This is a genomic window from Vibrio sp. 704 (assembly GCF_033339295.1).
On sequence record NZ_JAWOUH010000016.1, the window covers coordinates 1 to 99800 of the forward strand.

Here is a 99800-nt window from a genome sequence, read left to right on the forward strand (position 1 = left end):
AAAGAAATATCTAATTGGATTATCATCAACGAGTGCCCACACAGATTGATAGGTCTATATTGTTAAAGAGCTTGCTTTGCGAGAAGTTTTTCTCTCAAAGCGGAGGTGCATTCTAGCGATTTAGTCGTTAGTGTCAAACACTTTTTTAAACTAATTTTTTGTAGAAGCTTTTTACCTCTTCGACCCTGCTGAAGCCTTGTGACGTCTGCCGTGTCGATGGATGCGCATTATAGGGAGAAGATTTTCTTTGGCAATACTAAAAATGCATTTTTTCTAAAAAAACATGCCAAATGGATACTTTCCATCCAACCCTAAAATTACCCAGAAATAACACTCAGGATTTATACAATTTACCCACAAAAAGCTGTGGATAACTACTCATCACTATCAAAGAAATAAGAAATACGCGAACGCGGATTTAGATACTCTTTTACTTTATCCGGTAATTTTGACGGATGAATCGCGTTAACTATCTTTATATCTTTTGAGGCAAGATCAATGATTGGCGCTTGCGTCCTTGGTACTGATGGATCGTAAACCAAAACATTCGGGAATAATAGATGCGATGCATTCACTGAGATAACCAGGCCGACCATATTATTAGAAAGCTGAACTACGGTACCCGGAGGAAACACGCCCATAAACTTAATTAGGATGTTCAGGTTCTCTTCTTTATATAGGTGTTTACAGTTCTTATATAAATGAGAGAGTGCGGTATAAGGAATCTTTTGGTCTGAGACTATCGGGGTATGGCACAAGTTATCAAACGCATTGGCTACAGCAATAATTTGAGCAAACTCGTTGATCTCATCTCCTTTCAGGCCTTTAGGATAACCAGACCCATCTCTTAGCTCATGGTGCTGCGCGATCACAATTCTCGCGACTTCGGGAAAAGCCTCGATTTGACTCGCAAGATCGACGCCATATTTAGTATGCAACTTTAAGTAGTTGGTTTCTGGCTCTGTTAGAGGTAGTTGCTTTCTTAATATTGCAGTCGGGATTTTTATTTTCCCGATATCATGGAATAGTGCGGAGAAGGAAAGCTCTTTCAACTGTGCTGCTGAGTACCCTTTAGCACGGCCAATCATCATCGAGATAACAGCCACGTTCAATGAGTGGAAATAAATATCTTCAAACTCATTTTTTCCGTTCATCAGATGTAACGTAACATTATCATCGCACATTAACTTCTCGACGATATCTTCAATAAGAAGCTTTGCTTCATCAACTGCTGCTGTCGGACGGTTACGGATTTTAGTCATGACTGAACGCATACGTGCCAGAGAGCGCTCAAACTCTTTTTCACACTGAATCACGCGTCGACGGTATGCACTTAACTTTTCTATGCGGTTCTGTTTTTCTTGCCACATTTTTTGAGTTTCATGATCTAACGACGCTTCATTTGTTACTCTGTCAGCTTGTCTTTGATCAACAGGGAGTGGAACGGCATCGCTTTGCTCTGGATTAAAGTAAACGAACTTTACGCCGAGGTGGCGGATCATCTCGACTTGCTCTTGGTCTTTAATCTTAAAGCTATTGAGTAGAAAGGGGTGATCGTTCCACTTTAGCGGAAGACGGATATGTAATCCGGGTTGAATACGATCGACCGTTAGTTTAATGGCTGCCACTTATTCACTACTGATTTATATTTCTTAAGAGAGTTAGAATACTAGTAAATTTTGTGAATAAATTCATCAGTAACTATCAAAACATCAAACCGTTATTTCTAAGCGACTCACTTAATTAGATAGAAGTAAGCTACTTTAAGGAGCGATCTGCTTTGCGTATTTTAAGCTTGGCCTCGAACACTGGCTTGTCTATTACTTCTTGATCTTTGACTAGCCCCATTAACGTTTGTACCGCTACACGGGCCATGTCACTGATAGGAAAGTGCACTGCTGATACTGTAGGGTAAAGACTTTCACAAAGATCAACACTGTCAAAGCTAGTTAATGAGATTTGCTCTGGTACAGAAATACTGTGCTCGTGTAAGTACTGCATTGCGCCAACCGTCATTTCTTCACTGCACGAAAAGACAGCCGTCACATCAGGGTGTCGTTGTAAAATTGCAGCCATTGCATCATAACCACTTTGCCGGCCATAATTCCCTTCTTCACACCAGCTTTCATCAATATCTATACCAGCATCCTTCATTGCATCAATATACCCAAGCTTTCTCAATACACTGTTATGACGTTGGGATGGACCGGCAATACAAGCAATCTTTCGATGACCACCAGCTAAAAGGTGCTCAACGGCAATACGGCTTGCATGATGATGGTTAAAGGTAACACAACGCTCTTCTATTCCTTCCACGTAGCGATCCAGGAGAACGAAAGGTGTTGGCTGTTTAGCTAGTTCACGTAAGTCATCATCTGACAAATAACGACTATGAAGTACATAGCCGTCACAACGTAAATCATTAAAACGCTGAATTGCCTCTTTTTCACCTTGTGCAGAATGATGGCCTTGAGCTGTAATCAAAAACTTCTTATGAATATCCAGCTCGGTCTGAACCTGCTCCATCATCTCGCCAAAGAAGCCCCCCGTATAGTAAGTCACCAATAACCCAACCATATTACTGGATGAGGTTGCGAGTGAACGAGCAATTGCACTGGGACGATAATTCAATTGCGCCATAGCCTGCTCTACTTTTTTTCGAGTTTCCTCACGAAATTTCCCCTCTCCATTAATAATTCGAGAAACGGTGGAGCGATTTACACCGGCGAGTTCGGCTACATCTTTAATCCTTGCCATAATGCTATTGGGTCCAACTGCAATTGTTATTAAATATTCGTTTGTATAGAACGGCTGCCAGCAATTCGTAAGGTGCTATAGGGGGCGAAGCTGGCAGCCTTTAATCATACACCGACCATTTGATTGGTAGAAACAAGCTCAGAGTAATCCGTGACAGTTATACCATGATGAGCTAACTGTTCTTTTAAAATGGGAGAGGTAAGAACTTGTAACTCTAGCTCTCGCTGAAGCGCATAGCCACTCTTTAAGATAAGCGCCTGATCGGCCTCTGCCGGGTGGCACATCACCTCAACCAAGTCATAGTCAGCTTTTAAGCTCAATAGATGTGCCATTAAGCCATCCAAGCTCACTTTTTGATCATAAAACTCATCAGTAAAGATATACCTGATTGTCATCGATTCTTGACACAAGCCAGTGCCCCGCAGTGGCACTCGGTATTCATTCGCTACTTCTTTAATAACGGGCAAAATTTGAGGGTGAGTATGCGCGTGATGATGGCTATCTAAGTGGCTTAGCTCTAACCCAAGCGATAAAAAATGTTCCACCTGAGCTTTTGCTTCATCATAAACGACCTGAGTTTCGAAGTCCTGCTTACTCCAAAGTTCGTCATAGTTGATAAAGTGCGCTCGGCCGTTAGTCAAGTTACGATGCTTCGTTATAGGCACACCTGCTGTAAACCTAAGATGAACGCCAACTTTCAAGTCTGGATTATGGCGAGCTAGTTCTAAGGCATGTTGCTCAGCATCCATACCCACCATCATGGTGGTTGAATGAACCACACCTTGCTGATGAGCTTTAACGATGCCGTTATTTACACCTCTCGTTAAACCAAAATCATCAGCATTAAAAATGACTTTCATCGGCGCCCTTCCTTAGTCTTACAACGTCGTTAGTTTAAATTGAGGTAAATACGGAGCGTTCACCGCCAGAATATCATCCAGGATTGACTTGGCGCGGCCAATGTCAGGCACCAATGGGTTATTGGTTAATGCCATAAGCGCCTTGTCATAATTACCTTCGACAGCAGCTTCTATTGTTAGCTGCTCATACGCTTTAACTTGATGGAGTAATCCTTTGATATTGTTTGACAACTCGCCAACCGCAAGAGGTTTCGCCCCCCAGCTACCAATCACGGCACTACATTCAATCACAGCATCGTCAGGTAGGCCGTTGATCGCTCCATTATTTAAAACGTTAACAACATGAATACTATTACGATTGTTATAAATTGAATCAACTAGGTTCAGTGATGCATCAGAATAATAAGCACCACCCCGCTCCTCTAACTCTTTCGGCTTATGATCGAGGGTAGGATCTTGATAGAGCTTAAATAGCGCATTTTCTGTTTCCATTACCTGCTCAGCACGAGTGCCTTTTTCATCGGCACTTTGTTTCTCTTCAGCAAGCATGGCATCAGTTTGGTAGAAGTAACGATGATAAGGACATGGTATCGCCCCCAGTGCTTTTAGAAATGCCGGATCCCACGGCTCTTCCCAGATATTCTTCATACTGAAGTTGGCACCATCACCGACTTTCTCTAATACCGTTTGAGTAATATCTTCCCCATTGAGCCATGCTTTGTGTACCCACACGAGATGGTTTAACCCAGCAAACTCAAGTTGCAGCTCTTTTGGCTCGCACTCCATCATTTCTGCAATCATCATTTCCATTGAAACGGGCACATTGCATAAACCAATACTCTTTACTTTGGTGTACTTACTGACCGCTTCGGAAACTAAACCCGCTGGGTTGGTGAAATTGAGCATCCATGCGTTTGGAGCCAACTCTTCAATGTCTTTACAGATATCAAGAATGACCGGAATGGTTCGCAGTGCTTTAGCAAAACCACCAGGGCCCGTTGTTTCTTGGCCGATGACGTCGTACTTGATTGGGATTCGCTCATCGTTAGCGCGTGCAGCAAGGCCACCAACACGAAACTGCGTCATCACAAAATCCGCATCTTTTATCGCAGCACGGCGATCGAAACCGGCTTTTATCTCAATTTTTGCTCCGGCTTTATCGACCATTCGCTGAGCCAATCCTTTGATGATCTCAAGCTTCTCAGCTCCTGACTCAATGTCCACAAAATGGATTTTCTTAACGGGTAAATATTCTAAGCGCTTAATAACCCCTTCAACCAATTCCGGGGTATAGCTACTACCACCGCCAATAATGGCAAGCTTGATCGCCTCTCTAGACATTTTCATCCCCCTTTATTTGTTCGAGATTTTTTTGTTCAGTGCGACGATTTCTACAGCCATCTCTTGAGCCAAAATCGTAGTCATTAGGTGATCTTGAGCATGCACCATCACTAACGTCATCGGGACTTTCCCTTCTCCCTGATCTTCTTCAATAAGCTGAGTCTGTATTAAGTGGGCTTTATTAATGCACTCTCTTGCTTGAGAGAGCTTCTCATCAGCCGCTTCAAAATCTTGTTCTCGAGATAAACGCAATGCCTCGTAGCTTAAACTTCTGGCTTCACCAGCATTGCAAATGATCTCCATTACAACCAATTCTTGTTCCATCATTTTCTCTCCGAAAATCGGGCCGCGGTAATTGCGGCCCATTAAGCACAGTTAAGCAGTAACGCCTTCGCCTGACGGCTGCGTATCACCTTTAGTTTCCTTCGTCGTTGGTAGTTCTTGCTCCAACATTTGCTTCTCAAACATTTTGAAGAATGGGAAGTAGATGATTAGATCAAGAATTAATAAACCAATGACGAGCAATACTGGCGCAAAGGTCCAACCGCTACCCCACGAAGCACCTATCAGTGCCGGTGTTGTCCAAGGTGTTGTAGCGACCCCCATACCCACAAAGCCGACATGCACAGCAAAATACGCAATCGTAGCGTTGATGACTGGAGCGAAGACGAACGGGATAAACAAGGTCGGGTTCATCACAACTGGGCTACCGAAGATCACTGGTTCGTTGATTTGGAAAAAGCCAGGCACCGCACTCATTCGACCAATGCTCTTAAGGTGAACAGAACGGCTAAACGACATCAGAATAACAAGAGCAAGTGTTGCACCAGAGCCGCCAATAAAGATGTAAAAATCCCAGAACGGTTGAGTAAATACGTTTGGAATCGGTTCACCTGCAACAAAGGCTTCAATGTTGGCACCAATGTTGGTCAAAAAGATTGGAGAAAGCAGTCCAACAACAATTGCAGCACCATGAATACCCGCAAACCAAAGTAGCTGGCAAAGCAATAAAGCGCCAATAATGGCAGGCAATGAGTTAGACGCACTGATTAGCGGTTTAAAGATAGCCATAACAGCATCTGGAATCAGCATGTCGTACTGGGTTTGTACGAAAAGGCTAAGTGGATATAAGGTAATGAATATCGCTAAGACTGGTAGCAATACTTCAAATGATCGCGCAATCGCCGGTGGCACCTGCTCTGGCATGCGAATCGTAATATTGTGCTTTTTCATAAAACGGTAGAGCTCCACCGAGAAAAATGCACACATCACTGCGGTGAAGATCCCGGTTCCGCCCATGTGAGACATAGACAACGCGCCATCTTTAGCTGGGGCCGCAATGAGTAAAAAAGACATTAGTGACAATACAGCACTCGTGATCCCATCCATCTTGTAAGCCTTCGCTAAACTATAAGCAACGCCCAGCGAAACAAAAATGGTCATGATCCCCATCGACATGTTGTAGGGCATCATTATGGTATCAAAATGTGTAGTGGCGAAATCGAGCCAAATTCGACCAAAAGTAAAGGTTGTATCTTCGGCAAATGGGGGGAATGCAAAAATCAAAATGAAACTACCAACAATAATAAACGGCATTGCGACAATAAAACCGTCTCTCATTGCGCGAACATGGGGCTGATTCCCCACTTTAGCTGCTATAGGGGCTATATGCTTTTCGACTGCGCCTATAATTGCGTCATAAAGCTTCATAGAATCCATCCTTATTTTAGGCAAAAGAATCCCGCATCAAATATTTATATTTGATGTACAGTTATCTTTTTTAATTTAAAACTATGGTTTAGTTAATTAATTCTAATGCTTGCTCTAGTACTTCCTCTCCCTTCATCATTCCATAATGCTGAGGAGAAATCGCGTCAATGTTTTTACCATGCTCTTGCGCCGTTTTTCTTAGCTCTTCTAGCTGAAAACGTACTTGAGGCCCGAGAAGACAAACATCGTACTCTTTAATTGCATCTTCAAATGCATTCACTGACATCGCATCAATTTTGCATTCAATTCCTTTATTTTCAGCAGCTTGCTCCATTTTCTTAACAAGCATACTGGTGGACATCCCTGCGCTACAGCATAAAAGGATCTTTTTCATAGCCTTACTCCCGTTGTGTAAATTTCAACCTGCAAAAACTGTAGCAAAAATAACCAAGACAAAAAAGCGCAACCGGTTGCATTATTCGTGAACACAATCCCAATTTAGAAAATACCACCTATTTTTTTGTAATTATTTAGGTCTAGGATAAAAGTCATAAAATAATTTAAGACATCACATTAAGTTTCAAATTATCAATATTTTACTACTGACAACGTCGTTATTAATTTCTTAAAAGGAATAGAGAATGAAATTTAATAAATTGGCTATTGCAACGCTTGTAAGTGCCGCACTATCACAACACTCATTTGCTCAAACCGACTCTAAAGGCACAATTTATCTAACGTTTGATGATGGACCAATCAATGCATCTATTGACGTTATTCAAGTACTTAACCAGGAAGATATCAAAGCGACGTTTTACTTTAATGCTTGGCATTTAGATGGAATTGGTGATGAGAATGAAGACCGTTCCCTAGAAGCCTTAAAGCTCGCATTAGACACTGGTCATATTGTTGCGAACCACAGTTACGATCACATGGTGCACAACTGCGTGGATGAGTTTGGACCGAACAGTGCTGCGGAGTGTAATGCGACCGGGGACCACCAGCTTAACTCGTATCAAGACCCTGTTTACGATGCCTCAATGTTTACGGAAAACTTATCTGTGTTAGCAAAGTATTTGCCGAACATTACAAGCTACCCGAACTACAAGGCAACAGAGTTTGCTAGACTGCCCTACACCAACGGTTGGCGCGTGACGAAAGACTTCAAAGCAGATGGGTTATGTGCCACGTCTGATGACCTGAAACCTTGGGAACCAGGATATGTATGCGATACATCCAACCCATCCAACAGTGTAAAAGCAGCTATCGAGGTTCAAAATATCCTAGCGAATAACGGCTATCAAACTCACGGTTGGGATGTGGACTGGGCACCCGAAAATTGGGGCATTGAAATGCCAGCAAACAGCCTTACAGAAGCAGAAGCATTTCTTGGATATGTGGATTCCGCGTTAAACACTTGTGCACCAACAACGATTAACCCGATCAACTCCAAAGCTCAAGAGTTCCCATGTGGTACACCTTTACACGCCGATAAAGTTATCGTATTAACTCACGAGTTCCTATTTGAAGATGGTAAGCGTGGCATGGGTGCAACGCAAAACCTACCTAAGCTCGCTAAGTTTATACAGTTAGCAAAACAAGCGGGTTATGACTTCGACACAATGGATAACTACACACCGAACTGGCAAGTTGGTCATAACTACGACGCTGGCGATTACGTCTTACACCTAGGTACTGTATACCAGGCTGTAACAAACCATACTGCGCAACAAGATTGGGCACCGTCTCCAACCTCTAGCCTTTGGACAAATGCAGACCCAGCCACTAACTGGACTCAGAATGTTTCCTATAAACAAGGTGATGTGGTGACTTATCAAGGTTTGCGTTATCTAGTTGATGTACCGCACGTGTCCCAAGCAGACTGGACTCCGAACACTCAAAATACCTTGTTCACAGCTCTATAGGCTGTTCCTACTATCACCATGTAGTAGTTTGCGCGAGGCATACCCCTCGCGCTTTTTTGTTTTGAAGATCAAGATACAACAAAGCCCCGACTTTCATCGAGGCTCTGTCTTAAAATATGGTACCTGCGAGTGACTTGACTGGCAGGCACTCCTGACGCCACCGCGAAGGCAACGCTAACTTTCTTTTGATATTTACGAACACCTAAAACGACGAAAGGCCGCTATAAAAGCGACCTTTCTATGTATGGTACCGGTGGGCGGACTTGAACCGCCACGCCCGAAGGCAACGGATTTTGAATCCGTCGTGTATACCAATTTCACCACACCGGCATCTTTGGGCTATTGCCCTTTGATGGTTGGCATTATACGTAAGCTTTTGACCTGCGCAAGCAGAAATACCTTAAATAACTATCGTTTGCTGATAATTTCGCCACAAAGTGTGACAAAGCTGTACTCATAAGAAACGTACGCTCCATTTTCTACTACTCTTCCAGATGAAAATGAGTATACGAAACTCTTTTTAAGTTCTATTCACTGTAATATCAGAAACATAACCATTCCCAATGCTCGACAACGCATTATGGAGCATCTCTGCGGTATCTTCTGCTTGCATGAAGTGACTCGTGTCCATCGTATTGCCGCTTGTTTTCCAGAATTCCGTATCCATTCCACCAGGATAAACCGCGATAATTTTCATAGGTTTTCCTTTTAGCTCCAAACGAACCGACTCAATTAATCCTTTGATGGCCCATTTCACTGCACAATACGTAGACTCTTGCGCTTTAGGTTGTTGCGCGGCTGTGGACATGATCATGACCACTTTTATTGGATGATCTTTGTAACGCTTTACTAACTCTCTTAACACATGAATCGCAGAATTCAGGTTGTTATCAATCAACTTTTGAATCTCTTCCGGCTCCTGCTCTTCCAGTAAGCCAAAATAACCACTTCCCGCACTATGAATGACCATTTCAGGGGACTGTTTCACCCCATCAAAGAGCTGTTTCACATTTTGGTGCGATGAGAGGTTGCAAGCTTGATAACCAACGTTATGAGAGAGTTGTTTTGCTAGTGCGGATAGTTTTTCTGTATTTCTTCCTATTACATACGTCTCTTTGCCTTCCGCATCATAACGCTTTGCTAGTTCCGCCCCTAAACCGCTACTTGCACCTGTAATTACAATCATGCGCTACCTCTTTTCAACCACATACTTTTAATTCATCTATCAATTAAGGTAACAGAATCGTGGTAATTCACACCTCAAGAGCACCATTCTTTGAAGCAAGCAGCTTTCTTACTTTCGTGATGCATGAAATATCAAGCAGAACGACGGGCATTTAACCTATGCTTAAGCAAGAATAACTTTCTGAATTTTCTATCGACTTTCTAGTGAGAACTGAATAGGAGCAAAGAATGACTGGGTCAAAATGGCAGTGGTTACTGAAACAGATGACGCGAAAACTGTGGGTCCGGACGTCACTCTACGCATTACTTGCTGTTGCTACCGCCTTAATGTCGATTGTTTTAAACCAGTTCATTACTCTGCCCCCTGCCATCAACGTCAGCAAGGATTTGTTGAACAACATATTAAATATCCTCGCAACCTCCATGCTTGCAGTGACTACATTCTCTCTCAATATTATGGTCTCAGCGTACAGTGCCGCTAGTGCAGGGGTAACGCCGCGAGCGACAAAACTGTTGATGGAAGACAGCACAACACAAAATGCCTTAGCAACCTTTCTTGGCTCTTTTCTATTTAGTTTGGTAGGAATTATCGCGCTAGGTATTGGGGCCTATCATCAACAAGCACAAATTTATCTGTTCATCGTAACTATCGCCGTAATCGTGATGATCATACTCACTCTGCTACGTTGGATTCAGCACCTTTCCGTACTAGGAAGGGTCAGTGAAACCACTTCATACGTGGAGCAAGCCTTGTTAGATGCGATAAGAAAACGGGGCAAAGAGCGTTGGCTAGGTGCTCACCCGTGGAGCCACCCAGAACATAAACCCAGAGGAAGTAAACCTATTTTGAGCCAAGAAATTGGCTACTTACAGCATGTTGATATGCATCATCTCGATAGTATTGCTGAAGCAAACCAATGCACCATCTACCTTGAGCGACAACCGGGAAGTTTTGTGTACGTAGGTCAACCATTGGCTTGTGTTTGTGGAGAATTGCCAGACGAAAGCGAAGTAACGGCAGCCTTCACGATTCGAACAGAGCGTTCATATGATCAGGACCCTCGCTTTGGTTTAGTCGTTATGGCGGAAATCGCCTCACGAGCACTATCTCCGGCTGTAAATGATAATGGCACCGCAATTGACGTTCTTGGGCGTTCTGTACGAGCACTTTCATTATGGGGAGACCTACTCAGTGAGCCGCCTACCAAAACTCGATATCCTAGACTATTTGTGCCCGCATTGAGCTGCCAGGATTTGTTTGATGATGTCTTTTTGCCGATAGCACACGATGGTGCAGCGCAACTCCAAATACAGATTCGCCTACAAAAGGCCTTGCTAGCTCTCTCTAGTATGCACCCTAAGTTATTTTTGTCACCAGCAATCAAGCTGTCAGAAAAAGCTTTAGAGCTTTCATTAAGCCAACATTATACCGAAGATGAGAAACACCAACTCTCTCAGCTATCTAATCTGGTCACAGACCAAAGAGCCAATGGTTAAGAGAATCGAATTCAGTTGAAACATATTGCTGCACGGCCTCGTGTATCATGACATGTGCTGATAACGTAGGGCAGAAAAGTCACTTAGTTTATACACAATTAAAGACTCTGTGCGTTAGGTCTCTTTTCTCTTGGTGAGGGAATCTATATTCTGACGCACAATTTTTAAGGTAAGTGATGGAATAATGACAACGTCTACAACTCTTCCACCTGCTGGTCTCTTTCGTCGACTTGCAGCGTTGATTTACGACACATTGATTATTATCGCAATTGAAATGATGGCCGCAGGTATTGTTATGGCCGTTGTGTTTGCACTAAATGCAGCAGGATTGTTGAGCTATGGCGAGTACGCTGATGCCGCAGATATGCTCGGAAAGCACCCTGTATTGAGCCCTCTATTTACACTTTACCTTGCGGGTGTGTGGATATATTTCTTTGTGTTCTTCTGGACGCGAGCAGGACAAACTCTTGGGATGCGCGCTTGGAAGCTTCGAGTTCGCAATGCCAAAGACGGAGCACCAATTACGGTAACTCAAGCTCTGATTCGTATTTCGACATCTGGCTTTGGCTTGGCAAATTTGACTGTACCGATTGATCCGAAGAAACGTGGTTTCCACGACATTTGGGCCAAAACAGAGGTTGTTGTATTACCTAAGGCAAATTAACTTGTCTAGGAACACAAAAAAGGAAGGCGTAATGCCTTCCTTTTACATTTGGTTCGGTAAAACTTGGTTTATTCGATGATGCTTCAGTTATAGCTTTCTTCGTAGCAGTGCAATCGCAATAGCTAAGAACACCAAACTCGGGGCCAAAGCACCAAACACTGGGGATATGCCATACACCAAGCTTAATGGACCAAAGAACTCACTGGATATGTAAAAAGTAAACCCGGCAACCACGCCCGACAATACCCTTGCCCCCATGGTCACGCTTCTGAGTGGACCGAAAACAAAAGATAGCGCCATTAACATCATCACAGCAATTGAAAGCGGCTGAGTCAACTTACGCCAAAACGCCAACTCATAGCGAGATGCATCTTGTTCCGATGCTTTCAGGTAAGTCACATAATCATACAAACCGCTCAGTGACAATTCTTCTGGCTTCACGGTCACCACAGCTAGCTTATCTGGTGCCAAAGAGGTGTGCCACTCCATCTGTTCGATGTCTTGCTTTGAAATTACGTTTTCATTTTCCATGTCCGTAATTTGTACGTAGCGCATCAGCCAGTTGTTATCTTGTTGGTAGTCGACTTCTTCGGCGAAAATAACTTTTTGTAGATTCTTATCATCATCAAAACGCCACATATTTAAAGCATAAAGCTTGTCGTCTTCGACTTTACCGATAAAGATAAAGTCGTTTGCGTCACGAGCCCACACACCTGAGCGCACAGACACAATGCTACCACCTGATATCGCAAACGCACGTAAGTCACGGGCCATCTTCTGGGCCTCAGGAGCGCCCCATTGGCCTAACGCCATAACGACAATCATGAGTGGGACGGCCGTTTTTAGTACCGATAACCCGATATCCAGCTTAGAGAAACCAGCAGCTTGCATCACCACCAGCTCAGAGCTTGAAGCCAACATACCTAAGCCGATCAGGGCACCGAGTAATGCCGCCATTGGAAAGAACATTTCGATATCACGCGGCACACTGAGTAACACAAAGTACAACGCATGAGTGAGGTCGTACACACCTCGCCCTACTTTACGTAGCTGTTCTACATATTTGATGATGCCCGATAAGCCAACAAACGTCGCTAAAACCAAGGCAGTGGTAGAGATGATGGTTCTACCGATGTAAAGGTCTAAGATTTTGAACACAGCTTACGCGAGCCTCTTCTTGCGGAATTTGTCTTTTATTCGTCTAGCAGCAACGCTGTCCATCATATTCGCCATGATAGCAACAATCAGCAACATCGCATTGATTGGCCACATACCAATAGCAGCCGGGATGTCACCATCTTCTAATGCAGATTTGGTTGCACTGATCGCCAAGAAATACGCTAGATAGATCAGAATCGCAGGCCCCATTTTGGCAAACCGTCCCTGACGCGGATTCACCGCAGACAAAGGAATAACGAGCATTGTTAAGAGTGGAATACACACAAATAACGAAATTCGCCATTGTAGCTCCGCTTGCGCCTCTGGATCTGGGTGACCTATCAAGTCAACCGTTGGGTATGCTTCCCAGTCTCGCCCTTTCTTTTTGACCTCACGTTGGCCGATAACACCTTCGTATTCATCGAATTTCGTGATCATATATTCAACGCGAGTAGGCACACCTTCATAACGCGTACCTTCTTTCATAGTGATGATCTGACGACCGTCCGAAAGCTCTTTTACTTCACCAGAAGATGAGAACATCACACTCGGTAACACTGAATCTCGAGGGCGCATCTGCGCAACAAAAACGTTGCTCAAGGTATTGTCTTTAATGTCATCGATGAACACAACCGATGAACCGTCTGGTGTACCTTGGAACTGACCTTTTTTAAGTAGGTCAACGCTGTTTTCTGACGCTACCTGCTCATAAAGCTGCTCAACGCGGTCTTGAGACCACGGCGATAGCCACAACGCATTGAAAGCCGCCACCGCTGAAGTAATCAACGCTAGGTATAAGGCCGCTTGAACCAAGAATTTATTACCAATACCTGTCGCGTTCATTACGACAATTTCGCTCTCTGCATACAGACGACCAAATGTGATCAATATGCCGATATACAGACTTAAAGGCAGCATTAACAGACCCATTGCTGGCATGTTCAAACCAACAATCGAGAAAATCAATCCAGCAGGAATATCCCCATCAGAAGCATCAGCAAGAACACTTATGAATTTCTGGCTTACAAACACCAAAAAAAGTACGAAAAAAATCGCAAATTGGCTCTTGAGTGTTTCGCGGATCAAATATCTAACAATAATCACGCTGAAATTACCTATACAAAACTTGTTTTTTTGGTCGAATCACTATAGTTTCCCGTTGAACCATTTATTTTTTTAAAAATTATAAACTAGATGTTAGTCGCTTAATCAGCTCTGCATGTAAGCCTGGAGCTAAAATTCAACAAGTAAGCGATCATTATCTAACATTTAGAGCAATTTGTCTTCAGGATGTAGGAGTACGCATGGAGTTCAGTGTAAAAAGTGGCAGTCCAGAGAAACAACGTAGCGCATGTATCGTTGTTGGTGTGTTTGAACCACGTCGCCTTTCTCCAGTAGCCGAACAACTTGATAAAATCAGTGACGGTTACATCAGTTCACTACTTCGCCGTGGTGATCTAGAGGGTAAACCTGGTCAGATGCTGCTACTGCATCAAGTACCAGGTGTTTTGTCAGAGCGCGTTTTACTTGTCGGTTGCGGCAAAGAGCGTGAACTTGGCGAGCGCCAGTACAAGGAAATCATTCAAAAGACGATCAGCACACTTAACGAGACAGGCTCAATGGAAGCGGTATGTTTCCTAACTGAACTGCATGTTAAGGGTCGTGATACATACTGGAAAGTGCGCCAGGCTGTAGAAGCGACTAAAGATGGTCTATACACATTTAATCAATTCAAGAGCGTGAAACCTGAGACTCGCCGCCCACTGCGCAAGCTTGTTTTCAACGTACCAACGCGTCGTGAATTGAACTTGGGTGAAAAAGCAATCACTCATGGTCTTGCTATCGCATCAGGTGTCAAAGCCTCAAAAGACCTTGGCAACATGCCGCCAAACGTAGCTAATCCAGCTTACCTTGCTTCTCAAGCTCGTCGTCTAGCGGACGACTACGAAACCGTAACCACCAAAATTATTGGTGAGCAAGAGATGGAAAAACTGGGTATGACCTCTTACCTAGCAGTAGGCCGTGGTTCTAAAAACGAATCTATGATGTCTATCATCGAGTACAAAGGTAACCCTGACTCAGATGCAAAACCGATTGTGCTCGTAGGTAAAGGTCTAACCTTCGACTCAGGCGGTATCTCTCTAAAGCCGGGCGAAGGTATGGATGAGATGAAGTACGACATGTGTGGTGCGGCATCGGTATTCGGTACAATGAAAGCGCTGGCGAAGCTAAACCTACCAATCAACGTTATTGGTGTTCTAGCGGGTTGTGAAAACATGCCTGGCAGCAACGCTTACCGTCCAGGTGACATCCTAACGACCATGTCTGGTCAAACTGTAGAAGTTCTGAACACGGATGCTGAAGGCCGTCTTGTTCTTTGTGACGCACTGACTTACGTAGAGCGTTTCGAACCAGACTGCGTGGTTGACGTTGCAACGCTAACTGGTGCTTGTGTTATCGCACTAGGCCACCATATCAGCGGCGTAATCTCTAACCACAACCCTCTTTCTCATGAGCTAGTAAACGCTTCTGAGCAAGCGAGTGACCGTGCATGGCGTCTACCAATGGCAGACGAGTACCACGAACAGTTGAAAAGCCCGTTTGCGGATATGGCAAACATTGGTGGTCGCCCTGGTGGCACAATTACTGCGGGTTGCTTCTTATCTAAGTTCGCGAAGAAGTACAACTGGGCACACGTCGATATCGCAGGTACCGCGTGGAAATCAGGCGCAGCGAAAGGCTCAACGGGCCGTCCTGTCTCAATGCTTGTCCAATTCCTTTTGAACCGCAGCGGCCAAGAGACAGAAGAGTAATTTCTGAACAACATCTAAAAGGGCCGCAAGGCCCTTTTTTATTATCCTAATTTTCTAAAATGAAAGTGGGACTTAAGATGGTCTTAGGAAGAGACCCAAGGCAAGTGAGAGAATGATGCAAACTGCAACCTTCTACATCATTAACGAAGAGAGCCCGCAAGCAACGGTGGCTGGCTTTGAAGAATACATCGTGTTTTTGGCTCAGCACTTTGCTCGCCAAGGCGCTAAAGTGTATTTAAACTGCCAAGACAAACCACACGCCGAGCAGCTCGCTGAAGCCTTTTGGCAAGTTGATGCAGACAAGTTCATGGCACATAACCTCGTAGGCGAGGGACCGAAATACGCCACCAATATTGAAATCGGCCATGAAGGTGTAAAACCTAATTGGAACCGTCAGCTGGTAATTAATTTGGCGGAAAATGAGACAACCTTTGCGAACAAGTTTGCTCAAGTGGTAGACTTCGTGCCCTGCGAAGAAAAAGCTAAACAACTCGCAAGAGAAAGATATAAAATTTACCGTCAAGCAGGTTACCAACTGCAAACGATCGAAATTCAATATCCTTAACGGTCAATCCTTATAGTTAAGGCGATCTTGTTAAGATCCCTCACTTATAAAGATTGACTAAGATTCAACCATCAACGTATCCATTAAAAGAGCGCTATGGAAAAGACATACAACCCAACTTCAATCGAACAAGCTCTGTATCAGACTTGGGAAGAGAAAGGCTACTTTAAGCCACACGGTGACACTACTAAAGAATCATACAGCATCATGATCCCGCCACCGAACGTCACTGGTAGCCTACACATGGGCCACGCGTTCCAAGATACGATCATGGATACGCTTATCCGTTGTGAACGTATGAAGGGTAAAAACACCCTTTGGCAAGTAGGTACTGACCACGCTGGTATCGCAACTCAGATGGTTGTTGAGCGTAAGATCGCTGCAGAAGAAGGCAAAACAAAACACGATTACGGTCGTGAAGCTTTCATCGACAAAATCTGGGAATGGAAAGGCGAATCTGGCGGCACTATCACTAAGCAGCTTCGTCGTCTTGGCGCATCTGTAGACTGGGATCGTGAACGCTTCACGATGGACGCTGGTCTATCTAACGCCGTTCAAGAAGTGTTCGTACGTCTATACGAAGACGATCTAATCTACCGCGGTAAGCGTCTAGTTAACTGGGATCCAAAGCTACACACAGCGATTTCAGATCTAGAAGTAGAGAACAAAGACACTAAAGGCCACATGTGGCACTTCCGCTACCCACTAGCAGATGGCGCTAAAACAGCGGATGGCAAAGACTACATCGTTGTTGCAACGACTCGTCCAGAGACCGTGCTAGGCGATACGGGTGTTGCAGTTAACCCAGAAGATCCACGTTACAAAGATCTTATCGGTAAAGAAATCATCCTTCCTATCGTTGATCGTCGCATCCCAATCGTGGGCGATGAGCACGCAGATATGGAAAAAGGTACTGGCTGTGTGAAAATCACACCTGCGCACGACTTCAACGACTACGAAGTAGGTAAGCGCCACCAGCTACCAATGATCAACATTCTGACTTTCGACGCAAACATCCGTGATGCTTCTGAAGTATTCAACACCAACGGCGAAGCAAGCGACGCTTACAGCACTGAGCTACCAGCTAAATACCACGGTATGGAGCGTTTTGCCGCTCGTAAAGCTATCGTTGCTGAATTCGACGAGCTAGGCCTACTTGAAGAAGTGAAAGATCACGATCTACAAGTTCCTTACGGCGACCGTGGTGGCGTGGTTATCGAACCAATGCTAACTGACCAATGGTACGTACGTACTGCGCCTCTAGCGAAAACAGCGGTTGAAGCAGTAGAAAACGGCGACATCCAATTCGTTCCTAAGCAATACGAAAACATGTACTTCTCTTGGATGCGTGACGTTCAAGACTGGTGTATCTCTCGTCAACTATGGTGGGGTCACCGCATCCCAGCTTGGTACGACAACCAAGGTAATGTTTACGTAGGTCGCGACGAAGAAGAAGTTCGTAAGAACAACAACCTAGAGTCAGTTATTGAACTGCACCAAGACGAAGACGTACTGGATACATGGTTCTCTTCTGCACTATGGACGTTCGGTACTCAAGGTTGGCCAGAGCAAACTGACGATCTGAAAGTATTCCACCCTTCAGACGTACTAGTAACTGGTTTCGACATCATCTTCTTCTGGGTTGCGCGCATGATCATGATGACCATGCACTTCGTGAAAGACGAAAACGGCAAACCACAAGTACCATTTAAAACGGTTTACGTTACTGGTCTAATCCGTGACGAAAACGGCGACAAGATGTCTAAGTCGAAAGGTAACGTACTTGACCCAATCGACATGATCGATGGTATCGACCTAGAGTCTCTAGTAGAGAAGCGTTGTGGCAACATGATGCAGCCTCAGCTAGCGAAGAAGATCGAGAAGAACACTCGTAAGACGTTTGAAAACGGTATCGAAGCATACGGTACAGACGCGCTACGTTTCACTCTTGCAGCAATGGCATCAACAGGTCGCGATATCAACTGGGATATGAAGCGTCTTGAGGGTTACCGTAACTTCTGTAACAAACTATGGAACGCAAGCCGTTACGTAATGATGAACACAGAAGAGCAAGATTGTGGCTTCAACGGTGGTGAGATTGAATACTCACTAGCGGACAAATGGATCGAGTCTCAGTTTGAACTTGCAGCGAAAGCGTTCAACAACCATATCGACAACTTCCGTCTAGATATGGCTGCGAACACGCTTTACGAATTCATCTGGAACCAATTCTGTGACTGGTACCTAGAGCTAACTAAACCCGTTCTATGGAAAGGTACTGAAGCACAACAGCGTGGTACTCGTCGTACATTAATCACGGTTCTTGAGAAGACTCTACGTCTAGCTCACCCAGTGATTCCTTACATCACTGAAACTATCTGGCAAAGCATCAAGCCATTAGTTGAAGGTGTAGAAGGCGAGACAATCATGCTGCAAGCACTGCCTCAATTCGACGAAGCAAACTTCAACCAAGAAGCGCTAGACGACATTGAATGGGTGAAAGCGTTTATTACCAGCATCCGTAACCTACGTGCTGAATACGACATCAACCCTGGTAAGCCGCTTGACGTTATGCTGAAAGCAGCAAACGCAGAAGACGCTGCGCGTCTAGAAGCAAACAAACAAGTACTAATGTCTCTAGCGAAACTAGAATCTGTACGCGTACTTGCTGCTGACGAAGAAACGCCAGCGTGTGCAACAGCATTGGTTGCTAAGTCTGAGCTAATGATCCCAATGGCAGGTCTGATCGACAAAGATGCTGAGCTTGCTCGTCTAGATGGCGAAATCAAGAAGACGCACGGCGAAATCAAGCGTATCGAAGGCAAACTGGGCAACGAAGGCTTTGTAGCGAAAGCACCTGAAGCTGTTGTTGCTAAAGAGCGTGAGAAGCTTGAAGGCTACAAAGAGACACTAGCTAAGCTAGAAGAGCAGAAGACAACGATCGCTGCACTTTAAGCCTCAGTGAAAGAGAAGAACTAACACTTCTCACTTTGAATCCAAAGGTTGGCCATCATGGTCAACCTTTTTTGTATATCTTTCACCAAAAACCATCATCAATAGCTTTCCCCTATCGCAACAATACTCATCATTCATTAGCATTAATGAGAATTATTATCGATAATGGACTCATCGAAACAAACACGATTGAGTAATTATCATGAAAAAGACACTAACTTTCGCAGCACTGCATTTTACTATCGCATTTAGTGTCGCTTACGTACTCACAGGCGACATTCTAATTGGTAGTTTAATTGCCATGATTGAGCCTTCAGTGAACACCGTAGCCTTCTACTTTCATGAAAAGGCATGGGCAAAAGTCCCAGCACTTAAAGCTCGTCAGTGGATGACCAAATTAAAAACCGCAAGCTTTGCGACCGTGCACTTCAGCGTCGCTTTTACCGTGGTTTACTTACTAACAGGTGATGCATTTGTCGGCGGCGTAATGGCGATGCTAGAGCCGAGTTTGAACACGGTGGCTTACTACTTCCACGAGAAAGTATGGATGCGTAAATCATCAGAAAAAGCTCCAGCACCGCAGTTTTGTTTACATCACCACGCTTAAACATGGAGGCTCACTACGTCTCCTAACAAGAAAAATGACATTTACCATTGACAAGGTTGCGTACCGCAATTATTTTAGTTGCGGTGCGCAACTTTATTTTTAGAGGTAAGTGATAATGAACGCTCGTCAACTTCGACACTACTCCCGTCAAGCAGTCCGATTGCTTGGTATGCTTGATAAACAATGCGGCGATGTCGCTCTCACTCCAGTGCAAGCGCACGCATTGGGTGAAATCCAATTGCAGCCATTGACCATCAATCAGCTGGCACAGCAGCTTAATGTCGACAAGTCCAACGCGAGCCGAACCGTTACTGGTTTGATTAAATTAGGTTTGGTCGAGAGCATCGAAAACCCAAAAGACAAACGTAGTCAACTCGTCGCGATTACAGAGCAAGGCCAACAGGCGTTATCACAACTGGACCAACAGCAAAACCACTTCTTTGAACAACTGCTTACCCAACTCGATGACAGCGAGCAAGAGCAACTCAAACTTGGTCTAGAGACTTACCTAAAAGGGCTAACAAAAGTGTGTCAGGCTGAGGAATACGTTCTTCGACCTCTTACTAAAGCAGACAACCCGCAAGTCGCAGATGTGATTCGTAAAGTCTCTGCAGAATACGGCTTAACCGCAGACAAAGGTTATGGTGTGGCCGATCCAACGCTTGATGATATGTATTCGGTGTACAATCAAAACAGGGCCGCCTATTGGGTCATTGAACATCGCGGAGAGATCGTTGGTGGCGGTGGCTTTGCCCCTTTAGCTGGCGAGCCAAATGTGTGTGAACTACAAAAGATGTACTTCTTACCTCAAACACGAGGACACGGTTTAGCCAAACGCATCGTCGCATTGAGCTTACAATTGGCGAAACAATTTGGGTATCAGCAGTGCTATTTAGAGACAACTGAATGTCTGAGAGAAGCGGTAAGCTTGTATGAAAAGCTAGGCTTTGAGCATCTCGATGCCCCGCTTGGACAAACAGGGCATGATGCATGTGAAGTCGTAATGCTTAAGATGCTGTAATAGATAATATTATTAGACGTTAAAGCACAACATGGGTAACACAAAGCTCCTGGCTCAAGGCAACAGTGAAGTTTTGGTGCTGCCCATCCAACTCAACAGACAACTGGTAGAGATCACTTGGATCAGGATCAGTAAGATCGGCATACTTTGGCGCTTCGATCTGGAATAAAGCGCTCGCATGCTCCGCTCGGACATCAATAGGAATATGGTAAGTCATACCATTAAACTTAACCGATGCAGAGACCAGACCCGGCGCAAAAGTTTGATAGTACAAGTCTACTTTAAACTCGCAACCACCACCGTGGTGCCAAATCTGCTCGGTTGCCACACGGTCTAAACGTACATTGCGAATGAACTGCAGATACGGTTCTTGCCATACCCCTAAGCGCTCATCACTTTTTTTATATTCATGATCGGACAGAGAGCACAGCTCAGGTTTATCTTCATCAAACAGAAGATCCTCTTCTTCCTCTAAGAACAAGATTTCAAAGCGGTTACGCCCCATTTGCATGAACGGACGAATGTCTTTCTTGTAGACATTTTGAGAACCGTCACAGTCGAACAATGCTACTCCGTTCAAACGCACTTCTGCATGGTAATCCACACCACCCAACACCATTTCTACCGCTGGGAATTCCATCATGGATTCGTCCACTTCAATGTCATGCATCAGGTGCCACTCTTGCTGACGAATCGCTTCTTCTGTCAGTTCAGCTGGCAATACCTGACTCAAAGGAGCAGGGAAAGTAATGTCATCCTGTGGGATAGAAAGGTCCGTCAGTGGAGAGACTTGCCATAAACCGGCGAGTGAGAGTTGCATATACACCTTGAGCTAGATCAATTTTCACGCATTATAGGGAGAAATCCCCTATAAACTCAATGTGAATTATTTATCGCCTCCACATTCGTCAGTTTTTCAAGGAATAAAAAAACCAGCGTTAAACGCTGGTTTTTCCAAAAGTAGTGAGCTTTGATTACTCGTCGTCTTCATCTTCTTCAGGGTAAAGCGCATCTTCGCCTTCGTAGTACGTACCCCAACCGTCATAGATGATGTCGTATTTTTCTGCCAAGTGAATCAATTTTTCAACTTGCGCATCAATCGCTTCTGCGTCTAGTGCGGACTCCATAGTCGCATCACAGCAAAGCAACTTGTTACCATCTTCATCTTCAGTTTCTTCTGCTTCAAGAACTTCAAAGCCCATCTTGAATGCTTCAACTACCGCTTTTTCTAGCGTGTCAAAATCTTCTGCAAACAGGTGGTGCTCAATTTCGTATAGCGAATCTGGATCGCTGCCATCTTCTAGCAATGCTGCAATGATATCGCGAGTCTCTTCCTTTTGAATCTCAATTAATTCTTCTACTGATAGATATTCATCTTCGTGAGACATGTTTTGGCTCCAGATTAGTTACTTGATGGAAACACAATACCCGATACTGAGTATGCTGATCCGGTGAAATATGGCATGGATTGCGATGAAAAGCCACAAACAAACATCATACCACTGCGATTCTTATCGGTTATTTGAATCTAAATATTAAACCGACCACACAAAGAAACAAAAAATTAACAAAGAATGGCATTTTTTAATATTCAGAACATCCTAATTGACACTTAATGTGGTTATTTTCTCTTTCTATGCGTGTTTATGATGCTTTCTTGAATACACTCACGTGTAAAACGAAGAAGCATAACGAATAAATTCACTTTAATAATGCATAATTTAGAATAAAAATGCACGTTTTATGCACTGTGCGTGTATTCTTTCTCAACGGGAAAATTAGAATAAAAACGCACGCACTCTAATTTTAGTAAAATAGCATTTATATCTAATAATAAATTTCATAAGAATCAAAATAAAAATAAAAAACTCACAAAACCAGAAACACCAGAATATAAACAAAGCTTGATAACTTGCATCTTTCTAGGAAGCTTGTCATAACTAATGGCTGGAAAATTTGTAAGGATACAAAATGAGCAAGCTGTACGTTGGATCAGAAGTTGGTCAACTTCGACGAGTTCTATTAAATCGCCCTGAACGCGCCCTAACCCACTTAACTCCGTCAAACTGTCATGAGTTGCTATTTGATGACGTTCTTGCTGTAGAAGCGGCAGGTGAAGAGCACGATGCATTCGCACGTACGCTGCGCGAGCAAGACGTTGAAGTGCTTCTCCTCCACGATTTACTGGTCGAAACCCTCGCCGTTCCAGAAGCAAAACAATGGCTGCTGAACACTCAGATTTCTGACTTTCGCTACGGGCCAACATTTGCGCGAGACCTACGCCAATACTTTTCAGAAATGGATGATGAACATCTTGCCTGCATATTTTTAGGTGGCTTAGCTTACTCAGAGCTACCGATCTCCTCATCTTCTATGCTGCCAAAAATGAAGCGTCCTCTCGACTTTGTTATTGAGCCACTGCCTAATCACCTCTTTACTCGTGATACCTCATGTTGGGTTTATGGCGGCGTTTCTCTCAACCCGATGATGATGCCTGCACGTCAACGTGAAACAAACCACCTACGTGCGATTTATCGTTGGCACCCAATTTTTGCTGGCCAAGATTTTATCAAATACTTCGGTGACGATGATCTGCATTATGATAACGCGAATGTCGAAGGCGGTGATGTGTTGGTTATTGGTAAAGGTGCAGTTCTTATCGGTATGTCTGAGCGTACGACTGCACAAGGTGTAGAGAACCTTGCAGCAAGCCTATTTAAAGCAGGCCAAGCTACCGAGGTGATTGCAATTGATCTGCCTAAACACCGCTCATGTATGCATTTAGACACCGTGATGACCCATATGGATGTAGATACTTTCTCTGTCTACCCAGAGATCATGCGCAAAGATCTCGACACATGGCGCTTAACACCAAAAGGCAATGGTGAAATGCATGTTGAAGCCTCGCATAACTATCTGCACGCGATTGAGTCCGCTCTTGGCTTAGATCAGCTGAAAATCATCACCACTGGTGGCGACAGCTATGAAGCGGAACGCGAACAATGGAATGACGCCAATAACGTTCTAACTGTAAAACCGGGCGTAGTAATTGGTTACGAACGCAATGTATACACCAACGAAAAATACGATAAAGCTGGCATCAAAGTACTGACAGTACCCGGTAACGAGCTTGGTCGTGGTCGCGGTGGCGCTCGCTGTATGAGCTGTCCAATAGAACGAGACGATATATAACTTTCTCGTCCCTTTACATTAGGAGAATCAAAACTAAGGTTGATGTGAATACATCAACCTTTTTTAGCCTTACTTAAAAATAATTATTCACAATAAAAGCATTTATATGTTTTAATGAATTCTATTAATCTAATCACATGTACTAAGGGACGAGCTATGGCTTTCAATTTACGTAACCGCAACTTTTTGAAGCTATTGGACTTCTCAACCAAAGAAATCCAATTTTTGCTCGAACTGTCTGCAGAGCTGAAAAAAGCTAAATATGCAGGAACAGAGCAGAAGAAACTTCAAGGTAAAAACATCGCACTAATCTTTGAGAAATCTTCGACTCGTACCCGATGTGCGTTTGAAGTCGCTGCCTTTGACCAAGGTGCTCAAGTCTCTTACATCGGCCCTTCTGGCTCGCAGATCGGTCATAAGGAATCGATGAAAGACACAGCTCGTGTTCTTGGTCGTATGTACGACGGGATTGAATACCGAGGCTTTGGACAATCCATTGTTGAAGAGCTTGGTACTTATGCTGGTGTTCCAGTGTGGAATGGTTTAACGGATGAGTTCCACCCAACCCAGATCCTTGCTGACTTCCTGACCATGCAAGAGCACGGCCGTGGTAAACAGCTGCATGAAATAACCTTCGCTTACCTAGGTGATGCGCGCAACAACATGGGTAACTCACTTATGGTGGGCGCAGCGAAAATGGGCATGGATATTCGCCTTGTCGCGCCAAAAGCGTTCTGGCCTGAAGAAGAGCTCGTGGCAACTTGTCAAACTATCGCGCAACAAACAGGTGCAAAAATCACGTTAACAGAAAGCGTTGAGGAAGGTGTGAAAGGTTGTGACTTCCTATACACCGACGTTTGGGTGTCTATGGGTGAGTCTGCCGAGGCATGGGATGAACGTGTAGCGTTAATGACACCTTATCAAATCAATATGGACGTGATTGAGCAAACGGGTAATCCACATGTGAAATTCATGCACTGCCTTCCAGCTTTCCACAATGATGAAACCACCGTCGGCAAAGAAGTCGCTGAAAAATACGGTATGAAAGGCCTTGAAGTAACAGAAGAGGTATTTGAATCGGAATACTCCATCGTATTCGACGAAGCTGAAAACCGTATGCATACCATCAAAGCCGTGATGGTTGCGACGCTAGGAAGCTAAACCAGTGCGCAAAAACAGCCGATAAAAACCATGATGTAATCGCTTGCGCTCACGAAAGTTAAGCGTATAATGCTCGGCAATTTGTCTGAGGATTAAGAAATGACCACGCTGATTGCTGACGTAAAAACGCGATTTGCTCTCGCTAAGCGACTACGCTTACGTGGTGTTATTTTCGTTAATTCTATTGAATTTTAAAACCTCCCCATTGGGGAGGTTTTTTTATGTCCAAAATTCCTTTCGGTTATTTGGATGTAGTAATCAATGTTATAGGGAAGAAGATCATGGCGAACTCGCTTTACCAGAAGCACATCATCTCTATTCCAGAGCTTTCACGCGAAGAACTGGAACTTATCGTAGAAACAGCAGGTAGCCTTAAAAAAGCACCTCGACCAGAACTGATTAAAAACAAAGTCGTTGCAAGTTGTTTCTTTGAACCATCAACACGTACACGTTTATCGTTTGAAACAGCGATTCAGCGCATTGGTGGTGACGTGATTGGCTTTGATAATGATGGTAATACCTCTCTGGCGAAAAAAGGCGAAACACTCGCAGATTCAGTACAAGTCATCTCTTCTTACGTCGATGCCTTTGTGATGCGTCATCCACAAGAAGGCGCCGCTCGCTTGGCCTCTGAATTTTCAAATGGCGTGCCAGTGATCAACGCGGGCGACGGTGCAAACCAACACCCAACTCAAACGCTACTCGACCTATACACCATCGCGGAAACACAAGGGCGTCTAGACAACCTGAACGTCGCATTCGTAGGTGACCTAAAATATGGCCGCACAGTGCACTCACTGACTCAAGCCTTAGCAAAGTTTAACAACATCCGCTTCTTCTTTGTTGCACCAGATGCGCTGGCAATGCCAGATTACATCTGCGAAGAACTAGATGAAGCTGGCATTCAATATAGCCTACACACAGACATGGAAAGTGTGATTCCTGAACTGGATATTCTGTACATGACACGCGTACAGAAAGAACGTTTTGACGAATCGGAATACGCACATATTAAGTCGGCTTACATCCTAACGGCAGCGCTACTAGAAGGCGCGCGCGAGAACTTGAAAGTACTGCACCCACTACCACGTGTGGATGAAATCACAACTGATGTTGATAAAACGCCTCATGCCTACTTCTTCCAGCAAGCTCAAAATGGCGTGTATGCTCGCCAAGCACTGCTGGCGCTTGTTCTAAACGAAACACTGTAATCGAGGGGAAAAATCATGGCTAAAGAAACTCAATTGCAGGTAGAAGCAATCAAAAATGGTACGGTCATCGACCACATCCCTGCGCAAATCGGCATCAAAGTATTAAGATTGTTCGATATGCACAATTCATCACAACGCGTAACGATTGGACTGAACTTGCCATCATCAGCACTCGGTCATAAAGATCTACTCAAAATCGAAAACGTGTTTATCAATGAAGAGCAAGCGAGCAAGTTAGCGTTGTATGCTCCTCACGCGACCGTGAATCAAATCGAGAATTATGAAGTGGTGAAAAAGCTCGCGTTAGAGCTTCCTGAGCGCATCAATGATGTATTTGAATGCCCGAATTCAAACTGTATTTCTCATAATGAACCAGTAGAAAGCAGCTTTAGCGTGTTCGAGAAGAAACAAGAAATCCGCCTAAAGTGTAAATACTGCGAGAAAGTGTTCTCACGCGAGATCGTAACCGAGCGATAAACACGCCGCACGACTAGGCTGTGATACGTTTAAAATACCCTGCAATGTCAGGGTATTTTGCTCTTTACCTACCGAGGGTTTAGAGGCAAACTGAGAATCTTTATTCCCTACAACTGATGGAAAAAATCAAATGACGAAAGTACTTCACACTGAGTCTGCACCAGCAGCAATCGGTCCTTACGTTCAAGGCGTAGATCTAGGTAACATGGTTCTTACTTCAGGCCAAATCCCAGTAAACCCAGCGACAGGTGAAGTGTCTGCTGATATCGCAGAACAAGCTCGTCAGTCTCTAGAAAACGTAAAGGCTGTGGTTGAATCTTCAGGTCTTAAAGTATCTGATATTGTAAAGCTAACGGTTTTTGTTAAAGACCTAAATGACTTTGGCACAGTGAACGAAGTTTACGGCAAGTTCTTTGATGAGCACGGCGTAGCAAACTACCCTGCACGCTCTTGTGTAGAAGTGGCTCGCCTACCAAAAGATGTTGGCATCGAGATTGAAGCAATCGCTGTTCGCAAATAATTGCACTTGCTGACAAACATAAAAAAACGGGTAGCTCAGGCTACCCGTTTTTTATTGTCTTTTCGTGATGATATCGCAGTAAAACTTAAGCAGCGTTGCGCTGTTTGACTTCTTCATCTAACGATTCAAGCTTCTCTTTCATCTGTTCACGACAGATATTCGCTAACTCGCGAATACCCTCTTTACCATAGCCTTCAGTGCTGATTGGAGGTAGCATTTCAACAATCACATGACCATTGTTCCAACGGTTCAGCTTAATTTTATTCGTCGAGCTACATACGATAGGAATGATTGGCACACCTGCACCAATTGCCGCATGAAAAGCACCTGTTTTGAATGGCAGCAAACCACGCCCACGAGAACGCGTGCCTTCTGGGAACATCCACACAGAAACATCACTTTCTTTCATGCTGCTCACGACCTGATCGATAGTACCTTTTGCTTTAGAACGATTCGCTCGGTCAATCAGAATGTTACCCGTAAGCCAGTAAAGCTGGCCAAACAGTGGCATCCAAGCCAAGCTCTTTTTACCTACTGTCACAACTTTCGGAGTCACAGCCGCAGAAACAGTAAACATGTCCCAGTTGTTCTGGTGGTTAGCAATGTAAACATGTTGGCCGCGTGAATACGCATCTTCAGGGATACGCAACTCTAACTTAATCCCAAACACACGAGACATCTTGGCAAACAAACGGCCAAAAGTGAAAACGTGCTTAGGGTTTCTAGGGCTTAATAGGCAGTAACCACAACCACCAATAAACATAACAATCGCAAAGATAGCGACAGCAAATACACGTAACAGTGCAATCATTCTTGTTCTCCAGGAACCGGCTTTTGCCAGATACAGCTATTAATATCTCTCTTTCCATAAAGGGAAAATATGGTCATGAGAGTGATATAAAAAAGCCGAAACTCAGGTTTCGGCTCTCTTGATATCCAAGTTACCTGCGGTGCAGTTTAACTTGCCTAGCTCACTCGCTCAATATTTGCGCCAAGTGCAGCCAGTTTATTTTCGATTTTGTCGTAACCACGGTCGATATGGTAAATACGATCAACGACGGTTTCACCTTTAGCAATGCAACCTGCAATAACCAAACTAGCCGAAGCTCGTAGATCGGTTGCCATCACTTGCGCACCGCTGAGTGACTCAACATCACCACAGATAACCGTATTGCCTTCGATCTCAGCTTTAGCGCCCATACGCATGAGTTCTGGTACGTGCATAAAGCGGTTTTCAAAGATAGTCTCAGTGATTACGCCTCCACCTTTCGCCATCATGTTCAGTAGCGTAAATTGAGCTTGCATATCCGTCGGGAAACCAGGATGTGGCGCAGTACGTACACTTACCGCTTTTAGCTCGCGGTCGGTCATATCAACGGAGATCCAATCTTCACCCGTTTCGACAAGCGCGCCAGCTTCTTCCAGCTTGGCGAGAACCGCTTCAAGCAAATGAGCATTAGTGTTGCGACATACCACTTTACCGCCAGATACTGCTGCTGCGACAAGGAATGTTCCCGTCTCAATACGGTCAGCAACCACGTTGTGTTTACAACCGCCTAGGCGCTCAACACCTTCAATCGTAATGGTATCTGTGCCGGCGCCAGAGATTTTTGCGCCAAGCTTATTTAGGAAATCAGCGGTATCGACGATTTCAGGCTCACGCGCAGCGTTATCTAGTGTTGTTGTGCCTTCCGCCAGCGCTGCGGCACACATGATGGTGATCGTCGCGCCTACGCTGACTTTATCCATCACGATGTGCGCGCCTTTTAGACGGCCATCCACTTCTGCTTTCACATAACCATCTTCTAATGTAATGGTTGCGCCAAGCTGCTCTAAACCAGAAATATGTAGATCCACAGGACGAGCGCCAATAGCACAACCGCCTGGTAAAGAAACCTGACCTTGACCAAAGCGCGCCACCAAAGGACCCAAAGCCCAAATAGAAGCACGCATGGTTTTCACCAAGTCATAAGGAGCACAGTATTCTGTAATACTGCTTGGATCAACATGAACAGAGCCATTGCGGCTTACTTTCGCGCCTAAACGCTTAAGCAATTCCATCGTTGTGTCGATATCACGAAGGTGTGGTACGTTTGCCACTTCTACTGGCTCTTCCGCCAAGATAGACGCAAATAAAATCGGCAGTGCTGCGTTTTTTGCACCTGAAATGGTCACTTCACCAACTAGTGGTTTATCTGACCCAATAACTCGAAACTTTTCCATCAATAAACCTTAAAGCGACATCAATTTCTTATCACGAGCCCACTCTTCTGGTGTGAACGCTTTGATTGATAATGCGTGAATGTCGTTACGCTGGATGTATTCCATCAGAGGAGCATAAATTAGCTGCTGCTTCTTAACGCGGCTCATTCCATCGAAACAAGCATCAACAGCAACCACTTCATAGTGGCTACCTTCACCTTTCACATGCACTTCTTGAAGGTTTAGTGCTTCTTCTAATAACTGTTGTACTTTTGCGCTATCCACAATTTACCCCTGATAATTCTGTATGTGTTTGGCCACTAAAGATTCAACATTGCTCAGTTGAAACAAAGTGCGCAGTTGCGCCGGCACGAAACTGAGCATTATATGACAGTTTTGCTTTTTTGCATGCTCTAATAAGTGGATTAACATCACCATTCCTGCAGAGTCGACGCGCTCTATCTCTTTTAGCGAGCATTCCAGCTCCGATTGAGCAGGTTGCCATTGCTGTGCATACGCCCACAATGAAGGCACTGTATCTCTATCAAGTGCCCCTGTTAGCTTAAGAATGTTTTGATCCAATTGCCACTGAGCGGGAGTCTGGGCCATTATTTCTTAGCCTCGAAGCGGATCGGTTCTGCGGCCAATTTTTCTAGGTCTTTAGCAACAGATAGAATACCTTCTTGACGAATTTTACTGTTCCATTCGGATTGTTTACTAGAAAGCAAACTAATGCCCTCTGCAATCATATCGAATGCTTCCCACTCACCAGACTGGTTGTCTTTACGCAGTTTAAACTCAAGTTTGATGTTTGGACGCGGAGTATCGATGATATCAACTTTAATGCTTGTAATACGCTTAGAGTCATCAATGCTAGGCTCAGGACCAAACTCAATTTTTTGGTCAGAGTATTGCGTCAACACTTGTGCATAAGACGCAATCAGGTACGCACGAAATGCATCGATAAACTCAAGTACATCTTCACGCTTAGCACCTTTTAAGTTTGGACCAAGAAGTTTTAACCCTGCATAGCGGTAGTTGACGTAAGGCATTAGCTCTTCTTCAACGATCACTTTAAGTAAATTTGGATCTTGTTTGATTTTCGGCTGTTCGGCTTTCAATCTTTCGAACGTGACTTCAGCTACCTGCTTCATCATCTTATAAGGTTCAGTTTTATCCACCTCTGCTGCTGTTGCTCCAAAGACGCTAAACACAGCACAAACTGAAAGTAGTAATCTCGCTAACATAGTTATTCCTTACTTGAGTCGTCTGAACCACCTACGCTGTATAGTACTTGACCAATTAAGTCTTCAAGCACAAGCGCCGATTTGGTGTCTTCGATGGTATCACCATCCACCAGCATGACTTCATCATCAAAAACGAAGCCAGGTACTAAACCAATGTATTGCTCACCAATCAGCCCAGATGTCAAAATTTGTACGCTCGACGTTTCTGGGAACTGATTGTATTTGCTATTGATAGATAGTGTTACAACTGGCAATAAGTTGTCTGGGTTAAGCGAAATACTACTTACTCGACCAATCACAACGCCCCCCACTTTTACGGGAGAACGAACTTTTAAACTGCCAATATTATCGAACTCGGCTTTGAGGGTATAAGTATCACCAGAGCCAATGCTTTTTACGTCAGCAACTTGAAAAATCATCACAAGAATCGCGCAAATTCCCGCTAATACAAAGCTGCCAACCCATAATTCAGTTTTACGTGTTTGTTGCATGATTAATTCCCAAACATCAATGCGGTCAGTACAAAGTCTAATCCTAGTACTGCTAAAGAAGAATGCACAACAGTGCGCGTAGTTGCTCGGCTGATCCCTTCCGATGTTGGAATAGCATCATAACCGTTAAATAGAGCGACCCAAGTAACCGTAATTGCAAACGCAAAACATTTGATCATACTGTTACCAATGTCTTGTCCTAGCTCAACAGAGGACTGCATCGCTGACCAAAAACTGCCGTGATCAACGCCTTTCCAGTCAACACCAACAAGCTGAGCGCCCCAAATTCCCACAGCCATGAAAATCATAGCCAGTAAAGGCATTGAGATAACCCCAGCCCAAAACCGTGGTGCAATCACTCGTTTCAATGGGTCTACCGCCATCATTTCAAGGCTAGACAGTTGTTCCGTTGCTTTCATTAGACCTATCTCTGCGGTTAACGCAGAACCGGCACGACCAGCAAACAAAAGTGCAGTAACAACGGGTCCTAATTCACGGAGTAACGAAAGCGCTACCATTTGCCCCAAACTGCCTTCTGCGCCGTAATCCACCAACACAACATAGCCTTGTAGACTCAAAACCATTCCAATGAACAGACCAGATACGACGATGATCGCCAGCGACTGAACACCAACAGAATAAAGTTGCTTAACAAGCAGAGGAAAGCTTCTGATCGGTTGTGGCTTAGAAAATAGCGCCCCAATCAACATGAAAGTCGCACGACCAAATGCTCCGCAAATAGAAAGCGTGCGTCGACCCAACGATGCGACAAAGTGAATGAAGTTATCGACCATCAAATAAGTCCTTTTCGATACTTTGAGAAGGGAAACGAAACGGTACAGGACCGTCGGCATCACCTTGTAAGAACTGCTGGACACGAGGATCAGAGTTTTGAGTCAGCTCTTCTGGCGTACCATAGGCGATGATTTTTCCATCGGCCATCAGGTATACCCAGTCAGCAATACTCATGACTTCAGGTACGTCGTGAGAAACCACAATAGAGGTCAAACCTAACGCTTGGTTTAGATTGCTAATTAGCTCAACCAAAACGCCCATAGTGATTGGGTCTTGCCCCACAAACGGCTCATCGTACATGATCAAGTCAGGGTCAAGTGCGATTGCCCGAGCCAAAGCAGCGCGTCTTGCCATACCACCTGAAAGCTCACTCGGCATTAATTGCGCCGCGCCGCGCAGACCGACAGCTTCGAGCTTGAGTAACACCATGGTGCGAATCAAATCTTCCGATAAATCGGTATGCTCTCTTAATGGAAAGGCGACATTATCAAAAACATTCAAATCAGTGAATAAAGCCCCTGACTGGAACAACATGCTCATTTTCTTTCGAGCGTGGTAGAGTTTTTTACGCGAGAGAGAGGGAATATTGTCGCCATCAAACCAGATCTCTCCTTGCTCGGGATACAACTGACCACCAATCAAACGCAGCAGTGTTGTTTTACCAATTCCCGATGGTCCCATAATGGCCGTCACTTTGCCCTCAGGAACATGCAGATCAATATCATCAAAGATCATGCGTTCTCCCCGTGAAAAAGTGAGGTTGTTCACGGTGACTAAATCGTTGTTCGACATATCATCTCTTCTACTGTAGGAGCGTTGCAACTCACGGAATCATCAAGCAGATACTCATCGGAGTTGAATTCTACGTTTAATAAAGTAACGTCGGTACATTTATTAGGCTGCAATCATAAGCACATTGGCGTTGAATTTAAAGCACTGTTCAATTAAATAAAGTCGAGTATATCCCTGCAATTTCTCATGGTTTATGACCGAATTAGCACGAAGTGTTTAAATCCTAGACCAGAATTGCTCATTTAAATGAGTGAGATTTACATACATTTTCGTTACTAACCTTTAATTTATTCTTCGTTTATCTTCCATTTTAGGCCGCAAAAGGTCAAAATTAGCGGTTATTCATTTTACTTATTTAATACTTAGGAATTCTCATGCTCGAAGCCGTTGCGTTGCTTATAGTCGGTCTTGTTTTGCTTGTTTGGAGTGCAGATAAACTTGTTTTTGGCTCTGCAGCGATAGCCCGCAACGTCGGTATTTCCCCGCTTGTCATCGGCATGACAATCCTCGCGATGGGCTCATCCGCCCCTGAGATGATGGTATCTGCAACCGCTGCTTGGGATGGCAAAACAGATACAGCGGTGGGTAACGTATTAGGCTCAAACATAGCGAACATTGCGTTAATCCTAGGTATTACAGCGCTGATCAAGCCTTTGTCGATTAGCTCCGCCGTCATCCGCCGAGAACTTCCACTCATGATAGCCGTAACCGTACTCGCTGGTATTCTGCTTTGGAATAGCCATCTCGGTTTTTATGAGGGTGTCTTATTGTTTGTACTCTTTGGGGCATTTTTATTTGCTATGTTGCAAATCAGCCGCAAAGAGCAAAAATCAGGTGATGTTTTTCTTGATGACCAAGAGTCAGAGATCCCTGAAGGCGTCAGTAACCCTAAAGCAATCATGTGGGTGGTTATTGGCTTGATACTGCTTCCTTTGGCAGCCAGCATGCTGGTTGATAACGCGGTAATTATTGCTAAACACTTTGGTATGAGCGACCTTGTTATCGGTCTAACTATTATCGCCATTGGCACTAGCCTGCCTGAACTGGCCGCATCACTTGCGGGAGTTTTAAAGGGTGAAGACGACATGGCTGTCGGTAACATTATCGGTTCGAATGTGTTTAACATTCTGGCGGTAATGGGGATTCCTGGCATCATTAATCCATCGGTGCTCAGTGAGTACGCGATGGGACGTGACTTCTGGGTCATGTTAGGCGTTTCATTGTTACTTGTCGCGATGTGTTTGGGTAAATCACGCAGTATTAACCGTATTGAAGGTGCCATCTTGTTTGTGTGCTTCTTAGGTTACCAAGTGTACTTATTCGCAAACATGACCGCTTAATTACCACGATCAATAAGTAGAGATCTGATATGTCCAATCAATTTGATTTTCGCGCTGCTGCTAAACAAGTTCTTGATATCGAAGTTGCTGCTCTGCAAGAGCTAGATACCTACTTTGATGATCAATTTGAAAAAGCGTGTGAACTTATCCTTTCCAACAACGGCAAAGTTGTCGTTATGGGTATTGGCAAGTCAGGCCATATTGGTAACAAGATTGCCGCCACTCTGGCAAGCACTGGGACTTCGGCGTTTTTCGTTCATCCAGGCGAAGCCGCACATGGTGACTTGGGTATGATTAGCCCTGGTGACATTGTGCTGGCAATTTCTAACTCTGGTGAATCAAACGAAATTCTGTCTCTATTTCCAGTATTAAAGCGCCTGAATATTAAGATCATCAGCATGACAGGTAAGCCAGAATCAAATATGGCCAAGCTGTCTGACTTACACCTGCAAATTACGGTACCTCAAGAAGCTTGTCCGTTAGGCCTGGCGCCAACTAGCAGTACGACTGCCACATTAGTGATGGGAGATGCATTAGCCGTAGCTCTGCTTCAAGCTCGTGGTTTTTCTGCCGAAGATTTTGCCCTATCTCACCCAGGTGGTGCACTGGGGAGAAAACTGCTACTTAAGTTGTCTGATATTATGCACTTTGGAGAAGCGTTACCTAAAGTTTCTCCTGACGCATTAATTCGCGATGCCCTGCTTGAAATTTCAGAAAAGGGGTTAGGCATGACAGCCATCGTCGATGAGCACGATGCTATGCTTGGTATATTCACCGATGGTGATTTACGTCGTACCTTAGACAAGCGTATCGATATTCATACGACGGCAATTGGCGAGGTCATGACGACAAACCCAACCACAGCACACCCTGATATGCTGGCGGTTGAAGGTTTGAACTTGATGCAGAATAAAAACATTAACGCTCTGATTTTATGTAAAGACGAAAAAATTGTGGGTGCACTGAACATGCACGATTTACTAAAAGCTGGCGTGATGTAATATCAGCACAAACATTTAAATCATTTATTAGACGAATAAAGGCAATGGTCAGGGAAGTACTGAGCTAAACGATAGGCCTTCATTATATGAGTTTTACTCGCCTTATTTATTTGCTCTTGATCTTCGTTGTAGCGTGGTGCGGTTATTACCTACTAACCCCTAAAGGCAACGACGCAATTCAAGTAGCACCAGATTCTGAACTGCCCATGTTCAGTGGTTCTGGATTAGAAAACATCACCTACGGTGAAGATGGTGTCCGCAGTTACATCATTCGCTCCACTAACTTAGACCATTATGCTAAGAGTGGAGATACTATTTTTAATAACCCGACTTTGATGGTTTACCGTGAAGGTAGCGTCATTGAATGGAAGGTGACTGCCACAAGAGCAGTGTTAGATGAAGACCAAGTTTTGACTTTATATGACAAAGTCTTAATGCAAAATCTTCTGCCTGGTGCGAGTTTTGATACCATGGCAACAGACAAATTGGTCATTAATCTAACCAATCGTGATTTTAAAGCTGACCAACAAGTGATGTTGGTTGGACCACAATTTGAAACTACTGGAGGCGCAATGCAAGGCAACTTAAAACAGCATACTGCGACTCTGACAGATGAAGTTCAAGGTCGATATGAAACCGTTACACCTTAGCCTACTGGCACTGGTATTGGCGGCGCCTCAAGCGCTGGCACTCAAGTCGGATACTCAACAGCCGGTTTACATAAACTCTGACACCCAACAGGTTGATATGAAGAGTAACCAGGTTGTTTTTGAAGGCGATGTATCTCTTAAGCAAGGGAGCATCAATATCGATGCTGATAGAATCGTGGTAACTCGCGATCCTAAAACCGAAGCAATTAAACAGATTCAAGCATTTGGTAAACCTGCGAAGTTTTCTCAGCTGATGGACGATGGTAAAACACTTAGTGGTCAAGCTACGGAGTTGGATTACCGTATTTCTACAGACGAACTGACCATGAAAGGTCAAGCGCAGCTGGCACAAGACAACAACACCATCAAAGGTTCTTCGATTCGTTACCAAATTGGTAAACAAAAGCTAGTCGCAGATAGCTCTAAGGAAGAGCGCGTTACGACCATTTTGCAACCCAATCAGATAGAGAACTAATATGGCAGTACTGAGTGCGAAAAACTTGGCGAAAAGCTACAAAAAACGCAAAGTCGTCACTGATGTTAGCTTAGAAGTTGAATCTGGTCAGATTGTTGGGCTACTCGGTCCAAACGGTGCGGGTAAAACCACCTCGTTTTACATGATTGTCGGCTTAGTACCTCGCGATGAAGGCACCATTACCATTGACGACAATGACATCAGTATTTTGCCGATGCATAGCCGTTCACGACTTGGCATTGGCTATCTTCCGCAAGAAGCGTCGATTTTCCGTAAGCTTTCAGTAGAAGATAACATCATGGCCGTACTTGAAACTCGTCAAGAAATGACGAGGGAAGAGCGCCAAGATAAACTGGAAGATTTGTTGGAAGAATTCCACATCCAGCACATCAGAACCAGTGCTGGTATGGCACTATCAGGGGGTGAGCGACGCAGGGTGGAAATCGCTCGAGCTTTAGCGGCCAACCCTCAGTTCATTTTATTGGATGAACCTTTCGCTGGTGTTGACCCAATTTCGGTTAATGACATCAAGAAAATCATTGAGCATCTGCGCGATCGTGGTCTCGGAGTGTTAATCACTGACCATAATGTACGTGAAACACTGGACGTATGTGAAAAAGCCTATATCGTGAGCCAAGGGCACCTAATTGCATCGGGAACTCCGGCAGAAGTTCTCAATAATGAACAGGTGAAACAAGTTTATCTCGGCGAACAATTCCGTCTATGATTATATTAGGAACGGTAAGATTCTGAGCATTACAAGGTAAGTAACACTGAATGAAACCTTCATTACAACTCAAGCTAGGTCAGCAGTTAGCCATGACGCCACAGTTGCAGCAAGCGATTCGCTTATTGCAATTGTCGACACTCGATCTTCAACAAGAAATCCAAGAAGCGTTGGACTCAAACCCATTATTGGAAGTTGAAGAAGGCCAAGACGAGCCTCTAGCAAACGGTGAAGATAAGTCAGCGGTCGAGGCTGCTGATAGCAACAGTGCTAGCGAACCAACAGAAATTGACGTTCCAGATAGCTCCGATGTGATAGAGAAATCAGAAATTAGCTCTGAACTTGAAATCGACACGACTTGGGATGACGTCTACAGCGCGAATACTGGTAGCACTGGCTTAGCTCTTGATGATGATATGCCCGTCTACCAGGGCGAAACCACTGAATCATTACATGATTACCTCATGTGGCAGCTTGACCTAACACCATTCAGTGAAACCGACCGCACGATTGCATTAGCGATTATTGACGCTGTTGACGACTACGGCTATTTAACTTTGTCGCCTGAAGAGATTCATGAGAGCTTCGATAATGAAGAGATAGAGTTAGATGAAGTAGAAGCTGTTCGTAAACGCATTCAACAATTCGATCCTCTTGGCGTTGCATCGCGTAACTTACAAGAATGTTTGTTACTGCAACTGACGACCTTCCCAGAAGACACGCCATGGCTTGCTGAAGCCAAAATGATACTTGCGGATCATATTGATCACCTAGGCAACCGTGACTACAAGCTCGTCATCAAAGAGACTAAGCTGAAAGAAGCCGATCTGCGTGAAGTCTTAAAGCTTATCCAACAGTTAGATCCTCGTCCAGGTAGTCGCATCACTCCTGATGATACCGAGTACGTAATTCCAGACGTATCCGTTTTTAAAGACAATGGCAAATGGACCGTTTCTATAAACCCGGATAGCGTGCCAAAATTAAAAGTAAATCAACAATATGCTCAATTAGGCAAAGGTAATAGCGCAGATAGCCAGTACATCCGCAGCAATTTGCAAGAGGCAAAATGGTTAATTAAGAGCTTAGAGAGTAGAAACGAGACGCTACTCAAAGTTGCAAGATGTATTGTTGAACATCAACAAGATTTCTTCGAGTATGGTGAGGAAGCCATGAAGCCAATGGTACTCAATGATGTCGCTTTGGCTGTGGACATGCATGAATCCACGATTTCTCGTGTAACAACGCAAAAATTTATGCATACACCACGTGGTATTTTTGAATTGAAGTACTTCTTCTCTAGCCATGTTAGTACTGACAACGGCGGAGAATGTTCGTCAACAGCAATTCGTGCACTCATTAAAAAACTGGTCGCAGCAGAGAATACTGCCAAACCACTGAGTGATAGCAAGATTGCTGCTCTTCTGGCTGACCAAGGGATTCAGGTCGCAAGACGTACGATAGCCAAATATCGCGAATCCTTGGGAATTGCCCCTTCAAGTCAGCGTAAACGCCTATTATAAGGCACTAACTGAAAAGGAAAGTCTATGCAAATCAATATTCAAGGCCATCACGTTGATCTTACCGATTCAATGCAAGACTATGTAAATTCTAAGTTTCAGAAGCTCGAAAGGTTCTTCGACCATATCAATCAAGTGCATGTTGTACTAAAAGTTGAAAAAATTACTCAAATCGCGGAAGCTACGCTTCATATAAATCAAGGCGAAATCCACGCATCAGCCGATGACGAAAATATGTATGCCGCGATCGATTCGCTGGTAGATAAATTGGTTCGCCAACTTAATAAGCACAAAGAAAAACTAAACAGTCATTAATCATGCAACTGAGCGAAATACTGTCATTGGACTGCACCAAAAGTGCGGTCCACTGCACGAGTAAAAAACGCGCCCTTGAAATGATCAGCCGTATCGTGGCTGATCAAACGGGCCAAGATTCTACCGAGCTGTTCGAATGCATGCTCAATAGAGAAAAAATGGGCAGTACCGGTATCGGAAACGGTATTGCGATCCCTCACGCGAGAATGCAATCAAGCGACAAGGCCATTGCTGTCTTACTACAATGTGATGAAGCAATCGAATTTGATGCGATTGACAATCGACCTGTCGATCTTCTTTTTGCGCTCCTTGTACCAGAAGAACAGTGCAAAGAGCACCTCAAGACTCTATCCTCTATGGCAGAACGTCTGAGCGATAAGCAAGTATTAAAACTACTGCGTAATGCTCAGAGTGATGAAGAACTTTACGACATCATGATTCACCAATAAGCAGGACTAACTCCATGCGACTAATCGTTGTTAGCGGGCACTCAGGTGCCGGTAAAAGTATTGCGCTTCGTGTACTGGAAGACTTAGGTTACTACTGTGTTGATAACCTGCCAGTTAACTTGCTGGACGCATTTGTTCATTCTGTTGCTGACAGCAAACAGAATGTTGCAGTCAGCATTGATATTCGTAATATTCCTAAAAAGCTAAAAGAACTGACGAGTACACTAGAACAGTTAAAAACTGAGCTTGATGTGACCGTGCTTTTCTTGGACGCTAATAAAGAAACGCTACTCAAACGCTACAGCGAAACACGCCGAATTCACCCGTTATCTTTAGGTGGCACCTCCCTCTCGCTCGATCAAGCCATCGAGCGTGAGAAGCAAATTTTGACGCCACTCAAAGCGCATGCAGATCTGGTCCTAAATAGTAGTGGGCAGTCTTTGCATGAATTGAGTGAAACCGTGCGTATGCGCGTTGAAGGCAGAGATCGCAAAGGGCTCGTTATGGTATTTGAGTCTTTTGGTTTTAAATACGGCCTGCCTTCCGATGCCGATTACGTATTTGACGTTCGCTTCTTACCTAACCCACATTGGGAACCAGCACTACGCCCACTTACAGGTTTGGATGCTCCTATCGCCGCATTTTTAGAGCAACACCAATCGGTGTTAAGTTTGAAATATCAAATTGAAAGCTTTATAGAGAATTGGTTACCTCTGCTTGAGAAAAACAACCGCAGCTACCTGACCGTTGCAATCGGTTGTACTGGTGGTAAGCACCGCTCGGTGTACTTAACTCAGCAAATCGGTGAATACTTCGCCAACAAAGGACACCAAGTACAAATTCGCCATACCTCACTAGAGAAAAACGCTAAGGAGTAGCCGTGGAGTTAAGTCGTAAAGTATTGATTCAAAACCGCCTTGGCTTACATGCTCGTGCAGCAGTCAAACTGGTCGAACTGGCACAGAGCTTTGAAGCGGTCATCACCATCGACAATGAAGAAGACAAAACCGCCACAGCAGACAGCGTAATGGGCCTGTTAATGCTAGAGTCCTCTCAAGGGCAATACGTTACGATCCACGCAACGGGTGGGCAAGCGGAAGAAGCACTGGATGCCGTTTGCCACTTGATCGAAGATAAATTTGATGAAGGCGAGTAGTTTACTCGCTTTTTTCTTACCTCCCATTATCTTTCTCTTCCCTGACCTAATAAATAAATTTGCTTAGTATCATAAGTTGTTATTAAAAGGCGCCTAGAATTAAGTTATTATTCAACGCATTGTAAATATCAGGAATTGGGAGGAATGAATGGCAGAGCAAATTGAATTCGACCAAGCTCACCAAGCCCTCCAAGAAGTCACAGAAGCGCTAGAAAATGGCCGCTTCGTCCATGTTCGTCGTCAATTACAGGACATGGAACCTGAGGATATCGCTCACCTTTTAGAAGCCTCCCCACGGAAGAGCCGTGAAGTTCTTTGGCAACTCACCGACCCTGAAGATTATGGTGAAATCCTTGACGAGCTGAACGAAGACGTCAAAGACAGCCTCGTATCCAAAATGGCACCAGAAGCGCTTGCAGAAGCGACAGAAGGCATGGATACCGATGACGTGGCTTACGTACTGCGTAGCTTGCCTGACAACCTGTCACGCGAAGTCCTGTCGCAAATGGACTCCTCTGACCGTCTACGGGTGGAAACCGCCCTATCCTACCCAGAAGACACCGCGGGTGGACTGATGAACACCGACGTCATCACAATTCGTGGTGACGTAGATGTGGACGTAGTTTTGCGTTATCTACGTATGAAAGGCGAGCTTCCAGAAGCTACGGATGCCCTGTATGTGATCGATGAAGAGAGTAAGCTCATCGGTGAACTGCCGATCACGACGCTTATTACCACTCAGCCAGACGTAAAAATCATTGATGTAATGGAAGACGCGGACGAGGCCATCACCGTCGATACTAGCGACTCAGATGTTGCGAGTCTGTTCGAACGCCGTAATTGGGTATCTGCACCTGTTGTTGATGAAAACTTGCATTTGGTCGGTCGTATCACCATCGATGACGTGGTTGACGTTATTCGTGAAGACGCGGAACACTCGATGATGAGTATGGCGGGTATGGACGATGACGAAGATACTTTCGCGCCTGTTGTAAAATCAGCTCGCAAACGCAGTATCTGGCTTGGCGCTAACGTATTAGCCGCCCTTGCTGCTGCTTCCGTTTCTAATATGTTTGAGGCCACATTAGATCAAATGGCGGCTATTGCGGTATTGATGACGATTGTTCCGTCCATGGGTGGTGTCGCTGGTAACCAAACCGTCGCACTAGTGATTCGTGGTCTTGCTCTTGGTCATATCGGTGACTCAAACAAACGTGAACTGTTAATGAAAGAAGCCTCGATCGGCTTACTCAACGGTATCATGTGGGCGCTGATTATTGGTGGTATTGTTGTTGCTTGGAAAGGTAACTGGATGCTCGGAGGAATCATTTCCGCCGCCATGCTGACCAACTTATTGGTCGCAGGTATTGCAGGAGTAACGATTCCAATCCTATTGAAAAAAATGAACATCGATCCTGCTTTAGCTGGTGGTATGGCATTAACAACGGTGACGGATGTGATTGGTTTATCTGTCTTCTTAGGGCTTGCCACAATACTGATTACCTAACAGAAAAAACGAAAAAGCCTGATGAACACATCAGGCTTTTTTGATTCTGAATTGCTAGAAAAGCTTATTCACCCGCCACTTTCATGGTATCCAGTAGGATAGAGCCCGTTTGGATTTGTGAGCGCGTTTCAATATCACTACCAACCGCCACAATCTTGGTGAACATGTCTTTTAGATTACCTGCGATGGTAATTTCTGATACTGGGTATTGGATCTCGCCATTCTCAACCCAGAAGCCTGCGGCACCGCGAGAGTAATCACCCGTTACCACGTTCACACCTTGTCCCATGACTTCTGTCACTAGAAGACCAGTACCGAGCTCTTTAAGCATTTGTTCGAAGTTTTGGCCTGTCGACTTCACGTACCAGTTATGAATCCCACCAGCGTGACCTGTCGGCGTCATCTTCATTTTACGTGCGGCATAACTGGTTAACAGATAAGTTGCTAGCACACCGTCGGTAATGATCTCACGGTCTTGAGTGTACACACCTTCACTATCGAATGGACTTGATGCCAAACCACGCAATACATGCGGACGTTCTGAGATATTGAACCATTCAGGAAGCACTTGTTTGCCTAGATGGTCAAGTAAGAAAGAAGATTTTCGGTACAGGTTACCACCGCTGATCGCCATAACGAGATGGCCAATCAAGCCTGTCGCAACATCAGCCGCAAACATGATTGGGTATTGACCAGTTTTTAGACGCTGCGCATCTAAGCGGTTAACCGTATTCTCTGCCGCCTTACGACCCACCGTTTCTGGGGTCCATAAGTCATCACGATGACGTGCCACGGTGTAGCTGTAATCACGTTCCATCTCGCCGTTTTGACCAACGCCAATTACACAACAGCTAGTACTATGGCGGCTAGACGCATAACTAGCTAATAAGCCATGGCTATTGCCATACACTTTCACGCCGTAATGACTATCATAACTCGCGCCATCACTTTGCTTGATTGCATTGTTATAACTTAGCGCCTCTTTTTCTGCTGCAATCGCCACATTGGCAGCATAGTCTGGATCGGGTGCGTCAGGGTGGAAAAGATCAAGCTCAGGGATCTCTTGCACCATGTATTCTTTTGCTGCAGGGCCTGCAAATGGGTCTTCAGATGTGTAATGTGCAATATCTAGCGCCGCTATAACGGTTTGCTCGATTGCAGCTTCACTTAAATCAGACGTGGAAGCACTGCCTTTGCGTTGACCTCGGTAAACGGTAATGCCCAGCGCACCATCGCTGTTGAACTCGACATTTTCTACTTCACCCATACGAGTTGAAACACTTAAACCAGTGCTTTTAGTAATTGCGACTTCGGCGGCGTCAGATTTTGCCGATGCAAGCTTTAAAGCTCTTGCGACGGCTTGCTCTAGCTCGGTACGTTGCTCAGCAACCTGCTGTTTAATATCCATTGTCTTTCACATCTTGTCTTTGATGAACAATAGGATAACAAGAATTTCGCTTTCTCCCCATGATTCTTGTTAAAATAGTCATAATATTAATCAAAACACAGGCAACTGAAATGGCACGTAAGAATCAAAAAGCGCCATGGGAACCAGAAGAAGAGATCATCTGGGTAAGTAAATCCGAGATGAAGCGAGACATGGAAGAACTGCAAAAGCTAGGTGAGGAGCTTGTCGGCCTCAAACCTTCAGTTCTAGAAAAGTTTCCATTGAGCGAAGATTTGCGAGAAGCAATTGCTGACGCGCAACGCTTTAAAAATGAAGCGCGTCGTCGCCAATTACAACGTATCGGTAAATTGATGCGTTACGAAGATCCAGAGCCAATCCAAGCCGCACTGGATAAAATTCGTAATAAGCACTCTCAATTAACGGCGGTATTCCACAAACTTGAAGCGTTGCGTGATCGCGTAGTGGAAGAAGGTGACAAAGCCATTGATGACGTAATGGAAATGTACCCAGAAGCGGATCGTCAGCGTCTACGCCAACTTGCTCGCCAAGCAGCGAAAGAGAAAAAAGCTGGGAAACCAGCAAAAGCGTACCGCGAAATCTTTCAGATCCTTAAAGGTCTAAACGAAGAAGAGTTTTAATTCGACGGCTCAAGCAATGAGCATTCGATTTAAACGCAAAAAGCAGACGTCAATGTCTGCTTTTTTATCTTTGGTTTTACTGTCAGAGTTACACTAAGCGATTAACGCGGTCTCCGCGCTCGAAAGCGTTAATGTTCTCAATCAAGATTTCCGCTAAACGTTGGATAGATGAGTCGCTGCCCCATGCAACATGCGGTGTCAGTAACAAATTAGGTAAACTCATATTGGCAATCAGCGGATTGCTCTCATCAGCCGGTTCTTGTGTAAAAACATCAAAACCAGCCGCTGCAATTTCTTGCTGTTTTAAGGCATCCACCAGTGCGCTCTCATCCACCAAACCTCCACGCCCTGTATTAATCAAAATGGCGTTGGACTTCATTTGTTGCAACTCTGCTTGACCAATTAAATTCTGAGTATGATCGTTGAGCGGGCAATGCAAGGTCAGCGCATCGGAGCGTTTTAATACTTCCTCAAACGGCACATAACCAGACCGACATTCTGCCGCCCCTTTACGCTCAGAAAACAACACGGTCATTCCTAACGCTTGAGCCAGATTCGCCGTCGCTTGCCCTAGCGCCCCGCTACCAACAACACCTAACGTGCTACCACCAATATCCCCGATTGGGTGCGTAAAAAAACAAAACTGCTGGTTACGCTGCCACTCACCTGCGGCAATATCTTGGTGGTACCCAAATAAATTCCGTCTTAAAGCGAATAACATTGCCATCACATGCTCGGGCACCGAACGCGTCGCGTAACCACGTACATTAGCAACCGCAATATCATGATTAGCACAGTAGTTCACATCGACGTTGTTAAAACCAGTTGCGGCAACCGCGATCATCCGTAATTTTGGTAGTTGCTCTAATACATGTTGGTCAAGCAGGACTTTATTGCTAATCACGATATCGGCATCGGCTAACCTTTCTATTACCTGCCCAGGCGCAGTTAGGTCGTACTCACGCCAGTGGTGCGGAAAGCTAGGTCGTGGGATCTCAATATGTTCTGGGATGGTCGCTCGATCTAAAAATACGATGCTTGGCAAAGACATAACAACTCCTTGTTCACGGCTGAAAGACAGGATACATCAACCACAGTAACGAAATAGCCAAAAATAGCGAACTAGAAAGAACCGCTGTTAGTGCAATTGGCATTAAGGGTGTGGCAACGTTTTATAATCAGGCAATGTACGCTCTGGCGAAAAATAGTTAAAGATCATCGCCTCGGCTTCAGAATAAAAGTCACAGGGTACAAAAATACTGCTCAGCTGATCCGTAGCTGGATGATAAAAACTTAGCTCCGCAGCGTGCAACTCTAAACGTTCTGAAAACTGATACGCCTCTTCGCTTGCATAAAACTCATCACCCACAATCGCATGACCAATCGCCATCAAATGCACGCGTAACTGATGCGATCGACCAGTAATGGGGAGTAACCGCACAACGGTCGTATGGGTGCCATCAGGGTGCACTTCACGCTTCACTACTTGGAATAAAGTTTGAGATGGTTTGCCGTCGTCAAAACATACTTTTTGTCGTGGACGATTTGGCCAATCACAATTTAATGGAAGATCAATATTCCCTTCTTGCGACTCAACATGCCCCCAAACACGTGCGTAATACACCTTGTGAGTGAGGCGATATTGGAACTGCTTTTTTAATGCTCGCTCCGCGGGTTTGTTTTTCGCCAGCAACATCAACCCTGATGTCGACATATCCAAGCGATGCACAACTTGAATTTCTGGATGCAACTCTTTGAGGCGGCTCCACATGCTGTCGTAATGCTCTGCAAGGCGACCAGGGACAGACAGCAGCCCTGATGGCTTATTCACTGCCAGAATGTCGTCATCCTCAAAAACGATATCAACCCAAGGGTCGGTGGGAGGGGTATATTCAAGCATTGCCATGGGAGATCTCTACAAAATAAAAACGCCGCGATTATATACCCAAATAGCACCCAGATGCAGGATTCTGAAGAAAAGTTCAACCCAATAAAACAAAGTCAATCCTTTAGCATAAAAACTAAAAATAGCACGTTGTAAATTTAGTTTGACAACAAGACGCATAACTGAATAGAGTGCTAGATGCACACAGCATGATATTCGCAAAGAATACTTAAAATAAATACATCAAAACACAGCATTTAAAAGACATTACCGTTGCGCAGTATAGGGCGATCGCTCAGCTTGTCATGTACTGCGGTATGTATCTCTTTAGAAAGATACATAAGATAAAAAGGACAATAAGCAATGGACTCCGCCGTTATAGATAAACCCCAATCCAAACTTTCCTTATTTTTTCGTTCGCTAGGCCCCGGCATATTAATGGCATCTGCTGCGGTCGGTGGCTCTCACCTCGTGGCATCAACCAAGGCTGGTGCGATTTATGGTTGGCAATTGGCTGCACTGATTCTGCTCGTAAACCTGTTTAAATACCCTTTTTTCCGAGCGGGCGTACAGTACACCATGGGGACAGGGCTGACCTTGGTTGAGGGCTACGCGAAATTAGGTCGGCCTTATCTATGGCTATTTCTATTTCTGAGCGTGGTATCGGCCGTCATCAATACCGCCGCTTTGTTGATGTTTAGCGCTAGCTTGCTGGGCTACTTCATTCCGTTTTCACTATCAATGGCATCACTCAGCATCATTGTGATTGTCACCTGCCTGATCATATTATTTGCTGGCCATTACAAAGCGCTCGATACGCTATCTAAAGTGATCATGTCGGTGTTAACCATCGCGACTTTACTCGCTGTTTCTATCGCCTTTGGTAACCCTGTTGAACAAGTGGCCAACTTCGAGCCGCCGTCACCTTGGTCTATTGCGGCTATTGGTTTTATCGTTGTGACAATGGGGTGGATGCCTGCACCGATAGAGATCTCCTGTTTAACCTCAGCATGGCTAAAACGCCAATCAAGCCAGCAAGAAGTAACATACCGCTCTGCTCTATTTGACTTTAATGTCGGTTATATTGGCACGGCGTTTCTTGCCATTATCTTTGTATCGCTAGGCTCTTTGATGCTTTATGGTTCTGGCGTTGCGCTTGAAAGCTCTGGCGTTGGCTTCTCCCACCAATTGGTTGGCTTATATGCGGCAACGATTGGCGAATGGTCTCGTTACTTAATCGCGGTAATTGCGTTTTTCTGTATCTTTGGCAGCACGATTACCGTTATTGATGGCTATTCGCGCGTTATTTCGGATTCTCAACGCCTACTGCGCTCACAACCAGACACTAACCCTAAAACCACTTCAGCGATCATGCTGGTAGTCTCCTTACTTGCATTAGGTATTGTGGTTTTCTGGGCTTCTGCGTTATTGCCTATGCTGAACTTTGCGATGATTCTCGCCTTTATGACCACGCCATTCTTTGCTCTGCTAAATTACACCTTAGTGAGCAAAACTGAGTTACCGGAGCCTTTGGCTGTTGGACCTAAACTAAAGTGGTTGTCGATTGCAGGCCTGATTTACTTGTTTGGCTTCTTGGCTGTATTTATCTGGTGGAAGTGGTTGATGTAAATGAGATAGCTATCAGTGATTAATGCATTCCGCATAAAGAAACTAAACCGTAAATAAAGAAAAAGGTCTTCAACTGAAGACCTTTTTTAATGAGCAATAAATACTTACTTAGTTGTGGCTCACCACAATCAAACGCAGCGAGTCGAGCTGAACCTGAGCTTGGTTGATATAACCAGTAAGCTCTTTAATTTGTGCGTCGATAGCTTCAATTTCTTCGTCACGAATATTTGGGTTCACCGCTTTCAGTGCTTGCAAACGCTCAAGCTCTGCATTCAAACTGTGCTGCATATCTTGATGAGCTTGTTTGCGTACTTCTTCGACCTTCTCTTCAATAAGAACATCACCGGCTTCAATTAAGCGGTGTACGTCTTTCTGTACCGACGTAACCAACTTGCTACCTAAGTGACGGTTTACAGGGCTGAGCTGGCGGTTAAAGCTTTCAAACTCCACTTGAGCAGACAAATCATTACCACGCGAGTCCATCATTAAACGGATTGGCGTTTTCGGTAAGAAGCGCGCGATACCACTGCGTTTTGGCGCTTGCGCATCTACCGCGTAAATCAACTCAAGAAGAATAGTCCCGACTGGTAACGCTTTGTTTTTCAATAGAGATACCGCAGACGTCCCCACCCCTTCACTCATAAGAAGATCGATACCACCCTGGATCATTGGGTGTTCCCAACTGATAAAGTGCATATCTTCACGAGATAAAGCCGTATCACGATCAAACGTGATCGTCGCTCCTTCGTATGGCAGACCTGGATAGCTTGGCACCATCATGTGCTCAGATGGGGTCACAATCAGGGCGTTTTCACCTTTATCGTCTTGATTCAAGCCAATCGTGTCAAAAAGAGAAAGTGCGAAGGTGACCAGATTGGTATCGCCGTCAGTTGATTCAATTTTCTCAACGATTTGTTGTGCTTTTTCCCCGCCATTTGAATGCATTTCTAATAGGCGATCACGGCCTTGCTCCAATTGGGATTTCAGCTCTTTATTCATTTTTGCTGACGCTTCAATGATCTCATCTAGCGTGCTGGTATCACCAGAGGCAAGAATTTCAATCAGATCATCGGAGTACTTATCGTAAACAGCACGGCCTGTTGGGCAGGTTTCCGCAAAAGCGTTCAGGCCTTCATCGAACCAACGTGCTAGGATCGCTTGCGATGTGCCTTTCAGGTAAGGAACATGAATGTCGATATCGCGATTTTGACCGATACGGTCCAAACGACCAATACGTTGCTCAAGCAAGTCTGGGTTGAATGGCAAGTCGAACATGACAAGTTGGTTGGCAAACTGGAAGTTACGACCTTCAGAGCCGATTTCGCTACAGATAAGAACTTGTGCTCCACCTTCTTCTTGCGCAAAGTAAGCCGCCGCTTTGTCACGTTCAAGAATCGACATACCTTCGTGGAAAACGGTGGCGCGGATACCTTCACGCTCACGCAGTGCTTGCTCCAATTGCAGTGCGGTACTCGCACGAGAAGCAATCACGAGGATTTTCTCGCTGCGCTTCTCTTTTACTTTTTCAAGCAACCAATTCACACGCGAGTCAAACTGCCACCAGCTCGCGTCATCGCCTTCAAATTCTTGGAAAATTTCTTCCGGGTAAAGGTTCTTCATCGCACGTGCTTCAGAACTCATCTTACCGCCAATCATCCCAGCAACACGCATTGATGTAGTGTATTGCGGTGGAATATCCATTGGCATCAGATGCACGTTACGCTTAGGGAAGCCTTTGATGGCCGCGCGCGTGTTACGGAACAGAACACGCCCTGTACCATGACGATCCATCAAGTTATCGATCAGCTCTTGGCGTGCCGACGCTTTAGCTTCTTCGTCCGCTTCACTTTCGATAATGCGGAAAAGTGGTTCTACGTCTTGTTCAGACAACAACTCAGTGATCTGGTTTTTTGCTTCATTAGGTAGCTTTTCACCGGAAAAGAGTGAAGTAATCGCATCTGCTACGGGTGCGTATTGCTCTTCTTCCTCAACGAATGCTTCGTAATCATAGAAGCGGTCTGGATCCAACAAACGCAGACGAGCAAAGTGACTCTCACGACCAAGCTGCTCTGGCGTTGCAGTCAGTAGCAACACACCTGGAGTACGTTCAGCCAAGCCTTCTACCACTTGGTATTCACGGCTCGGTTTATCTTGGCTCCATTCAAGGTGATGCGCTTCATCGACAACCAGTAGGTCCCATTCACCTTCCAGTGCTTGTTCAAAACGCTTGCGGCTCTTGCGTAGGAAATCCAAAGAACACAGCACATATTGCTGAGTATCAAATGGGTTTTCTGCATCCGCAAACGCTTCGATACAGCGCTCTTCGTCAAAGATAGAGAAATGCAGATTGAAACGACGCATCATCTCAACCAGCCATTGATGCTGCAGTGTTTCAGGCACCACAATCAAAATGCGTTCGGCACGACCAGACAGAACTTGTTGGTGGATGATCATGCCCGCTTCGATGGTTTTACCCAAACCTACCTCATCCGCCAACAAGACGCGTGGCGCGTGACGACGGCCAACTTCGTGCGCGATGTAAAGCTGATGAGGGATCAAACCTGCACGCATACCACATAGGCCACGCATTGGGCTCTTATGCTGCTCAAACTGGTTGGTTAGCGCACGGTAACGCAGAACAAAGTTGTCCATACGGTCGATTTGACCGGCGTACAACTTATCTTGAGGTTTGTTAAAACGAATTTGGTTGCTAAGGAAAATCTCACGCAGAACAACAGCGGTTTCTTGCGTGTCTTCACGAGTACCGAAATAGGTGTAAAGACCTTCATCTTCCAGTACTTCTTCTACTTTTAGAGACCAACCTTCTTGGCAATCGATGACATCCCCAACATTAAAGGTGACTCGGGTAACAGGTGCATCGTTACGTGCGTAAACTCGGTTTTCCTCTGACGCTGCAAACATCAATGTCACAGTACGAGCATCCATTGCTACAACGGTACCTAAACCTAAATCGCTTTCCGTATCGCTAATCCAGCGCTGCCCCAAAGCAAATGTCATGAATTGACTACCTCGTTATTAGTTCTTGATTCGTGTTTCTTGTTGGTCTACTCATGCCCGTGGGCATGGATAATAGTTTAGATCTGATTCTGGCTTCTGCTATGCCGATAGCATTCGTCATTTCAGTATGAACTGAGTATTTTTTAAGCCAGCTCAACATGATAAATCGGACGTAGCCTATACGCAGAAAAAGGTCGCTAATCTTACTTGAAGCTGTGATTTAGGTCACGCCGAAACCGCACCAAGCAGAAACTTTTTTTCCCAAACTCTAAATGCAATCAAATTGTAAAATACTCATGCCAATTATTAAGTTGTAGAACGTAAATATTACGTATACTTCTAATGAGGGGCGTTTAAAACCATTGCATATGATTTAAGCGCGTTAGTACACGATTAGGATCAACACGGGTTTGCAGTAAGTTGTCTTGCTACTCGGTTGCACACTAGCCGACATCAGCCCGACAACCTCTATTGCAAGCAATCAGAGTTAGGTCACTTCACACCTATTTGGAAACGACCTAACAACTCGCATGCAGAGCCGTACTACGGCAAGGAGACGCTATGGGCGATACCGATCGGAAACTGTTTGTACTCGATACCAACATTCTTCTTCATGAACCCTTTGCCATCTTCTCTTTCCAAGAACACGATGTCGTTATCCCCATGACCGTGTTGGAAGAACTCGACCGAATCAAAGACAGCAAGCGCGACGTTGCAAGAGATGCGCGCGTAGCTATTCGCACCTTGGAAGATTTGTTTAAAGAAGCAACGCCAGATGAAATCTCTGAAGGTATTCCTGTTTCTAAAGACAACCCCGACCAAGGTACCATTTCCATTTTGGCGGATTTTGAACTGCAGGAAACCGTCAAAGCCTTCGCCGACAAGGCCGGTGACAACCGTATTCTCAACGCGGTGCTTTATCTGCAAAATAAACGTGCACCACGTGAAGTGGTACTGATCACGAAAGACATCAACATGCGTCTGCGAGCCAAAGGGGCTGGTGTACGCTTTGTTGAGGACTATAGAACCGACCAACTGATTGACGACATTCAATACCTAACCAAAGGCTTTCAATTGCGTGAAGGTGATTTCTGGAGCGGTATTGAGGAAGTAGAAAGCTATGCACTGGGCGGAAAAACTTACCACAAACTCAGTCGCGAACCCTTCGACCCAACCTTTATCAACCAATACGTTATTGATGAAGACAGTGACTTTGCTGGTCGCGTAGAAACCATCAATGAAGACAAGCTAACGCTTCTCGACCTGAGCCGCGAACGTCTAATGCATCGTAAGGCTTGGGACATCACACCTAAAAATATCTACCAGGGAATGGCGTTAGATGCCTTACTCGATCCAGAAATTGACTTGGTGATTCTAACGGGTGCAGCGGGTAGTGGTAAGACATTACTGGCAATGGCAGCAGCATTGGAGCAAACCATTGAAAAAAGCATGTTCGATAAAATTATCGTAACACGTAACACGCCAGATATCGGTGAATCCATCGGCTTCTTACCCGGCTCCGAAGAGGAGAAAATGATGCCGTGGTTAGCGGCGGTGACCGATACCTTGGAAGCACTACATAAACACGATCACTGCACTGAAGGCTCATTGAAGTACATCTGCGATAAAGCCAACATTCAATTTAAATCGATCAACTTTATGCGTGGCCGTTCGATTCAAAATGCGTTTGTACTGCTTGATGAGTGTCAAAACCTCACTGCATCACAAATCAAAACCATCATTACCCGCTGTGGCGAAGGAACCAAAATCGTCTGCTCCGGTAACTTGGCGCAGATTGACTCTCATTACCTCACCCCAGTGACATCAGGATTGACGTACATGGTTGAGCGCTTCAAGAACTTTGAAGGCAGCGCAAATATTCACCTCAACGGTGTGGTTCGTAGCCGCTTGGCGGAATTTGCTGAAGAAAACCTGTAATTGACACCGACTCACAAAGCAAAAGAGCGCTCTAATGAGCGCTCTTTTTATAACGATTCGACTGAGTTACTCAGTGCCACCCACTGTCAGTGAGTCCAGCTTCAAGGTCGGCTGACCAACACCAACCGGCACACTTTGACCTGCTTTACCACATACGCCAACGCCCTTGTCGATACTTAAGTCGTTACCGACCATAGACACTTGCTGCATTGCTTCGATACCTGAGCCAATCAACGTCGCACCTTTAACAGGGCGCGTAATTTTACCGTTTTCAATCAAGTATGCTTCGGATGCAGAGAACACAAACTTACCCGAAGTAATGTCCACCTGGCCGCCACCAAAGTTTGGCGCATACAAACCTTTCTCGACCGTCGAGATAATTTCTTCTGGCGTATGTTCACCTGGAAGCATGTAGGTGTTGGTCATGCGAGGCATTGGCAAGTGTGCATACGACTCACGACGACCGTTACCCGTTGGATTTACACCCATGAGCCGCGCGTTTAGCTTGTCTTGCATATAGCCTTTCAGCACACCATTCTCGATAAGCGTGTTGTACTGACCGTTTACCCCTTCATCATCCACATTCAGTGAACCACGAAGGTCTTTTAACGTGCCGTCATCGACGATGGTACACAGCGAAGACGTCACTTGTTGACCCATTTTGCCAGAGAAAACCGAAGATTCCTTCCGGTTAAAATCACCTTCTAGGCCATGACCTACCGCTTCGTGTAGCAACACGCCAGGCCAGCCAGAACCCAATACCACTGGCATCATGCCAGCTGGTGCTGCTTCTGCTTCAAGGTTGATTAACGCCATGCGAATCGCTTCGTCTGCGTAATGAAAAGCTTGTTTCACACCATTGCTTTCCGTTAAAAAGAAATCGTAACCGAAACGGCCGCCGCCACCAGCACTACCGCGTTCACGTCGTTCACCTTTTTGTGCGAGCACGCTAATAGACAAACGCACCAAAGGACGAATATCGCCTGCATAAGTACCGTCTGTTGCCGCAACAAGCATCTGCTCATGCACACCGCTGATGCTGATCGAAACTTCTTTAATCAATGGTTCTTTAGTGCGGATGTAAGCATCTAGAGATTTGAGCAATTCTGTTTTTTGCTGCTTTTCCCATTCAGCTAGTGGATTCACAGCGGCGTAGTACGCTTGGTTTTCGGTGCGTTTAAACGCTTGGACTTTACCATTCTGCCCTTGCTGAGCAATACCGCGCGCCGCCATTGCACTCTGCTTCAGGCCTTCAGGCTGGATTTGATCAGAGTAGGCAAAGCCGGTTTTCTCGCCAGTTACTGCACGGACACCAACACCACAATCAATGTTAAAAGAGCCATCTTTGATGATGCTGTCTTCTAGAACCAGAGACTCATGCCAGCTGGACTGAAAGTAAATGTCCGCATAATCGATCTGGCGCGTCGCAATGCTGGCAAGCGTGTCAGCAATGTCTTGTTCTGTCAGACCATTTGGGGCAAGGAGTGCCTGTTCTATTTGGTTTGTGCTCATAGTTAGCTCTTTTATTTCCGTCTCAATTCATTTTGAAAGCGACTGTGTTGAGTCAGCGGCATATTCTGCCTTACTTGTTGGCTTTGTGACAAATCTATCTCAGTCACCAATAAACCTACTTCATCCTGAAGCTGTTTATGGATACGTCCCCAAGGGTCAACGACCATTGAGTGTCCCCATGTTTTTCGTCCACATGGATGCGTTCCAGTTTGTCCGCTTGCCAAAATCCAACATTGTGTCTCAATCGCTCTAGCTCGCAATAATACTTCCCAGTGAGCTTGCCCCGTCACAGCGGTAAACGCAGCGGGCACCACAATGATATCCGCCCCTTCTTGACGCAATACTTTATAAAGTTCTGGGAAACGTAAATCATAACAAATACTCAATCCAACACTGCCGATATCAGTTTCCGCAACGACTATTTGATTACCCGCCATAAACGTATCCGACTCACGATAACTACCATAACCATCGGCTACGTCGACATCAAACATATGCAGTTTGTCATAGTGAGCAATGCATTTACCGTGCGGCGGAAATACAAGTGTTGTGGTGGTGACACCTTTTGCGGTTTGAATGGGCATGCTTCCGACAATTAGCGTTAACTGGTTCTTTCTAGCGATTTCACAGAGCCGCTGTTGAATCATGCCACTGCCAAGTGGCTCTGCATGTTGATGATAAGCTTCGCGACTGGAAAATAGCACTGTATTTTCAGGAGTAAGAACAAGTTTGGCACCTTGCTTGCTCGCTAAAGCACACTGTTTTTCAATGAAGTCCAAATTCGCGTTAATATCCGGACCCGAAGTCATTTGAATAATGCCAACACGCTCCATGTGTTTCCTCCCTATTCCATTATATTCGGTGAGTTATTTGGCCTGTTCACGCAGTTTTTCTGGCAGCTTGTATTCACCTTTACTTCGCGAAATTTCTTTCACCGTTGGTGAATCTAGTGGGCCTTTCACTTCATAATTGACTTGAGTGAAGACCTCAACCACCGGAGATATCACCGTAGAGATGGCCAAGACATACAAAGCAGTTTGAGGCGCAACGGCAAACGCGGTCAGCATTGGTAGGCCTGATGTGATGTCTGGTGTGAATTTCACTTCCGCATCAACCATTCTGCTGTTCATATTAGCGATGCCGCGGATTTGCATTTCCCCTGCTAACGCATCCATTACGATATCATTGGTGATAAACACACCGTCTTGGATTTTGCCCGTTCCCGTGATCGAGTTGAATGCCATGCCTTTATCGAATACGTCGGTAAAGTCGAGCTGCATCTTACGGATGATAGAATCCAAGCTAAACAAGCCTAACAAGCGTGCCGCACCACTAACTTCACTGATCACGCCTTTACCAAATTCCGTTGAGACGTTTCCTTGCAAGGTTTGTGTCTTCATTGACCAAGGTGCGCCGTCCCATTCCATATTGGCATTGATCTCAAATGGTGCTTGTTGAATGCCTGATGTAATACCAAAGCGCTCCATAAGATCGGTGTTGTTATCACCTTTCATTTTCATGGTTAAGTTGGAATGACTACTCTCTTTCGTCAGGTCCCACCAACCACTCATATCAATGCGGTTTTTGCCGCTACTAAAGGTGATATTTTTCCACTCCAAGCGGTTCTCGCGACGCTGCAAATCAACATTAACTTTGCCCACTTTGTAACCTTGCAGCCAAAAATCATCGATGTTCAAAGTTAAGTTTGGCATCTCTGCGTGAAACTTGCGGTCAAAATTGGTAATCAAAGGTGCGTTTTGATCTTCACTCGCAAAGATTGAACTGCGCTCTTTGGTCATCTCTTCAAACCCTGGGATGTACAGATGCAAGTGCTCTAGAGAGACCGATAGATCATAGGGTTTCAGATAGTTAGCTTTCCCTTTAACCTCTTGACTGTCCACATCGAGTTGCCAACTCAAATTTTTCTTGCTTGCTGAAAAATCCACATCATGAAACTCAATCCCACCGAGCTGTAAGTTTGGCGTTTCAACTTCAATGCGTGTCGGCAATGGAATGGTCGGCGTTTTCATGCTTGCCAAAACAGACGATGAAGGCTTGCTCTCAGAGACCTGCGCAAGCTCAGCCCATTGGTCTAAATTCAGTTCTTCGACACGCACCGAAGCATCGTGCCCGACAATAGGACTAATCCGGAAGCCACCTTTGCCAACCATTAAATGAGTCGCAGTCAGAACCGGGACATCGCCAGCGATATCTATCTCAGTTTGATACTTCACATTTGGGATCTGTAGTCTTGCTGAAATACTCTCTTGGTTGCCGGATGCTTGCAGTTTCGCTTGTCCAGACTCGCCAATTTGTTTCGCTAAAGGATAAGGATATTGACTAGCCAGACGATTTAGCTGCGCCAGCACTTCAAGCTGATAAGTGAAACCAACATCATTGAGTTGCAAGTCAATGTCCATTTGCCACGGCGCATGGCCCGAAACAAGGTTTAACCAACGCTCACCGACATAGGGTTTGAGAGGCTCGACATCCCAATCTCCTAATGTATTAATTGTCACGTTGTAGCCTTGCTCCGCACTCTCTCCATGGAAATCAAGAGAGATAGGCTGTTGTAATAATTCGGCCGACAAACCCGATGTGGTAACCACATCATTGTCGAAGGTGATACGCCCTGTGGCGTTTTCAAGCGTCATTGGCGGCGCTTCAATATCAACACGATTTTCTGTTAAATCTGCATAACCCCAAGCGCGAGACTCTTTCTCAAAATCAAACGGTATATTGAGTTGAAACTCAGAGTAAACGGGACCACTCACTTGCAGCGCTGTCAATGCGGCACCGACTGAATCCACTAATGGCGTCGCCATCATGTAGTCACGGACTTCATTACCCGGCGCGCTTGCTTTCGCTTCAATCTCGATGTGTCCACCTTCTGCCAACTCAGGGATTCGCCCAGTGATACGCTTAGCATGAACGCCATTTAGTGTGGCTGATTTTGAATCCAAATACATGGCATCATTTTCAAACAGCAAGTCTAGCTGCAAATCCGTGATGGTTGGCCATGCCGTATCAAAGCTAAATTTCGCGTCTTTTAATCCAACCCAAGCTTGGAACATGCCATTATGTTCTTTGTAAGGAAAATCACCTAACTCGCCATACCACAACAATTTCGCTGTATTCACTTTTCCGCCCTGAATCGCGGTCGAAAGATAGTCGGTCAAGTCTTGTCCAAGTGCCAGAGTCGGTAGATAGCGCCATGTTTCACCCGCGTTGTAGAGATCCGCTTCGGCATAGAACGATAAAAATGGGCTTTGTTCTTTTGGAAAATCAAGACGGAATGCCCCCAAGACTTGAAGATCAGGCGTTGCTGCCGTCACTTTATCCGCCCACAAACGCCAACCCGCATCATCTTGCTGCCAGATAATATCGACTTCACCTTGTTTGATATTCAGCGGAGCTTGGAATACATCGCCGTACGGAAAGACATCATCAATGACGGTGACTTTTGCTTTAGCTTGATTCACATCCCCCGATACGCTGCCCTTTACGTGATGAAACCCGGGTAGGAGCTCCCATTGTGTCATCGCGAGTTCATCCAGTTCAGCCGAGTAGCGTAAGGTGTCTAAACCACCGTTCATTGACAATCGGACATCTTCGACCCGACCTTTCGGTGCTAGTTTGTTAATAAGGTCACTGGTCGACTCTGACTCTGGAGCCAGCTTAATGAGCGGAATGAGTGCTTCAATGTCGAGTTGAGAGAGATTGAGCATCCAGCCGTTTGGTTGCCAATCAAACGCGACGTCTAGCTCTGGCCAAGGGGTGTTGTCGGTTCTGATCTGAAGTGAGTGGCCATTTACTTTCCAGCCTTGTTTATCTGGTCGAAGATTGAAAATTCCAGACTCAATAAACAGCTCATGATGTCCATCTTCATTCCACACCAACTCGGAAGGCAGTAATTCAACATAAGCATCATGCGGTTGGCTATGTATGAGCGTTAGCCAAGTATTTAAGCTGACTTTACCCGACTCTGCTCCTGACTCTTCTTGCATGTAAGTGGTCAGCCAAGGTGTGACCGAGACATCTTGAGCACTCACGTAAAACTCACCAGATACATCACGCAACGAGCCATGATCTTTAAAGTTAGCGCTTACTAACAATGAGTTAAGGCGAACATCGGCAATGCTAACCGTGCCTTCGGCTACGTGACGTTTCCCTTGATTGCTCCAACGAAGCTGCTCAATATCTAAACGGCGAGTTTCACCTGACACAGACTTATACCAAATCCGTGAATCGCTAATAGTGAAGTCTTCGAACTGACGTAAAAGAAGTGAGTCGAGTTGGTCAATGAGTTTCACTTCGCTCTTATCCACTTCAGGCTTCGGATCTTGACGATGAGAAGTCGGCAGAATGTCTACCGTGTGAATGTCTAAAGCGAGGTTATGAATGGTAAGGTCTGCAACTACAGGTTTAAGTTGAAAAAGAGATTGAATAAGATCGAACTCAATTTGGACTTCTTCAACAGCGAAGCGTGCATCTTGCACGTTTGGTAGATTTGCCTCTAAACCCAGTAACGCAATTGAGGGATGATTATTGCGCCACGTCCCTGCGACATTGGCAATAGAAACGTCAAAACCTGTGCCTTGTTTGACCCAGGTTTTGATCTCATCTTGGAAATGGTTAAGTTGCGGCAGTGTGACGCGAAGCGTGGTTACTAATATGGCTAATAACACCAATACAGTAACTAAACTCCACGCACAAAAACGCCCAAAACGGTTAACACCAGAATTCACAAATGTTCCAAATTACATCATTACGACGTCAAACTGTTCCTGAATGTACAGGGGTTCAGCCTGAACTCGCACTTGCTTGCCAATAAATACTTCGAGCTCTGCCAACGCATGAGACTCATCGCCCAATAGCGCTTCAGCAACAAACGGCGATGCGTACACGACAAAATTATCGGCGTCGTAAGCACGGTTCACACGAGTAATCTCTCGTAATATCTCAAAGCATACGGTTTCGACCGTTTTCACGCTGCCACGGCCTTCACAAGTAGGACAGCCAGAACACAAGATATGTTCAATACTTTCTCGTGTGCGCTTGCGCGTCATTTCAACTAAGCCAAGCTGGGTAAAGCCGTTGATGTTGGTTTTTACTCGGTCTTTCGCCAGCGCCGTTTCCAGTGAGGTAAGTACTCGCTGACGATGCTCTTCGGATGCCATATCGATAAAGTCAATAATGATGATACCGCCGAGGTTACGTAAACGTAGCTGACGCGCAATAGCTTGCGTTGCCTCTATATTGGTATTGAAGATAGTCTCTTCGAGATTACGACGACCAACAAATGCACCCGTGTTGATGTCGATGGTGGTCATGGCTTCGGTTTGATCGATGATCAAATAGCCGCCCGATTTTAGCTCGACCTTGCGCTCTAAAGAACGCTGAATTTCGTTTTCGGTGTCGTACATGTCAAAGATTGGCTTGTCACCTTCGTAAAGCTCAAGCTTATCTGTTAACTCCGGTACATACTCAGAAGTGAATTCTTTCAGGTTTTCATATTCAAGGCGGGAGTCGACCATGATCTTATCAAGCTCTGTGCCAACAAAGTCACGCAGAATGCGTTGAGCTAAGCCGAGTTCACCGTAAAGTGTTGAACGCGTTTTGTATTTTGAGCGACGCTCCATGACTTTTAGCCACAAACGCTTTAGAAATGCCGCATCTTGAGAGAGCTCTTTTTCATCAGCGCCTTCTGCCGCGGTACGAATGATAAAACCACCGTGCTCATCGCAGTAATGGTTCACCACCTTTTTCAAACGCTCACGCTCTTTCTCACTTTCAATACGCTGCGAAACACCGACATGGCTGGCCCCCGGCATAAAAACAAGATAACGCGAAGGTAAGGTGATATCCGTCGTTAAACGCGCACCTTTCGTGCCGAGCGGATCTTTGACCACTTGCACAACAATGTCTTGTCCCTGGCGTACCAGCTCAGAGATATCACGAACTTGAAACTGCTGTTTTTCGTTTTCTGCCACACATTCGGTATGAGGAACAATATCTGACGCATGTAAAAACGCCGCTTTATCTAAACCAATGTCGACGAAAGCCGCCTGCATACCTGGTAACACTCGGCTTACTTTGCCTTTGTATATATTGCCCACAATACCGCGACGCGATTCGCGCTCGATATGTATTTCTTGTAGTACTCCACCTTCAATCATGGCCACACGAGTTTCACTCGGGGTCACGTTAAGCAGCAATTCTGCACTCATGTGCACACCTCAAAACAATTATAAAAATTCTTGAATTAGCTGATCGGTTTCGAACAAAGGTAAGCCTACTACAGCGTGATAACTGCCTTCGATTCGGGTGACAAATCGCCCTCCGAGTCCCTGAATACCATAACTTCCAGCTTTATCGCATGGCTCTCCTGACTGCCAATATTGTTCGATTTCTTCGTGAGTCAGTGGTTTGAACCACACGTCAGTGGTAACGACCACTGAATGTTGTTGTTCCGATGATACAACGCTCACCGCAGTCATCACTTGATGACGACGACCGGATAAGTCAGTAAGCATACGCTTTGAATCTTCAAAACTTTTTGGTTTTTCTAGCACACGGTCATCGCATACTACGACCGTATCAGAGCCCAATACAACGGAATCAGGCTTAGCCAACGCTAAGCCTGCCTGAGCTTTTTCCAAAGAAAGACGCAACACGTAATCTCGTGCTTGCTCATGAGCCTGTTTGGCTTCCTCAATATCAGGCAATACGATCTCAAAATCATAACCCAGTTGAGCAAGCAGCTCTTTTCTTCTCGGAGAACCCGATGCGAGAACGAGAGATAAGCTTTTCTTCACCGCTTTACCTTACGTGCCATGCACGACGAACTCGTCGCATTAATAAAAACATCCATGGCCAAAGTATACAGTTTATTGCCGCCGTCCACAGAGATAATGGATTAAATACTACGTCCTGGTTCAAATATTCCCCACAGAATATCAAAACTTCTAATAACGCAGTAAAAAAGGCAATTAAAATCGACTGTTGCCACAAAGCCATGTTACGAATCAACAGGAAATTCAGCGCCACGAGGTAGATAACGATCGACATCATCATGCCACGAATTCCAAGCGTTGAGCCGATCAAGATATCCCACAATAAGCCCAACACTAGCGCAGTTCCGACGTTCACTCGGTGCGGTAGTGCCAACACCCAATAACACGTAACAAGGAACAACCATGAAGGGCGTAACACATCTAACACACCTGGCCATGGAATGGTTTGCAGTACCAACGCAACGAAGAAACTGACGCCAATCACCATTCGGCTACTCAATACATTATTGGCCATCGGTTACCTCTTGTTCTTGCTCTAACCCTTCATCTACATTGGACCGCAGTACTTTGTGTTGACGGTCTTCATTCGGCCAAATCAGCAGTAGGTAGCGTAAGCGATCAAACTCCACAACCGGCTCAGCCTTGATTGAAGCGAACTCTTGACGCGTATCGTGATCCACATTGGTAACCGTCGCGACTGGATATCCCTCAGGGTAAATGCCACCTAAACCGGATGTCACCAATAAATCACCAACCTGAATATCTGTACTGGTTGGAATGTGCTCCAGTTGGATTTCATCCATTTCACCATTGCCCGATGCGATCACTCGGATATCATTGCGGATCACCTGGACAGGAATTGCATTTTTCGCGTCCGTTAGCAGCAGAACACGTGCGTTGTGCGCTGCGACAAACGTAACCTGACCGACGATGCCTTTCTCGTTGATAACAGGCTGACCAACGTAAACACCATCAATACGGCCTTTATCGATCACCACTTGATGACGATAAGGTGAAGTATCCACCGCCATTACTTCTGTCACGACTTTCTTTTCATCACGGACAAATGAAGATCCTAACAACTTACGTAAGCGTTGGTTTTCTTCTTTATATTGGTCGAGCAAGATAAGCTCGCTTTTCAGGCGTAGCACTTCTCGCTTTAAGCTGCGATTGCCTTCAACCAATGCCTGATGAGAATTAAAACGTTCAAATACGCCATCGAACATACTACGAGGCAAATTCGCTGCGTACTGAATCGGTGCAACCATACTGTTTAGTAGGTATCGAACGTTGGAAAACGTATCTAGACGACTATCGGCCAGCATTAAGCTCGCCGACACGATGACAGCAAAAAACAGACGTAATTGCAGAGACGGACCTCTGCCGAAAATCGGTTTCATCTTGTTTTTGACCTGATTGCTTCCATGATTATTGAGCCTTACTTGGCAACCTAAAAATACTTAACTAAATACTTTTAGGTATGGAGCATGTTTGAATTACAGAGAGAGCAGAAATGAAGGTGAAGCCCGACATGAGCTTCACCTAAACCTTTATTCTTCAGAGAACAGATCGCCACCGTGCATGTCGATCATTTCTAGAGCTTTACCGCCACCACGCGCAACACACGTTAGTGGATCTTCCGCGATAACAACAGGAATACCAGTTTCTTCCATCAGTAGACGGTCTAGGTCTTTAAGTAGTGCACCACCACCTGTTAGTACCATACCGTTTTCAGAAATGTCTGAAGCAAGCTCTGGTGGACACTGTTCTAGTGCAACCATGACTGCTGATACGATGCCAGATAGCGGCTCTTGAAGCGCTTCTAGGATCTCGTTTGAGTTCAAGCTAAAGCTTCGTGGCACACCCTCTGCAAGGTTACGACCGCGAACTTCAATCTCTTGAACTTCATCACCTGGGTAAGCAGAACCGATTTCGTGTTTGATCTTTTCAGCCGTTGCTTCACCAATCAAGCTGCCGTAGTTACGACGTACGTAGTTGATCACAGCTTCATCAAAGCGGTCACCACCGATACGTACAGACGATGAGTAAACCACACCGTTTAGAGAGATAACGGCAACTTCAGTTGTACCACCACCGATATCGACCACCATTGAACCTGTCGGCTCAGATACGCGTAAACCAGCACCAATTGCCGCCGCCATTGGCTCGTCGATTAGGTAAACTTCACGGGCACCAGCACCAAGTGCTGATTCACGAATTGCGCGACGCTCAACTTGGGTAGAACCACAAGGAACACAAACAAGAACACGTGGGCTTGGCTTTAGGATGCTGTTGTCATGCACTTGCTTGATAAAGTGCTGAAGCATTTTTTCGGTTACGTAGAAGTCAGCGATTACGCCGTCTTTCATTGGGCGGATAGCGGAAATGTTGCCAGGTGTACGACCAAGCATCTGTTTTGCTGCGTGACCGACTGCAGCAACGCTTTTTGCAGAACCTACACGATCTTGACGAATAGCAACTACAGAAGGTTCATCAAGGACAATTCCTTGCCCTTTTACGTAAATTAGAGTGTTGGCTGTACCTAAATCGATAGATAGATCGTTAGAAAACATGCCACGAAGTTTCTTAAACATACTCTTCGCTCATCCTGCAAAAATATAGAAGACAAAAATTGCTCTAAATGTACCAATGCCTCGCTGTCACAGCAAGGTATTGGTACACAAACATGAGCAGAAAGCCTCAATTTCTTGCAGTTTCCTAACTTAAGGGCAAAAACCTAAGTTGTTACTGTCCGGTTAACCCTGGCTCACCACGGTAAATCACGCGATCGTTACCTCGATGAATACCAAAGGTGACGACGGATGATGGGTTTTCTTCGGAGCCATCATTGTCCCAGTCGTATTTGAGCCAAGGGAGGTTGTTACCACTAGGGTCGAGATTAAGCCAAACTTCAGCTTGTTGACGTCCACAGTTTGCGCGCTCTTGCTTAGCAATAAGTTCACGCATGGCACCATCGTTAACCGTCGTTCTGACGCCTTCAAGTAAAATGTCGCAGTCGGAGCCATCATCAGGCCAAACTGGCTCCTGGCTTTTTAGAGTTGGGGACACTGTTGTCCCGTTATCCTTACTGTTTAAAACGAATCGGGTATCTCTCCAATACTCCACTCTAAGGGGGATATTAACAGATTTACCCTGATTCACTCCCACATCATCCAGAGCTATGCGACCAAACCTGACATCAGGTTGCGATAGTAGCTGTTGCGAAACCATTCTATCTTCAGTGCTATTTTGCCCTTCTTTTAAGAACATCGTAGGATCAACATAGCCAGATACTTTAGTTCCATTATTATTAAGTGAAAGCGAAATAGACGTTTCGATGGAACTATCCTTGTCTGCCGGTAGTTTTGAATTAAATGGACCATCGGGACTCGGCAAAGATAAATCTTTACGCCAATAAACTGAGTTATCCCAAGTTTTGCTCCACGCAGCTCCCGACCAGTTATCACTAGTCAAATCGGAATCCAAAATGCTAAGTCTATCTGAGTAACCACCAGCCAAATACAAATCTGCTTTTAAAGAATTGGCAAAACCACCATAATTTTGAGTTGTGTAACCGTTAGCGTTATATGCTGTGACTTCAAACTTAACCGATTCAAAATTCTGTCCCATATATACAGATTGATTCTGATTATCAGGGTAGGTCCACTCTGTCCCGGTGACTTTAAAGTAATCCGGATAGAAGCGCCCAATGGTTGACTTACCATCGGCTATTTTAAATGCATTACTACCAAGATATAGAGATGTGCCAATATCATCGCCATTTTCATCTTTAGCAACTGGTGCCTCAGCAATAAGCTCGAAAACACCGACTTCTGAAACCGATTGATCAAACATCACACTGCCACGAGACCATTTACTTGATTCTGGTAGCTTCTCATTTAGAAGTTTGGCTAATGAACCATTAGACGGGTACTTCACTTTATTACTAACCGTAATAGTCTTCTCTTGATAGTTCTCAGCAACCGTATCATCATCTTGCAATGCCGAGATGGTTAACTCAAAAACTTCACCAGCAGCAACAAACCCCGAAGAACAGCCATTTTCACTGTTGGTGCACTCTCCGCTCTTATCACCACTCTTTGCAGTAACTTTCAGTTTTGAAGGAAAACTAACGAAGCTGCCGAATCCATCCGAGTCATCAACACCTTCAACACTGGCTTTAAGTTTGACCTTTCCAGCTTCAGAGTATCTCAACTTAAAGAATGCCTTGCCTTCATCATCAAAATAAACATTAGGCAGGTATTTATTAGCTCTGGTTAGCTCGACATTTGAACTCCATTCCACAGCCTGATCTTTCACTTTTTTCTTGTAAGAAATCACGACAGGTTGAGAGCTATCGATCGGTGCCACTTCATAATCAATCGACATATTAACACCGCGAGATTCACCGCCGTCTTCAGTTCGAGTTGAACAAAACGATAGGTAGTCCTCCCCCGTAGTTTCGCGACTAGCAACTACATCATTAACATTCACCGCAAGCACATTTGAAGCGAAGGTTACATTACAGTTGTTAGCAGATAGTGGCCCGCCATTAATTCGACATCGTGCCCCTTCAAAGCCAAACTGTGGTACGGAACTTTGATCGATACCCAAAGTAATATCGCCAGCTCTTGAACCTTGCAGCTCAAGCTGAGTTTCATTCTCAAACTGTACATTTGTACCACCAACCCAGTTGGCAACATTATTGCCAGTAGATGGAAGTAAAGTGACAGAGAGAGGCGTTAAGCTGCCATCATCGTATGAATCCCTAGGATATTGCTCAGAGCAACTTTCATTCATACAAGCTCTAAGTGTCACATCAGAAGCCTGACACGTACTGCCTGAGCCTGAGTAGTCAAACTCGAAATGATGAATACCATCTGTTAATCGCGAGTACTTGTCCGCACAGACTCGGAAGTTATCAATATCATGCGTATTGGTAAGCATACCTGTGGATGCCGTTACCGACAGACGGAAGTTATCTGGAATATAGTTAAAACCACCTTTTTCCAAAACGTTAAACTCTTCGATAACAGGATCCCATCCGCCATTTTTTCCGACTTTTCGAAATACAGCCAGCGTTATCGTATCGGTGTTACGCGAATTTAAAACTACTTTATAACGATGCAGTTTCTCTTTACCTTTTCGATTATCCAACGAGCTGCTGTATTTTTTGCCAGTGATATACGGATAACCTTTCAACCACTTACCATTCGCATCTTGGACGCCCTGTCCACGCACCCCAACATTATCAGCAACACTATTTGAAACGATTTTCTCGCTCCCTTCACGAATGTAGTTACCAAACTCATCAATACCAATACCTAGCCAACCACCAGCAAAGCCTTCTACATCTTTGGAGACTTCAGGGTAGTGATTCTTTAGAAGCTTCATCCCGTAACCAAGCGGACCACCAAATGCCCCAGTTTGAGGAGGGACACTCGCATCAGAAATCACCAGCGCAACACCGTCAGCACCATTCCCACCATATGCATTGTGATCAAACTCAATCTCTAAATAGTTCTGATCTGACGGAAAAATATAGTTATATGCAGAGGCTGTTGCCTGCTCTGGTTTATTTGAGTTTAAGATGAAACGTCCATCAGAGATATGGGGCTCGTCACTGGTACCAAAGCCCATCACCGACCAGTTTGACAATGAACCTGAATTGAAGTTTTCTTCTGGTAATAGTGAACATTGCTGTGTTGGCGGAATAACAGGAACTAATTCAGGACAAAGTGAGGCTACAGCCTCTATTGGGCACTCTCCGGTCTGGGGGGGCTGACAGTTGGGATCATCTACACCACAATAAATGTCACTATCATTGTACTCGTAAGAATGTGATTTTGAGTTAACAGAACCACAGACGGTCGAGCTTTTTACTGTGGCTTTCCCGTGGGACTGAATCGCTTCACTAAGAGTATAAACACCTCGATTTTGATCGAGTTTAGAGTTAGTCAACGATACTTCGCTACCTGTTGATTCTACCCGGCCACAAACCAATGAGTTTTTAATATCGACTTTATGTAGAGCGAGAATATTTCCGTGTACTTGGTTATGGCTCTCTAGGATCACCTCGTGACCTTCACTAGTTACATCCCCAGTAACTTTCGTTTGTTTTAAAGTAACTTTGCTTCGTGCCCAAACATCACCTTGAATTTCATTTTCATTTGATTCTGTCTTTACTTCACCGCCTTGACTTGTAACTTTCCCCTCGACAACCGTCTTCTTCAACGTTATATCACCATGCGCTATAACATCACCATGAATCCTGTTACCATTGCTCTCCGTTTTAATTTGTCCACCCGTACTCGTAACATTGCCATTCACTGTTACTTTCGAGAGAGTTACGTCTTTAGCCCCCTCAACACTGCCATTAATGACATTCCTGTTACCTTTTATCTCAATACCATCAGAGTAACTGGTAACATTGCCTTGTACTTCTGCATCTTCAAGAAGCACCTTTCCGTGGGATACGTAGATTAAACCGTGAACCTTAATATCGTTCTTGAGTTCAACTGCACCGAAAGACTCCACACGCCCAAAAATTTCAATGTCATTTTTACCTTTGAAATCGCTGTTCTTGGATAGGATATTGATCGAATGTTCACTGCTTCCTAAAGTATTTTTTCCTTTAAGTTCAACACCACCATAAACATGAATGTTGATATCACGGTAAGCGTTGACTGACTGGCCTACATTCATTGTAAGACCATTGGGACAAATATAGTTGCCAAAATCATAATAATACCCACCACAGAAGCTCCCTCTGGCTTTCATTTTCCCCTGACTAATCGACCAATATGGAGTCATATCATTTGGAACAGCAGAAAAACTTTCAGAAGAAAACAAACTGACGAATAAAGCAGTAATTATTATTCTTTTCATTATCCTAATCCCTAACCCAAACTTCTTGCTGACGCTGTACTTGAGACAGTCCTGAACCACAAATGGCTGTTACTTGCACTCTAAATAAAGACTGTGCCTCTGAGGTTCCCTCATTCAGAACCCCCAACTTTAAACAACTCATCGTATTAATCCTACATGCCGTATTCTTTGTAACATTAGGGGTTGCACCACTGACCTCATTCAAACAAATATCTGCGATATCAGGGTCATCATCGTTAAGCGGGTACAACTGTGTCAGCGCCCATTCGTTGGCAGATTGAGCAACAAACCAAGCTTTTGTGCCTAAGAATTCCCGAGTTAGTCCACTTTGATTTGACCAACTTATTCTCATAAGAGAGGCGGCTAAATAACCCATCACAATAATGACAAAAAGCACCACGATAAGTACATTACCTTGCTGATTTCGTTTACGGAACATTGAGCACCTGCACGTCTTGCTGATACACACTACGCTCCCCATCCTGTAAAAACTCTAAGTTAATATGTACTAGCCCACCACGTTGTAGAGTTGGCTCAACATAACGCATGTAACTCGCTGATGTATCAATACTATCCGTGACAATGACATTATTACGAAGTACTTGACCGCTATCGAAGCAATAACGGACTTGAGATTTATCTTGGTAAATGTAATGACGGCTAGAAATAGAGCTAGAGCTGATGCTGCTTTCACCTACAGAAACAATAAAAGGCTCATCAACTTTATCTCTTGATATCTCTTTTAACTCAATTCGTTGAGATGATTCTGGGTTATCTGGATTTTTAGGGAAAAGATCTTCATACCGACTAGGATTTATCACCAACCATCGCTCATTAGGAATACGTTTTAGCTTAGTATCGTTGCCAATAAGAAACTCCAGAGTACTACCACTAAAAGCATAAAAGCCCGAATATTCAATGGGTACAAACTCCAAACAATTGCTTGTCCCAGTTGGCTCATGAAAACTATTTGGCACGGCATGGCGAATTTCACGGGACATTTTCTCGATCACAAACTGTGCTTCTGTCTGCACTCGCTGGCGGTCAATGCTATCTGCGTACCCTTTTATCCCTAGTTTAATATAGCCGGCAATACCCAACATGATGATACTACCTATAACTATCGTAACGACCATCTCAATTAAAGTGAAACCACGTTCTTTCATCAGTAGTTCCCTTTTAAAGCCGTTAAAGTCAGGGGTTGAGTCGTGCCCGCAAAGATAGTTAATGTCACTTTTTTATACTTAGGTAAAGCACTTGTCTCCGAACCACCTAAATCATCATAGGCAACTTGGACTTCTACCCTAAAATTTTTATATTGTTCTGTACTATCTTCTCCAACGTTCGCCAACACATCGGTAATATTTCCTCGAGACACGCTCTTACATTGAGAGAGCGTATTAGGTGTGCTCCAGCAACCGATAAAATCATCAACATCATTAAAATCTGTAGGAAGTGACTCCCCTGTTTCAGCGCCAAGATCTTTAGACGGAGTGCAGTTGACGGAGTTCTCACCACAACGAACCAGCCCTCCATCAAAGTTACTGTTGTCATCAAAACCACGCGCAAGAATTTGTGACATAAAGCTTTGTGCTAAAGCAGCGGCACGAGTTTGATAATGGGGTATGGCTGAGTCTCGAATTTGAGGGACAAGAAAAGAAGTAAACGCCACCATCGCAATGCCCATTAAAACAATCGCGATGATCATTTCTATCAAAGTCATGCCACTAGATTTCTTCATGAGCATGTACCTTTAGAAACATAACCTTGAGAATTAATTTCAACTTGGCAGCGGCTTCGACCATGTTTATCTTCAATCAGGATTGAAACCCCACCACTCGCAGAATTTATAGGATTACCCAACAAATTAAACTCGATTGGATTAGTTACGGCATTGGTCAGTGAAAACTTTGCGGATTTATCAATAACTACGTCACTACGAGCATCTTGTGCACTGCCTGTTAGTGTGCAGGCAGCAACTGAACCAATGCATGAGCTAGAAACTTGCAAACGAAAATCATCACCTAAATTTGCTTCATCAATGTTCGATTGCATGCGGTTAACCTGCACTTGGCGAATCACAGAAATCACACGTTCTTGTAATGCATATGCAGAGAAACTGCCAGAGTCCATAAAACGGCTGGCTGCAAAAAGTGAAAGGATAGAGAGGAGAACAATCACGAGGATTAACTCCATTAACGTGAACCCTAATGCAGAGCTGCGAATTTTCATAACCCAACCTTAGGCTTAGAACAAGCGAGATAAGTATACGATGAAATTATGAGATTAATGATAGGTTTATAATTTTTCGATTCGAAGTGTGAACAGACGAACAAATAACCAATGTCTAGTTATTTTGCCCTTTTGAACGACCAATCTCTTCTTCAATTCGATCGTAAGTTTCTTTATTGCTCAGCGTTTCAGAAACGTGCTCAGCGGTCTGCTTGGTTTGCTCCCACTTCGCTTCGTAAGTTTCTGGCTCGAAGCTGATAAATCTTGGTAATACCACATAACCGACTACACCTAAGATAATCAGTACAACCACAAACTCTATTGCACTAAGACCCGATGATTTACGCATATGAACTATTCCGAGATTAATCAAAATAAGGAGATAAAGGCCAGACTAGCTGGCCTTTATTTTTCTTTAATCAAAGATTAAAACTTAGCGCCACAGTCATCAATCACTGTAACAACTGGAGCTTCAGAACTTGTAGCAGCTGTATAGCCCACACACTTCTTATTGTAGCCTTTGTAACCAAATAGAACTTGAGCACCACTTGTTGCAGTATTCCAATCATTTTCTAAACCATCAACTACGAGGTACAGATCAGCCTTATCTGCCTTAGGGTAACCGTATACGATGTTTAGATCATCATCTGTTTTAATTGTTAGTTTTGCTGCAGAAGCCGCTTCTTTCCCTTCGATTGCCGCTTTACCATATGTAATACCTGCAGCACCAGTGATAGCGCCTTTTAAACCTTCAAGTGCAGAGTTACGAGCATCATCTTGCAGGTTAAGGAAACGTGGTGCTGCAGTTACCGCTAGAATACCTAGGATTACAATTACCACTACCAATTCGATAAGGGTGAAACCACCTTGTCTTTTCATTGTTTACTCTCTCTATGTAAGCATGCAGTACAACTGCAAAGTTTTGTTTAGGTCACGCGACCATTTTGGATATTGTCAAAACGGTTTGGGGCAGCAACGTTCACTAAAACTGACCGTGAAGTGGATACTGTATCTACCGCTTGAGCAGAATGACGATTCGCCATTATTCAGTTCATGCTGCAATGAGAAAAACACATTACTGTTTACCCACTATTACAGCCTGTTACTTATGGTAATGATTGCATTATACCGACTTTCATTACCAATTATAGTGCTTAGGTGTCAAAAAATTCACTCCGCCGACATTTCGACGTCTATTTTCAGTTGATTAGCAGTTGAGATAACTACAATCGACTGACCATTTTCATAAGTGTATTGACAGACATAACGATCAGTTTTGATGGCTCCACTGATATCTATTAACTTGTTGGTCATTATTTTACGTTGGGGGTAATGCACCGCTAGCCAATAACCACAATCTAATACACCTTGCTGAGTAAAGGGAGACACTAACCCGCCCTCAGTCATAGTAAGGTTTAAGCCATCCATCAGCATATGTTCTGGCTCGCCTTGTACTAGCCAAGCTTGACGATAACGCTGAACACTATCTTGCATCCAAACTCTCGCTAACTTCGCTCCAGTTACTTGTGCTTGCTCGGTAACAGGACGTAATTTGACCGCCAAACCCACCGCCATAATCGTAGCAATAACCCCAAACACAATAAGCGTTGCTCGGCTTTGATTTTCAACCACCTATTAGCCGCCTTTGATGATGTCGAGCATTCCCCACATTGGTAAGAAGATACCCAATGCCAGCACCATGACCATGCCTGCGATAATCACCAAAAGTAATGGTTCTATTCTTGCGGTCAGCGTTTTTAGATCGTAATCGACTTCTCGATCGTAAAAGTCCGACACCTCCAGCAGCAACTCATCAATACGACCAGTTTCTTCACCTACTGCAATCATCTGAATCACCAATGGGGTGAATATTTTACTGTTGATGGCCGTCACTGAAATGGTGCTACCCGCTTCAATTGCGGACTTCATCTCAAGAATTCGGTTTTCTAAAAAACGGTTCCCTAAGGCTTCCCCGGCCAAAGCCAAAGACTGGTTAAGTGGCACACCTGATTTCAGCATCAACGAAAAGGTTCTGGCAAAACGAGAAAGCTGCGCACGATTAACGATATCGCCTACAATTGGCAGCCGAAGCCGAAACTTATCGAACTTCTCCCGACCATCAGCCGTCGCCACCCACGCTCTGAACACCGTAAACGCGCCAATCATTGCCACAACCAGCAACACCCAATAATTAACAAAGAAATTAGAAGTCGCGATCAAAATACGCGTCGGCAATGGTAGCTCAACCCCAAAGCGCGTGAACATCGATGCAAACTCAGGGATCACCAAGATATTCAATACAAACATGGCGATGGTGATAAAGATAATGACAAACGTCGGATAACGCATCGCCGCTTTGATGCGTTTGCGAGTCTCAAGTTCCTGTTCGTAGTAATTCGCCAGTTGCAATAGCGCTTGGTCAAGCCGACCCGTATTCTCACCGACGTTGATCATAGAAACGAACAGTGGGCTGAATACTTTGCTGTGTTGCTGCATCGCAGAAGACAAACCTCGGCCATTACTCAGTTCAGAAACGACATCTTCTAGCGCCTCTTTGAGCTGTTTGTTTTCGCAATTTTGCAACAAGCCACGCATAGAGCGCAGCAAAGGTACGCCAGCTTTAGTCAAACTAAACAACTGGCGAGAGAAAAGAATAATTACTTCCAACGGAATAGCAGGCACAAACAGCTTAGACAAGCTCACTTGGCTTTTTGCCGACTCTTTCTCTAACCGTACATTGAGCGGGATGACCCCTTTGTTCATCAATGCTTCCGCCGCAGCTTCTGAGTTCACTGCTTCGATTTTGCCGTTAGTGGATGAGCCGTCTAGCGTGCGGCCTTGATAACGAAAAGTTGGCATTCACTTACCTATATGAAAATGGGATCAGTCTTACCAGAAGCATCGCCCTCACCTAGGGTCATCACTTCGTCCAAACTGACGGTGCCTTGTAGCGCCAGTTCCATTGCAGAAGCAAGCAGTGGCTTATAGTTTTCTGAGCGGCGCGCGGCTTGCGCAAAGCCAACCGCATCATTGGCGCGCAATTTATCCATCATCTCTTGCTCAAGTTCGAGCATTTCAAACACACCGATTCGGCCTCGATAACCAGTCAAATTACAGTTTTGGCAACCTGCGCCTTTATAAAAAATGGTGCTAACTTGATTTGGGAAACGCCCAGCTAACCACTGCTGGCGAGACTCATCTAAGTGGTCTTCTGTTTTACAATCTGGGCAAACTCGGCGCACAAGACGCTGCGCCACCACAGCTCTGACTGCACTAGCAACCAAGTAACCCGGCGCACCCATATCGATCATACGTAACGCACTGTCGACAGCATCGTTGGTGTGGAGAGTACTCAATACTAAGTGACCCGTTAGTGCAGCTCGCAGACCAATTTCTACTGTCTCTTGATCACGCATCTCACCAACAAGAATGATGTCTGGGTCTTGACGTAAAAAGGTTCTAAGAACACGCGAGAAAGTTAGATCTATCTTACTGTTAACCTGTACCTGAGTGATGCGAGGCAGACGATATTCAACCGGGTCCTCTGCTGTAATGATCTTTTTCCCAGGTTCGTTGAGCTCACTCAATGCGCCGTAAAGCGTGGTGGTTTTACCGGAACCTGTCGGCCCGGTAACCAAAATCATGCCATGCGGACACGCCAACTGTCGACGTAAGCGAGCAAGCAAGTCTGGCGGCAAGCCCGACTCTTCTAACGGACGCAAACCAGCGGACTGGTTAAGCAGACGCATTACTACAGATTCTCCGTACTGCGTTGGTAACGTCGACATACGAATATCAATTGATTGGCCACGAACTTTGATATTGAATCGGCCATCTTGTGGCAAGCGCTTTTCAGAAATATCTAGGTGTGCCATCAACTTCAGTCGAAGAACCAAAGCCGATGCAATGTTCACTTCATTTAAGAGCGTTTCATGCAATACGCCATCAATACGCTGGCGCAAACGCAATACTTGATCGTCTGGCTCAATATGAATATCCGAAGCTCCAACCTGTACCGCATCTTCAAACATGGAATTAACCAGCTTTACAACGGTAACCTCTTCACTGTCGGCCTCATCAATACCGTAATCAAAGCTTTGTACATCTTTATGCTCTTCATGCAGCTGCTCAGCAAAGGAGGCAATTTCTTTAGTACGGCGGTAATAGCGGTCAAAGCTTGAAATGAGCTGACGCTCCGAAGCCACAATGAACTCAAGGTTGTATTGGCCCAACAAGTTCATCAATGATTCTTGGATGAACAAGTCCGCAGGGTCACTCATAGCAACGCGCAGTGTGTCCCCATTTCGAGCAACGACCATCGCACGTAAGCGACGTGCGTGTACCTCAGGTAGAATCTGCACGGCTTCGGCATCCACAGGCGCACGACCAAGATCGATCAGTGGCAAACCAAGCTGCTGAGACAAGAAGTCCAACATTTGCTTTTCAGTAATAAAGCCAAGGTCAATTAACGCATCCCCTAACTTCTGCCCGGTACTGCGTTGTGCGTTTAGTGCTTGCTGGATTTGTTCTTCAGAGACGATACCTTCCTCAACCAGAAGATCGCCCAAGCGTTTTCTCAACTGAATTTTCATTGTGCGCTCTCCAACTCTTTCAAGATGTTCAAACGGTCACGGATAAATGCTTGCGATTGATTCGAAATGCCAACTTTACCCAGAGCTTGGTTGTAAGAGTTAATCGCGGCAGTAAAAGCCAGGGCGCGCTCTTGTTGAATAGCCAAACCTAACCACCAGCGCGCGTTTTCCGGCTCACGCTGAGTGAGGAGTTGATAGCTCTCAAGCGCAATGTCATTTTGCTTGTGTTTTTGTGCCAATGCAGCACGCATCGCCAAGTAATCTCGACTTGGTACTGGAGGCAAATGAACAAGCGGGCTCAGCGCCGCTTCAGGTTGATTAGCTTTCACTAACAACTTAGACAAGGCCAAGCGGAGTACTTGGTTGTTCGTATCTAGGTTGATGCCTTCTTGAATAATCTCATATGCTTTACGCGTGTCACCTTTACCAAAGTACAACGCTGATAACTTTTGACGCGTGTCTGCATTCATTGGCTCATAACGCAACGCCTCGGCATAAGCCGATAACGCCGTTTGCATATCGTTAGCATCCAGTGCTTTTTCCGCTCGGCTAACCGCTTTAAGAGATAATTGGCGGTGAGTAAGCTCAACCTGCTCAATGCGCATTGAACTGTTTTCTGATGTTGTGTGGGTTACGTGATCGTATTGCTCCTCGCTCGGCATCGTTGCTAACTGCGCGAGTAAAACTGCATCATCAGAGGCGATATTTATCTCAGATCTTGGCGTGAACCTATCAGTCTCTTGCATGTGAGGCTGTTGCGCGACCGGCTGTGTGGCTGGTTTGGTGTAAACCACTTGAGTTGTATCGGGCGTCATTTTACTCGTTGGCGAGTGAGTGCGCTCCGATGAAACAATTGGTGAGACATTCACAGACGACAGTGGCATAGCGTCGGTTTGAAACTGTGATAGCTCGCCTGAAGGGACAGGACCGCGAGAGACCGCCCAGCTACCAACCGCAAGGCTTAACGAAAAACCGGCGACAAGCCAAAGCCAAGGTTTACTGCGTGAGACACTTGGAATCTCCGCACGAGTAAGCTCTGACGGCGATGTTTTTTCAGCAAGTTCTGATAATGCTTTATTGATGGCACTCAAGGTTGACTCCATCCCCAAAATACGGGTGTTTTAAACTTAGGTTTACGGGCATCAAACGTATCGTGCATAGCGGCGTAAACGTGATGATTTTTCAATAGTGTGCAACGCTCATTAAATGCAGCAAGCAACGACTTGTGGCTAATTTGGTTTATCAAGCGCGGAATCCCCATGGATGAACGCCAAATCGCTTTTTTCTGTTCAATAGAAAAAATGTGCGCCCCATTGCCTGCTTTATCTAAACGATTATTGATGTAAGCCACGCCTTCATCGATAGAGAGAGGACGTAACTGGCAGCTAAACGTAATGCGTTGACGAAACTGCCTTAGCTCATGGTTAGCCAATCTTTCATCCAACTCAGGTTGTCCGAATAACACCAATTGAATGAGCTTATCTTGTTCCGTTTCTAGGTTGCCAAATAGACGCAATGTTTCTAAAGCTTGTGGGGAAAGAGCTTGCGCTTCATCAACGATCAAGACAGTTTTCTTTCCCAAGGCATGTACTTGAATCAAGTGCTCTTGAATGAGGGAAACGATACGCAGCGGATCATCGTTCTCGATACCTAACTCTCTGGCGACAGCAAACTGCAACTGTTCCCCATTCAACACTGGATTGGGTAAGTAAATAAGCTCAACTTCAGATTCAATCTGCTCGATCAGCTTACGGCATACCATGGTTTTTCCAGTGCCGACTTCTCCCGTCACCTTAATCACCCCTTCTCCCATTTGCACGGCAGCTAGGATGGTTTGGATCGCCTCATAGTGAGGGACTAACCCCAAGAACATTTCTGTATTTGGGGTTAACGAAAAAGGCTGAACTCGGAATCCAAAGTGTGACAAGTACATACTCGAATCACAAACCTTTTGAAAAACAGAACCTTTCCCAGCGCTTATTGCGCATCTGGGAACCACTCTTGCAGCAGATCACGAGAGCGCTCTAGCTCTTTCTGCCAAGAGTTCACGCCAACTACGGTCGGTTTTAGCAAGATGACCAATTCTGTTTTCTCAGTTACGTTATTCACGTTGCGGAACAAATGCCCCAGTGCTGGTACATCGCCCAAAAATGGGACTTTAGAAACAAGCTCACGATTTTGCTGTTTCATCAACCCGCCGATAACCACAACATCGCCATCTTTAGCACGAATAACCGAGTCTGATTCACGAATAGAGCTTTTCGCTAATGGCAGTTGGATGTTTTGGAAATCTCCGCCCAAGTTCAATTGCTTCACTTCTTCCGTGACTTCAATAACTGCGGGGTGAACATGCAGGAACACATTGCCTTTGTTATCAATTTGCGGAGTCACATCGAGGGAAATACCCGAGAAGAATGGCGTCAGTTCCACTTCAGGAACTGCATTTGAGTTTTCACCGTTGCCTGCATTACTCGATAGCTCGGTAACAAAGTACTCATCGGTACCGACCTTGATGACAGATTTTTGGTTGTTGGCAGCGGTAATACGAGGGCTCGAAAGGACGTTCAAGTCACCTTGCGTAGACATAAAGCTCAACACGGCATTGAAGTTACCATCCGAAATAGTCACGTTGGTTTGACCGCCCAATAGCGTGCCAATCGCATCCAATGGTGGTAATGTCGACGCAGGGCGGTTGACTACGATACTACCCGAGTTACCAATTGACGCCGATAAGTTTGACCAGTTGATGCCTTGTTGGTAGCCATCATTCAACGTCACTTCTAGGATTTTAGCTTCAAGAATGACCTGGCGCTGCATGCGCTCCTGCGATACACCTAAGAACTCGCGTACTTCGCGAATATCATCTGGAAATGCTCGAACCGTAATAACTCCCGCTTGTGGCGTTACAACCACACTTTGCCCTTTGCCTGAACCAATTAGATTCGCAACAGCTTGCTGCAGCATCGGCCAGAAATCACTTTCAGTGATGGTTTCAATGCGTGTACCACCCGTAGATGTGGTCGAGCTATCGTTGTTGTTTCCATTGTTAGAGTCTGACGAGTCAGAACTGTCTGAGCTACCACCAGAATTAGACGTACCAGCCGAGGTTACAGAGCCCGTAACAATGCTGGTTAATGAGCGACCAGAACGCTTGAACTGCAGGTAATCGACTGGAATGGTCACCGTACGCATACCTGCTGGGTAGATTTGAATAACTTTGCCAGACTTCACCACGTCATAGCCATACATATTCTGTACGACATTCAGAACTTCATCCAATGTCACATCTGACAAGTTGACGGTGATATTACCTTGTACCGATGGGTGAATCGCCACGCTGTACTCTGTGCCTTTCACCAACGAGGCGAAAAAGCTTCTTGCATCGACCGCATTCGCTTGAATACGAAAACGCTTCGAGGTGCCTTGCTCTGATGCAACGTTCGAGTCTAAATTTGGCATCAAGTCTGCCTCAACAGAAGAAGGAATTTCTTCCAATGTGCGGCTGTTCGCTTGATTGATCGATTCATTGAGCGCTTCTTTAACTTCCACTGGATTCCGATGACCCATTGAACATCCCATTAAAGAAGCAATCGTTATTCCTACAACTAATTTGCGCATATCTGATCGGGCTCTGGTTATTATTGTTTTACGTTTAAATCAAAAAGCTCTAGGTCCCACTGACGGTTACCACGCTTTAAAGTTACAAATTCACTATTAATGCTCGCGACGCGATAACCCTTAAATAGCTCGCCTTTTTCGACAAGTTTGTTATCCATAATCGCGATACAATCAGTACTTGGCTTACACACAATACTGTTGAGCTTAGGCAGTCGGTACCGTTTAACTTTTGGTTTCGCTGACGTTTCAACCGCTGGCTTTTCCCAACCAAGTGGGGCCGTTGGGTCCTGGTTTGCCCAAGCGGTTCCTGCCGCTGCCATAACAAGCAATGAGATGATGAGTTTGTTAACCACCAATAAACTCCTCTCTAGATCCTAGTGTGTAGACTTCTAACACAAGCTTCGCTTTCGGGTACTCTTCGACTTTATAACTAAAGCTGCGCCAGTAATAACTCGCAGGAAGGCTCTCCAATTTATTCAGATAATTAGCAATAGAAAAATAGTCACCAGTCAGTTCCATACGAACAGGATGCACGTAGTAACCAGAGTATTGCGATGCTTCTTTATCTTCCGTTATTGGCTCAGATGGCAAGGTTTGCAGAGACAAAAGGTGAATGCCACTTTGCTGCTCCAACACATTTTCAAGCAGCTCAGCCATTTGCGAAGGTGTAATAAGATGCTCGATGATCTCCGCTAATTGCATCGAAAGATGCTGACTCTCAGCTAACAGATTAGATATCGCGCGATCAATCTCAGCATTTGGATCTTTCTTAAGTTGCGCCTGAATACGTAGCGTATCGATTTCAATCTTTTGATTGGCTTGCTTTAAATTACTTAGTTGCCTCTCATTACTGATGATCTCGTTAAGCTTTGGCTCCAATACCAGCGTAAAGAGCAACATGATCACGACAACTAAACCGCACAATGCGGTGAGCACTTTTTCACGCGTACTCATTTCGCCAAAGCGCCCTTCTAATGAGAGCCAGAATTCGTTCATTTCTCTTTATCCTCGCGCGTTTTTAGTTCAAACGTCACAATATCCTTATCATTTCGACCTATTTTGACGTCGTCAAACGTTCGGCCAACCAAGCTAATTTCATTTTTAAATTGGCTGACCCAATTTGGCACTGAGCTCGGTTTTTTCGCTAGTCCCTTCAGGTCTAAGGTATGGGTATTGATTCGAATTTCGGACAAAGAAATTTCTTGGTTTCCTAGCTTCGCTAATGATTGCATCACGCCAGAGTAACCCGTGCGTTGCGAGTCATCGTATTTCCCGACAGCTTTAAGCGAGTCTCGCTTCGCCTTGACTTCACGCTCTAAGCGGGCTTTAGCTGCCAGCTTATTATTGTCAGGTTGATGCTTACGTAGCTTGACTTGATAACGTTCAAGCTCTGACTTCATGATATCGCCTTTACTTTTTACAATAGCAATCTCATCTTCCAAACCGCTGCTCTGCCAAGTGACATAACCGTAAGAAAATAGAATTGCAGCCGCCGCAACGCCCCAAGATAACGCGATATTTTTTAGCGTCAGGAGCTCTTTTTTCGGCTTTAAGTAATCGGGATATAAGTTGACGCGTCGAGTATTTGAAGTAGCCGCAGTGTCAGCCAAAACATGTCCTGATAGCTCATGTTCTGGTGGTAATAACGGTGAAACCTTAGTACTTAAACGGTAGTTCAGAGCCTGAACAAGCTCGCTCTCATCCTCTTCATCGCAGCACACTTTCAATTGATGTAATTGCACGTGGCGTAACTGAGATGAAAGATAATCAATCGAACGTTGCAGTTCTAACGACAGACTGTCCATCTGTAAATCGCTAGACGGAACCCCCGTTAACGGTGGCGTCACACTGCGAATAGAGCGGTGGAACGCAATAGTATTTTCAACAAAAGCGCTTATACGGAAATGACCACGCACACTGCGTTGTAATAATAGGAAGTTTCCTAGTTCACCCGCAGTCTCTCCCCAAATATCGTCTTCAGGAAGAATGGCTTCTAATGGTAACTGGGCTCGGCTGGCCAGTAACACAATCTTATCCAATATTTTTCGCGATAAGACGTATGCTTGCACTTTGGTTGAATTCGGTAACTCGACCGCATCGGCAATAATGTCGATGGCACGCTCAGAGATCAGTTCTTTCAACAAAAACGGTAATGCAGCTGGCCATTCTTGACGCGGCATGACCGGTTTGTCGATTTGGTACATCTGGTAATAGTTATGAGAAAGAATAACCGTTAATGAATCATACGCACTCGCTGCAACGCTCAATGCTTGCTCAACGGCTTTTTCCCAATTGGACTCAGAAATATCAAATTGGTATGGACGACTACTTTTGATTGAAGATGATAAATAAACGGCGTCTGGCTGAATAACCAAAAAGCAGGAGCGACCACCACTAGATGATCGCTTAAGCTTGTCGAATAGTGCTTTGAAATCCATGATTATTATCTTTATTTTTTCCGCCAGCGATTTCGTCTTCCCAATTTAACTTGGGATTCTGATTGAGAATTCGGCAACGCTTGGGGACGAGGAAGAAACTGCTGCTCCGCAGAAAAGTAACGCCCTTGCCCACCATAAACCCCGAGCTCAATTAATGTGTTGAGCTCGTTCTGATTCTCAATTCCCACTGCTATAATTTTAGTTTTACTGTTTGCCGCCGCACCTAGCATACTGCGGACAAATAGCTGGTTTTCATGTCGTTGGTCGATTTTTGCTACTAAACTGCGATGAAGTTTAAGGTAACGAATGTCCACTTCTTTTAAATAGTGAGTGCTAACGATGGTACGCCCAGCCTGCCCAACCATTAAGTGGCACCCTAAACCGGCCAGCATTTTAGCGACTGGTCGCATAAAGTCTAAGTGTCTTACAAATTGTGCTTCAACAAACTCAAAACTGAGACACTTTCTCTGCTCACGTGACAACTGTAAGAGTTCATCACGAAACCATTTAAAGTACTCTCGGTTAGAAAATGGCGTTACATTCAAATTGAGCGCATACGATCTTGAGTTATCAAAATTACCCTTAAACTCTCTTAAGAATTTATTAATAACCGACTTATCCATTTGCGCTTCATAACCAACCTGTCTGATCGCAGAAATGAACCGAGACGCTTTAACAATCCCATTCTCAGGATCGCGAATCCGACATGTTAACTCTTCATATAATGATTTTTTATGCGTCGCGTCACTTATTGGGTGCACAGATTGTGCGTAGAGTATCACACTTTCAGGTGTAAGTGCTGTGTCAAATAACGTTCTCCACCTCACACTTCCGCGAGCTTCTTCATCGTGGTTCCATTTTTTGAAGCGACTCCAATTATTGTTATTTTGTAGTTGCGCACTACGCAAAGCAGTCTCGGCTTCATCAATGATTTGGCTGTGTCGCTCACCTTCTTTATAAGTGGTGATGCCAATATGGCACCAGTTGTCTGGATCAAGTGGCTCTGGCGGCATTAACTTTTCTAACTGGCGAATGCATTGCGAGGCGAGGTTAGCCACATCTTTCGCACTTTGGTGCGGTAGAAAAAGCGCAAAATCAGCATCGTAATAACGGGAAAATACAACATCTGGGTATCGTTGAACTAAATTGGACAATAAACTCCCAACTTCAACAATAAACTCATCCGTAATTTGCTTATCTTGCTCTTCTTCAACCAGTTTCCAGTCTTGAATACGCACTAGCAACACGGCGCCGCGAGCCCCACTTTCTAGTAACGCCGATTCCAACTTGCTATCAAATAACACTCGGTTAGCGGTACCGGTTAGCTTATCAAGGAAGGTTTGAGTTCGAATAAAGGTATCAAATCGGCTTCGCTCTTGACGCGCATCTTGTAACTCTTCGATTAATACATCGAGCGCTTCACTGGCGGTGTAAGGCCATTCTTTTTTGTCACCTTTGGCATACTGCTCCACCCTACCAGCCAGGATCATTCTGCCTCGCTCTTCGAGCATTTCGGAGCCTTCTAATTGCTCCTTAAGCCATGCCACGCCGCGCATTAAGCAGAAGATGATCAATATAACGGCAAGCGTGATCGACCAAAGCGCCTGCATTGAGTAGCTGTAACCTAAGTAAGGGGGAATTGCTTTAAAGTGAATCGTGTAATCTTGATTGTGAGTCAGCTGATACTCTGCCTCAAACAAGACTGACGCTTCCATTTGATGAGAAGTATCTTTGAAGCGATAAACAACGGCGTTGTTGGTCGACAACGTCATTTCGACAATATTGGAAGCCTGCAGCATTTTCGGCATCCAGCGCTGCATAGAATAAGCGGCGTCAGGATCTTCCATCTCCTTGTCGACCACCTCTACGATCCCTTCTAAATAATGGGTGAGATATTCCTGCCCAAGACGTTTAAAAGAGAGGGTGCCACCGACAAACAAGATAAACATGGCGCAGATAACGATCATGGTGACGAAGGCCACCAGCCGTGTGCTTAACTTAAGAGTTGGGGTATACCTCATGAATACCAAATTCCTTTTTTATTCATCATATACCTTATTGAAATATTTATACTTGATAAGAGTTCATCAAACAATCGGATTAGTCTGATAGTGAGAGGCTGGAGCATAAAGAAAATCACACTCATTGATAAGTTTTATTGTTACGCCTAACCTTGCCAAGATAAGCCTGTGAGATCATTAGATTGCGACAATAAAAAAGGCCGCGATATTCGCGGCCTTTTCGATTCAAGCATAAGCAGAATTTAGAACGGGATATCGTCGTCAAAATCCATTGGTGGCTCATTGTACTGCTGCTGTGATTGCTGCGGAGCCTGTTGTTGTGGTTGCTGTTGCTGAGGCGCATTGTACTGCTGCTGAGCTGGCTGTTGAGGCTGACCCCATCCACCTTGTTGCTGCTGTTGACCGCCCATAGGTGCGCCGCCACCTTGAGCACGACCGCCAAGCATTTGCATCACACCATTGAAGCCTTGAACAACGACTTCAGTTGAGTAGCGATCTTGACCACTTTGATCTTGCCATTTGCGAGTTTGCAGTTGCCCTTCAATGTAAACTTGAGAGCCTTTACGCAAATACTCACCTGCTACTTCCGCAAGTTTGCCGAACAACACAACACGGTGCCATTCCGTTTTTTCGCGCTGTTCGCCAGTCGCTTTATCACGCCATGAATCAGAAGTCGCAATAGTAATGTTTGCTACTGCACCGCCATTCGGCATGTAACGAATTTCAGGGTCGTTACCTAGATTCCCCACCAAAATAACTTTGTTAATTCCACGGCTGGCCATGATGTGCTCCGTTTCACTCTGGATATATAAAATTTTAGCGCATTAGAATAGCACGCTTTAATGTTTTGATTAAAGTCTAATACCATTGTGATCTATTGAGTCATCCTCTAGAACCCAAATCGTATTTCAACTTACGTGTGTAGCATTTTTGATTCGCGTTGCAGACATCGTTTCGTGAAGCTTTGAATTCGAACGCATTTATTCAGTAAAGCGATGGTTATGGCCTCTCTTTAATGCCAGTTTATGGCTTCTATTGAACCCAGGGAGATTGGAACACGTGAGAAAGTCGGCTTACGCAAGAAAGCTATTTCTGATCAGTATGGAAGATAATGCGCAAAAAAAAGTGGCGGCACTCGAAAAGTACGTTGATATGAGCATCCCGGTGATTTCAACCGCAGCACTCATGGAAGCCAAGCCACAACACCGTAATAAAATTCTACTGATCGACTTCAGTGAACATAAATCACTTGTTCAATCGATCAAAAACTTGCCTCTTGTATGGAAAAACTTTGAAACCGTTGTCTTCAACGTGCCTAAAAGACTAACCACAGATGAACTTCTTTCATTTGGTCAATTAAAAGGTGTGTTTTATTCTGAAGATACGCTAGAGCAAATTGGAGAAGGGTTAAAAGGCATTGTTAACGGTCAAAACTGGCTGCCGCGTAATGTAACCAGTCAACTTTTACACTATTACCGCAATGTCATTAATACTCATACTGCACCAGCTACGGTAGACCTAACCATTCGTGAGCTACAAGTACTGCGTTGCCTACAAGCTGGCGCCTCGAACAGTCAGATGGCCGAGGAGTTATTCGTCAGTGAATTCACCATCAAATCGCACTTGTATCAGATATTCAAAAAGCTATCCGTAAAGAACCGAGTACAGGCAATCGCCTGGGCAGACCAAAACTTAATGTCATGATGCAATGTGAGCGGCTCTGATAACTGAAATGACGAGTCGCTCATCTTTTTTCCGCACCGAGTCTCACATTTTTTCCTACTTTATTCATGATTCATTGATACCTCTCGTGTTAAAGTTATGCGCAGATTCTTGATAAAAACGAGATAGGATATTCCCCCAATGATAAAAAAATGTCTGTTCCCTGCTGCAGGCTATGGCACTCGCTTCCTACCGGCAACGAAATCTATGCCAAAAGAGATGATGCCAGTCGTGAACAAACCGCTTATTGAATACGGTGTCGAAGAAGCAATCCAAGCTGGTATGAACGGCATGTGTATTGTGACAGGTCGTGGCAAGCACTCGATCATGGACCACTTTGATAAGAACTACGAACTGGAACATCAGATTAGCGGTACCAACAAAGAAGAGCTGTTGGTAGATATCCGTGAAATCATTGAATCTGCAAACTTCACTTATATACGTCAACGCGAAATGAAAGGCTTGGGCCACGCGATTCTAACTGGACGAGAATTGGTAGGCGATGAGCCATTTGCTGTTGTTCTTGCAGATGACCTTTGTGTGAACGAGCAAGAGGGCGTACTGGCTCAGATGGTGGCACTATTTAAGCAGTTCCGCTGTTCTATCGTTGCAGTGCAAGAAGTACCAGCCGAAGAAACACACAAATACGGCGTTATCTCTGGTGAAATGATCAAAGACGACATCTACCGCGTAGACGACATGGTAGAAAAACCAGAGAAAGGCACGGCACCTAGCAACCTTGCTATCATTGGCCGCTACATCCTGACTCCCGATATTTTTGAACTGATTGAAAACACTGAACCAGGTAAAGGTGGTGAAATTCAAATCACTGACGCGCTGCTAAAACAAGCAAAAGCGGGCTGTGTATTGGCTTACAAATTCAAGGGCAAACGCTTTGACTGTGGTAGCGTTGAAGGTTACATCGAAGCAACTAACTATTGTTTTGAAAACCTGTATCTAAAAGATGAAAAAACCTCTGAGCTAGGTAAGCACGCAACACAAAAAGCAGTATAAAGCATCGTTATAGTACGAAATTACTGTATCGAAAGCCCAGCACAACGCTGGGCTTTTTACTTTACTGTTTTTTTATCCAGTAATTTTCTTTGCACATTTCTCACACTATGTAATACTTGCCCCACTTGGTTATACATAGAGCAAAAACGATGGATAAAATAGAAGTTCGCGGTGCCCGAACCCATAACCTTAAAGACATTAATCTTACAATCCCTCGCGATAAACTGATTGTCATTACTGGACTAAGTGGCTCCGGTAAATCCTCTCTCGCTTTCGATACATTGTATGCAGAAGGCCAACGACGCTACGTAGAGTCTCTCTCTGCCTACGCTCGTCAGTTTTTGTCTCTGATGGAAAAACCCGATGTCGACCACATTGAAGGGTTATCACCTGCGATTTCTATTGAACAGAAATCTACTTCTCATAACCCGCGTTCAACCGTCGGTACAATTACCGAAGTCTACGACTACTTACGTCTATTGTATGCTCGTGTGGGCGAACCCCGCTGTCCAACGCACCATGCCCCTCTTGCTGCGCAAACCATCAGTCAAATGGTGGACAAAGTCCTAGAGATGCCGGAAGGCAGCAAAATGATGCTATTGGCACCTATTGTCAAAGAACGTAAAGGTGAGCATGTTAAAACGCTTGAGAACTTAGCGGCTCAAGGCTTTATTCGTGCGCGTATTGATGGAGAAACTTGCGATCTTTCCGATCCTCCAACCCTTGAGCTACATAAAAAGCACACCATTGAAGTGGTGGTAGACCGCTTTAAAGTTCGTCCAGACTTACAACAGCGCTTGGCCGAATCTTTCGAGACCACGCTCGAATTATCAGGCGGAATTGCGGTTGTCGCGCCAATGGATGGCGACGGTGAAGAGATTATTTTCTCCGCCAACTTCGCTTGTCCACAATGTGGTTACAGCATGCAAGAGTTAGAGCCGCGACTTTTCTCATTCAACAACCCTGCTGGTGCATGTGGCACTTGTGATGGCTTGGGTGTTCAACAATACTTCGATCCAAGCCGAGTCATTCAAGATGATTCATTAAGCTTGGCACAAGGTGCGATTCGCGGTTGGGATCAAAAGAACTACTACTACTTCCAAATGCTCACCTCATTGGCCGATCATTATGGTTTTGACCTCCATGCCCCTTTTAATTCTCTGCCAAAGAAAACGCAAGATGTCATTCTAAAGGGCTCAGGTCGTACTGAGATTGAGTTTAAATACATCAACGATCGTGGCGATATTCGCGTTAAACGCCATCCATTCGAAGGTATTCTGAATACCCTAGAACGTCGCTATCGTGATACAGAATCCAACTCTGTCCGTGAAGAGCTTGCAAAATACATCTCCACTAAATCTTGTTCAAGCTGTGGCGGTACTCGTCTACGCCTTGAAGCACGTAACGTGTTTATTGCTGATACGACACTACCTGAGATTGTTGAACTCAGCATTGCTGATGCATTGGAATTCTTCCATTCCTTGAAACTGGAAGGTCAACGCGCCCAAATCGCTGAAAAAGTGATGAAGGAAATCAACGACCGCCTGCAATTCTTAGTTAACGTCGGTTTGAACTACCTAAACTTATCACGCAGTGCAGAAACCTTATCAGGCGGTGAAGCTCAACGTATTCGTTTAGCAAGCCAAATTGGTGCAGGTCTTGTTGGTGTCATGTACGTCTTAGATGAACCGTCGATTGGCCTCCACCAGCGTGATAACGAACGACTCCTAAAAACACTGACTCATTTGCGCGATTTAGGTAATACCGTACTTGTGGTAGAACACGATGAAGATGCGATTCGCTGTGCAGATCATGTCATAGATATTGGTCCTGGTGCTGGCGTACATGGTGGTAATGTTGTTGCGGAAGGCACCATGGAAGAGATAGTCGCGAATCCGAATTCTCTGACAGGTCAGTACTTAAGTGGTGTTAAAGAAATCACAGTACCGAAAGATCGCACGCCGCGAGATCCGAAAAAAACGGTTGAGCTATTAGGCGCAACAGGTAATAACCTTAAAAACGTTAACCTTTCAATTCCTGTTGGGTTATTCAGCTGTATTACAGGGGTATCTGGCTCAGGTAAATCAACGCTGATTAATGATACTTTCTTTAAAATTGCGCATACCCAACTTAACGGAGCGACAACGGCTCAGCCTTCACCTTATAAATCGATTAAAGGTCTAGAGCACTTCGATAAAGTCATCGATATCGATCAAAGCCCAATTGGCCGTACACCTCGCTCTAACCCTGCAACCTATACGGGGATCTTTACCCCAATCCGTGAACTGTTTGCAGGCACACAGGAGTCGCGTTCTCGCGGTTACAAGCCGGGCCGTTTTAGTTTTAACGTACGCGGTGGTCGTTGTGAGGCCTGTCAGGGTGACGGTGTTATCAAAGTAGAAATGCATTTCCTACCAGATGTTTATGTGCCATGTGATGTGTGTAAAGGTAAACGCTACAACCGTGAAACGCTCGAAGTACGTTACAAAGGTAAAACTATTGATGAAGTACTAGAAATGACGGTCGAAGATGCACGCACCTTCTTCGATCCAGTTCCTGCCATCGCTCGCAAACTACAAACACTGATGGATGTGGGTTTGTCGTACATACGATTGGGTCAAGCGGCAACAACACTCTCCGGTGGTGAAGCACAGCGTGTGAAACTGGCGCGAGAGCTATCCAAACGTGATACAGGAAAAACCTTGTACATTTTGGATGAACCAACAACCGGCTTGCACTTCCATGATATCCAGCAGTTGCTCACTGTACTGCACAGACTTCGCGACCACGGAAATACTGTCGTGGTGATCGAGCATAACCTGGACGTCATTAAGACTGCGGACTGGATTATCGATCTTGGTCCTGAAGGGGGTCAGGGTGGCGGCGAGATAATTGCTCAAGGCACTCCGGAAGATGTGTCGCAAATCGAGGGTTCGCACACAGCTCACTTCCTCAAGCCTATGTTGAAGTAGAAAAAACAGGTAAAGTATCGAGACCAGCAAGTGCTGGTCTTTTTTCATTCAAAACAACGCAATAACTATGGCTACTATACATGTAAGTGGAACAAAGCTTTCTCCCGAAAAAGTACAGGTTCCCCTCAATCGCAAGTTTCTCATTGCCTTGGCAACACTATTTGTGTTAGCAATGCACTTTTTCATGCCCAACCCCGGCGGTTCGGGGCTTTCGCTTTCGTTCAATGCGACAACTTGGATTGCTTTTAGCTTTGCATTAGGCATTGGGTGTTACCAACTTGCGAATAATCGAGTACTACGTTACTCAAAACTAACCATCGGCTTGTTCATTAGTGCTCTTATCATGACGGTGCCCATTCTGTACCCAAATGCGAATAGCAGTTTGGCAGCCAATAAGCTCATTGGCCTGTGGTGTGGTGTCCTGTTCTTTATTGTCTTACAACAATTTCATTTCAGTAATAAACATCGCCAACGCCTATTATGGTTCATTGTCCTTGCGGTTGTTATCGAAGCCATTTTTGGTTTGACACAATATCTGTATCTCAAACCAGGCAATCCGTTTGGTTACGACACGGTGGCCAATCGTCCTTATGGTATTTTCCAACAGCCCAATGTAATGGCCAGCTTTCTTGCGACAGGGTTGGTGATTGCCAGCTATTTACTTGCACGTCAGCCCTACAAATACGACCGTAAGTTAAGCGATGTTTACCTTCTCTATGCCGTACCAGTTTTAACTTTACCACTAATTGTGGCGTTGGCTTCACGCACTGGTTGGTTAGCCTCGGTCATCGCCGTGTTGTTGGTCATTCCATACATGTACCGCTTTGCAACCAAAGGGCGCTTTATCCGCTGGGTTGTGTCACTTGTAAGTGGGCTCTTACTCTCAGTCGTTGTCATGCATCTTGCCTTTCCTGATGGAGGTGGGTTAGCCGCAGAAAAAGTAAATATAGAGTCTCCTCGAGCGTATACTTTTCCGCAAACATTAGACATGGTGATTGAAAAGCCTTTTACTGGTTATGGATATGGCAAGTTTGAATCTGAGTACATGCTGTATACGGCTCGTCAACATGCCCTAAATGAGAATTACCCAGCTGGTTTGCCTGCCATGGATCATCCGCATAACGAGCTGCTTTACTGGGGAGTAGAAGGTGGCTTGCTGCCAATACTCGGCATCTTCTTAGCGATGGCACTGGTACTGTATCGAATCTATCAAGCCAAACGCGGAACTCGTCTTGCGTTGCTGGCCTTGTTTATACCTATCGTATTGCACTCACAACTGGAATACCCTTTCTACCACTCTCTCGTGCATTGGTTGATCTTCGTTATCCTGCTGTACTGGGTCGATCAGCGCGTCTCTCGTTATCGACAAGTCGGCTTTAGTAATGTGACCAAAAGCTTGCTGCGTGTTTTTAGTTTGGTACTTCCCGTTGCGTTTACGTTTTACATGGTAAGCGCATTACATACGAACTATGTATTGACGAAGTTTGAGACCACTAGACCAACTAACCCTGATATTCTGAATCAAGTCAGTAACCCTGTAGTTTGGAAAGACAGGTTTGATTGGGATGTCTACAGCACGTTTTTAAACCTTGGGCTGTACCAACAAGACGCAACCTTGATTCAGCCTTATATCGATTGGTCGCTAAAAATCATCAAAGATAAGCCTCGCCCTGCATTTTATAATAATTTGATTTTGGCCTACCAAAGCTTAGATGACTCAAGTAAAGCGGAGCAAATTAGAGCTGAAGCGCAGTTTTTGTTCCCGAAGATTGATTTCAGTGACGTCAATTACCGACCACCCTCTCAAGCAATCTCTGCCTCACCAGCCCCCACTTCAGGAGCTGAGTAATAAATACAAAAAAGCGAAGGGATGACCTTCGCTTTTCTTTATCTCATTACTGTATGATTTTATTCAGTGAGTGACTCTTCTAACGCTTTTAAGCACAGCGCAACGTTTTCAGATCGAGCGCCGTAACCCATTAAGCCAATACGCCACGCTTTACCAGCTAATGCCCCAAGGCCTGCACCAATTTCTAGGTTATAGGTTTCTAGCAAGTGAGCACGAACTTTTGCTTCATCAATTCCTTCAGGCACATAAATCGCATTTAATTGTGGCAACCGATGGGATTCGTCCACAACAAATTCAAAGCCTAACTTTTGTAAGCCATTTTTGAGTTTTTCATGCATCAGTTGGTGACGAGCCCAAGCGTTTTCTAATCCTTCATTTTTCAGTATCAATAAAGCTTCATGAAGCGCATACAAGCTATTAACTGGCGCCGTATGATGGTAACTACGCTTGCCTTCTCCACTCCAATACCCCAAAACTAAACTCTGATCGAGGAACCAACTCTGTACTGGTGTTGTTCTTGCTTGAATCTTTTCAATCGCGGCAGGAGAAAACGTCACTGGTGAGAGCCCAGGTACACATGACAAACATTTTTGACTACCAGAGTAAACCGCATCCAGTTGCCATTCATCCACTTTTAACGGCACACCACCAAGTGACGTCACCGCATCAACAATAGATAATGCATTATGCTGTTTCGCCAGCTTACCCAATGCTTGAGCATCACTGACTGCACCAGTTGAGGTTTCCGCATGCACAAAAGCAAGAATTTTTGTATCTGGGTGCTGTTCGAGTGCTTGCTCGACTTTATCAATGGAAACAGGCGTCCCCCATTCATCATCGACGATAACAACTTCACCACCAGCACGGACGACATTTTCGCGCATGCGTTCACCAAATACACCATTACGGCAGACGATCACTTTATCGCCTTTCTCGATCAAGTTTACAAAGCAGGTTTCCATCCCTGCACTACCTGGCGCTGAAACCGCAATCGTGAACTCATTGTCAGTTTGAAAGGCATACTTCAATAGCTGCTTGAGCTCATCCATCATACCGATAAACAGAGGATCAAGGTGACCTACAGTAGGACGGCTTAGTGCTTGTAACACTTGAGGATAAATATCAGAAGGACCAGGTCCCATTAAAATACGGTGAGGTGGAATAAAGCTTTGGATCGACATGTCAGCTCCTTGATTATCTTTTATCCTGAGCATTCTAAAAGTTCTATTCAATAACATGGCTCAGGTGTAGGGTTCTTCACCCTAATAGATTTTTCCTCTATCAGCAATTAGCCGTAAGTATGGAGGTCAAACCAGTGTCACAAAATCGTTAATAAAAAACACCATAAAGGTTGAAATATTGATTGACATTAAGGTCTCAAAACCGTTCAATGTTTGAGCTTTATGTAGAAGAGGAGCGCTACCCAGGTAGATGATTTGTGGAACCGCAATTCCAACACCAATCATTGAGGGGGAGTAGTGCCGAGGTAAGTCAAAGTTGCAGGATTTGACTTGTCGGTTGAATTGGGCTGAATCCCATCAACTGTCATCAGCGCAGTCTGATGAAGGGCTTCTGAGGGTAAATTTTTCAAATAGCATTCTAAATACCTCTCTTTTTGCTCTGTTCCTTTTCTCACTAAACATTGGATGTACAATTTTTTAGGAAGTCGTGGGAGAACGCAGTGAGCGCATTTAACGTAGCTAAATTCGGTGGAACCAGTGTTGCCAACTTTGAGGCAATGAGTCGTTGCGCCACCATTATCGAAAACAATCCAACTACTCGCCTGGTCGTGAGCAGCGCTTGCTCTGGCGTCACCAACCTATTGGTAGAACTCGCCAACGGTGTTCAGGATCAAACGCACCGTACTGAGCTGCTACAAAATTTGGCCAACATTCATGACGCCATTTTAACTCAGCTCGAAGACAGCACGAAAACTGCTGCCGAGGTGTATGGCATATTAGATACCGTAACCAGCCTGGCCGAGGCTGCATCTATCCAAGCTAGTGCGAAGTTAACCGATCATTTAGTCGCATGTGGCGAACTCATGTCGACGCATATTCTAACTCAGTTAATGTGTGAGCGAGGCATTCAAGCTGTGCGCTTTGATATCCGCGATGTGCTGCGTACTGATGACAACTTTGGTCGCGCGGAGCCAAACATTGAAGCAATTTCGACGCTTGCGCAAGATAAACTCGTACCACTTTGCCAACAATCCGTTGTTGTTACTCAAGGCTTCATAGGATCTGACGAAGCCGGTAATACAACAACATTAGGTCGAGGGGGCAGCGATTACAGCGCCGCCTTAATTGCTGAGAGCGTTAAAGCAGCAGGGCTAGAAATCTGGACTGATGTTCCAGGTATCTACACAACAGACCCGCGAATTGCACCAAAAGCCTCACCAATTCCCGAGATCAGCTTTAGTGAAGCTTCAGAAATGGCTAACTTTGGCGCTAAAATCCTTCACCCTTCTACGCTAGTACCCGCATTACGCCACGACATTCCGGTATTTGTAGGGTCATCGAAAGAGCCAGAAAAAGGGGGAACTTGGATTCGCCACCAAATCGAAAGCTCACCGTTATTCCGTGCGCTAGCTTTGCGTTGTAACCAAACCATGGTAACGCTACGCAGCGCCAATATGTTCCACGCATACGGCTTCTTAGCAAAGGTCTTTGAGATCCTTGCAAAGCATAAGATCTCTGTCGATTTGATCACAACATCTGAAATCAGTGTATCGTTAACACTTGATCAAACCGATACATCCGGCGGCGCGCCGCAGCTGCCGCAAGCTGTACGAGAAGAGTTAGAAGAGCTATGTAAGGTAGAAGTTGAACATGACCTATGCCTCGTTGCTCTCATTGGTAACAACATGAGTGAGAGTAAAGGCTACGCGAAACAGGTTTTTGGCACGCTAGAAGATTTTAACCTACGCATGATTTGTTATGGCGCTAGCCCTCACAACTTATGCTTCTTGCTCCATGAATCAGTATCGAAACAAGCCATACAAAAACTCCACACCGAGTTGTTTGAGAAGTAAGTTCAACTCAATAAAACAAAGGGCTGCGTATTTGCAGCCCTTTGTCGTTTCATTAGTTGTTACATTTGGACGAGGTAAACATCAATTTAACCGTTAATGTTTGGCCCTAACCATTTTTCAGCCTCGATCCTATCCCACCCCTTACGATCGGCGTAACTCTCTAGCTGATCTTCTTGGATCTGTGCGATCGCAAAGTAACGTGAGTCAGGATGAGAGAAATACCAACCAGAGACTGACGCGCCCGGATACATTGCATAGCTGGAGGTTAGAGTCATACCAATGTTCTCTTCCACATTAAGTAACTCCCAAAGCGGTCCTTTTTCAGTATGTTCAGGACACGCGGGATAACCCGGCGCAGGGCGAATACCTTGGTATTTTTCACGAATGAGATCATCGTTAGATAAATCTTCATCAGCTGCATAACCCCAAATTTCTTTACGGACACGCTCATGCAAATACTCAGCAAACGCTTCGGCTAGGCGATCCGCCACCGCTTGAATCATAATTGCGTTGTAATCATCTCCCTGTGCTTTGTATTCATCAGCAAGCTCTCGTTCACCAATACCACCAGTGACAGCAAATGCCCCTATCCAATCATGTTTACCCGACTCTTTAGGTGCGATGTAGTCGGATAAACAATAGTTGAATCCTTTTGGTTTCTCGGTCTGTTGTCGCAAGTTACGTAATACTTTCACAACGTCGGTACGAGTTTCATCAGCATAAACTTCAATGTCGTCCCCCACGCTCGCAGCAGGGAATAAGCCACACATTCCACGCGCTTTTAACAGGCCTTCTCGCTCAACTCGATCAAGTAACTCGTTGGCATCTTCGAATAAACGTTTTGCTTCTTCACCAACTTCTTCATGTTGGAAAATTGTTGGATACTTACCCACAAGTGACCAAGTCATAAAGAATGGTGTCCAATCGATGTATTGACGTAATATAGCCACATCAAAATCATCGAAGATATGAATGCCAGGCTTAACAGGCACTGGAGGGGTGTAAGCTTCCCAATCGATAGCAACTTTATTCGCTCGAGCCGCTTCTAATGTCACTGGTTTGGTTCTCGGTTTCTTTCGATTATGTTGATCACGTACTCGTTCGTAATCAGCTTCAAGTTTTTCAACAAATTCAGGGCGACGTTCATCTGACAGAAGAGAAGTACATACGCCCACTGCACGTGAGGCGTTGTTCACGTAAACCACTGGATGCTTGTAATTTTGCTCAATCTTAACTGCTGTATGGGCTTTTGACGTTGTTGCGCCACCGATGAGAAGAGGTAAGTTAAAGTCGAGACGCTCCATCTCTTTTGCAACATGCACCATTTCGTCTAATGAAGGGGTGATCAACCCTGATAAACCAATAATATCGACGTTCTCTTCTTGCGCTACTTTTAAGATCTTTTCGCAAGGAACCATGACACCAAGATCGATAATTTCGTAGTTATTGCACTGCAATACAACGCCAACGATATTTTTCCCGATATCATGTACATCACCTTTGACCGTCGCTAGCAAAATCTTACCGTTTGTTTGTCCCACCTGCTTTTCTGCATTGATGTAGGGCTCCAGATGCGCGACTGCTTGCTTCATCACTCGTGCAGATTTTACGACCTGAGGAAGGAACATTTTACCTTCACCAAACAAGTCTCCGACGACGTTCATCCCGTCCATTAATGGGCCTTCAATCACCTCTAATGGCTTTGAAGCGTTGACACGAGCCTCTTCGGTATCATCAACGATGAACTCAGTTATTCCTTTCACTAACGCGTGCTCTAAGCGCTTTTCAACAGGCCAAGTTCTCCACTCAAGTGCAGAGGCATCCTCCTCTTTACCTACCCCTTTGCCTGCATATTCCGCCGCGATATCTAACAATCTCTCAGTGGCGTCATCACGACGGTTAAGAACGACATCTTCCACAGCCTCACGCAATTTTTCAGGCACGTTATCGTAGATTTCTAACTGACCCGCATTCACAATCCCCATATCCATACCATTTTTAAAACAGTGGTAGAGGAACACCGCGTGAATCGCTTCACGTACATAGTTATTGCCACGGAAAGAGAATGAGACGTTAGAAACACCACCCGAGATCATCGCATGTGGTAAATCACGTTTGATATCGCCAACGGCTTCAATGAAATCCACCGCGTAGTTATTATGCTCCTCGATCCCCGTAGCAATGGCAAAAATGTTTGGGTCAAAAATGATGTCTTCTGGTGGAAAGCCCACTTCATCAACAAGAATTCGGTAAGCGTTGGTACAAATTTCTACTTTGCGCTCACGTGTATCTGCTTGCCCAATCTCATCAAACGCCATCACAATCACAGCCGCACCGTAACGGCGGATCAACTTAGCTTGTTCAACGAATTTCTCTTTGCCTTCTTTGAGAGAGATCGAGTTAACAATGCCTTTGCCTTGGATGCACTTAAGACCGGCTTCAATAACCTCCCACTTGGAAGAGTCAACCATGATTGGTACTTTTGAGATTTCAGGTTCTGACGCACAAAGGTTTAAAAAGCGAACCATACAAGCTTGTGCATCCAACATGCCTTCATCCATGTTGATATCGATAATTTGAGCGCCATTTTCAACTTGTTGACGAGCCACATCGAGCGCTTCATCGTACAGCTCTTCTTTAATTAAGCGCTTAAAACGCGCAGAACCGGTTACATTCGTACGCTCACCGACATTGATAAATAAAGAGTCTTTATCAATAGCGAGTGGCTCTAGGCCAGACAAGCGACAAGCAACGGGAAGTTCAGGTAATTGACGAGGGGCGATATTTTCAACCGCGAGTGCCATTTGGCGAATGTGCTCAGGAGTTGTACCACAACACCCACCAATCAAGTTTAAAAAGCCACTTTGAGCCCACTCTTTAACATGCTTAGCCATATCTTCTGGCGACAAATCGTATTCGCCGAATGCATTCGGAAGCCCAGCATTTGGGTGAGCGGAAACAAAAGATTCTGATATACGAGAGAGCTCTTCAACATAAGGACGCAGCTCATCTGGACCAAGTGCACAGTTCAAACCAAACGAAATCGGTTTAACATGACGTAATGAGTTGTAAAACGCTTCTGTGGTTTGACCGGATAATGTCCGACCGGAAGCATCAGTAATAGTCCCCGAGATCATCACAGGTAACTCAATACTCATCTCTTCAAACACACTTTCAACAGCAAATGAACAAGCCTTAGCGTTAAGCGTATCGAAGATGGTCTCGATAAGAATAAGGTCTGAACCACCTTTAATAAGCGCTCGAGTCGATTCAGAGTAAGCCTCAACTAACTCGTCGAAAGAGACATTGCGATATCCAGGGTCGTTTACATCAGGAGAGATAGAACAAGTGCGGTTCGTCGGCCCTAAAACCCCTGCGACATAACGCGGTTTATCGGGTGTTTTTGCGGTCCATTCGTCTACAACTTCACGTGCAAGCTTGGCAGCTGCAAAGTTAATTTCTTCACTTAGGCTTTCCATCTCGTAGTCAGCCATCGCAATGGTTGTTGCGTTAAAAGTGTTGGTCTCAAGAATATCTGCACCCGCTTCTAAATATGCAGCGTGAATTTCCTTGATAAGTTGAGGCTGACTTAGAACCAACAGGTCGTTGTTACCTTTTAGATCACAATGCCAATCCGCAAAGCGCGTTCCTCGATAGTCTTGCTCTTCAAGTTTGCATCCCTGAATCATGGTTCCCATACCACCATCAATCAAAAGAATACGTTGCTTCAATTGAGCTTCAATCTGTTGTCTTACGTTACTTCCCACAGTACAGCCTCATTCCTTTAGTTATCTTTCCATCCTATCACACAAACTTCAGGAGTCTAGACGTCTAAACGTAGAATTAATGATTATTTTATATCCTTCTTAACTTGCAAAATAATCACGAAAAAATGTTTGCTATTTAAGCAGCATCAGCCGAGAATTCCATTCATAAAATGTTACAAATAGAGAGCTCTATGTCGGTCTATCATACTTTATGTTTTCTATCCGCAGCTGCGATGCTAATTGCTTTTGTAAACAGCAAGATAGGAAAGATGCAAACCACCATTGCGATTACCGCAGGTTCAATGGTGCTTTCACTTCTAATCTTAATTGCGGGTCAAAACAACTGGTTCCATCTCACCGAAATTGCGACGGAGACGGTCACAAGGATTAACTTCGAAGATTTCTTGCTCAAAGGCATTCTTGGCTTCTTACTATTTGCTGGTGGACTAGGCATCAAACTCCCGAACCTTAAAGATCAAAAGTGGGAGATCACTGTTTTAGCCCTTGGAGCCACACTGTTTTCCACGTTCTTTATTGGATTTGCGCTGTATGGGTTTTGTCAGTTAATTGGCATCCAATTTGATTTGGTCTACTGCTTACTATTTGGTGCTCTAATATCACCAACTGACCCAATCGCTGTATTGGCTATTGTGAAAAAACTAGATGCTCCTAAACGTATCTCCACTCAGATTGAAGGAGAATCGCTCTTCAATGATGGCTTCGGTTTGGTTATCTTCGTCACTCTATTTACGATTGCATTTGGCACTGAGGCACCAACTGTAGGTAGTGTCACCTTGCTCTTCATCCAAGAAGCTATCGGTGGTATCACATATGGTTTCGTCCTCGGTTTGCTATTCCACTACTTGATCAGTGCCACCGATGATCACTCAATGGAATTGTTACTTACCATTGGTGTCCCAACAGCAGGTTACGCATTTGCTGAATACATCCATGTATCAGGCCCACTCGCAATGGTTGTATCCGGTATTATGATTGGCAACTGGACACGCTTTATTGGCTTTTCAAAAGAGAGTGAAGATCACCTTGACCATTTTTGGGAGCTTGTTGATGAGTTCTTGAATGGCGTGTTATTCCTACTGATCGGCATGTCGATGCTGCTGTTTGAATTCCACAAAGAAGACTGGATCATGATGGCTATTTCAGTCCCTCTTGTACTAGCAGCTCGCTATCTAAGCGTATTTCTCTCGTACATTGGCTTTAAGCGTTACAGAAAATATAACCCGTGGTCAGTACGTATCTTGACGTGGGGCGGCTTACGCGGGGGCCTTGCATTGGCAATGGCACTTTCCATTCCATCTGGTATTTGGGTGATTCAAGATAAGTTAATCGATGTAAAAGAGATTATTCTTGTAATGACCTACTCCGTCGTTGTTTTCTCTATCCTCATTCAAGGCTCAACAATCACTCCAATGATTGAAAAAGCAAAAGCAGAAGAGAAGAAGATGGAAGAGAGCAACCAAGCAATAACCACTCCGGAACATACGGAGACAGTGGACTCTTAAAGACACGTAACTTAATAAATAAAAAGCAGCTACCTAGCTGCTTTTTTCATAACTAATTTTCAGACTCCCCTTCAAGGACTAATGCTCCTTATTCTTTGATATACCTTCAAATATACTAAGAATCGCTACGCTACATTTTCATAGATACTAACTATTGCCGATAGATAGTATTCATAGACGAGCCTTTTAATTTACCCATTTTCATCTGTATCACTTCTCTTCCCTTGGCAATATAGGCTCCTCGCAAACATCAAAGCTAAACTTCCACAATACTTAGCAATGAGCGAGTTTGTATTTTTATGAGAAAGAGACATTTAGGGTGATTGCGTTCAGAACCCAAACAGGTTAGCAATCCCACCAAGATAAAACTGAGCTAGCATTCAGGTAGATCAAAGCCTTAACAGAAATGTAGCCCCCCTCCCTCTTGATCTCAGTGAGACTAAGCTTGTATTCAAAGTCGTTCTGTTTTCAAGATTGGAACAAGTGACAGCTCAAACAATTAAACTCTGTCACATAACTAGATTTTCTAATATCGAATAAAAGGAGCTTTGGTTAGAGCTTGGTATCGGAATAAGACTAAGACTAAGGCACAGAGTTACGTGCTAGCTCGTAGGGCTTAGAAAGCATCGCCAGAGGGAAGCCGGCCTCTCGATGCAAGGTTTCAATATGAAAGTGGGTTTAAGGTAAGTCGGGTAACCAAAACGGAAAAAGCCCCAGTCTTTCGACTGAGGCTTAATATAAGTGGCGGAGTGGACGGGACTCGAACCCGCGACCCCCGGCGTGACAGGCCGGTATTCTAACCAACTGAACTACCACTCCGCAGTGGTATCACTCGCTTTAATAAGCAAGCGTCCGCTTTTGTCTTCACTTTTCGAAAAAGTGAAAATAAAACTAAAGCCTGGCGATGTCCTACTCTTACATGGGGAAGCCCCACACTACCATCGGCGCTATTTCGTTTCACTTCTGAGTTCGGCATGGAAATCAGGTGGGTCCAAAACGCTATGGTCGCCAAGCAAATTCTT

Annotated in this window: 86 protein-coding genes, 2 tRNA genes, 1 rRNA gene and 1 riboswitch; of the genes, 34 read left to right on the forward strand and 55 right to left on the reverse strand. The window is 44.8% G+C overall.

Going from position 1 to position 99800, the window contains the following annotated elements; translation table 11 throughout:
* Positions 1–374 precede the first annotated feature (374 nt).
* From R7R24_RS18085 to R7R24_RS18115, 7 genes are all read right to left on the reverse strand, one after another.
* The gene (locus tag R7R24_RS18085) at positions 375–1628 is read right to left on the reverse strand and encodes an HD-GYP domain-containing protein (protein WP_005381029.1); all 1254 of its coding nucleotides are present in this window, start codon (positions 1626–1628) and stop codon (positions 375–377) included.
* A gap of 130 nt (positions 1629–1758) precedes the next feature.
* Positions 1759–2757, reverse strand: coding sequence for a LacI family DNA-binding transcriptional regulator (locus R7R24_RS18090; RefSeq protein WP_005381031.1), 999 nt, complete (start codon positions 2755–2757; stop codon positions 1759–1761).
* 104 nt (positions 2758–2861) lie between these two features.
* A complete protein-coding gene (chbG, locus tag R7R24_RS18095; RefSeq protein WP_005381046.1) occupies positions 2862–3617 on the reverse strand; it encodes a chitin disaccharide deacetylase in 756 nt (251 codons plus the stop codon).
* An 18-nt stretch (positions 3618–3635) separates the two neighbouring features.
* Positions 3636–4958, reverse strand: a complete 1323-nt coding sequence (locus R7R24_RS18100) for a 6-phospho-beta-glucosidase (RefSeq protein WP_005381048.1) — start codon at positions 4956–4958, stop codon at positions 3636–3638.
* 12 nt (positions 4959–4970) lie between these two features.
* Positions 4971–5282 (reverse strand): PTS lactose/cellobiose transporter subunit IIA, encoded by a 312-nt coding sequence (locus R7R24_RS18105; protein ID WP_031777269.1) that lies wholly within the window; start codon positions 5280–5282, stop codon positions 4971–4973.
* A 51-nt stretch (positions 5283–5333) separates the two neighbouring features.
* Positions 5334–6668 (reverse strand): PTS sugar transporter subunit IIC, encoded by a 1335-nt coding sequence (locus tag R7R24_RS18110; RefSeq protein WP_191116195.1) that lies wholly within the window; start codon positions 6666–6668, stop codon positions 5334–5336.
* Between the two features lie 88 nt (positions 6669–6756).
* The gene (locus tag R7R24_RS18115; protein WP_025767645.1) at positions 6757–7062 is read right to left on the reverse strand and encodes a PTS sugar transporter subunit IIB; all 306 of its coding nucleotides are present in this window, start codon (positions 7060–7062) and stop codon (positions 6757–6759) included.
* Positions 7063–7309: 247 nt separating this feature from the next.
* Between R7R24_RS18115 and R7R24_RS18120 the strand changes: the two genes are divergently transcribed.
* Positions 7310–8593, forward strand: a complete 1284-nt coding sequence (locus R7R24_RS18120) for a carbohydrate-binding protein (RefSeq protein ID WP_005381066.1) — start codon at positions 7310–7312, stop codon at positions 8591–8593.
* 245 nt (positions 8594–8838) lie between these two features.
* Here R7R24_RS18120 and R7R24_RS18125 read toward each other — a convergent pair.
* Together R7R24_RS18125 and R7R24_RS18130 are read right to left on the reverse strand one after the other, a co-directional pair.
* Positions 8839–8923, reverse strand: a tRNA-Leu gene (locus R7R24_RS18125).
* Between the two features lie 190 nt (positions 8924–9113).
* Entirely contained in the window at positions 9114–9779 is a 666-nt protein-coding gene (locus tag R7R24_RS18130; RefSeq protein WP_005381068.1) for an SDR family NAD(P)-dependent oxidoreductase, read from the reverse strand.
* A gap of 227 nt (positions 9780–10006) precedes the next feature.
* On the opposite strand from R7R24_RS18130, the gene R7R24_RS18135 reads away from it, so the two are divergent.
* Both R7R24_RS18135 and R7R24_RS18140 read left to right on the forward strand, forming a co-directional pair.
* A complete protein-coding gene (locus R7R24_RS18135) occupies positions 10007–11275 on the forward strand; it encodes a DUF2254 domain-containing protein (RefSeq protein ID WP_005381069.1) in 1269 nt (422 codons plus the stop codon).
* A 184-nt stretch (positions 11276–11459) separates the two neighbouring features.
* Positions 11460–11939, forward strand: a complete 480-nt coding sequence (locus R7R24_RS18140; RefSeq protein WP_005381070.1) for an RDD family protein — start codon at positions 11460–11462, stop codon at positions 11937–11939.
* A gap of 87 nt (positions 11940–12026) precedes the next feature.
* Here the strand turns inward: R7R24_RS18140 and lptG are convergent, their stop codons facing one another.
* Together lptG and lptF are read right to left on the reverse strand one after the other, a co-directional pair.
* Positions 12027–13097, reverse strand: a complete 1071-nt coding sequence (lptG, locus tag R7R24_RS18145) for an LPS export ABC transporter permease LptG (protein WP_005381071.1) — start codon at positions 13095–13097, stop codon at positions 12027–12029.
* 3 nt (positions 13098–13100) lie between these two features.
* Positions 13101–14201: an LPS export ABC transporter permease LptF gene (gene lptF / locus R7R24_RS18150; RefSeq protein WP_005381072.1), complete on the reverse strand. Its 1101-nt coding sequence runs from the start codon at positions 14199–14201 to the stop codon at positions 13101–13103.
* A gap of 200 nt (positions 14202–14401) precedes the next feature.
* Here lptF and pepA point away from each other — a divergent pair, with 200 nt between their 5' ends.
* The 5 genes from pepA (at position 14402) to R7R24_RS18175 (ending at position 21058) form a co-directional block, all read left to right on the forward strand.
* A complete protein-coding gene (gene pepA, locus R7R24_RS18155; RefSeq protein ID WP_005381073.1) occupies positions 14402–15910 on the forward strand; it encodes a leucyl aminopeptidase in 1509 nt (502 codons plus the stop codon).
* 115 nt (positions 15911–16025) lie between these two features.
* A complete protein-coding gene (locus tag R7R24_RS18160; protein WP_031777270.1) occupies positions 16026–16475 on the forward strand; it encodes a DNA polymerase III subunit chi in 450 nt (149 codons plus the stop codon).
* Between the two features lie 96 nt (positions 16476–16571).
* The gene (locus R7R24_RS18165) at positions 16572–19430 is read left to right on the forward strand and encodes a valine--tRNA ligase (protein ID WP_191116194.1); all 2859 of its coding nucleotides are present in this window, start codon (positions 16572–16574) and stop codon (positions 19428–19430) included.
* A 202-nt stretch (positions 19431–19632) separates the two neighbouring features.
* Positions 19633–20037, forward strand: a complete 405-nt coding sequence (locus R7R24_RS18170; RefSeq protein WP_005381078.1) for a DUF2061 domain-containing protein — start codon at positions 19633–19635, stop codon at positions 20035–20037.
* A 115-nt stretch (positions 20038–20152) separates the two neighbouring features.
* A complete protein-coding gene (locus tag R7R24_RS18175; RefSeq protein WP_017636182.1) occupies positions 20153–21058 on the forward strand; it encodes a bifunctional helix-turn-helix transcriptional regulator/GNAT family N-acetyltransferase in 906 nt (301 codons plus the stop codon).
* 19 nt (positions 21059–21077) lie between these two features.
* Here the strand turns inward: R7R24_RS18175 and R7R24_RS18180 are convergent, their stop codons facing one another.
* Complete coding sequence (locus R7R24_RS18180; protein WP_017636183.1) at positions 21078–21878, reverse strand: glycosyl hydrolase 2 galactose-binding domain-containing protein; 801 nt, start codon at positions 21876–21878, stop codon at positions 21078–21080.
* 154 nt (positions 21879–22032) lie between these two features.
* Positions 22033–22446, reverse strand: a complete 414-nt coding sequence (gene rraB, locus R7R24_RS18185; protein WP_005381081.1) for a ribonuclease E inhibitor RraB — start codon at positions 22444–22446, stop codon at positions 22033–22035.
* 583 nt (positions 22447–23029) lie between these two features.
* Here rraB and arcA point away from each other — a divergent pair.
* The 6 genes from arcA (at position 23030) to R7R24_RS18215 (ending at position 27619) form a co-directional block, all read left to right on the forward strand.
* Positions 23030–24250 (forward strand): arginine deiminase, encoded by a 1221-nt coding sequence (gene arcA / locus R7R24_RS18190; RefSeq protein ID WP_005381082.1) that lies wholly within the window; start codon positions 23030–23032, stop codon positions 24248–24250.
* A gap of 156 nt (positions 24251–24406) precedes the next feature.
* Entirely contained in the window at positions 24407–25411 is a 1005-nt protein-coding gene (locus tag R7R24_RS18195) for an ornithine carbamoyltransferase (RefSeq protein ID WP_005385520.1), read from the forward strand.
* Positions 25412–25510: 99 nt separating this feature from the next.
* On the forward strand, positions 25511–25606 hold the full coding sequence (locus R7R24_RS18200) for a hypothetical protein (protein ID WP_005381084.1): 96 nt from the start codon (positions 25511–25513) through the stop codon (positions 25604–25606).
* Between the two features lie 86 nt (positions 25607–25692).
* Entirely contained in the window at positions 25693–26622 is a 930-nt protein-coding gene (gene pyrB / locus R7R24_RS18205) for an aspartate carbamoyltransferase (protein ID WP_005381085.1), read from the forward strand.
* Positions 26623–26637: 15 nt separating this feature from the next.
* Positions 26638–27099, forward strand: a complete 462-nt coding sequence (gene pyrI / locus R7R24_RS18210; RefSeq protein ID WP_005381086.1) for an aspartate carbamoyltransferase regulatory subunit — start codon at positions 26638–26640, stop codon at positions 27097–27099.
* 130 nt (positions 27100–27229) lie between these two features.
* Positions 27230–27619, forward strand: coding sequence for a RidA family protein (locus tag R7R24_RS18215; protein ID WP_005381087.1), 390 nt, complete (start codon positions 27230–27232; stop codon positions 27617–27619).
* An 85-nt stretch (positions 27620–27704) separates the two neighbouring features.
* On the opposite strand, the gene R7R24_RS18220 is transcribed toward R7R24_RS18215, so the two are convergent.
* From R7R24_RS18220 to mlaF, 8 genes are all read right to left on the reverse strand, one after another.
* Positions 27705–28430 (reverse strand): 1-acylglycerol-3-phosphate O-acyltransferase, encoded by a 726-nt coding sequence (locus R7R24_RS18220; RefSeq protein WP_005381088.1) that lies wholly within the window; start codon positions 28428–28430, stop codon positions 27705–27707.
* Positions 28431–28585: 155 nt separating this feature from the next.
* A complete protein-coding gene (gene murA, locus R7R24_RS18225) occupies positions 28586–29842 on the reverse strand; it encodes a UDP-N-acetylglucosamine 1-carboxyvinyltransferase (RefSeq protein ID WP_005388419.1) in 1257 nt (418 codons plus the stop codon).
* Positions 29843–29851: 9 nt separating this feature from the next.
* A complete protein-coding gene (gene ibaG / locus R7R24_RS18230) occupies positions 29852–30106 on the reverse strand; it encodes a BolA family iron metabolism protein IbaG (RefSeq protein ID WP_005381092.1) in 255 nt (84 codons plus the stop codon).
* A gap of 3 nt (positions 30107–30109) precedes the next feature.
* The gene (locus R7R24_RS18235) at positions 30110–30430 is read right to left on the reverse strand and encodes a lipid asymmetry maintenance protein MlaB (RefSeq protein WP_005381093.1); all 321 of its coding nucleotides are present in this window, start codon (positions 30428–30430) and stop codon (positions 30110–30112) included.
* Positions 30430–31068 carry a phospholipid-binding protein MlaC gene (gene mlaC / locus R7R24_RS18240; protein WP_005381098.1) on the reverse strand — a complete coding sequence of 213 codons (639 nt, stop codon included), beginning with the start codon at positions 31066–31068 and terminating at the stop codon, positions 30430–30432. Before mlaC ends, R7R24_RS18235 begins: the two co-directional genes overlap by 1 nt.
* Before the next feature lie 2 nt (positions 31069–31070).
* The gene (gene mlaD, locus R7R24_RS18245) at positions 31071–31559 is read right to left on the reverse strand and encodes an outer membrane lipid asymmetry maintenance protein MlaD (protein WP_005381099.1); all 489 of its coding nucleotides are present in this window, start codon (positions 31557–31559) and stop codon (positions 31071–31073) included.
* Positions 31560–31561: 2 nt separating this feature from the next.
* Positions 31562–32353, reverse strand: a complete 792-nt coding sequence (gene mlaE, locus R7R24_RS18250) for a lipid asymmetry maintenance ABC transporter permease subunit MlaE (RefSeq protein WP_005381100.1) — start codon at positions 32351–32353, stop codon at positions 31562–31564.
* Complete coding sequence (gene mlaF, locus R7R24_RS18255) at positions 32343–33146, reverse strand: phospholipid ABC transporter ATP-binding protein MlaF (RefSeq protein ID WP_005388422.1); 804 nt, start codon at positions 33144–33146, stop codon at positions 32343–32345. Before mlaF ends, mlaE begins: the two co-directional genes overlap by 11 nt.
* 374 nt (positions 33147–33520) lie before the next feature.
* Here mlaF and R7R24_RS18260 point away from each other — a divergent pair, with 374 nt between their 5' ends.
* The 11 genes from R7R24_RS18260 to mgtE all read left to right on the forward strand — a co-directional run bounded on the left by R7R24_RS18260 (position 33521) and on the right by mgtE (position 42283).
* On the forward strand, positions 33521–34486 hold the full coding sequence (locus R7R24_RS18260; protein ID WP_005381102.1) for a calcium/sodium antiporter: 966 nt from the start codon (positions 33521–33523) through the stop codon (positions 34484–34486).
* A 29-nt stretch (positions 34487–34515) separates the two neighbouring features.
* Positions 34516–35487, forward strand: coding sequence for an arabinose-5-phosphate isomerase KdsD (gene kdsD / locus R7R24_RS18265; protein ID WP_005381104.1), 972 nt, complete (start codon positions 34516–34518; stop codon positions 35485–35487).
* Positions 35488–35573: 86 nt separating this feature from the next.
* The gene (lptC, locus tag R7R24_RS18270) at positions 35574–36137 is read left to right on the forward strand and encodes an LPS export ABC transporter periplasmic protein LptC (protein WP_005381106.1); all 564 of its coding nucleotides are present in this window, start codon (positions 35574–35576) and stop codon (positions 36135–36137) included.
* Entirely contained in the window at positions 36118–36612 is a 495-nt protein-coding gene (gene lptA, locus R7R24_RS18275; protein ID WP_005381109.1) for a lipopolysaccharide transport periplasmic protein LptA, read from the forward strand. The genes lptC and lptA overlap by 20 nt, the downstream gene beginning before the upstream one ends.
* A gap of 1 nt (position 36613) precedes the next feature.
* Positions 36614–37339, forward strand: coding sequence for an LPS export ABC transporter ATP-binding protein (gene lptB / locus R7R24_RS18280; protein WP_005381111.1), 726 nt, complete (start codon positions 36614–36616; stop codon positions 37337–37339).
* Positions 37340–37389: 50 nt separating this feature from the next.
* Positions 37390–38859 (forward strand): RNA polymerase factor sigma-54, encoded by a 1470-nt coding sequence (locus R7R24_RS18285; RefSeq protein WP_005381112.1) that lies wholly within the window; start codon positions 37390–37392, stop codon positions 38857–38859.
* Positions 38860–38883: 24 nt separating this feature from the next.
* Positions 38884–39171 (forward strand): ribosome hibernation promoting factor, encoded by a 288-nt coding sequence (hpf, locus tag R7R24_RS18290; protein WP_005381114.1) that lies wholly within the window; start codon positions 38884–38886, stop codon positions 39169–39171.
* Between the two features lie 2 nt (positions 39172–39173).
* The gene (ptsN, locus tag R7R24_RS18295) at positions 39174–39620 is read left to right on the forward strand and encodes a PTS IIA-like nitrogen regulatory protein PtsN (protein WP_005381116.1); all 447 of its coding nucleotides are present in this window, start codon (positions 39174–39176) and stop codon (positions 39618–39620) included.
* Positions 39621–39634: 14 nt separating this feature from the next.
* Positions 39635–40498 carry an RNase adapter RapZ gene (gene rapZ / locus R7R24_RS18300; RefSeq protein WP_005381118.1) on the forward strand — a complete coding sequence of 288 codons (864 nt, stop codon included), beginning with the start codon at positions 39635–39637 and terminating at the stop codon, positions 40496–40498.
* A gap of 2 nt (positions 40499–40500) precedes the next feature.
* Entirely contained in the window at positions 40501–40776 is a 276-nt protein-coding gene (locus R7R24_RS18305; RefSeq protein WP_213883817.1) for an HPr family phosphocarrier protein, read from the forward strand.
* Between the two features lie 148 nt (positions 40777–40924).
* Positions 40925–42283, forward strand: a complete 1359-nt coding sequence (gene mgtE, locus R7R24_RS18310; protein WP_005381121.1) for a magnesium transporter — start codon at positions 40925–40927, stop codon at positions 42281–42283.
* Positions 42284–42347: 64 nt separating this feature from the next.
* Here the strand turns inward: mgtE and pmbA are convergent, their stop codons facing one another.
* Positions 42348–43691 (reverse strand): metalloprotease PmbA, encoded by a 1344-nt coding sequence (pmbA, locus tag R7R24_RS18315; RefSeq protein WP_054577139.1) that lies wholly within the window; start codon positions 43689–43691, stop codon positions 42348–42350.
* A 110-nt stretch (positions 43692–43801) separates the two neighbouring features.
* On the opposite strand from pmbA, the gene yjgA reads away from it, so the two are divergent.
* Positions 43802–44329, forward strand: a complete 528-nt coding sequence (gene yjgA, locus R7R24_RS18320; RefSeq protein WP_005381124.1) for a ribosome biogenesis factor YjgA — start codon at positions 43802–43804, stop codon at positions 44327–44329.
* A gap of 88 nt (positions 44330–44417) precedes the next feature.
* Here the strand turns inward: yjgA and R7R24_RS18325 are convergent, their stop codons facing one another.
* Positions 44418–45380, reverse strand: a complete 963-nt coding sequence (locus R7R24_RS18325; RefSeq protein ID WP_191116192.1) for a D-2-hydroxyacid dehydrogenase — start codon at positions 45378–45380, stop codon at positions 44418–44420.
* A gap of 102 nt (positions 45381–45482) precedes the next feature.
* On the reverse strand, positions 45483–46235 hold the full coding sequence (locus tag R7R24_RS18330) for a pseudouridine synthase (RefSeq protein ID WP_053303451.1): 753 nt from the start codon (positions 46233–46235) through the stop codon (positions 45483–45485).
* A gap of 342 nt (positions 46236–46577) precedes the next feature.
* Between R7R24_RS18330 and R7R24_RS18335 the strand changes: the two genes are divergently transcribed.
* Positions 46578–47843 (forward strand): NRAMP family divalent metal transporter, encoded by a 1266-nt coding sequence (locus tag R7R24_RS18335; RefSeq protein WP_005381130.1) that lies wholly within the window; start codon positions 46578–46580, stop codon positions 47841–47843.
* Between the two features lie 108 nt (positions 47844–47951).
* Here the strand turns inward: R7R24_RS18335 and rapA are convergent, their stop codons facing one another.
* On the reverse strand, positions 47952–50861 hold the full coding sequence (gene rapA, locus R7R24_RS18340) for an RNA polymerase-associated protein RapA (protein WP_005381132.1): 2910 nt from the start codon (positions 50859–50861) through the stop codon (positions 47952–47954).
* Positions 50862–51422: 561 nt separating this feature from the next.
* On the opposite strand from rapA, the gene R7R24_RS18345 reads away from it, so the two are divergent.
* Positions 51423–52799, forward strand: coding sequence for a PhoH family protein (locus tag R7R24_RS18345; RefSeq protein WP_005381133.1), 1377 nt, complete (start codon positions 51423–51425; stop codon positions 52797–52799).
* Positions 52800–52865: 66 nt separating this feature from the next.
* Here the strand turns inward: R7R24_RS18345 and tldD are convergent, their stop codons facing one another.
* From tldD to R7R24_RS18475, 26 genes are all read right to left on the reverse strand, one after another.
* Positions 52866–54311 (reverse strand): metalloprotease TldD, encoded by a 1446-nt coding sequence (gene tldD, locus R7R24_RS18350; protein ID WP_005381134.1) that lies wholly within the window; start codon positions 54309–54311, stop codon positions 52866–52868.
* A gap of 11 nt (positions 54312–54322) precedes the next feature.
* Positions 54323–55144 carry a carbon-nitrogen hydrolase family protein gene (locus R7R24_RS18355; protein WP_005381136.1) on the reverse strand — a complete coding sequence of 274 codons (822 nt, stop codon included), beginning with the start codon at positions 55142–55144 and terminating at the stop codon, positions 54323–54325.
* 33 nt (positions 55145–55177) lie between these two features.
* Positions 55178–59059 carry a YhdP family protein gene (locus R7R24_RS18360; protein ID WP_191116191.1) on the reverse strand — a complete coding sequence of 1294 codons (3882 nt, stop codon included), beginning with the start codon at positions 59057–59059 and terminating at the stop codon, positions 55178–55180.
* A gap of 12 nt (positions 59060–59071) precedes the next feature.
* Entirely contained in the window at positions 59072–60541 is a 1470-nt protein-coding gene (gene rng, locus R7R24_RS18365) for a ribonuclease G (RefSeq protein WP_005381138.1), read from the reverse strand.
* A gap of 18 nt (positions 60542–60559) precedes the next feature.
* Positions 60560–61129, reverse strand: coding sequence for a Maf family protein (locus R7R24_RS18370; protein ID WP_005381139.1), 570 nt, complete (start codon positions 61127–61129; stop codon positions 60560–60562).
* Between the two features lie 4 nt (positions 61130–61133).
* Positions 61134–61622 carry a rod shape-determining protein MreD gene (gene mreD, locus R7R24_RS18375; protein WP_005381141.1) on the reverse strand — a complete coding sequence of 163 codons (489 nt, stop codon included), beginning with the start codon at positions 61620–61622 and terminating at the stop codon, positions 61134–61136.
* Positions 61612–62508, reverse strand: coding sequence for a rod shape-determining protein MreC (gene mreC, locus R7R24_RS18380; RefSeq protein WP_005381142.1), 897 nt, complete (start codon positions 62506–62508; stop codon positions 61612–61614). The genes mreD and mreC overlap by 11 nt, the downstream gene beginning before the upstream one ends.
* Positions 62509–62658: 150 nt before the next feature.
* Complete coding sequence (locus tag R7R24_RS18385; RefSeq protein WP_005381144.1) at positions 62659–63702, reverse strand: rod shape-determining protein; 1044 nt, start codon at positions 63700–63702, stop codon at positions 62659–62661.
* A 151-nt stretch (positions 63703–63853) separates the two neighbouring features.
* Positions 63854–67996: a DUF6701 domain-containing protein gene (locus R7R24_RS18390; protein WP_206947044.1), complete on the reverse strand. Its 4143-nt coding sequence runs from the start codon at positions 67994–67996 to the stop codon at positions 63854–63856.
* A 4-nt stretch (positions 67997–68000) separates the two neighbouring features.
* Positions 68001–68435, reverse strand: a complete 435-nt coding sequence (locus R7R24_RS18395) for an MSHA biogenesis protein MshP (protein WP_191116189.1) — start codon at positions 68433–68435, stop codon at positions 68001–68003.
* Positions 68425–69162: a PilW family protein gene (locus R7R24_RS18400; RefSeq protein ID WP_191116188.1), complete on the reverse strand. Its 738-nt coding sequence runs from the start codon at positions 69160–69162 to the stop codon at positions 68425–68427. Before R7R24_RS18400 ends, R7R24_RS18395 begins: the two co-directional genes overlap by 11 nt.
* Entirely contained in the window at positions 69162–69737 is a 576-nt protein-coding gene (locus R7R24_RS18405) for a type II secretion system protein (protein ID WP_191116187.1), read from the reverse strand. The genes R7R24_RS18400 and R7R24_RS18405 overlap by 1 nt, the downstream gene beginning before the upstream one ends.
* A complete protein-coding gene (locus R7R24_RS18410; protein WP_042523498.1) occupies positions 69734–70228 on the reverse strand; it encodes a type II secretion system protein in 495 nt (164 codons plus the stop codon). Before R7R24_RS18410 ends, R7R24_RS18405 begins: the two co-directional genes overlap by 4 nt.
* Before the next feature lie 115 nt (positions 70229–70343).
* The gene (locus R7R24_RS18415) at positions 70344–70577 is read right to left on the reverse strand and encodes a hypothetical protein (RefSeq protein WP_005481019.1); all 234 of its coding nucleotides are present in this window, start codon (positions 70575–70577) and stop codon (positions 70344–70346) included.
* A gap of 77 nt (positions 70578–70654) precedes the next feature.
* Positions 70655–71107, reverse strand: a complete 453-nt coding sequence (locus R7R24_RS18420) for a type II secretion system protein (protein WP_025625399.1) — start codon at positions 71105–71107, stop codon at positions 70655–70657.
* A gap of 291 nt (positions 71108–71398) precedes the next feature.
* Positions 71399–71860 (reverse strand): hypothetical protein, encoded by a 462-nt coding sequence (locus R7R24_RS18425; protein WP_005381184.1) that lies wholly within the window; start codon positions 71858–71860, stop codon positions 71399–71401.
* A 3-nt stretch (positions 71861–71863) separates the two neighbouring features.
* On the reverse strand, positions 71864–73087 hold the full coding sequence (locus R7R24_RS18430) for a type II secretion system F family protein (protein WP_206947042.1): 1224 nt from the start codon (positions 73085–73087) through the stop codon (positions 71864–71866).
* Positions 73088–73095: 8 nt separating this feature from the next.
* Positions 73096–74820: a GspE/PulE family protein gene (locus R7R24_RS18435; RefSeq protein ID WP_047103658.1), complete on the reverse strand. Its 1725-nt coding sequence runs from the start codon at positions 74818–74820 to the stop codon at positions 73096–73098.
* On the reverse strand, positions 74817–75911 hold the full coding sequence (locus R7R24_RS18440; RefSeq protein WP_171344981.1) for a tetratricopeptide repeat protein: 1095 nt from the start codon (positions 75909–75911) through the stop codon (positions 74817–74819). Before R7R24_RS18440 ends, R7R24_RS18435 begins: the two co-directional genes overlap by 4 nt.
* Positions 75908–76753 carry an ExeA family protein gene (locus R7R24_RS18445; protein WP_033907419.1) on the reverse strand — a complete coding sequence of 282 codons (846 nt, stop codon included), beginning with the start codon at positions 76751–76753 and terminating at the stop codon, positions 75908–75910. Before R7R24_RS18445 ends, R7R24_RS18440 begins: the two co-directional genes overlap by 4 nt.
* Before the next feature lie 44 nt (positions 76754–76797).
* A complete protein-coding gene (gene mshL, locus R7R24_RS18450; protein ID WP_005388471.1) occupies positions 76798–78438 on the reverse strand; it encodes a pilus (MSHA type) biogenesis protein MshL in 1641 nt (546 codons plus the stop codon).
* Between the two features lie 20 nt (positions 78439–78458).
* Positions 78459–78791, reverse strand: coding sequence for a hypothetical protein (locus R7R24_RS18455; RefSeq protein WP_005381196.1), 333 nt, complete (start codon positions 78789–78791; stop codon positions 78459–78461).
* Positions 78784–79434 (reverse strand): type II secretion system protein GspM, encoded by a 651-nt coding sequence (gspM, locus tag R7R24_RS18460; RefSeq protein ID WP_005381197.1) that lies wholly within the window; start codon positions 79432–79434, stop codon positions 78784–78786. Before gspM ends, R7R24_RS18455 begins: the two co-directional genes overlap by 8 nt.
* Complete coding sequence (locus R7R24_RS18465) at positions 79431–80876, reverse strand: hypothetical protein (protein WP_054579427.1); 1446 nt, start codon at positions 80874–80876, stop codon at positions 79431–79433. Before R7R24_RS18465 ends, gspM begins: the two co-directional genes overlap by 4 nt.
* Before the next feature lie 11 nt (positions 80877–80887).
* Positions 80888–82897: an RNase E specificity factor CsrD gene (gene csrD / locus R7R24_RS18470; RefSeq protein WP_191116183.1), complete on the reverse strand. Its 2010-nt coding sequence runs from the start codon at positions 82895–82897 to the stop codon at positions 80888–80890.
* 242 nt (positions 82898–83139) lie between these two features.
* On the reverse strand, positions 83140–83679 hold the full coding sequence (locus R7R24_RS18475; RefSeq protein WP_005381235.1) for a single-stranded DNA-binding protein: 540 nt from the start codon (positions 83677–83679) through the stop codon (positions 83140–83142).
* Between the two features lie 277 nt (positions 83680–83956).
* Between R7R24_RS18475 and R7R24_RS18480 the strand changes: the two genes are divergently transcribed.
* The 4 genes from R7R24_RS18480 to R7R24_RS18495 all read left to right on the forward strand — a co-directional run bounded on the left by R7R24_RS18480 (position 83957) and on the right by R7R24_RS18495 (position 90454).
* Positions 83957–84601 carry a LuxR C-terminal-related transcriptional regulator gene (locus R7R24_RS18480; RefSeq protein WP_005381237.1) on the forward strand — a complete coding sequence of 215 codons (645 nt, stop codon included), beginning with the start codon at positions 83957–83959 and terminating at the stop codon, positions 84599–84601.
* A 159-nt stretch (positions 84602–84760) separates the two neighbouring features.
* Entirely contained in the window at positions 84761–85633 is an 873-nt protein-coding gene (galU, locus tag R7R24_RS18485) for a UTP--glucose-1-phosphate uridylyltransferase GalU (protein ID WP_005381239.1), read from the forward strand.
* A 149-nt stretch (positions 85634–85782) separates the two neighbouring features.
* A complete protein-coding gene (gene uvrA / locus R7R24_RS18490; protein ID WP_054575329.1) occupies positions 85783–88605 on the forward strand; it encodes an excinuclease ABC subunit UvrA in 2823 nt (940 codons plus the stop codon).
* A gap of 67 nt (positions 88606–88672) precedes the next feature.
* Entirely contained in the window at positions 88673–90454 is a 1782-nt protein-coding gene (locus tag R7R24_RS18495; RefSeq protein WP_054579429.1) for a PglL family O-oligosaccharyltransferase, read from the forward strand.
* Positions 90455–90513: 59 nt separating this feature from the next.
* Here the strand turns inward: R7R24_RS18495 and R7R24_RS18500 are convergent, their stop codons facing one another.
* Positions 90514–91635, reverse strand: coding sequence for a pyridoxal-phosphate-dependent aminotransferase family protein (locus R7R24_RS18500; protein ID WP_054579430.1), 1122 nt, complete (start codon positions 91633–91635; stop codon positions 90514–90516).
* A 220-nt stretch (positions 91636–91855) separates the two neighbouring features.
* A riboswitch (Lysine riboswitch) is annotated at positions 91856–92034 on the forward strand.
* Positions 92035–92135: 101 nt separating this feature from the next.
* On the opposite strand from R7R24_RS18500, the gene lysC reads away from it, so the two are divergent.
* On the forward strand, positions 92136–93488 hold the full coding sequence (gene lysC / locus R7R24_RS18505) for a lysine-sensitive aspartokinase 3 (RefSeq protein ID WP_054579431.1): 1353 nt from the start codon (positions 92136–92138) through the stop codon (positions 93486–93488).
* An 86-nt stretch (positions 93489–93574) separates the two neighbouring features.
* Here lysC and metH read toward each other — a convergent pair whose 3' ends face one another.
* A complete protein-coding gene (metH, locus tag R7R24_RS18510) occupies positions 93575–97255 on the reverse strand; it encodes a methionine synthase (RefSeq protein WP_318119583.1) in 3681 nt (1226 codons plus the stop codon).
* Between the two features lie 191 nt (positions 97256–97446).
* On the opposite strand from metH, the gene R7R24_RS18515 reads away from it, so the two are divergent.
* Positions 97447–98778, forward strand: coding sequence for a cation:proton antiporter (locus R7R24_RS18515; protein WP_054579433.1), 1332 nt, complete (start codon positions 97447–97449; stop codon positions 98776–98778).
* Positions 98779–99520: 742 nt separating this feature from the next.
* Here the strand turns inward: R7R24_RS18515 and R7R24_RS18520 are convergent.
* Together R7R24_RS18520 and rrf are read right to left on the reverse strand one after the other, a co-directional pair.
* A tRNA-Asp gene (locus R7R24_RS18520) sits at positions 99521–99597 on the reverse strand.
* Positions 99598–99674: 77 nt separating this feature from the next.
* Positions 99675–99791: ribosomal RNA gene (gene rrf / locus R7R24_RS18525) — 5S ribosomal RNA — on the reverse strand.
* Positions 99792–99800 lie beyond the last annotated feature (9 nt).

Excerpts from the sequence above, each read along its gene's own strand:
- R7R24_RS18140 (WP_005381070.1), top strand. The coding sequence starts at position 11,460 with ATGACAACGTCTACAACTCTTCCACCTGCTGGTCTCTTTCGTCGACTT.
- mshL (WP_005388471.1), bottom strand. The coding sequence starts at position 78,438 with ATGCGCAAATTAGTTGTAGGAATAACGATTGCTTCTTTAATGGGATGT.
- R7R24_RS18400 (WP_191116188.1), bottom strand. The coding sequence starts at position 69,162 with ATGAAAGAACGTGGTTTCACTTTAATTGAGATGGTCGTTACGATAGTT.
- R7R24_RS18465 (WP_054579427.1), bottom strand. The coding sequence starts at position 80,876 with ATGGATTTCAAAGCACTATTCGACAAGCTTAAGCGATCATCTAGTGGT.
- R7R24_RS18105 (WP_031777269.1), bottom strand. The coding sequence starts at position 5,282 with ATGGAACAAGAATTGGTTGTAATGGAGATCATTTGCAATGCTGGTGAA.
- R7R24_RS18200 (WP_005381084.1), top strand. The coding sequence starts at position 25,511 with ATGACCACGCTGATTGCTGACGTAAAAACGCGATTTGCTCTCGCTAAG.
- kdsD (WP_005381104.1), top strand. The coding sequence starts at position 34,516 with ATGTCCAATCAATTTGATTTTCGCGCTGCTGCTAAACAAGTTCTTGAT.
- R7R24_RS18395 (WP_191116189.1), bottom strand. The coding sequence starts at position 68,435 with ATGTTCCGTAAACGAAATCAGCAAGGTAATGTACTTATCGTGGTGCTT.
- R7R24_RS18215 (WP_005381087.1), top strand. The coding sequence starts at position 27,230 with ATGACGAAAGTACTTCACACTGAGTCTGCACCAGCAGCAATCGGTCCT.
- R7R24_RS18195 (WP_005385520.1), top strand. The coding sequence starts at position 24,407 with ATGGCTTTCAATTTACGTAACCGCAACTTTTTGAAGCTATTGGACTTC.
- arcA (WP_005381082.1), top strand. The coding sequence starts at position 23,030 with ATGAGCAAGCTGTACGTTGGATCAGAAGTTGGTCAACTTCGACGAGTT.
- mlaE (WP_005381100.1), bottom strand. The coding sequence starts at position 32,353 with ATGGTCGATAACTTCATTCACTTTGTCGCATCGTTGGGTCGACGCACG.
- yjgA (WP_005381124.1), top strand. The coding sequence starts at position 43,802 with ATGGCACGTAAGAATCAAAAAGCGCCATGGGAACCAGAAGAAGAGATC.
- R7R24_RS18515 (WP_054579433.1), top strand. The coding sequence starts at position 97,447 with ATGTCGGTCTATCATACTTTATGTTTTCTATCCGCAGCTGCGATGCTA.
- pepA (WP_005381073.1), top strand. The coding sequence starts at position 14,402 with ATGGAGTTCAGTGTAAAAAGTGGCAGTCCAGAGAAACAACGTAGCGCA.
- csrD (WP_191116183.1), bottom strand. The coding sequence starts at position 82,897 with ATGAGGTATACCCCAACTCTTAAGTTAAGCACACGGCTGGTGGCCTTC.
- mlaD (WP_005381099.1), bottom strand. The coding sequence starts at position 31,559 with ATGCAACAAACACGTAAAACTGAATTATGGGTTGGCAGCTTTGTATTA.
- tldD (WP_005381134.1), bottom strand. The coding sequence starts at position 54,311 with ATGAGCACAAACCAAATAGAACAGGCACTCCTTGCCCCAAATGGTCTG.
- R7R24_RS18120 (WP_005381066.1), top strand. The coding sequence starts at position 7,310 with ATGAAATTTAATAAATTGGCTATTGCAACGCTTGTAAGTGCCGCACTA.
- mlaC (WP_005381098.1), bottom strand. The coding sequence starts at position 31,068 with ATGTTAGCGAGATTACTACTTTCAGTTTGTGCTGTGTTTAGCGTCTTT.
- lptB (WP_005381111.1), top strand. The coding sequence starts at position 36,614 with ATGGCAGTACTGAGTGCGAAAAACTTGGCGAAAAGCTACAAAAAACGC.
- R7R24_RS18100 (WP_005381048.1), bottom strand. The coding sequence starts at position 4,958 with ATGTCTAGAGAGGCGATCAAGCTTGCCATTATTGGCGGTGGTAGTAGC.
- R7R24_RS18325 (WP_191116192.1), bottom strand. The coding sequence starts at position 45,380 with ATGTCTTTGCCAAGCATCGTATTTTTAGATCGAGCGACCATCCCAGAA.
- R7R24_RS18420 (WP_025625399.1), bottom strand. The coding sequence starts at position 71,107 with ATGAAAAGACAAGGTGGTTTCACCCTTATCGAATTGGTAGTGGTAATT.
- R7R24_RS18135 (WP_005381069.1), top strand. The coding sequence starts at position 10,007 with ATGACTGGGTCAAAATGGCAGTGGTTACTGAAACAGATGACGCGAAAA.
- R7R24_RS18130 (WP_005381068.1), bottom strand. The coding sequence starts at position 9,779 with ATGATTGTAATTACAGGTGCAAGTAGCGGTTTAGGGGCGGAACTAGCA.
- rng (WP_005381138.1), bottom strand. The coding sequence starts at position 60,541 with ATGAGTGCAGAATTGCTGCTTAACGTGACCCCGAGTGAAACTCGTGTG.
- R7R24_RS18445 (WP_033907419.1), bottom strand. The coding sequence starts at position 76,753 with ATGTACTTGTCACACTTTGGATTCCGAGTTCAGCCTTTTTCGTTAACC.
- mreC (WP_005381142.1), bottom strand. The coding sequence starts at position 62,508 with ATGAAACCGATTTTCGGCAGAGGTCCGTCTCTGCAATTACGTCTGTTT.
- R7R24_RS18180 (WP_017636183.1), bottom strand. The coding sequence starts at position 21,878 with ATGCAACTCTCACTCGCCGGTTTATGGCAAGTCTCTCCACTGACGGAC.
- R7R24_RS18175 (WP_017636182.1), top strand. The coding sequence starts at position 20,153 with ATGAACGCTCGTCAACTTCGACACTACTCCCGTCAAGCAGTCCGATTG.
- chbG (WP_005381046.1), bottom strand. The coding sequence starts at position 3,617 with ATGAAAGTCATTTTTAATGCTGATGATTTTGGTTTAACGAGAGGTGTA.
- R7R24_RS18160 (WP_031777270.1), top strand. The coding sequence starts at position 16,026 with ATGCAAACTGCAACCTTCTACATCATTAACGAAGAGAGCCCGCAAGCA.
- mgtE (WP_005381121.1), top strand. The coding sequence starts at position 40,925 with ATGGCAGAGCAAATTGAATTCGACCAAGCTCACCAAGCCCTCCAAGAA.
- R7R24_RS18110 (WP_191116195.1), bottom strand. The coding sequence starts at position 6,668 with ATGAAGCTTTATGACGCAATTATAGGCGCAGTCGAAAAGCATATAGCC.
- R7R24_RS18430 (WP_206947042.1), bottom strand. The coding sequence starts at position 73,087 with ATGCCAACTTTTCGTTATCAAGGCCGCACGCTAGACGGCTCATCCACT.
- ptsN (WP_005381116.1), top strand. The coding sequence starts at position 39,174 with ATGCAACTGAGCGAAATACTGTCATTGGACTGCACCAAAAGTGCGGTC.
- hpf (WP_005381114.1), top strand. The coding sequence starts at position 38,884 with ATGCAAATCAATATTCAAGGCCATCACGTTGATCTTACCGATTCAATG.
- R7R24_RS18385 (WP_005381144.1), bottom strand. The coding sequence starts at position 63,702 with ATGTTTAAGAAACTTCGTGGCATGTTTTCTAACGATCTATCTATCGAT.
- R7R24_RS18170 (WP_005381078.1), top strand. The coding sequence starts at position 19,633 with ATGAAAAAGACACTAACTTTCGCAGCACTGCATTTTACTATCGCATTT.
- R7R24_RS18115 (WP_025767645.1), bottom strand. The coding sequence starts at position 7,062 with ATGAAAAAGATCCTTTTATGCTGTAGCGCAGGGATGTCCACCAGTATG.
- murA (WP_005388419.1), bottom strand. The coding sequence starts at position 29,842 with ATGGAAAAGTTTCGAGTTATTGGGTCAGATAAACCACTAGTTGGTGAA.
- lptC (WP_005381106.1), top strand. The coding sequence starts at position 35,574 with ATGAGTTTTACTCGCCTTATTTATTTGCTCTTGATCTTCGTTGTAGCG.
- R7R24_RS18355 (WP_005381136.1), bottom strand. The coding sequence starts at position 55,144 with ATGGAGCGTGTTGGCATTATTCAAATGACTTCGGGTCCGGATATTAAC.
- R7R24_RS18405 (WP_191116187.1), bottom strand. The coding sequence starts at position 69,737 with ATGAAGAAATCTAGTGGCATGACTTTGATAGAAATGATCATCGCGATT.
- R7R24_RS18495 (WP_054579429.1), top strand. The coding sequence starts at position 88,673 with ATGGCTACTATACATGTAAGTGGAACAAAGCTTTCTCCCGAAAAAGTA.
- uvrA (WP_054575329.1), top strand. The coding sequence starts at position 85,783 with ATGGATAAAATAGAAGTTCGCGGTGCCCGAACCCATAACCTTAAAGAC.
- mlaF (WP_005388422.1), bottom strand. The coding sequence starts at position 33,146 with ATGTCGAACAACGATTTAGTCACCGTGAACAACCTCACTTTTTCACGG.
- R7R24_RS18090 (WP_005381031.1), bottom strand. The coding sequence starts at position 2,757 with ATGGCAAGGATTAAAGATGTAGCCGAACTCGCCGGTGTAAATCGCTCC.
- R7R24_RS18165 (WP_191116194.1), top strand. The coding sequence starts at position 16,572 with ATGGAAAAGACATACAACCCAACTTCAATCGAACAAGCTCTGTATCAG.
- R7R24_RS18415 (WP_005481019.1), bottom strand. The coding sequence starts at position 70,577 with ATGCGTAAATCATCGGGTCTTAGTGCAATAGAGTTTGTGGTTGTACTG.
- pyrI (WP_005381086.1), top strand. The coding sequence starts at position 26,638 with ATGGCTAAAGAAACTCAATTGCAGGTAGAAGCAATCAAAAATGGTACG.
- R7R24_RS18330 (WP_053303451.1), bottom strand. The coding sequence starts at position 46,235 with ATGGCAATGCTTGAATATACCCCTCCCACCGACCCTTGGGTTGATATC.
- R7R24_RS18260 (WP_005381102.1), top strand. The coding sequence starts at position 33,521 with ATGCTCGAAGCCGTTGCGTTGCTTATAGTCGGTCTTGTTTTGCTTGTT.
- R7R24_RS18345 (WP_005381133.1), top strand. The coding sequence starts at position 51,423 with ATGGGCGATACCGATCGGAAACTGTTTGTACTCGATACCAACATTCTT.
- R7R24_RS18475 (WP_005381235.1), bottom strand. The coding sequence starts at position 83,679 with ATGGCCAGCCGTGGAATTAACAAAGTTATTTTGGTGGGGAATCTAGGT.
- pmbA (WP_054577139.1), bottom strand. The coding sequence starts at position 43,691 with ATGGATATTAAACAGCAGGTTGCTGAGCAACGTACCGAGCTAGAGCAA.
- R7R24_RS18390 (WP_206947044.1), bottom strand. The coding sequence starts at position 67,996 with ATGAAAAGAATAATAATTACTGCTTTATTCGTCAGTTTGTTTTCTTCT.
- mreD (WP_005381141.1), bottom strand. The coding sequence starts at position 61,622 with ATGGCCAATAATGTATTGAGTAGCCGAATGGTGATTGGCGTCAGTTTC.
- R7R24_RS18235 (WP_005381093.1), bottom strand. The coding sequence starts at position 30,430 with ATGGCCCAGACTCCCGCTCAGTGGCAATTGGATCAAAACATTCTTAAG.
- rapA (WP_005381132.1), bottom strand. The coding sequence starts at position 50,861 with ATGACATTTGCTTTGGGGCAGCGCTGGATTAGCGATACGGAAAGCGAT.
- R7R24_RS18285 (WP_005381112.1), top strand. The coding sequence starts at position 37,390 with ATGAAACCTTCATTACAACTCAAGCTAGGTCAGCAGTTAGCCATGACG.
- R7R24_RS18435 (WP_047103658.1), bottom strand. The coding sequence starts at position 74,820 with ATGAAAATTCAGTTGAGAAAACGCTTGGGCGATCTTCTGGTTGAGGAA.
- R7R24_RS18220 (WP_005381088.1), bottom strand. The coding sequence starts at position 28,430 with ATGATTGCACTGTTACGTGTATTTGCTGTCGCTATCTTTGCGATTGTT.
- R7R24_RS18335 (WP_005381130.1), top strand. The coding sequence starts at position 46,578 with ATGGACTCCGCCGTTATAGATAAACCCCAATCCAAACTTTCCTTATTT.
- rapZ (WP_005381118.1), top strand. The coding sequence starts at position 39,635 with ATGCGACTAATCGTTGTTAGCGGGCACTCAGGTGCCGGTAAAAGTATT.
- pyrB (WP_005381085.1), top strand. The coding sequence starts at position 25,693 with ATGGCGAACTCGCTTTACCAGAAGCACATCATCTCTATTCCAGAGCTT.
- lptA (WP_005381109.1), top strand. The coding sequence starts at position 36,118 with ATGAAACCGTTACACCTTAGCCTACTGGCACTGGTATTGGCGGCGCCT.
- galU (WP_005381239.1), top strand. The coding sequence starts at position 84,761 with ATGATAAAAAAATGTCTGTTCCCTGCTGCAGGCTATGGCACTCGCTTC.
- rraB (WP_005381081.1), bottom strand. The coding sequence starts at position 22,446 with ATGTCTCACGAAGATGAATATCTATCAGTAGAAGAATTAATTGAGATT.
- gspM (WP_005381197.1), bottom strand. The coding sequence starts at position 79,434 with ATGAACGAATTCTGGCTCTCATTAGAAGGGCGCTTTGGCGAAATGAGT.
- R7R24_RS18410 (WP_042523498.1), bottom strand. The coding sequence starts at position 70,228 with ATGAAAATTCGCAGCTCTGCATTAGGGTTCACGTTAATGGAGTTAATC.
- R7R24_RS18500 (WP_054579430.1), bottom strand. The coding sequence starts at position 91,635 with ATGTCGATCCAAAGCTTTATTCCACCTCACCGTATTTTAATGGGACCT.